Origin of the sequence: Janthinobacterium sp. LS2A (assembly GCF_036543145.1) — a bacterium.
Lineage (GTDB): Bacteria > Pseudomonadota > Gammaproteobacteria > Burkholderiales > Burkholderiaceae_D > Janthinobacterium > Janthinobacterium aestuarii.
On the sequence record NZ_JAZHPB010000002.1, the window covers coordinates 688,801 to 802,010 of the forward strand.

Here is a 113,210-nt window from a genome sequence, read left to right on the forward strand (position 1 = left end):
CCGCGCCGACCTGCAAGGTTTCTGGCAGCAGCATTACCTGCCGAACAATGCGGCGCTGATCGTTTCGGGCGATATCGGCGAGGCGGAATTGAAGGCGCTGGCCGAAGCGAAGTTTGGCAGCTGGAAGCCAGGCACGGTGGCGCCATCCGTGGCTGCGGCGCCGCAGACGACGAAAGCAAAATTGATTTTGGTCGACAAGCCGGGTGCGCCGCAAACGGCCGTGCGCCTGTCAACCATCGCCGTGCCGCGCGCCACGCCCGATTACGCGCCGCTGCAAGTGATGAACGCAGCGCTGGGCGGCTTGTTTACCAGCCGCCTGAACACCAACTTGCGCGAAGAAAAGGGTTACACCTATGGCGTGCGCTCGCAATTCCAGTACCGCAATCAGCCTGGACCGTTCTCGATTGCCGCCAGCGTGCGCACCGATGTGACGGGCCCGGCCGTATCGGAAACCGTCAGGGAAATCCGCGCCATGATCGCCAAGCCCTTGGCACGCCAAGAACTGGCGAATGCGCGCAATTCGCAAGTGCTGTCCTTGCCCGGCCAGTTCGAGACGAATGCCAGCATCAGCGCCAGCATGGCCAACACGTATATCTACGGCCTGGGCCTCGACTATTACACGACCTTGCCGCAGCGCTTTGCCAGCGTGACGGACAAGCAGGTACAGCAGGTGGCGAAGAAATACCTGCAGCCGGAAAAGCTGATCGTCATCGGCGTGGGCGACAAGGCGAAGATCGCTCCGCAATTGTCGAAGCTGAAGCTGGCGCCCGTCGAATTGCGCGACGCGGAAGGTAACGTCAAGTAATCAGGATTAGCGGCGCTTGAACAGCGCCGCTTGATCCACCAGCGCCGCGATCGCCACGCCCGCCGCGTAGGCGATCAGGTCGACCCAGCCGAAGGCGGAGCCCAGCACGAGGTGTCCCAGCGGATGCGCGCGCAACGCGACGATCCACGGCGCCTGGTATAGCTGGCCGAATTCCACGGCAAAGCAGATCAGCAAGGCCGTCAGCGCCAGCTGCCACGTGCGCATGCGCGTGGCGACAATGCCCAGCGCAAAGACGATCATCATGGCCCACAGGACGTCGCCCGGATACTTGCCGAGCGCGGCAGGGACGAATTGGGGAAAGGCGCGCGAGGCCAGGCCCAGCGCGATGACAGCCACGGTTGCGCCCACCTGCAGCAGGCGGCGGCGTTCAGGTTTTACCAGGAACATATTTCCATTCAAAGGCACAATACGGGCCGAACCATTGCGGCCCGTCCGATATTGTACTGCGCGGCCGTGTCTGCCTGTAGCCTAATGCGCTTGGACAACCTCAGCCAAGGTCGACGTGCTGCGCCAGGAAATCGAGAAACACGCGCACGCGCAGCGGCACATGCCCGCCTTGCCCCACGAACACGGCATGCACTTCCTCGCTGTCGCCGGGATTGCACTCTTCCAGCACGGCCTGCAGCCGGCCGGCCGCGATATCGGCGCGCACCTGGAAAGCGGCCAGGCGTGCCAGTCCCAGTCCCGCCAGCGCCAGTTGCCGCAAGGCTTCGCCATCGCTGGCCTGTGCATTGCCCGTGACCGGCACGACGACGTCACCCTCGGGCAGGCGCAGCGGCCAGCCCGAGCGGGCGCGCGCGTAATTGGCGTCGAGCAGATTGTGCGAGGCCAACTCGGTGGCTAGCTGCGGCGTGCCGTGCCGGGCCAGGTAGGCTGGCGATGCCACGATGACCATGCGCGTCTGGCCCAGCTTGCGCGCCAGCAAGCTGGAGCTTTTCAATGGCCCCGCCCGCACGGCCACGTCCGTGCGCTGCTCGAGGATATCGACGACGGCGTCCGTGAGCACGATGTCGAGCGTCACCTCGGAATAGCGTTCGAGAAACAACGGCGCCAGCGGCAACAAGAAATGCTGGCCGAAGGGCACGTTCGCATTGACCTTGATTCTGCCGCGCGGCACATCCTGCACGCCGGCGCAGCGCTCGGCCTCGTCCAGCGCCGCCAGCACGTGCTGTCCCCGTTCGTACAGGCCGCAACCCTCGGCCGTCAGCTGCAGCTGGCGCGTGGAGCGGTTCAGCAGGCGCGCGCCCAGGCGCTCTTCGAGCCGCGAAACGAGCTTGCTGACCGCCGATGGCGTCATGCCGCAGGCGCGCGCGGCGGCGGAAAAGCCGCCCAGCTCGACCACGCGCACGAACACTTCCAGCTCGCCGGAGCGGTTCACTTCCAGTCTGGCCATTGTGAATTCAACTCATAAATGTTCTTCGATGAGATAGTCTAGTACATAAATGGCTTTGCTTTCATCATGCAGGCGTTCCCCTTGATGAAGCGAGCCGCCATGCAACGATTGTCCCTCTTCCCCTCCATCCTGCTGAGCCTGGCGCTGACTACTCCCGCCGCTCATGCGGCCGATCCCGCACCCACCTGGCTGGCCAGCTGGACGGCCAGCCCCCAAGCCGTGTGGAGCAGCTATTTCCTGCTCCCCAGCAATGTGCCCGCCGTGCTGCACGGGCAGACCGTGCGCCAGGTGGCGCGCCTCAGCGTGGGCGGCCCGCGCGTGCGCATCGTGCTGTCGAATGCGTACGGCAAGGTGCCGCTGCGCATCGGCGCGGCCACCGTGGCCTTGGCCGCTTCCGCTTCCGCCATCGAAGCGGGCAGCTTGCGCACGCTGACGTTTTCCGGCCAGCCGGCGGCCAGCGTGGCGCCGGGCGCGCCGCTCGTCAGCGACCCCGTCGACCTGTCCGTGCCGGACCTGGCTCGCCTGACGGTGAGCATCCACCTGCCGCAAGCCAGTCCCGTCTCCACGTTTCACTGGGATGGGCGCGAGACGGCGTGGATCGCCCCGCAGGACCAGACGCGGGCCGCGCGCATCGATGACGCGCCTGGCATGCAGACCACCACGGCGCGCCTTTTACTCAGTGCGATTCAGGTGGAGGCGGCACCGGGGGCGCAAGCCGTGGCCATCCTCGGCGATTCAATTACCGATGGCGCCACTGCCAGCCTGGGGATGGATGCGCGCTGGCCCGATTTCCTGGCCAAGCGTCTGGCGCCGCACGGCGTGGCCGTGATCAATGCGGGCATTTCCGGCGCGCGGCTGTTGTCCGACGGCATGGGAGACAATGCCCTGGCCCGCTTCGAGCGCGACGTACTGGCGCAACCAGGCGTGCGCACGGTGGTCGTCTTGTTGGGGATCAATGACATCAGCTGGCCCGGCACGGCGTTTGCGCCACGGTCAAAACGGCCGACGTTGGAGGAGTTAACAAACGGCTACACCCAACTGATCGCCCAGGCGCACAGCCGCGGTGTGCGCGTAATCGCGGCCACCCTGACGCCGTTCGCCGGCGCCCTGCCCGGCACGCCCTTGAGCAACTATTACCAGCTTGACAAAGATGCGCTGCGCCAGCAACTGAATGCGTGGATACGCGCCAGCGGCAGCTTTGATGCCGTGCTCGACTTCGACGCGTTGGCGCGCGACCCCGCACACCCGCTGCGCCTGCTGCCCGCCTACGACTCGGGCGACCACCTGCACCCGGGCGACGCAGGCAACCGGGCGCTGGCGGAAGGGACAGATCTGTCCCTACTATTTACAAATCAGTCGCCCAAGCCCGCGTACAAAGCCGTGCTCAAATAACGCTCGCCGAACGAGGGGATGATGGTGACGATGTGCTTGCCCGCGTTTTCCGGACGGCGCGCCACTTGCAGGGCAGCCCACAGGGCGGCGCCCGACGAGATGCCGACCAGCAAGCCTTCATCGCTGGCGGCCAGGCGCGCCGTGGCGAAGGCGTCGTCGTTCTTGACGCAAATGATTTCGTCATAGATGGCCGTGTTCAAAATCTGCGGCACGAAACCGGCGCCGATGCCCTGGATCGGATGCGGTCCCTTGGTGCCCTTCGACAGCATCGGCGACGCTTCCGGTTCCACGGCGATCACCTGCAAGCCGGGCTTGCGTTCCTTCAGCACTTCGCCGATGCCGGTAATCGTGCCGCCCGTGCCCACGCCAGCAACGACGATGTCCACTTGCCCATCCGTATCGCGCCAGATTTCCTCGGCCGTCGTGGCGCGGTGGATGGCGGGATTGGCGGGATTGTTGAATTGCTGCAGCATCAGATAGCGCGAGTCGGCCGCCACCAGTTCCTCGGCCTTGCGGATGGCGCCCAGCATGCCTTCGCTGCCGGGCGTGAGCACCAGTTCTGCGCCATAGGCGCGCAGCAGGATGCGCCGTTCGCGGCTCATGGTGTCGGGCATGACGAGGGTGCAGCGGTAGCCGCGCGCGGCGCATACCATGGCCAGCGCGATGCCCGTGTTGCCGCTGGTGGGCTCGACGATGACGGTATCGGAATGGATCTTGCCTGCGGCTTCCGCGGCGACGATCATGGCCAGGCCGATGCGGTCCTTGACGCTGTGCGCGGGATTGTAGAATTCGAGTTTGGCCAGGATGGTGGCCACACTGCCGGCGGCGATGCGGTTGATGCGCACCAGGGGGGTGTTGCCGATCAGTTCAGTGACGTCGTTGGCGATGTTCATGGGGGTGGTCTCCACAGCAATTTCAGGAGAACCCAGTCTACCGCGTTTCAGAGCGTAAATGGCGGCGGCGCGGGCATGCGCAGCCGCCAAACTGAACAATTACTTCACGTCCAGCAATTCCACGTCGAAGATCAGTGCCGAGTTCGGCGGAATGTCGCCATTGCCGGCGCCGCGCGGGCCGTAGGCCAGTTCGCCTGGAATGATCAGGGTGCGCTTGCCGCCCACTTTCATGCCGGCCACGCCCTGGTCCCAACCCTTGATGACCATGCCCTTGCCGAGCGGGAAATCAAACGGGCCACGACCGACGGAGCTGTCGAACTTCTTGCCGCGCGAATCTTTCGCCAGCGGACGGTAGAGCCAGCCCGTGTAGTGCACGGTGACGTTACTGCCGACGGACGCTTCCTTGCCCGTGCCGACCTTGTTGTCGATCAGGATCAATTTATCGGCGACAGGGCCGGGGCTCAGCGAGACGGCCGAGGCGGGAACAGGCGCTGGCGCCTGTGCCTGCGCCAGCGACGCGGCGACGGAGCAGATCAGGGCAAACAAAACGGAGCTACGCGTCATGATGTATTCTTTCAGTGAGTTTCGGTAAGATCCCTGCCAGTGCAAGTGGGCAGGGAACGCCAATAATAGCAAACCGCCGCAACGATAGGAAAAACTTGTCGCCCGATACACACTGCCCCCGCCTGTTTTACGCGCTGTGGCCTGATGCGGCCACGCGCGCGGCCCTGGCCGCCTGGCAGGCGCGCCTGGAAGGCAAACCCGTGCGTCCAGACAAGCTGCACCTGACCCTGGCCTTCCTGGGCCAGCGCCCGGCCAGCGACCTGCCGCCCCTGCTGGACATTCTGGCGCACACACCGGCGCATCCCATGCCCCTGCTGTTCGATCACGCCAGCCATTTTACGAAGCTGGCGCTGGCCTGGGCCGCCCTGGCGCAGCCGTCGCCCGCCCTGCTGGACTTGCGCGCGGCCTGCATGCGTAACTTGGCGGAACAGGGACTGGCGCCCCGCTTCGAGCACGACCGTTTTACGCCGCACGTGACCCTGGCGCGCCAAGCGCCGCCGCCGGCCATCGGGGACTTCGCGCCCATCACCTGGCTGGCGGACGAGCTGGTGCTGGTGGAATCGCTCAAGAGCAGCGGCGACTACCGCATCCTGGCCAGCAGGAAATTAAGCTAGGCGGCGTCCGGTATCGACACGGGCACCTCGGACAATTTGTCCTGGCGCAAGCTTTTCAGCGCATGCGCAGCCGCCACCATGCCGAAGCTGGCCGTCACCACCACGCTGGAACCGAAGCCGGCGCAGTTCAGGCCCGTCACGCCGGCGGGCGCGCCGCCATCGATGGCGCACGCTTCAGCGCTCTCGGGCGTGCTCAACGGTTCCATGGAAAACACGGCGTCGACATTGAATTTGTTTTTCACGCCACGGGGGAAACCATATTCAGTACGCAACAGTTTGCGTACTCGCTTGAGCAGCGGTTCCTGTTCCGTTTTCGACAGGTCGCGCACGGCGATCAGGGTCGGGTCCGTCTGCCCGCCCGCGCTGCCGATGGTCAGCATGGGAATGTTGCGCGCGCGGCAATATGCGATCACGGCCGCTTTCGCCTTGGCATTGTCGATGGCATCAACGAGGTAGTCGAAATCGCGCCCGCCCAGCAGTTGGTCCAGATTATCGGGGGTAATAAAATCCTCGATCTGCGTGACCTGGCAAAACGGGTTGATCAGTTCGATGCGTTCAGCCAGGGCCGTAATCTTGGCCTGGCCGATGGTGTCGCTCATGGCCTGGATCTGGCGGTTGATGTTCGATTCGGCAACATTATCGAGATCGATCAGGGTCAGGCGGCCGATGGCGCTGCGCGCCAGCGCTTCGACGATCCAGGAACCGACGCCGCCCACGCCGATCACACACACATGGGCGGCGCGGAAACGCTCCAGCGCGGGCGCGCCGTACAGGCGGGCGATGCCGCCGAAACGCCGCTCAAAATCGATCTCGGTCAAGTCCATGGAAATTAGTTCATTGGTGGAGGTATGCATGGCGCCATTTTAACGGACACTGCGCTGACGGATATTCTAAAATAGCCGAATTGACACAGCGACAAGCCGCACTGTCGCCACGCCCCCACGCCGCCCACCACGAGAACTCGCCATGACCTCTCCCCTGTTCGACTCCGTTCCCGGCTTTGACCAGCCCATCGCCGTGCTCAAGCATTGTCACGACAAGATCCGCAAGCAGCTGACGACCCTGCAAAACCTGCTGGGCCATTTGGCGCAGCACGGCAACACGGCGGACGCGCAGCAGGCGGCCAAGGCGGTGTTGCAGTATTTCAATAAAGCCGCCCATCTGCACCATGACGATGAAGAGCAGGACTTGATGCCGATGCTGCAAGCGACCGCCACGGGCGACGATGCCGCCCTGCTGGCGACCCTGGTGCCGGAAATCCTGGCCGACCACCAGCGCATGGACCAGGCCTGGCTGACCCTGCGCCCGGAACTGGACGCGATCGCGGCCGGTACGGGCACGCAGCTGTCCGCCGATGGCGTGGCCGCCTACGTTGCCGCCTACCATGCCCATATGAGCAAGGAAGAGGGCCAACTGGCGCCCATGGCCAAGCGCCTGTTCAGCGCGCAACAAATGGAGCAGCTGGGCACGGCCATGCAGCGCCGCCGCGGCATCGCGCCCGATGTGCCAGAAGCTGCCGAAGTGCCGGACGCGGCCGCCGTGCTGGCCGCCATGCGCACCGATTACGTGCAATCGAGCCTGAGCGAGACGGACGTGCTGGCCGATCCCATCGCCCAGTTCCAGAAATGGTTTGCCGAGGCCATCAACGCGCAAGTGATGGAGCCGAACGCCATGGACTTGTCCACCGTCGGCCCTGATGGCAAGCCCAGCTCGCGCATCGTGCTGATCAAGCAATTCGATGAGCGGGGTTTTACCTGGTACACGAATTACCACAGCGACAAGGGCCAGCATCTGCAACACAACCCGCACGCCGCCCTGCTGTTCTTCTGGCGCGAGCTGGAGCGGCAAGTGCGCATCGAGGGCACGGTGGTGAAAACCACGGCGGCCGAGAACGACGAGTATTTCAATGTGCGTCCCCTGCAAAGCCGGCTGTCGGCGATTGCCTCGCAGCAAAGCGCGCCCATCGACAGCCGTGCCGCGCTGGAAAGCAATTACGAAGCCGTGGCCGCCGCCGTTGGCGACGCGCAGCCGCCGCGCCCGGCCCACTGGGGCGGCTACCGTCTGCAGCCGGAGCGCATCGAATTCTGGCAGGGGCGCCGTTCGCGCTTCCACGACCGCATCGTGTTTACGCGCGGTGCTGACGGGCAATGGAGCATGCAGCGCTTGCAACCATAAGCAGGATAGCCAAGGCGGCGCAAAGCAAGCTGGTCAATATCGGTGTAGGCTATGAGGTTAGAAGTTACTAAATGACATTGTTTCTCAATTTGCGGCTCCAGCCGGGGCCGCTTCATTGGAGGCCATTTTGTTTGTACAAAACCAACTCAAGTCCTGGATCGCCAGCATCCGCAGCAAAACCGCCTTGCCGCTACGCATAGAATTGTGGAACGGCCAGCACGTCGACCTGTCCAGCGAAGCGCCGAGAGTCACCATCCGCCTGCCGACCGTCGCCTCGGCCCGCTACCTGCTGAACCCGTCGCTGGCGAATCTGGGTTCGGCCTATGTGGAAGGCAATATCGAGGTCAAGGGTACGGCCCAGGACATGATTTCCATCTGCAATGCCCTGGCGCGCAATACCCTGAAGCCGGAAGGCAAGCTGGCCCGCATCGTGCGCAGCTTTACGCATGACAAGAGCAAGGATGCGGAAGCCATCCGCTATCACTACGATGTGTCGAATGCGTTTTATGAACAGTTTCTCGACCCCGCCCTCGTGTATTCCTGCGCCTATTTCGAACAGGGCGATGAAACCCTGGCGCAGGCGCAAGTCAAGAAGATCGACCATATCCTGAAGAAAATCCAGCTGCAGCCGGGTCAGACCCTGCTCGACATCGGCTGCGGCTGGGGCGCGCTCGTCATACGTGCAGCGCAGCAATATGGCGCCCGCTGCGTGGGCGTGACCCTGTCGGAAAACCAGTACGCGCTGGCGCGCGAGCGCGTGGCGGCGGCCGGCCTGGCGCACCTGATCGATATCCGCCTGCAAGACTACCGCGACGTGACGGGCCAGTTCGACCGCATCACCAGCGTGGGCATGTTCGAACACGTGGGATTGAAGCATTTGCCCGACTACTTTTCCATCATCAACAAATTGTTGGCGCCCGACGGCATGGCGATGAACCACGGCATCACCTCGACCGATCCGGACAATGGCGAAACGCCATACGGCGGCGGCGAATTCATCGAAAAATATGTGTTCCCGCATGGCGAGCTGGCGCACATCGGCAATGTCCTGAAAACCATGCAGCAGGGGGGGCTGGAAGTGCTGGACGTGGAAAACCTGCGGCGCCACTATGCGCGCACGTGCGCCCTGTGGACGGAAAATTTCGAAGCCCATGCCGAGCAGATCCGTCCGCTGGCGGGCGAACGGCGCTTCCGCATCTGGCACGTCTACCTGGCCGGCTGCGCCTATGCCTTCGAGCAAGATTTGATCAGCCTGTACCAGATCGTCTGCGTGAAGGCGGGGCGGCGTTCTTCCACCTTGCCCTGGTCGCGCAACTACATGTATGCGCAGGAGAATACGCAGGAAACAAGGCCAGCGCCCGTGCTCACGCCCTGACAGACGGACACGTGCGGGGCGCTTACTTCAGGCGCCCCGCATACATGGCGCGGAATTTCTCCACCTTGGGCGCGACGACGAGCGCGCAATAGCCCTGCAAGGGATGCTGCTCGACATAATTCTGGTGGTACTCCTCGGCCGGATAAAAGGTGGCTGCCGGCGCCAGCTGCGTGACGATGGGCGCATCCCACACGCCGGCCATCTCGGCGAGCACCTTGCGCGCCACCTTTTCCTGCTCCGCCGACTGGTAATGGATGACGGAGCGAAATTGCGTGCCGACATCGTTGCCTTGCCGATTCATGGTGGTGGGGTCGTGCAAAGTAAAAAAGATTTCCAGCAAGTCGTGATAACTGATGACGGCGGGATCGAATTCCAGGCGCACCACTTCCGCGTGGCCTGTCTCGCCCGTGCACACCTGTTCATATGTGGGGTTGGGTACGCTGCCGCCCGTATAGCCGGCCTCGACGCGCGTCACGCCGCGCACTTCCCCGTACACGGCATCGAGGCACCAGAAACAGCCACCGCCGAATACCGCCACTTCCGTCTGTTGATGCATGATGTCCTCCCGCAACGCCTCTGCGACGTATCATTTCATTACTGTAAAGCAAAGCGCCATGGCCTGCAGTGCCGCTTGAAACGGTGCGTGGTGCACCGCACATAAGGGGCATGCCGGCCACGATTGCGCTGGCGCGGCCGATTTTTGGCATAATGTCAGCAAATAGACAGGTCACCCATGAACACACGCTCTCCCCGCGCGCCAGCGCAAGAATTCGATACGGCACATTTCCGCCAGGCACTGTCGCAGTTTGCCACCGGCGTGACGGTCATTACGACGCGCCTGGCCGACGGCAGTTTCCGCGGCTTGACGGCCAGTTCCTTCAATTCCGTCTCGCTGTCGCCGCCGCTGGTGCTGTGGAGCCTCGGTTCCGTGGCGAACAGCATGCCCATCTTCAGCGGCAACTCGCATTACGTCATCAACGTGCTCGGTGCCGAGCAGGCGGAACTGGCCACGCGCTTTTCACGCCGCACCCCGAACCCATTCGACGACGTCGAATACGAACTGTCGCGCACGGGCCAGCCCATCCTGAAAGGCGCGTCGGCCTGGTTCGAATGCCACAACCGCAGCCGCTATCCGGAAGGCGACCACGTCATTTTCGTGGGCGAAGTGGAACAATGCGCGTTTGCCGCGCAACCGCCCTTGATCTTCCACAATGGGAAGTTCAATACACCGCCAGCCTGAGCGGGACAAAAAAAAATCCGCCGAGGCGGATTTTTTGTTTTACAGGGTAAAGTTATACCCGATGCTGACACTCACGGCGAGCGGGTCGAGCGTGATGCTCTGCGTCTGCCCCGTCGAGAATTTCGCCTTGGTTTTCAGGAAAGTCTTGACCACGGCCACGTCGGCAAACCAGCGCTCGTTGATCGCCAAGGTGCTGCCAACCACCAGGCTGCCTGCCAGCTTGTTGTCCAGGCGGTAGGTGACCGGTTTTCCACCCGGATCGAGCAAGGCCGTCATCTGGCCCGAGCCTTTTTCTTTCTGGAAATAGGCATATGTCAAACCCGCGCCCACGTAAGGACGGATCATCGCATTGGGCTGGAAGAAGCGGTACTGGATGAAGGCCGTCGGCGGCAAGGCTTCCGCCGTCCCCAGCTTGCCCGTACCCTTGATGGAACCATCGCCGACCAGCTCATGCTTGTACGGCACGCCCAGGATCATTTCAGCGGAAATATTGTCCGTGATCATGTAGGCAAAGGTCAGGATGGGCTTGGTGTCCGCCTTGACGTCGGCCTTGGTGTTCGGCAATGCCGGCGCGGAAATGTCGCCACTGTCGACGTGCGGCGTGATCTTGTTGACGCCGGCCTTGACCATCCAGGTGCCTGCGCTTTGCGCCGAAGCGCCCGTCGCCATGGCCATCGCGGCAGCCGCGGCCAGCACGCGTACAGCGGTATTCAAACGATTCTTCATCTTGTCTCCTGATTCATTGTGTGCGGAGTGTTCCGCTATCGAGTCTTGTCGCTGCCAGCGCCAGCCACGCCCCCGGGACGCAGCTGGCGCGGCCATCCTTACAGCCAGCCCCGCACAACCATGTCCTTGGCCACATAACGGGCCAGCAGCAGGTTGTTGAACGGCGTAGGATGCACATCATCGGCATACGAGTAGTGGCTGACGTCGCCCGCTTTCAGGTTCGTGCCATTGCACACCAGCGAGCTGCCCAGAATATTGCCTGGCGCGCTCAAGTCGCACGCCGTCTCGCTGACGTTGGTCAAGCCATACGGGCCAGGGTTGGTGGCCTGGTCATGGCTGACGGCAAACACGTCGACCAGCAAGACTTTCGCATTGGCGCTCAGGCCGCCACTGAGTTCGCCGTTGAAGGCGCTGACCATGGCGTTGATGAGCGCCTTGGTATTGGCATCCTTGCTCAGGCCCGACGGCGTACCGGCCACGTCAGGCAGATTGTTGACGATGACATAGTTGGCGCCCTTGGCGATGATCTGGTCCTTGACCAGCGCCACCAGTTCGGTACCCGCTTGTTTCATGGCGGCAACCAGCGTCGGTCCCTGAGCCACGGCGTAATCGGCACCGGCCTTGGCGCCGGCAGCGTTACCCGTCACCGTCGCATCGGCTTGCGCCTTGGCGGCCAGGGCGGGGGCCAGGGTTGGGGCATTCGTATTGCCGGCAATCACGGCGGCTTGCACGGCGGCGCCGACGATGGTCGTCGACGTGGCGCCCGGCGCGGCGCTGGCCGTCTTGATGGCGGCGCCGATGGCAGCCGCTGCCGTCGCAGGGTTGGTGGCGCCAGCGGCCAGAGCCATGGCCAGGTTGGTGGCGAAAGCCTGGGCGCCTGCGGCCGCGCCGGCAGCCTTGCCAGCAGCGGTCGCGCCCGCTTGCAATACACCCAGCTGGTACAGCACGTCATTGCCGCCCGCCATCACGAAAACGGCTTCCGTGCCGCTGAACTTGCCGCCGGAAACGGCCAGGTGGTTCGCGATCTGCGTCACCACGGGGACGGTCAAGGCGCCCAGCGGGCTGCCCGTCAATTTGTTGTTCGGACCGACGGGGTTGGTGACGCGCGAACCGCCCATGGCGTAGCCGTAGCAGCCGGCATGCTTGACGCGCGGTACGGAAAGGCCTTGCGCCGCATTCCCCTCCAGACCCGTCTCGGCGGCGCATGGCGCGGCCAGGCCGAATTGCGCGGCCAGGTGCTCGGTCCAGTTCTTGCCCGTCAGTTCAGGATTGATCTTGGTATTGTCGCCATTGATGGTGAACTTGCCGCCACCTTTGGCCTGCACCGTACCCACGGCATACGAGCCGACATCGGACAGGCTGTCGCCGAACGACACCTGCGCCGTGTATTTGACTTTCAAGGCTTGATCACCGCCACTGGCGCCGCCGCAACCTGCCAGGACAGCCGCAGCCAGCACGGCCAGCGCGAATTTTGTTTGATGCATTTTGTCTCCTCGGTCTTTTTTCTGGTTTCTAAACGAACGGGCGTGCTATTCGCTACCCAACTAATATGCCATCGTTCCTCAGGCTTGTATAGAAAATATGTTTTAAAAATCAACGAAATAACAACATCGCCAGCGCCCTGTCACGAGCGGCCGATCTGCTGAATTATGGAGGATTTACTATGTTTCGTGGCAAGCATTGCTATTGCGCTGCATCAATAAAAAGCCCCTTGCGGGGCTTTTTTCAGACGGACAGGAATTGCTGCAAGATACCACTTGAGCCGAACGCGGCACGCCGCAAACGGTCATTGACGCCCAGCCACTCAGGGCCGGTCGGAGGCGCTTCGACGAGTATCAGTTCGGCGCCGACCTGGTCCATCGTGCGCAGCGAGGCATACAGCGCATGTGCGTAGTTTTCCGGCTTGGCGGCCAAGCGCACGCTGGCGCTGGCCGGCGGCAGATCCGAGTAATGGATCAGGGCCACGCGGCGCCCGTCGTTGAGCAGGCGGTTCAAGGTGGCGCTCACGTCATCGCTGTGCTGCATCGCAACAGGCGTATGTGGCGCGTAATGCGATTCCAGGGTACCCGAGGCGCGCGGCGCGGCTGCATCGGCAACAGCCGGTGCGCGGCCGATGACGGCGGCGATCTGCTCGCTGCTGATATGGCCGGGACGCAACAATACGGGACCATGTGTGGCCAGGCGCGACAGGTCGACGATGGTCGACTCGATGCCCACGTCGCTCTGCCCGCCATCGAGCACCGCGCCCAGCAAGCCGCTGTCGAGTTCCGCCGCGAATTCATCGCGCACGTGCTGCGCCGTGGTGGGACTGACGTTGCCGAATTTATTCGCCGACGGCGCGGCAAGGCCGCCCTTGCCGCCCTTGAAAGTGCGTAGCAATTCGATAGCCACCGGGTGCGACGGGCAGCGCAAGCCCACCGTATCCTGGCCGCCGGACACGGCGTCGGGGATATGCGCGGCGCGCTTGACGATCAGGGTCAGCGGACCGGGCCAGAAAGCGGCCACCAGTTGCTGCGCTTCCTGCGGGATATCGTCGGACCAGTGCGCCAGATCGGCGCCGGGCGCCACGTGCACGATCACCGGGTGGTCCGATGGACGGCCCTTGGCTTCGTAGATGCGCGCCACGGCGGCCGGGTTTTCCGCATCGGCGCCCAGGCCATACACGGTTTCCGTCGGGAAGGCGACGAGGCCGCCCTCTTCCAGCACGGCAACGGCCGCCGTCAGGTCCTGTGGGGGCACGCTCACGGCGCGATTCCCAGGATCAGGCAAGCGTCGCGCAACCGCTGCTGCGCCTGCGGCAACGTGGCGGCGATGAAGGTCAAATGGCCCATCTTGCGGCCACGGCGCGGATCGTCCTTGCCGTACAGATGCAGACAGGCGCCCGGCAACGCCAGCACCTGGTCCCATGCCGGTTCAGTGACCACATCGCTGTCGCCGGCAAACCAGGCGTCGCCGAGGATGTTGAGCATCACGGCCGGCGAATGCTGGCGCACGTCGCCCAGCGGCAAGCGCGCCATGGCCCGCACCTGCTGCGCGAACTGGCTCGTAACGCAGGCATCCATCGTGTAGTGGCCGCTGTTGTGCGGGCGCGGCGCCATTTCATTGACCACCAGGCTGCCGTCTTCCAGCACGAAAAATTCGATGCACAGCACGCCGACGTAACCGAGTTCGGCCACCATGGCTTGCGCCGCCCGCTGCGCCTTGGCGGCGCAATCGTCGGACACGTTCGGGCCCGGCACGGTGGTGGTAAACAAGACGCCGTCGCGGTGCACATTCTCGGCGATCGGATAGACGACCGATTCGCCATCCACGCCGCGCGCCGTCAGCACGGACACTTCATACGCCAGCGGCAGCATCTTTTCCAACAGGCAAGTTACTTGTCCCATTTCCGCGAAGGCGGCACGCACCTCGTCGCGCGTGCGCACGCGGAACTGGCCCTTGCCGTCATAGCCCATGCGCACGGTTTTCAAGATGCCTGGCAGCAAGTCGTCGCCGATGGCGTCGATATCGTCTTGCGTGGCGATCACCATGTGCGGCGCCGGCAGCACGCCCGATTTATCCGCACAGCCGACAAAGAAACGCTTTTCAGCGATGCGGTCTTGCGCCACCGATACGCCATGGGCGTTCGGCGCCACGAACACGCGTTCGGCCAGGCGCGACAGGCTGTCGGCCGGCACATTCTCGAATTCCGTGGTGACGGCCAGGCATTGCGCGGCCAGGGCGTCGAGGCCGGCTGCATCGCTGTAGCCGGCATTGATGAGGCGCTGCGCCACCTGCCCCGCAGGGCAGGCGTCCGATGGTTCCAGTACGGCCACCTGATAGCCCATGCTCTGGGCGGCCTGGGCAAACATGCGGCCGAGCTGGCCGCCACCCATCACGCCCAGCCACGCCGGTGGATGGGCGGCGGGCAGCAATGGGGAAGTCGATTTACTATTCATTATTTTTCAAACACATTAATCAGGCAAGACCATGGCCTTGGCGGCGGCCGTTTGCGTGGCACGGAACGCTTCCAGGCGCTCGGCCAGGGCGTCGTCATTGGCGGCAAGCATCGCTACCGCCGTCAGCGCAGCATTCGCCGCGCCCGCTTCGCCGATGGCGAACGTGGCCACTGGCACGCCCTTGGGCATTTGCAGGATGGACAGCATGGAATCTTCGCCGCGCAAGTATTTCGACGGCACGGGCACGCCCAGCACGGGCACGATGGTCATCGCCGCCACCATGCCAGGCAGGTGGGCCGCGCCGCCGGCGCCGGCGATGATGGCACGCAAGCCGCGCGCGCGCGCGCTTTTCGCGTACGCATACATCTCGTCGGGCATGCGGTGCGCGGAAATGACTTGCGCTTCGTACGGCACGCCAAACTGTTTCAGCATGGCGACCGCGTTCTGCATCACGTCCCAATCCGAAGACGAGCCCATGATGACGCCGACCAGCGGCTTGTTTTGCTCAGTCATCTCAGGCCTTCAGCTTCTCGCCCGTCAGGCGTTCGATGGCTTCGAAGTACTTGGCCTGGGTTTTTTCGATGACGCCGGCCGGCAGCGCTGGCGCCGGTGCGGTCTTGCCCCAGGTCAGCGTTTCCAGGTAGTCGCGCACGAATTGCTTGTCGAACGACGGTGGCGAAATGCCAGGCTGATACGAATCGGCGGGCCAGAAGCGCGACGAGTCGGCCGTCAGCACTTCATCCATCAAATGCATGACGCCATTGTCGTCCAGGCCGAATTCGAACTTGGTGTCGGCGATGATGATGCCGCGCGTGGCAGCGTATTCGGCGGCCGTCTTGTAGAGTTGAATGGCGACGTCGCGCATCTTGGCGGCCAGTTCCGCGCCGATGCGCTCTTCCATTTCAGCAAAGCTGATGTTTTCGTCATGCTCGCCCAGCTCGGCCTTGGCCGCCGGCGTGAAGATCGGCTCCGGCAATTTTTCCGCCTGTTGCAGGCCCGCCGGCAGCTTGATGCCGCAGATGCTGCCCGTGTCCTGGTAATCTTTCCAGCCCGAACCGATGATGTAGCCGCGCACGACCGCCTCGACCATGATCGGTTTCAAGCGCTTGGCCACGACGGCGCGGCCCTTGACTTGTTCCACTTCCTCGGGCGCCACCACGGATTCCGGCGCCACGCCGGTCAGGTGGTTCGGCACGATATGGCCCAGTTTCTCGAACCAGAAATCGCTCATCTGGTTGAGAACCTTGCCCTTGCCGGGGATAGGCTCGTTCATGACGACATCGAAGGCCGACAGGCGGTCCGTGGTGACGATCAGGATCTTGTCGTCGCCAACGGCGTAATTGTCGCGGACCTTGCCGTGGCCCAGCAATGGCAGGGAGTGGATGGAAGTCTGATAGAGGCTGTTCATAGCGGGGGAATAGTTGGATGAAACGAAACCGGCAGGCAGGGGGTGCCCGCCGGTCGAGAAAATCGGGCACGGAGGATTGCCTCCGGCCCGTTCCAGACAGAATTTTACTTCACAATTTGCGACAGCTCGCCGGCCTTGTAACGCTCGGCCATTTTTTCCAGTGGCATCGCCTTGATTTTCGACGCCTGGCCTTCGCAGCCGAATGCCTGCATGCGGGCGCGTACGATTTGCTCTGCAGCAAGACGGGCTGGCTTCAGGTAGTCGCGCGGGTCGAATTTCGACGGGTTTTCAAACAGGTATTTGCGGATCGCGGCCGTCATCGCCAGGCGGATATCGGTGTCGATGTTGATCTTGCGCACGCCGTGACGGATGCCTTCCTGGATTTCCTCGACTGGCACGCCGTAGGTTTCCTTCATGTCGCCGCCGAATTCGCGGATGATGGCCAGCAATTCCTGCGGCACCGACGAGGAACCGTGCATCACCAGGTGGGTGTTCGGGATGCGCGCGTGGATTTCCTTGATGCGGTCGATGGCCAGGATGTCGCCCGTCGGCTTGCGCGTGAATTTGTAGGCGCCGTGCGAGGTGCCGATGGCGATCGCCAGGGCGTCGCACTGGGTGCGCTGCACGAAGTCGGCCGCTTGTGCCACGTCCGTCAGCAGTTGCTCGCGGGTCATGGTGCCATCGGCACCGTGGCCGTCTTCCTTGTCGCCCTTCATGGTTTCCAGCGAACCGAGCACGCCCAGTTCCGCTTCCACCGTCACGCCGATGGCGTGCGAGAATTTTACGACTTCACGCGATACTTCCACGTTGTATTCGTACGAGGCGACCGACTTGCCGTCCGCTTCCAGCGAACCGTCCATCATCACGGAAGTAAAACCCGAGCGGATGGCGGCCATGCAGACGGCTGGCGACTGGCCGTGATCCTGGTGCATGACGACGGGAATGTGCGGATACGCTTCGACGGCGGCGTCGATCAGGTGGCGCAGGAACGCTTCACCGGCGTACTTGCGCGCGCCAGCGGACGCTTGCATGATCACCGGGCTGTTGAGCGCATCGGCGGCGGCCATGATGGCTTGCACTTGCTCCAGGTTGTTGACGTTGAAAGCAGGAATGCCATAACCGTTTTCGGCGGCATGGTCCAGCAGTTGACGCATGGATACGAGAGACATGGTAATACTCCAGATAACAATAGAAACCGTTGTGGCGCTTCGCGGTCGATGACCGCGGCGGCGCCTGAATTCTTGGACCTTAGTCGAATTCTCCGACCTTCACAATTTTCAAGGCATTCGTGCCGCCCACCTGGCCCATCGGTTCGCCCCAGGTAACGACGATCATGTCGCCCTTGCGGACGATGCCCTGCGCCACCAGCAGCTCTTCCGCCTGCTTCAGCACTTGCGCGCTGGGGGCGTTCTGCATCAGATGATACGCCCGAACATTGCGATACAGCGCGGCTTTGCGCAAAGTCGTGACGCTGGGCGTCAGTGCATAGATCGGCGTGTCGATGCTGTGGCGGCTCATCCACAAGGCGGTGGAACCGGATTCCGTCAGCGCCACAATGGCTTTGACGCGCAAATGGTGGGCCGTAAACAGCGCGCCATACGCGATCGACTGGTCGATGCGGGTAAACGTGACGTTGAGGAAATCGGCATCGAGCTTGTTGTATTCGGATTGTTCCGCTTCCACGCAGATGGCGGCCATCATTTCCACCGTCTCGATCGGGTACTTGCCCGAGGCCGTTTCGGCCGACGTCATGACGGCATCCGTGCCGTCGAGCACGGCATTCGCCACGTCGGACACTTCCGCGCGGGTCGGTACGGCGTTGACGATCATCGATTCCATCATCTGCGTGGCAGTAATGGCTAATTTATTCGACGCGCGCGCCATCTTGATCATGCGCTTTTGCAAGGCCGGCACGGCCGCATTGCCCACCTCGACCGCCAGGTCGCCACGCGCCACCATGATGCCGTCGGAAGCGTCGAGAATCTCTTGCAGCGCAGGAATGGCTTCGGCCCGCTCGATCTTGGCGATCATCATCGGCTTGTGGTGGTACGGTTCGCCGGCGATATTGGCCAGCTGGCGCGCCATTTCCATGTCGGTCGCGCATTTCGGGAAGGAAATAGCCAGATAGTCGGCCTGGAAACTCATGGCCGTCTTGATGTCTTCCATATCCTTGGCCGTCAGGGCCGGCGCGGACAGGCCGCCACCCTGGCGGTTGATGCCCTTGTTGTTCGACAACTCGCCACCAATCTTGACGGTCGTGTGGATTTCGCTGCCGTGGATGCGCTCGACGATCAGCACGATGAGGCCGTCGTTCAGCAGCAAGACGTCGCCCTTGTGCAAGTCGCGCGGCAAGGCCTTGTAGTCGAGGCCGACTCTTTCCTGGTTGCCCAGTTCACCGTTCTCGCCCCACTTGGCGTCGAGGATGAAGCGCTCGCCCGCTTCGAGCTGGATGCGCGTGTTTTCAAACTTGCCGACGCGAATCTTCGGTCCTTGCATGTCGGCCATGATGGCCACTTCGCGGCCGCACTCGGCGGCCGCCAGGCGCACCAGCGCCGCACGGTCGATATGGTCTTGCGCCTTGCCGTGGGAAAAATTCAAGCGCACCACGTCGACGCCCGCACGTATCATTTTGACCAGGATATCGAAGTCAGTGGAAGCGGGGCCGATTGTTGCTACGATTTTTGTACCGCGTGGCATAGGAGTCCTTGTGCGCGAGCGAAGGTGAGCAAGACCTGGCGGCTGAGCCGCCCGGCAAGGTAAAAGCGCAGCGGTCAGGCTGCGCTTGGTGGCACGACAGTCAGGCCGGATCAGCCTGCGCGTTGCATCAGGATCTCAACTGCTGGGAGGGTCTTGCCTTCCAGGAATTCCAGGAAAGCGCCGCCACCGGTCGAGATATAGCTGATTTTATCGGTAATATCGTATTTGGCAATCGCCGCCAGGGTGTCGCCACCGCCAGCGATCGAGAAAGCTTTCGAATCGGCAATGGCCAAGGCCAGGGTCTTGGTGCCGTTGCCGAACTGGTCGAATTCGAATACGCCAACGGGGCCGTTCCACACGATGGTGCCGGCGGCGCCGATCTGCTGCGCCAGCAGGGCCGCCGTTTTCGGGCCGATATCGAGGATCATGTCGTCGTCCGCCACGTCGGCCACGTCCTTGACGGTGGCGGCTGCCGTTGGCGAGAATTCCTTGGCGCACACGACGTCGACGGGAATCGGCACTTGCGCGCCGCGCTTGGCCATGATCTCGATGATGGCTTTCGCCTCTTCAACGAGCTCCGCTTCCACCAGCGACTTGCCGACGTTCAAGCCGACGGCCTTCATGAAGGTGTTGGCGATGCCGCCGCCGACGATCAGGTTATCGACCTTGTCGGACAGCGCTTTCAAAATGGTCAGCTTGCTCGATACTTTCGAACCGGCAACGATGGCCAGCAGTGGTCGGGCTGGCGCGTGCAGCGCTTTGCCCAGCGCATCGAGTTCGGCGGCCAGCAGCGGGCCGGCGCAGGCGACGGGCGCGAACTTGGCGATGCCGTGCGTGGACGCTTCCGCGCGGTGGGCCGTGCCGAACGCGTCATTGACGTAGATATCGCACAGCTTGGCCATTTTTTGCGCCAGCTCATCGCTGTTTTTCTTTTCGCCCTTGTTGACGCGCACGTTTTCCAGCAAGACCACTTGGCCGGCGGCCAGGGATTCCAGGCCGGCGCCATCGATCCAGTTTTGTTTCAGTGCAACTTCCTGGCCCAGCAGCTCGGACAAACGTGCCGCCACGGGCGCCAGGCTGTCGGCTGGCTTGAACTCGCCTTCCGTCGGACGGCCCAGGTGCGACGTCACCATGACGGCGGCGCCAGCGTCAAGGGCGGCGCGAATGGCCGGCACCGAGGCGCGGATGCGCGTATCTTCGGTGATCTTGCCACTGTCATCTTGCGGGACGTTCAGGTCGGCGCGGATAAACACGCGCTTGCCTTGCAGTGCATTTTGGGCGATCAAATCTTGCAGACGGATGAAGTTGAGAACAGCTGACATGGCGATCCAGATGACGAGTGGAAGGAAGTGCGCTATTTTACCGCAAGGACCAGACCAAATCGCCGATTTGTCCTGCTTTACTGAAAAACATGCAACAGTCGCAAGCCCGTGAAAACCAGCATGCCGAAGACGATGGTTTGCAGCATATTGCGGCGAATCACGAAAAAGAGCGTGGCGGCAATACCCGACAAGAGTTTCAAATTGGATAAGTCGAAGTGCACTTGCTGCCCTTCCATCAGCAGGTCGGGCGCGATGATGGCCGCCAGCGCGCAGGCCGGCGCATAGCGCAGCATCTCGCCCACACGGCGCGGGATGGTGATGTGATGGCCGATCAGCCAGAAGGTGCTGCGTGTGGCGGCCGTTGCCACCACCAGCACGGCGATGGCGATCCACACGTCGGCCCTGCCCCAGTCGATGCCGTCAATCATGGCGTTTTGTCCATTTTTCAGTCAATTCTTCCACGGCCATGGCGCTGACCATGCCCACCACGACGGCTACCAGCAAGCCCAGCTTGTACGGCAGGCTGAAGGCCAGCACGGCCACCGCGCCCGCCACCAGCACGCCGCACAGGGCGGCGCGGCTGAGGATCAGCGGCACCGTCACGCACAGGATCGCCAGGGTGCCGGCAAAACCGAGCCCCCATTCGGCCGGCACGACGGCGCCCAGCACGATGCCGATGAAGGAACCGATTTGCCAGGCCAGCCAGTTGGGGTAGATCAAGCCTTTCAGGAAAGGCAGCTTGCCCGGGTCCGGCGTTTCATGGGGGTAGCGTTGCAGGAACAGGCCCACGGTGATGTCGCCGGCCACATAGCCGAGCGCAAAGCGCTGGCGCCACGGCAGATGGGAAAAATGGGGGGCCAGCAGCACGGAAAAGATAACAAAACGCAAATTGACGACGAGGGCCGTGGCGAAGATCACCCATACGGGCGCCTGCGCGGCCAGCAGAGGCAAGGACGCGAGCTGGGCCGAGCCGGCAAAGACAAACAGGGTCATGGCCCCCGCCTGCGCCACCGTCAAGCCGCTTTTCACCATGGCCACACCCACCACCATGCCCCAGGCGGCAATGCCCAGCAAGGTGGGCGCCCCCAGGTTCAGGCCGGCGCGCCAGGCATCTTTCAGCAGGGCCTCGTCCTTGGCGGCCGGGACGGCGTTCACGCGGCGCTCCGGCCGAGGTAGTGTGGTAACTGCACAACAATGGTGCGCGGAGAACGGCTCCGCAACGGTGATACCGGCAAGGCAAATCCAGTCAGGGTGGCGCTACGGCAGCCATATTGTCGCGAAAAACCGCGCCGCAGCCGAAGATGATCAAGCCGACATTTTAGCCATGATTTTTGCTGTCTGCCTGAATCCGTTAAAATCGTGCTTTTGGCAGCAGCCGACTTCCTTCCATACAGCCTCACGGAGCATGACAAGATGACAAAAACCACCCAGCCAGCGGTCGAACTCGACAGTAAAGACTTGCCAGCCCACTGCCCTAACCCGGCCATGCCGCTGTGGTCGTCGCATCCGCGCGTGTTCCTGGAATTCAACAAGGACGGCGTCGCCAAGTGCCCGTACTGCGGCACGGCCTACACGCTGAAGGAAGGCGCCAGCGCCGGCCATCATTAAACTGCCCAGCGGCGCGCCCCCAGCGCGCCGTTTTTATTTGCATCAAGTTATAGCGATCAGCCCGGAGTCGTCATGAAACGTCTGAAAGAACTCAATGGCAGCGCCGCCGAAGTCGAAGCGGCGTTCTACGATGCCTTGCACCGCGCCGACCTCGAAGCGCTGATGGCGCTATGGGCCGACGATGAAGAAATCGTCTGCATCCACCCGGGCGGCGCGCGCCTGATCGGCCATGCCGCCATCCGCGCCTCGTGGGAAACCATTCTGGCCGGCGGCGGCCTGCACATCGTGCCGGCGCAGCTGCATGAAACGCACAATCTGATGAGTTCGGTGCACACGGTGATCGAAGGCGTGACCCAGGAAGAAGGCGGCCCGGCGCATCTGCTGGCCACGAATGTGTATGTCAAAACGCCGCGCGGCTGGCGCATCGTGCTGCACCACGCGTCCATCGCCCCCGGTGGCGCACCGGCCGACGCCGCGGGGACGCAGATCCTGCACTGATGGCTTTGTCTCTTTCCTACACCGCCCCGCTGTGGCTGCCTGGCGGCCACGCGCAAACGATTTATCCGGCCGTATGCCTCGCCAAGCCGGCCGTGGCCTTCCGCCGCGAACGCTGGCAAGCGCCCGATGGCGATTTCGTCGACGTCGACCTGGTCGATGGCCAGCCGGGCCAGCCCTTCGTGGTGCTGTTCCACGGTCTGGAAGGCTCGTCGAACAGCCATTACGCGCGCTCACTGATGGCCGAGGTGGCCGCGCGCGGCTGGTCCGGCGCCGTGCCGCATTTTCGCGGCTGCTCGGGCGAGGCGAACCTGGCGCCCCGTTTTTACCATTCGGGCGATGCGCAGGAAGTGGACTGGATCGTGCAGCGCCTGCGCCCGCGCGCCACGGGAAAGTTGTATGCGGCCGGCGTCTCGCTGGGCGGCAACGCCCTGCTGTGCTGGCTGGGTCAATCGCAGCACCAGGCCGATTTCATCGATGCGGCAGCGGCCGTGTCCGCCCCGCTGGACCTGGCGCAAGGGGGCAAGGCCCTGTCTTCGGGCGCCAACCGGCTCTACACGCGCATGTTCCTGAACACCCTGAAACCGAAATGCCTGGCCAAGCTCGAGCAGTTTCCCGGCCTGTTCGCGCGCGACGCCATGCTGGCCGCGCGCGATCTGCACGCCTTCGATAATGTCGTCACGGCACCGCTGCACGGCTACCGCGACGCCGACGATTACTGGCACCGCGCCAGCGCCAAGCACGTCTTGCAGGACATTACCGTGCCGACCCTGGTGCTGAATGCGCAAAACGATCCTTTCCTGCCCGGGCGCTTCTTGCCGCGCAGCGCCGCGCCGAACGTCACGCTCGAGTATCCGCGCCACGGCGGCCACGTCGGCTTTGCCGCTGGCAAGATGCCGGGAAGCTTGTATTGGCTGCCGCAACGGCTGCTCTCCTTCTTTGAAAACGGCAACATGGCGCCGTCTGCGCCGCAAAGCTGGCACGCTGGCGGTGCGCGCACTCACTTGGAAAACGCTACACATGGATGAACTCGTCAAGCAAGCCCTGGCCAAATGGCCGAACGTGCCCCACTGCTACGGCTGGCTGGGCCTGGACGCGCGCGGCCACTGGCGCATGCGCGACCAGCAGGCGCAACAGCAACAACTGCCCGGCGACAAGATCGCCCATACGGCCCTGTTGAATTTCATCAACCGCAATTACGCCCAGGACGAACGCGGTTGCTGGTTTTTCCAGAATGGCCCGCAACGCGTGTACGTGAACCTGGAAGCGACGCCATATATCGCCCGCAGCGACCCGCAGCACGGTTTTGTCTTGCAGACGGGCGTGCCACTATCGAGAATCGAGCAGGTTTACCTGTGCGACAACGGCGCGCTGATCTTGCGCCACGCCGATATCGTGGCGCAGGTCGACGACCGCGACATGGCGCAAGTGCTGGCGTCGCTGCGCGTTGATGGGCTGGCCTTGAGCGACGAGACCCTGCTAGCCTGGCTGGAGCATGCTCAAGGCAATTTGATGTTATTGCATGGCAGCAAGGTGATCGCCGTGCAGCCGCTGGGCTATGACTCCGTGCCGCAGACCTTCGGCTTCCAGCGGGCGCCGCAAGCCGATAAAAACTAGCCCTTCTGGTCCTTGATCTGCTCGCGGCGCTTTTCCTGCAGTTCACGCTCGCGCGCATCGATCACGGCCTGGTCATAAAAGGTCGCGTCCGTCGATTTGCGGGCGATCGTCAGCTGGTCCAGCGCGGCCATGGTGGCGCCCTGCAGCACGTAGGATTCGGCCAGCGCCATGTGCTGCAAGGTCATCTTGCCCTGGTCCGCATAGGCTTTCGCCAGCAAGTCGTAGAGTTCCGGCTCTTCCTTGTAGAGCTGCACCTGCTCGCGCAAATACACGGTCGATTGCTCCAGCTTGCCCGCAGCCATCAGCGCTTCCGCATACTGGTGGGCAATGCCGCGCGAGAGGGGAAATTGCTGGCGCGCAGCGTCCGCCGCCTTCAGGGCTTGCTGCGCCACTTCCTTCTTTTGCGCCGGCATCAACAGCACTTCCAGCCCCATCGCCGTCAGCAAGGAATTGGGCGCCTGCGTGCCGCCCGAGGTAAACACGTTCGGCCCGGCCGGCTGGTGCAGGGCCGCATTGGCCGCGTCGAGTTCCTTTTGCGCCTCCGCCGGCTTGCCCTGCTTGACGGCGACAAAGGACAAGCCGTAATGGGCGGCCGTCACCTGGAAGCGGCTTTGCTGCTCCAGCTGCGTCTTGAAGACGGCCTTGGCGTTCAACAAGCCTTGTACGCTTTCATCCTGCAGCACGCGGGCGCGCGCCCGGGCCAGGTGGAAACTCAGGCTGTCCGCCCGCTGCTTGTACGGCTGCTCGCGGATGCGCGCCTGGATGTCGGCAATGCGTTCCGTCGTCAGCGGGTGGGTCTGCAGATAGGCGGGCATCAAGTCGCTGTACGAGCGGCTGGCCGCCTGCATGCGGCCGAAGAAGGCCACCATGCCGGTGGTGTCGAAGCCCGCTTCGCCCATGATCTGGAAACCGATGCGGTCCGCCTCGCGTTCGGCGTCGCGACCGAAATTGAGCTGGCGCTGGATGGCCAGGCCCTGGCCGGCGGCAAACACGCCCATGGCCACATCGCCGCCTGCACGCGAAGCGAGCGCCGCCAGCAGCATGGCGGCCAGCGGCATCAGGGCGTCCTGGCGCTGCTGGCCCAGCATGCGCGCGATATGGCGCTGCGCCACATGGCCGATCTCGTGCGACAGCACGGACGCCAGTTCCGCCTCCGTTTGCGCCGCCAGCACCAGGGCCGAGTGCACGCCGATGAAGCCGCCGGGCAAGGCAAACGCGTTCAACTGGGGATCGCGTACGGCAAAGAAGAAATAATCGTAATTCGTTTCACCGCGCACGCTGGGGCGCGCCGCCACGAGCGCGTTGCCGAAGGTATTCAGGTATTCGAGCAGGGGCGCGTCGTCGAGATAGTCGCGGTCGCCGCGGATGCCGCGCATGATTTCCTCGCCGATCTTGCGCTCCATCGCCGGCGACAGGTCTTCGCGCGACGTGTCGCCCAGGTTCGGCAGGTTCGGCGCCGGCGGCACGGCCAGCGGCGTCCAGCCGCTTCCCGGCTTGGCCGCCACGCTGGCGGCCGGCACCGCTGGCGCGGACGTATAGGTTTGCGCCAGCGCACAGGGCGCCGCCAGCCACAAGGCAGCCAGCACGGACGCGCGCCGGGAGCCGCGCAGCCATGCCGCAGCGGCGTTTTCAACGATGATTGGAAGGGGAGTTTTTGAATTCACGGGTGCTATCATACCTTGTTAGCGGCGCCCATTCCCACGCGTCATGCCAGTGGCATGCGGTCGTGACAGGGCGTGCCGCGCTTCCCTTTTCTTACCTATTTTGACGCCATGACAACAGCAGACAAGCAAGCCCCCGCCGGGGAACTGACCCATTTCGACGCCACGGGCCAGGCCCATATGGTCGATGTGGGCAGCAAGGAAGACACGCGGCGCAGCGCCGTGGCCGCCGGCACCATCCGCATGCAGCCGGCCACCCTGGCATTGATCATTTCCGGCAATGCAAAAAAAGGCGACGTGCTGGGCATCGCCCGCATCGCCGCCATCATGGGTGCCAAGCGCACGAGCGACCTGATTCCCCTGTGCCACCCGCTGGCCCTCACGCGCGTCACCGTCGATTTTGAAGTGGATGAAGCGGCCAACAGCGTGCACTGCCGCGCCCAGGTCGATACGACGGGCAAGACGGGCGTGGAAATGGAAGCGCTCACTTCCGTGCAAATCGGCTTGTTGACGATCTACGACATGTGCAAGGCCGTTGACCGGGGCATGGTCATGACGAATGTGCACGTGCTGGAAAAACATGGCGGCAAGTCGGGCGATTGGCACGCCGAGGTGTAATTATTTTGCCTGGCGCGCAAGATGGCCCTGGACGCGGCGCAAGTCGCGCAGCAGCCAGACGGCACTGGCCAGGCATAGTACGATGATGGCCATGGACAGGGGCAAGTGGAATTGCTCCAGCCCTGCCAGTGCGAAGCCGGCGTGGATCAGGAACGTTCCCACGCCCAGCGCGGCGCAGACACCAGCGTACAGGGGCGCCCGCGCGGTGGCCAGCAGCACGTGCCGGTAACCGGCCAGCACCACGGTAATCGCCGCCAGGTTAAACACGAGAAAACCCTGCACGCCGCCCGGCAGATGAAACATCTCCCACTCTTTCCAATAGGCAGCGTCGATTTGATGCAAGATCAGGAACAACATGGTCCAGAAGTAGCTGCGCGGCATAAGATTAACATTCGTCAATATTGATCCCATTGTAAAGCCTGCACCACGCACCGGCATGTGCCCATGGCACTTTCGATGTAAAAATGAATTTCATTGATATAAATGCTTTTTCATCAAGAAATCATGCATACTGCGAGTCGTCCATATCCACATGAGCATCGCATGACAAGCAACAGACCCGCCGCGGAAACCAAGCTCCAGGACTTCGACTTCGAGGCCATGAATCTGCAGGTGGGGGGACGCATCCAGTTCATCACGCACCGCACCATCAAACCCATCCAGCATTTCTCGACCGTGATCGGCTATGTGAAAGACGAGTACCTGATCGTCAAGATTCCCATGGAAAACGGCGCGTCGATTGTCCTCAACGAGGGTGACAAGCTGACCATCCGCGTGTTTTCTGGTGTCACCGTCTGTTCGTTTTCCTGCAGCGTGCTGCGCATCTTCGGCCGCCCGCTCAACTATGTCCACCTGAGCTTTCCCGATGCCATCCAGGGCACCAGCCTGCGCACGGCCATGCGCGTCAAGGTGGACATTCCGGCACAGCTGAGCTACCGCGACGTGGCGGCCGTGCCCGTGTTCATCGTCAACCTCAGCGTCTCGGGCGCGCTGATCGAGGCGCCCAGCATGCTTACGCCCGATGACGAAGGCGTGGCGCTGAGCTTTACCCTGCTGGTGCAGCCGAACAAGCATCAGATGCGCGTCAACACGCGCGCCCGCATCCAGAACGTGAGCGTGGGCAAGCCGTCGAATGGCCACGCCACCGGGGTAGCTGAAATTCATACGTACGGCGTGCAATTCATCGACCTGGAACCGACCCACTACACCCTGCTGCAAAATCTCACGTATGAAGCGCTGATCGCGGACCGGCAAAAAATCGTCTGATACCCAACTGGCAAACGCCACCTACAGCGTCGATGTCACGTCGGGAATGTTGCTTTTGGTAATCGCTTCCTTCGCTGCCGGATTCGTCACGGTGGTGCTATTGAACCAGGTCAGGCTGCTGGTGCCCGGCTTCATGGTCATCGTCACGGTTTGTCCACCGATACCCGTGCCCAGGTCGGCCGCCAGGGTCAGCTCGATATTGCCCTTGTCGACCTTTCCGCTGGCCACTTCGCGCGTGGCACTGAACACGGGGATGGCGCTGGGCACGGCCGGGGTCGGCGTGCTGCAGGCGGCCGCCTCGCCGCCATTTTCCTGCACGCACAGGGCCACGGCCGTCTTCAGCGGCGCAGCGGCCGCCAGCACATTGCTGACCTTGGCCCGCATCGTATAGTCGCCGTACTGGGGAATGGCCACGGCCGCCAGGATGCCGGCGATGGCCACCACGATCATCAGTTCTATCAGGGTAAAACCGCTTTGCGCGCGCATCGTATCCTCCCATTGTGCGTTGCTCGTGCCGTGCATGGTGCAAGCGCCATGCCAGCGGCGCGCCCGGGCAGCGGCGGTACGCATGGAAAGAAAAGCGACGCATTTGGGCGGGTTCGGACCAGCGCCGTCCGCCCAGGCCGGGAATTGGCCTGTCTTGCGGACAAAAAAAGGAGCCGAAGCTCCTTTTTTGTACTGCATGAACCAGGCTGAAAATTACAGCATGGCTTTCAGCAGACGCGCCATTTCCGACGGGTTTTTGGTCACGGTGATGCCGCAAGCTTCCATGATTTCCAGCTTGGCTTGTGCCGTATCGGCACCGCCCGAGATCAGCGCGCCGGCGTGGCCCATGCGCTTGCCTGGAGGAGCGGTGACGCCAGCGATGAAGCCAACGACCGGTTTTTTCATGTTGTCTTTGATCCAATAAGCCGCGTTGGCTTCGTCCGGACCACCGATTTCGCCGATCATGATGACCGCGTCGGTATCTGGATCGTCATTGAACATCTTCATGATGTCGATGTGCTTCAGACCGTTGATCGGGTCGCCGCCGATGCCGACTGCCGACGATTGGCCCAGGCCCAGTGCGGTCAATTGACCCACTGCTTCATAGGTCAGGGTGCCCGAACGGGACACCACGCCGATACGGCCCTTCTTGTGGATGTGACCTGGCATGATGCCGATCTTGATTTCGTCTGGCGTGATCAGGCCTGGGCAGTTAGGGCCCAGCAGCAAGGTTTTGCTGTTGGCTTTAGCCATGCGGTCTTTCAGGGCCATCATGTCGCGGACAGGAATGCCTTCGGTGATGCAAATGGCCAGATCCATTTCAGCTTCGACAGCTTCCCAGATCGCCGCTGCCGCGCCTGCTGGCGGTACGTAGATCACGGAAACGTTGGCGCCGGTTTCTTTTTTCGCTTCGGTCACGTTAGCGAAAATAGGAATGCCTTCGAAATCTTCGCCGGCTTTCTTCGGGTTCACGCCTGCCACGAAGGCAGCTTTGCCGTTCGCGTAGTCGCGGCAACCGCGGGTGTGGAACTGGCCGGTCTTGCCGGTGATCCCTTGGGTAACGACTTTGGTATCTTTATTGATCAGAATGGACATGTTGATTCCTTAATTAAGCTTGACCGGCAGCAGCGGCAACGACGCTCTTGGCTGCATCTTCCATGGTGTCGGCTGCGATGATAGGCAGACCGGAATCGGCCAGCATCTTTTTGCCCAGGTCTTCGTTGGTGCCCTTCATGCGCACGACCAGCGGTACGTTCAGCGAGACGGCTTTCACTGCGGCGATCACGCCTTCAGCGATCACGTCGCAACGCATGATGCCGCCGAAAATGTTCACCAGGATGGCTTTCAGGCCTGGGTTTTTCAGCATGATCTTGAACGCTTCGGTGACTTTTTCTGCCGTGGCGCCGCCGCCGACGTCCAGGAAGTTGGCTGGCTCGCCGCCAAACAGCTTGATGGTATCCATGGTGGCCATGGCCAGACCGGCGCCGTTCACCAGGCAACCGATGTTGCCGTCGAGCGAAATGTAGGCCAGGTCGAATTTCGACGCTTCGATTTCAGCTGGATCTTCTTCGTCCAGATCGCGCAGGGCGACGATTTCCGGATGACGGAACAGGGCGTTCGGGTCAAAGTTGAACTTGGCGTCCAGGGCGATGACTTTGCCGCTGCCGGTGACGATCAGCGGGTTGATCTCGGCCAGCGAGCAATCGGTTTCCCAGTACGCTTTGTACAGGCCTTGCAGGTTGACGCGGGCGTCGGCGATGGAACCGGCAGGCACGCCGATTTTGGCGGCGATGTCGTCTGCCTGGGCATCGGTCAGGCCGGTGCCTGGATCGATGGTGACGTGATGGATCTTCTCAGGGTGGCTCTCGGCCACTTCTTCGATGTCCATGCCGCCTTCGGACGACGCCATCAGGACGATTTTCTGGGTGACGCGGTCGGTGACCAGCGAAACGTACAGTTCTTGTTTGATGTCGGCGCCTTCTTCCACCAGCAGGCGGTTGACTTTCTGGCCTTCGGCGCTGGTCTGGTGCGTGATCAGCTGCATGCCCATGATCTGGTCAGCGTATTCCTTGACTTGCTCGATCGATTTCGCCACTTTCACGCCGCCGCCCTTGCCGCGGCCACCTGCGTGGATCTGCGCCTTGACAACCCATACCGGGCCGCCCAGGGTTTCCGCAGCCTTGACGGCTTCTTCGACGGACATGCACGGAATACCGCGTGGTACCGTCACTCCGTGCTGCCGGAGGATTTCTTTGGCTTGATACTCATGGATTTTCATGCTGGCTTCCCTTCTGATACTGATTTGTAAAAATACGGTTAGTGGTGCAAAAAAAACAGGAAAAACAGAGCGCCGGGGTCACGCTTTGGCTACCCAGCGCGGGTAATACTGTGCCACCGCCCCGCCATCGGTGCGCAGGGCGTGGCATTTGTCGAGTTGAAACGGCTTTTCATGCGACAAGTCAGCATTCTCACCGTCACGGGTCGACCAGACATCGCCGGCAAATGCCTGAACCGTCGCAGTCGGCAAGACTTGCGCCAGTTCGGTCAAATGGGTACAGCCAGCGATTCCCGCCAGGCGCTGTTTCAAGTCGCGGCGGAAATTCTTCAATAAATTCAAACCGATCAGCGCCCTGTAAGCGGGGCCGATGGTATCGCAAAAACCGGGATAGGGCACGGCATCGGAGGCAGCTTCGGCCTCGACAATGGTCAGTTCGCGATCGACGGTAATACGTAAATGGAGGTCATGCAGAGGGGCGCCGGCGGGACGGGGGCCGGAGGCCAGGGTCGCATCATAGCTTTTGATGTCGGTGATATGGGCGTCAATATCCCACAGGCCGTCGTCGCGCATATACGCTTGGACGTCGATAACGCGGGAGTGCCGTAGGGCGCGCCGGGATACGGGAGTTGACAGGGGCATAAGACCGATGCCGCTTGCGCGGCCATAATTAGTAAGCAGCCATGTGCCTAAAGCACTCTGTTCGCAGCTTCTACGAACAGCAACCGCACCTGCGGCGCCGCAAAAACCCTAAAAGTGTAGCACACAGGGCGCTAGTTGCGCCGCAACATAATTTTTTATTGGTCGTGCCGTCTGCCGCAAATCATTAACGAAAATCGCAAAATCAATGACAATTATTCACAATGCAGATAACTTGAAAGCATGCCTGCGGCACCGGCGCACTGGCCGGCACCGCGCTTCAGTCAGCCACACCCAGTGCGCGTAAAACGGGCAAGGTGCGCGCGGAAAAATATTCCGCGCGCGCCAGCAGTTCGGCCAGGTTTTCCTCTTCCGTCAACAAGGGCTGCCCGTCCTTCGTCAGCAGTTGCTCCAGGCGCAGCAGTACCGGCCACGTCGCGCGCACCCATTCTTGCGGCGTTGGACAACCTTGCTGTTTTGCCCACAGGAACAGTTGTTGTAAATGCGATACAACCACGCCGCCGCCCGTCAGGGGGCTGGCGAGGCTGTGCAAGTCGGTTCTTGCCAGCGCCTGCTCCAGCAAGTGCGCATTCAGCCGCGCCGTCTGCGGCCGCGCCACGGCGATGTCGGCCTCGTCCTGGACGGCAAGCACGCTGCCCTTGCTGACCAGCACCAATATGATCTGCAGCAAGGCGGCCAGGCCGGCTTCGCTACCCGCCAGTTGCAGCTCCAGTTCGCCTATCGTGTACACGCGATGGTCGGCCATGGCGTCGAGCACGGGCGCATACACGCGCTCGTCCATATCGGCGTCGCCCAGCACCCCATGCACGCTCAACACCACTTCGTCGCGGGGCACGGCCAGCATCACGCGCACGGCCCGCACGGCGCTGACCTGGGCCAACGGCGTCAGCCTGCGCGCGCCCTTGACCCAGTAATCCTTGCGGAATTGCTCGTTGACGAGAAAGGCGCGCGTCGTCTCGCGGAAGACGGGATCGGGTATCTCGGCCAGGAATTGCTGGTGTTCGGCCGTCAGGTTCAGCATGTCGACCAGAGCGGTATAGTTGGCGGACGAGGCGAACTCCAGCTTGGCCTCGCCCAGCATGGCCGCAACGCTGGAAAAGGCCATCGGCTGCCAATCCGCATTGAAATATTCGTGTGCAATATAGTTGCGGTCTAGCGCTTTCAGCTTCTCGAAACGGTCCGCCAGCAGGGGATTGGCCTCCAGGTAGCGCGGTTGCACGGCGATCATCCTGTCGACAAAATCGATGGCGCCGTCGACTCGTGCCAGCACGCCCACGCCGGGCGCGCTCATGACGCGGCTATGCTCGGCCAGCAAGTCGCGCATCGGCATCATGGCACTCCAGCCCGGCTGCGTGTTATAGCTGATATAGGCGACGCCACCCACTTTCAGCTTGCGCTGCAGGAAATCGACGATCAAGGCGCGATTTTCTGCCGAGACCCAGCTCCAGATCCCGTGCAGGCAGATAAAGTCGAAATCGGGCAAGTCGTCACGGCGGCAAAACTGCGCGAACGATTCGTCCGTGAACTGTGCGCCGGCGCCGGTCACGCTGGCCAGCTCCTGCGCAAAGGCGGCCTGGGACGGATTGAAATCATTGCCATGCCAGCGCGTGGAAGACGCCGCCGCATGGATGTTGGCGCTGATGCCCTGGCCAAAGCCCAGCTCGCAAGCCGTGCCGCTGGCCGGCAAGGCAAGCCCGGCAGCCAGCAGGGGCAGCCGCAGGCGCAGAGGATTCAATTCTTCGTAATAGCCATAGGTATAGGCGATTTCGGCCACATAGCCGGCATTCCAGTTGCTCATCTCGATCCTGTCACGGTCAGTGGTGCTGCGCGCATCGCACAGCGTTCGAGCGCCAGAATACCTTATCGCGCGGCGTCGCCATACTGGAAACAAACGGCGTTTGAAAGCGCAGTTCATGGGGCACGACGGAGGCCGGCCGGCGCGCCATGGCCAGCCTCATTCCTCGTCGGGATCCAGCCCCTTCAAGGCCGCTTGCACGGCGCGCTGGGAAAAGCCGCGCTGCATCAGGAAGCGCATCTGCTTGTTGCGCTGCTCGGCATCCTGCGCTACTTCACCAAACTTGCGGCGCCACACTTCGCAGGCGCGCGCAACTTCCCCTTCGGCCAGGCCCGCCTTGAGTTCCTGCAGCGCCTCGCCGCCGATGCCATGGCTTTGCAACTCCGCCATGATGCGGCTATTGCCGAAGCGGGCCGAGCGGCGGTGGATCAGCGACTCGGAAAAGCGCTCCTGCGACAGCCAATTGGCTTGCTCCAGGCTGTCGAGCAAGGCTTCCACGTCATCGCCCTCCTGCGCATGGCGCTGCAGCTTGCGCCGCAATTCCATGCGGCTGTGTTCACGCATCGACAAAAAGCGTAGCGCCCTGCCCTTCAGGCTTAGTTGTACTGCGGCCATACACCCACCTTGTCTTTCATTCCACAATCACATCACCCAAACACAATCGCCGCCCGGCGCAACAGCGCGGGACGGCGATCATGGTCCTACCTTGCGGCAAGCCATGCGTAGGTCGGATCAGGGCCCTTGGACCGTAATCCGACAACATTGTTGACGTCTGTGGTGTTGTCGGATTACGCGCGGCTTTGCCGCGCTAATCCGACCTACTCTGGCTTGGCTTCCGCAGCCTTGGCAGCCTTGTCGGCGGCTTTGTCCGCTTTTTCCGGCTTTTCAGCAGCCAGCGGCGGCAGTTCGCGCACGCCCAGCGAAGCGCGGACCTTGTTTTCGATTTCGCGGGCCAGCGCCGGACGCTCCTGCAGGAAGGCGCGGGCGTTGTCCTTGCCCTGGCCGATACGTTCGCCGTTGTAGCTGTACCACGAACCGGATTTTTCCACGATCTTGGCATCCGAGCCCAGGTCCAGGATTTCGCCTTCGCGCGAAGTGCCTGCGCCGTACAGGATGTCGAAGTGCGCTTCCTTGAACGGTGGCGCGATCTTGTTCTTGACGACCTTGACCTTGGTTTCGTTGCCGATCACTTCATCGCCGGACTTGATCGAGCCGGTGCGACGGATATCCAGGCGCACGGAGGCGTAGAATTTCAGCGCATTGCCGCCCGTGGTTGTTTCCGGGCTACCGAACATCACGCCGATCTTCATGCGGATCTGGTTGATGAAGATGACCAGGGTATTGGTGCGGTTGATGGAACCGGTCAGCTTGCGCAGGGCTTGCGACATCAGGCGCGCTTGCAGGCCTGGCAGGGAATCGCCCATGTCGCCTTCGATCTCGGCGCGTGGCGTCAGTGCGGCCACGGAGTCGATGACGACGAGGTCGACGCTGCCCGAACGCACGAGGGCGTCGCAGATTTCCAGCGCCTGCTCACCCGTGTCCGGTTGCGAGATCAGCAATTCGTGCAGGTTCACGCCCAGCTTTTGCGCGTAACCGACGTCGAGCGCGTGCTCGGCGTCGATAAAGGCGCACGTGCCGCCCAGTTTTTGCATTTCGGCGATGGTTTGCAGGGTCAAGGTGGTTTTACCCGACGATTCCGGACCGTAGATTTCCACCACGCGGCCGCGCGGCAAGCCGCCCACGCCCAGCGCGATATCGAGGCCGAGCGAACCGGTCGACACGACTTGCACTTCTTCGATCGGTGCGCTGGCATCCATGCGCATGACCGAACCTTTGCCAAACTGCTTCTCGATCTGCGCCAGTGCGGCGGCGAGCGCCTTGGCTTTTTCCGATGCGGGTACTACAGCTTTTTTATCGTCCATATGTTCTTTCAGCCGTTCTACAGTTGCGGATTCACGTGACGCATCTACGTGAACCGTGCAGCCTGCGATAGCGCCAGTGGGTTAAATTCTTTACACAGACAGTACTGTATAAAAAAACAGTGATCAATGCAAGCGGAACGTGGATTTGTTTTGAAACAGATCAATACAAGCGTGGATTTTCACAAAAATTCGCCACCTTGCGGAAAATGAAACACAATACAAGCTTCTACCGCCGCAAAGCATAGGAAGTGCACCATGCGTATTTTACTTGCCGAAGATGACAGCGTGCTGGCCGATGGCCTGACCCGCTCGCTGCGCCAGTCCGGTTATGCGATCGACTACGTCAAGACGGGGCAAGAGGCCGATACGGCCCTGTCCACCCAGGAATTCGACTTGCTGATCCTCGACCTGGGCCTGCCCAAAATGTCCGGCCTGGAAGTGCTGCGCCGCCTGCGCGCACGCGCTTCGCTGCTGCCTGTGCTGATCCTGACGGCCGCCGATTCCATCGAACAACGCGTGAATGGCCTCGACCTCGGTGCCGATGATTATATGGCCAAGCCGTTCGCCTTGTCGGAACTGGAGGCAAGAGTGCGCGCCCTGACGCGCCGCGGCGCTGGCGGCGGCGCCACCATCATCAAGCACGGCCCCCTCAGCTACGACCAGGTGGGGCGCAGCGCCTACATCAACGACCAGATGCTCGACCTGTCGGCGCGCGAACTGGGCTTGCTGGAAATCCTGCTGGGCCGCACCGGCCGCCTCGTCTCGAAAGAGCAGCTGGTCGACCACCTGTGCGAATGGGGCGAGGAAGTGTCGAACAACGCCATCGAAGTGTATGTGCACCGCCTGCGCAAGAAGATCGAAGTGGGCGGCGTGCGCATCGCCACCGTGCGCGGCCTCGGCTATTGCCTGGAAAAATACTCGGAAGCGGCGCGCCTGAACGCTGAAGCGGGCGAGTCGGCAAGCCCGGCCAGCGGACCCGCCAGCAAGTGAAGGCGCGCGAGGCGCCAGCGGACGAGCCGGATGATGACGACTGGTTCGAGCCGCCCACCACGGAGCAGGACGACACCATCGAGCATTCGCTGTTCGGCGAAATCCTCGACTGGATGCTGGCGCCCCTGCTGCTGCTGTGGCCGATGAGCATCGCCATCACCTATCTGGTGGCCAAGGGCATCGCCAATCAGCCGTTCGACCATGCGCTGGAAGACAGCGTGACCGTGCTCACGCAGCAAGTCAAGCAGGCCGATGGCGCCATGTTGCGCCGCGCGCCGGACAAGAACAGCAGCAATAATAATGGCCGCGACTTGCTGCGCGGCGACGATGTCGACACCCTGTATTACCTGGTGGTGGGTCCGCGCGGCGAATACCTGGCCGGCGACCGCGATTTGCCGCCGCCGCAGGATCCCGACAAATACCGCAGCGGCATGGTGCTGTTTCGCAACGACACCATCCACGGCACGCCCGTGCGCGTGGCGTTCAGCTATCTCGACATTCCTGCCGACAACGACGATGAGCCGCACCGCGCGCTGGTACAAGTTGCCGAAACCCTGGAGAAACGCGCCCAGCTGGCCAATGAAATCATCAAGGGCGTGATTTTGCCGCAGTTCATCATCCTGCCCGTGATCCTGGCTCTCGTCTGGTTTGCCCTGGCGCGCGGCCTGTCGCCGCTGGCGCAATTGCAGGAGCGCATACGCGCCCGGCCACCCGACGATTTATCGCCCATCGAATCGGGCCAGGTACCCGAGGAAATCACGCCGCTGGTCGGTTCGCTCAACGAGATGCTGGCGCGGCTATCGCTGTCGATCGACATGCAGAAACGCTTCATCGCCGATGCCGCGCATCAGATGAAAACGCCGCTGGCCGGCATGCGCATGCAATCGGAACTGGCCCTGCGCCAGACCGACCACGACGAGATCCACCGCTCGCTGCTGCAACTGGCGAAAAGTTCGGAAGCGGCCACGCGCCTCGTCAACCAGCTGCTGGCCCTGGCGCGCGCGGAAAACCAGCCGCAGGCGGGCACGGCGTTCGAGCCGATCGAGCTGAGCGAACTGGCGCGCGGCGTGGTGCAGGACTGGGTGCAAGCTTCGTTTGCCCAGCATATCGACCTGGGCTTCGAGCAGCCCGCGTATTCGATCATGATTTCCGGCAATGCCATGATGCTGCGCGAGCTGCTGAGCAACCTGATCGACAACGCCCTGCGCTACACGCCGTCGGGCGGCAGCGTCACGGTGCGCGTGCGCAGCACCCTGGAACTGGCCATCCTGGAAGTGGAAGATACGGGTCCCGGCATTGCGCCGGCCGAGCGGGCCCACGTGTTCGAACGCTTTTACCGCATTCTCGGCAGCAATGTCGACGGTAGCGGCCTGGGCCTGGCCATCGTGCGCGAAATTGCGCAGCAGCATGGCGCCGAAGTCGATATTTTTAACAATCCGCGCGCGCAGTCGCCGAAGCTGCCGGGCACCCTGCTACGCCTGAGCATCGCCCTGCTGTTGCCGGACGCGCCAGAAGAGGATGACGTCACGTATGGATAAGCCGAGCCCACCCGTTGCCCCGGCGCGGCCATCGCACGCGCCCAGCCCCGAGCTGCAGGCGCGCCGCGACATCCACTGGCGCAAGACGCGGCGCCTGACGGCCATCCTGCTGCTGGTGTGGCTGCTGACGGGCTTCCTGACCGTGTTCTATGCGCGCGAGCTGCTGCACCTGAACCTGTTCGGCTGGCCGCTGCCCTTCTATATGGCGGCCCAGGGCGCCTCGCTCGTGTACCTGGCCATCATCGCCTTCTATGCCTGGCGCATGCGGCGCCTCGACCGCGACTTTCATGCCGAGGAGCAAGCATGAGCGGCCAGCGCAGTTTCTTTGCGCGGCTGAGCCGCTACTACCTGCTGTTTACGGCCGGTTTCGCCGCTTTCCTGCTGGCCTTGTCCGTGCTGGAACAGGAAGGCATGCCGCGCGCGTGGATCGGCTACCTGTTCATGCTCGTCACCATCACCCTGTACGCCACCATCGGCGTCATCAGCCGCACCTCGAACGTCACCGAATACTATGTGGCGGGGCGCCGGGTGCCGGCCATGTTCAACGGCATGGCCACGGCCGCCGACTGGATCTCGGCCGCCAGCTTCATCAGCCTGGCCGGCGGCCTGTACCTGAACGGCTTCGACGGCCTGGCCTTCATCATGGGCTGGACGGGCGGCTATTGCCTAGTGGCGCTATTGATCGCACCCTACCTGCGCAAGTTCAGCCAGTACACGATTCCCGATTTCCTCGCCGCCCGCTACGGCAGCGGCACCGACAAACGGGGCGCCAGCGTGCGCGTGGTGGCCGTGGCCGCCACCATCATCGTGTCGTTTACCTATGTGGTGGCGCAGATCTACGCCGTCGGCCTGATCGCCTCGCGCTTCACGGGCGTGGATTTTTCCGTCGGCATCTTCCTGGGCCTGGCCAGCATTCTCGTCTGCTCCTTTCTGGGCGGCATGCGCGCCATCACCTGGACGCAGGTGGCGCAGTACATCATCATCCTCGTCGCCTTTCTGATTCCCGCCATGTGGCTGTCGGTCAAGCATGCGGACAATCCCGTGCCGCAGATCGCCTACGGCAAAGTGCTGACGCAACTGAGCGCGCGCGAACACGTGCTGGAAACGGACCCGAAAGAGAACGAAGTGCGCGCCATCTTCCGCCAGCGCGCACAAAGCTACCAGGCGCGCATCGACGGCTTGCCCGGTTCCTGGGAACAAGGCCGTCTGGCGGCCCAGCGCCAGCTCGATAGTTTGCGCCAGCGCAATACCTCGCTGTTCGACATCCGCAACGCGGAGCGCTACCTGATCGCCTATCCGAAAAGCCCGGACGAGGCACGCGTGCTGTGGCAGGCGGCGCAGGCGCAGAACCAGAAACGCGCCGAACCGATCATTCCACACGCGCAGCCATTTCCCGCCGCAGACCGCGAGCAATCCGACATCAAGCGCAACAATTTCCTGGCCCTCGTGTTTTGCATGATGCTGGGCACGGCCGCCCTGCCGCACATCCTCATGCGATCGTACACCACACCCTCCGTGCACGAAACGCGCGTCTCCGTGTTCTGGACCCTGTTCTTCATCTTGTTGATCTATCTCACGATTCCCGCGTTGGCCGTGCTGGTCAAGTACGATATTTACTCGGCGCTCGTGGGCACGCAATACGCGAACCTGCCCACCTGGGTGTCGTACTGGGCCAATGTGGACAAGCTCAGTCCCCTGATCAGCATCGTCGACGTCAACCGCGACGGCATCGTGCAACTGGCGGAAATTTCCATCGACGCCGACGTGCTGGTGCTGGCCACGCCCGAGATCGCCGGCCTGCCCTACGTGATTTCCGGCCTGGTGGCGGCAGGCGGCCTGGCCGCCGCCCTGTCGACGGCCGATGGCTTGCTGCTGGCCATCTCGAACGCCCTGTCGCACGACGTCTATTACAAGGTGGTCGATCCGACGGCCTCGACGCAAAAGCGCGTGACGATTTCAAAATTGCTGCTGCTGGCCGTGGCTTTCATCGCAGCCTATGCGGCCTCGCAAAAGCCGGCCGACATTTTGTCGCTGGTGGGCGTGGCCTTTTCCCTGGCCGCCTCGACCCTGTTCCCGCCGCTGGTGCTGGGCGTGTTCTGGCAACGCGCCAACTACCAGGGCGCACTGGCCGGCATGCTGACAGGCTTTGGCGTATGCCTGTATTACATGCTGCACACGAGCACCATGCTGGGCGGCAATGCCAGCGGTCAATGGTTCCATATCGCGCCCATCTCGGCCGGCATCTTCGGCGTGCCGGCCGGCCTGGCCGCCGCCATCCTCGTCAGCTGGCTGACGCCGGCGCCGGGACGCCGCAGCACGGGGCTGGTCGAGCATATCCGGGCGCCGGAATAGTAGCTTGCTGGCTTAAACGTACAAACAGTGATACCGTCAAGAAATAATGCATAAATAAGTATCTCATTTGATATTTTTTCGGAGATGAAATGATACTTGGTAACATCCCTCTGGCACGCCTTGTAACCGTCACCCACGCCGCGATGACCTGTCTGTTGCTGGCCATCGTATCGCCGCCGACACTGGCCCAAACGGCAACCGCCAGCACCATACGTGTCGCCCCGTCAGGCATCGGCGCCGCCGCCTTCTTTGACGAAGAACAGATCAGCAGTGTTACCTTGTCGCCCGACGGCACTGCGGTCGCCATCTTGCTAATGGGCGACAACCAGCGCCGGCGCCTGACCGTGCTCGATGTGGCCAGCCAGGCGGTTAAGGTCGTCGCCAACTTCAGCGACCGCGATATCGGCAATGTGGCATGGGTCAATGCCAAGCGGCTGGTATTCGATACCAGCGACTCGCACGTGGCCGCTGGCCAGCGCAAATATGCGCCGGGCATGTTCGCTGTCGACCACGATGGCAGCAATTACCGCCAATTGGCGTCCATGGATGATGCGGCGGATGACCCGCGCTTTGCGTCCAGGAAGTTGCCGTCATCCGTGTATCTGCTGGATCAGCCCGGTGCTCAGGATTCCGACGTGATCTATGTCCAGAAAGCCGTTGTGCTCAAGGAGCGCGATGAAAATACAGCAGAGGTCGAGCAATACGACTTGCTGCGCCTCGATACCACTACCCAGCAATGGGAAAAGGTGGTGTCACCAGCCAAAGGCGTGCGCTACTGGTTGCTCGACCAGCACGGAAAGCCGCGCCTGGCTATGGCCGTCGAGGGCCGGCGCAAGACGTTCTACTACCTTGAACAGGACGAACAGCGCTGGCGCGCCATCGCCAGCCAGGATGCCTACGACGGTGAACCTCATGCCATCACGCCGCTGGAATTCGGTCCCGACGGCACCTTGTATGTCAGCAGCCGCAACGGCGCCGACAAGCGCTCGCTGTACGCCTATGACCTGGCGGCTGGCCGCGTCACGGGCAAGCCGCTGGTGACGCTGGCCGGCTATGATTTCGAAGGCGGCCTTCTCACGGACCAGAAACGCCTGCTGGGTGTCTATTACACCAATGACGCTACCACCATTGAATGGTTCAGCGCCGACTGGAAAGCGATACAGAAAGACATCGATGCGCAATTGCCGGCGACCATCAATCTGATCTCCCGCAGCGCCAAAGCAGATAGCTCGCAGCTCATCGTGACGGCGTATTCGGACCGCCAGCCCAGCGCCTTCCTGCTCTACAACAAGCAAACCCGGCAATTGCAAAAGATCGGCAGCGCCCGTCCCGCCATCGATGCTGGACACATGGCGCAAACCGACCTGATGCAATACCGCGCGCGCGACGGCATGGAAATTCCAGCCTGGCTGACCTTGCCCAAGGGGGGCGGCAAGAAACTGCCGATGGTGCTGCTCGTGCGCAGTGCGCCAGGAGGACGTGGCAGCCTGTGGCAATGGATGAGCGAGCGGCAATTTCTTGCCTCGCGTGGCTATGCCGTGCTGCAAGTCGAATTTCGCGGCAGCGGCGGCCGTGGCGACCAGTATTTGCGGGCCGGCTGGAAACAATGGGGCCTGGCCATGCAGGATGACCTGGCCGACGGCGCACGCTGGGCCATCGCGCAGGGCATTGCCGATCCACAGCGCATCTGCATCGTCGGCGGCGGAGCCTATGGCGGGTATGCGGCCCTGATGGGCTTGATCAAGGATGGAGGCCTGTTCCGCTGCGGCGTGAGCTGGGGCGGCATCACCGACTTGCCGCAAATGTTTACGCAACATTGGAGCGTCGGTCACAGGATGGGCGAAGAAGCAAGACAATACGCCATGCCGCAACGCATCGGCGATCCCGTGCACGACGCCGCCGTGCTCAAGTCAAGCTCACCCATCTACCAGGCCGAAAAGTTGACGCAGCCCTTGCTGCTGGCCTATGGGGGGGCTGGCCACAACGTTCCCGTCTATCAGGGCACGCAATTGCGCGACAGGCTCAAGCAGAGCAATCCGCGCGTCGACTGGCAGTTGTACGCCGAAGAAGGTGATCGTTGGGGCTTGGCGAGCACGCGCGTGGATTTCTGGCAACGTGTCGAGCAATTCCTGGCCCGCCACAACGCACCTCAATAAAACCTAGCCTCATCAATCCATGACAATATTCCGTCTTCTGCGCGCCGCCCTGGCGGCCGTCTTCATCTTCGCCCTGAACACCTCTGCCCACACCGCGCCGCCACCACTGTCGGCCTTCTTCGCCAACCCCGAATTCAGCGGCCCCCAGTTGTCGCCCGATGCGCGCCATCTGGCCGTGAAGGTAAGCGGCGCGAACAATCGCGAACGGCTGGCCATCGTCAACCTGCTCGATAACAGCATCAAGGTCGTGGCGCAATTCAGCGATGTCGACGTGGGCGACGTCGAATGGGTCAACAACGAACGCCTGATCCTGAACACGCGCGACCGCCAGACGGCGCCCGGCGACATGCGTTTCGGGCCGGGCCTGTTTGCCGTCAACCGCGACGGTGGCAACTTTCGCCAGCTGGCCGCCCGCAGCGCCATGCCCGATGCCTCCACCTCGATCTATAAACTGCTGCCCTGGCATACCTACCTGACGGGCCAGCGCGGTGCGCAGGATTCCCAGGCCGTGTATGTGCGCAGCACCGTGTACGCCTCGACGGGCGAAGTCGACTACGAAGGCTTGCGGCAGCTCGATACGCTCACGGGCCGCAGCACGGCCGTCAAGCCGCCAGGCAAGGTGCGCCGCTGGCTGCTCGACCAGCATGGCGAACCGCGCCTGGCCGTGACCCGGGAGCGCAATATCGAAAGCGTGCAGTACCTTGATCCGGCCAGCGGCGCCTGGCGCACGCTGGCGCAGTTCGACGCCTACCTCGGCGGCCCCGACGCCTTCACCCCGCTCTCCTTCGGCACGGACGGCACCCTGTACGTGAGCGCCCGCATGGGCAGCGATACGCTGTCCGTGCATGCCTACGACCTGGCCGGCAGCCGCATCGTGCCCACGCCCATCATCTCGCTCGACGGCTATGACTTCAGCGGCAATCTGATCGTCGGGCAAGGCAAGCTGCTGGGCGTGCGCCACCTGAGCGATGCGCGCGCCACGCGCTGGTTCGACCCGGTCATGACGGCCACCCAGGCACGTATCGACGCCCTGCTGCCAGCGACCATCAACCTGGTCTCGCTGGCGGCCCGCCCCGCCACACCCTTCATGCTGGTGACCTCGTATTCCGACCGGCAGCCGGGCAAATTCTCGCTGTTCAACAGCGACACGGGCAAGCTGAGCATCATCGGCGAAGCGCAGCCGCTCATCAAGCCGGCGCAGATGAGCGAGCAGCAGCTGGTGCGCTACAAGGCGCGCGATGGCCTGTCCATTCCCGCCTGGCTCACCGTGCCCGCCACGACTTCCGGCAAGCAGTTGCCGCTGATCGTGCTCGTGCATGGCGGCCCGTATGTGCGCGGCAGCTCCTGGCAATGGAATGCCGAAGTGCAATTTCTTGCCTCGCGTGGCTATGCCGTGCTGCAACCGGAATTTCGCGGCAGCACAGGCTTTGGCGCCAAGCATTTTCGCGCCGGCTGGAAACAATGGGGCTTGAAGATGCAGGACGATCTCGCCGATGGCGCGCGCTGGGCCATCGCCGAAGGAATCGCCGATCCGCGCCGCATCTGCATCGCCGGCGCCAGCTATGGCGGTTATGCCGCTTTGATGGGCCTGGTCAACGATCCCGACCTGTTCCGCTGCGCCATCGACTGGGTGGGCGTGACCGACATCAACCTGCTGTATAGCGGCCACTGGAGTTTCAAATCCGACCTCGGCGATGACTGGAAACAGTACGGCATGCCCGAGCTGATTGGCGACCGGACGGCCAACGCGGCCCAGTTCCAGTCCACCTCGCCCATCGCCCAGGCGGCGCGCATCACCCAGCCCCTGCTGCTGGCGTACGGCGCCGCCGATCAGCGGGTGCCGCTGTATCACGGCAAGCAGTTTTACGCGGCCGTCAAACAGCACAACCGCGATGTCGAATGGGTGGTCTACGACGAGGAAGGCCATGGATGGACATTGCCGAAGAACCGCATCGACTTCTGGGGCCGGGTGGAGAAATTCCTCGACAGGACTATCGGAAAAGACAGCGCCCCGGCAAAAAAGGAGTAGGCTGGAGGGCCGTTCCATTTACGAGGAAATCCTATGCCGTCTGGAAAAATTCTTGTCGCCCAGGGAGGCGGTCCCACCGCCGTCATCAACCAGTCGCTGGTGGGCGTGGTGCTCGAATCACGGCGCTTTCAGCATGTCACGCGCGTGTATGGCGCGCTGCACGGCGTGCGCGGCATCGTCAATGAAGAATTCGTCGATCTGACGCAGGAAACCAGCCACAACCTGGAACTGGTGGCCGCCACGCCGTCCTCGGCCCTCGGCTCCACGCGCGACAAGCCAGACATCGCCTACTGCCAGCAAATCTTCGAAGTGCTGCGCGCGCACGAGATCGAACATTTCTTTTATATCGGCGGCAACGACTCGTCCGACACCGTGCGCATCGTCAGCGAAGAAGCCCACAAGGCCGGCTATCCGCTGCGCTGCATCCACATCCCGAAAACCATCGACAACGACCTGGTGGGCAGCGACCATACACCGGGCTTTCCCTCGGCCGCGCGCTTCGTCGCGCAAGCGTTCGCCGGCGCCAACCTCGACAACGCGGCCTTGCCCGGCGTGTACGTGGGCGTGGTGATGGGCCGCCACGCGGGCTTCTTGACGGCTGCCTCGGCGCTGGGCAAGAAGTTCCCCGACGATGGCCCGCACCTGATCTACCTGCCCGAGCGCGTCTTCGTGCTGGAACAATTTCTTGCCGACGTGAAGGCGACGTATGAAAAATATGGCCGCTGCGTGATCGCTGTCTCGGAAGGCATCCACGACGCCTCGGGCGAACCGATCGCCAGCCTGTTGGCGAAAGAAGTCGAACGCGATGCGCACGGCAATGTGCAATTGTCGGGCACGGGCGCGCTGGCCGACCTGCTGTGCGACGAAATCAAGGCCAAGCTCGGCATCAAACGCGTGCGCGGCGACACCTTCGGCTATCTTCAGCGCTCCTTCATCGGCTGCGTTTCCGACGTCGACCAGCGCGAAGCCCGCGAAGTGGGCGAAAAAGCGGTGCAATTCGCCATGTGGGGCGACCGCGACGGTTCGGTGGCCATCAAGCGCACGGGCTTTTATTCCGTGGATTACGAGTTGCTGCCCCTGACAGAAGTGGCAGGCAAGACGCGCACCATGGAAGACGAGTTCATCAGCGCCAGCGGCACGGACGTCACCGATGCTTTCCGCCTGTACTTGCGTCCGCTGCTGGGTTCAGGCATGCCCGATGCGTTCCGCCTGCGCGCGGCGAAAGTGGCGAAGGTGCTCAAACCCTAGCTGTTTTCCGCCAGCAACAGCGGCCGTAGTTTCACGGCCGCCTCCTTGAGCTGCGGCACGTGCTGCATCAATTGCTCCACGGATTTGCGTGCCACGGGCGCGTGGCAGGCGACAGCCGCCACGATGCGCCCGTCGGCCGCGCAGATGGGCACGGCCACGGCCACCATGCCGTGCACGAATTCCTCGTCGTCGATGCCGATGCCCAGCCTGGCGATGCGCACGATCTCGCGCTCGAGCAACACGGGGTCGGTAATGCTTTTCGGCGTGCGCGCTTCCAAGGTCAGCATGGCCAGCAGCTCGCGCCGCTCCAGCAAACTCATGTGCGCAAGGAATAACTTTCCGCTGGCCGTGCAATGCATGGGCGCCCGGCTGCCCAGCACCAGATGCAGGCGCAGCGGTTCCTGCGTTTCCACGCGGTCCACGTAGACGATCGCATTGCCTTCGGGAATGGCCAGGTTGCACGTCTCGCCCGTGATGGCCACCAGGCTGCCCAGGATGCTGCGACTGACGCGGATCAGGGCATTGTTGCGCAGGGTCGCCAGCGCCAGGTTGGTCGAGGCGGCACCGGGCACATAGCCGCGCCCCACGGGCGTGCGCAGCACATAGCCATGCTGCTCCAAGGTATCGAGCAAGCGCATCATGCTGGCCTTGGGCACTTGCATGCGCGCGGCCAGCTGCGACAGGGTCAAGGGCTGGCTGGCGCTGGCCAGGTGCTCGATCAAACGCAGCACGCGCAATCCCCGCGCCTCGTCGCCATGGCTCGCCGTTGTGCCGGTCTCCACTTGGCCACCTTCTTCGGCCTCGCCCGGCCGTTTTTGAAACGCATCATGCATGTTCTGTTTCACCTCTCGCGTATGCGGCTGTTTCCGCTTGTCCCGGTGCCGCACGTCTTTTATAAATGGAACCAGAAGTTCCAAAAATAACCAATAAAGACCAGTGTATCGCAAAAAACGCCCGCCGAGGCGGTGCGATACCGCAACGCAGGAGACAAGAACAATGTTGCAAATACACTACGATTACATCGTTGTCGGCGCCGGTTCCGCCGGCTGCGTGCTGGCCAACCGCCTGTCGCACGACAGCAACAATCAGGTATTGCTGCTGGAAGCGGGCGGCAAGGACAACAATCCCTGGATACACGTGCCGGTCGGCTATTTCAAGACCATGCACGATCCCAAGCTCGACTGGTGCTACCGCACGGAAGCGGACGCCGGCATCGCGGGGCGCCAGCTGCAATGGCCGCGCGGCAAGGTGCTGGGCGGTTCCAGCTCGCTCAACGGCTTGCTGTACGTGCGGGGCCAGAAGGAAGACTACGACCGCTGGGCCGAACTCGGCAATGCAGGCTGGAGCTATGCCGAGGTGCTGCCCTATTTCAAGAAATCGGAGGACCAGGAACGCGGCGCCAGCGATTACCATGGCGTGGGCGGTCCATTGAAAGTGTCGGACCTGCGGCTGCGCCGCCCCATCGCCGAGCATTTTATTGCGGGCGCCACGGAAAGCGGCATCCCCTTCAATGCCGATTACAACGGCGCCACGCAGGAAGGTGTCGGCTATTTCCAGCAGACAGCCAGCAAGGGCTTGCGCTGGAGTACGGCGAAAGCCTTCCTTCGGCCCGCCCGCAAGCGCGCCAACCTGCGCGTGGAAGTGCGCGCGCAAATCACGCGCGTACTGTTCGATGGCAAGCGTGCCGTCGGCATCGAATTCCGGCAGGATGGCCAGCTGCGCCAGGCGCATGCCAGCGGCGAAGTGATACTCTGCGCGGGCGCCATCGGTTCGCCGCAAATCCTGCAATGCTCGGGCGTGGGCCCGCGCGCCCTGCTCGATGAAGTGGGCGTGCCGCTCGTGCACGACTTGCCCGGCGTGGGACAGAACCTGCAAGACCATCTGCAAATCCGCCTCGTCTTCAAGACGCGGCTGAAAACCCTGAACGATGAAGTCAACAGCCTGTGGGGCAAGCTGTGGGTGGGCATGCAATATGTGTTTTCCCGCTCGGGACCGTTGACCCTGGCGGCCAGCCAGGTGACAGTGTTTACCAAGTCGTCGCCCGACGTGGAACGGCCCGACATCCAGTTCCACATGCAGCCGCTGAGCGCCGACAAGCCGGGCGAAGGCGCGCATCCGTTTTCCGCGTTCACGTCGTCCGTGTGCCAGCTGCGCCCGCACAGCCGCGGCCACGTGTCGATCAAGTCCGCCGATCCACTCGCTTATCCTGGCATCTACCCGAATTATCTGTCCGACCCGCGCGACCAGCAGACGGCGGTTGCCGCCCTGCGCGTGGCCCGAAAAATCGCTGCCGCCCCGTCGCTGGCGCCGCACATCATTTCCGAGTTCGTGCCCGGCCCGCAGTTCCAGAGCGATGAGGAACTGCTGGACGCGGCGCGGCGCTTCAGCCAGTCGATCTACCACCCGAGCGGCACCTGCAAGATGGGGCATGACGCCATGGCCGTCGTCGACGAGCGTCTGCGCGTGCACGGCATGCAGAACCTGCGCGTGGTCGACGCGTCGATCATGCCGGAAATCGTCTCGGGCAATACGAACGCGCCCACCATCATGATCGCCGAAAAAGCGGCCGACATGATTTTGGCGGACGCCGTGCGCCTGCCCAAGGCGGCCTGACTCTACCCCATTCCGTTCCCAAAGGAGGATGCCAGCGGCGGGCAGAGTGGCCCGCCCCTCAATGACTTGGCAATCAGCCAGGCATCAGAAAAAAACACATAATCGATATCGATAGGAGACTAGATATTATGGATAACAATACGAGCAATCCGAAAAAGGCCAAAGAGCTACGGAAAGTCGTGATGGCCAGCGTGATCGGCGCCACCATCGAATGGTATGACTTCTTTTTATACGGCGTCGTGGCCGGCATCGTGTTCAGCAAGCTGTATTTCCCGGGCGGCGATCCGCTCGTCTCGACCATGCTGGCCTACGGCACCTTTGCCGTAGGTTTTCTGTCGCGCCCCATCGGCGGCGTGATCTTCGGCCACTTCGGCGACAAGATCGGCCGCAAGAGCATGCTGGTGATGACCCTGATGATCATGGGGATCTCCACTTTCCTGATCGGCGTGCTGCCGACCTACGACCACATCGGCTACTGGGCCCCTGGCCTGCTGCTGTTCCTGCGCGTGCTGCAGGGTATCGGCCTCGGTGGCGAATGGGGCGGCGCCGTGCTGATGGCGTATGAATATGCGCCCCCAAAGGAGCGCGGCTTCTATGCCAGCCTGCCGCAGATCGGCCTGGCCATCGGCCTGTGCCTCGCTTCGGGCGTGGTGGCGATCCTGTCGTATACCTTGACGGATACGCAATTCCTGTCCTGGGGCTGGCGCGTCGCCTTCATCCTGTCGGCGGCCCTCGTCTTCATCGGCATGTGGATACGCCTGAACGTGATGGAAACGCCCGAATTCCAGGCCGTCAAGGAGAAGAACGCGGAGACGCAGATTCCATTCTTCGACCTGCTGAAACGCTATCCGGGCAATGTCTTGAAGGGCATGGGCGCGCGCTATATCGACGGCGTGTTCTTCAATATCTTCGGCGTGTTTTCCATCACCTATCTGACCAACACCATCAAGATAGACCGCACGGAAGCGCTGATGGGCGTGATGGCGTCGGCCGTCGTGATGTGCTTCTGCATCCCGTTCTTCGGCAGGCTGTCGGACCGCATCGGCCGCACCAAGGTGTTTTTCTGGGGTTCATTGATCACGGGCGTGTCGTCGATTCCCGCCTTCTGGATCATGCTCAACCATGCCGACAATCCGCTGCTGCTGTGGTGTTCCGTGATCATCCCGCTGGGCGTGCTGTATTCGGCCGTGTACGGCCCGGAAGCGGCCCTGTTCTGCGACCTGTTCGACGCCAAGGTGCGCTACACGGGCATCTCCTTCGTCTACCAGTTCTCGGGCATCTTCGCCAGCGGCCTGACGCCCATCATCGCCACCTACCTGCTGAAAACGGGCAATGGCGAGCCATGGCACATCGTCGGCTACATCCTGTTCGCCTCCCTCGTCTCGGCCGTCAGCGTAGCCATGATCGGAAAAGGAGGCCCGCAGCCGGATGGTCGCATGAAGACGGCGCACGCAAGGTAAGTAGTTATCCGAATAGTCTTGGAAAATTTATGACGAATAAAAGCGGATGCGCTGTGAGTGCCAAACGTGACGTAAGCAGCGCACCGCTTAAGAAAGGCAACGAGAACAATAGATTTATTTTTAAACGATCTCCAATTCCAATGGCATAGAACCTCTCTAGGAATAAATTTAAAACCAAATCCCTATATAAATCTACCGACCTAGCAGGCTGTATAGGGTCTGTCTAGCATGATCCGCACTACTAGGACTGTGCGGATCAGCAAAGTAGATTTACCTTTCAGTGCGCCGCTTCAAACCATCCCTCGCACTAAGTTAAGTTCGTAGTAGAGCTTTCTATTTGTTAACCACTATCTATTTTGATTCACCAATGTAGAGAAAAAACACGCGCTCTTGAAGTTAATCTCCATAAATTTCAAAAAAATTTCCCAATGCTAATATTTTCATTGATTTATTTTTCTTAAATTATTAAAATTATTACTTCAAAATCATTTAGGAAGAATGAATTGGATAGCTTTATTCGTTTTTACGAACTTTATAGATGTGCATCTCGCTGGAACGTTGTAAAAGAAATTTATTCAAAGAGCAGCACTTCTTTAAAATTTCTTCTGTGGATAACAAAATTATTATTTGCAATAACTGCAATTATTTTCTTTGTGAAAGATAGTTTTTTCCCATGGCTTTTAATTTCCATAGCCATTTTAATGATATGGGCTTTAGTCGTTACAAAAGCAAGAAAAAGTGCTTACAAGAGATATTATTTACTATACCCGGAGCGCATAAAATATTACGCGAAAGAATATCAATATATTCGGTATCTTAATTTCAAAGAAAGTTTAACATCTGGTCCGTTCATGGGAGATATTGATGATGCGATTAATCACCTTGACGGCCAAATCAACTCCAACTCTGACTCTCCAATCTTTTCTCATCCGATAGTTTCAATTTTAATTACTGTCATCATCACGACAATTGGCAGCATTGCTGGAAAATGGGATGCAATCACTATCGCCTGGGTTATTTTCACACTTGCCATTGTTTTGTATTTTTTATGCATGTTACTTGGCTTTACCAGAACCCCATTGTCAAGTCTAAAAGAATTTAAGCGATTTCTCCTTTGGGCAAAAGAAGATGCAATAATTTAAAAATTTCTCATAATAAAAATGGCGCTCTAGGCGCCATTTTTTACTAAATATCAATATAACAGTTTAGATCACAATCGTCTGATGCTCGTCGCCCACGCGCGCGCGGATCGTGCCGATGCGCGACACAGTTTCGCCGGCCGCTTGCAACTGGGCGATGGCGGCGTCCGCGTTCTCTTGCGAGACGATGACGGTCATGCCGATGCCGCAGTTGAAGACGCGGTGCATTTCGGCGTCAGCCACGCCGCCGTGCTGTTGCAGCCACGTGAACAGCGGCGGCATGGTCCATGCCTTCGAATCCAGCTCGGCCACCAGGCCAGGCTGCAGCACGCGCGGGATGTTTTCCACCAGGCCGCCACCGGTGATGTGCACCATACCCTTGACTTCCATGGCATCCATCAGCGCCAGCAGCGGCTTGACGTAGATGCGCGTCGGCTGCATCAGCACGTCGGCCAGCTTGCGGCCGTGGAAGTCGCCTTCCAGATCAGGTTTCGCCACTTCGATGATCTTGCGCACCAGCGAGTAACCGTTCGAGTGCACGCCCGACGAGGCCAGGCCCAGCACCACGTCGCCCGGAGCGATCTTGGTGCCGTCGATGATTTTCGATTTTTCCACGGCGCCGACGGCAAAACCTGCCAGGTCGTATTCGCCGGCCGGGTACATGCTTGGCATTTCCGCCGTTTCGCCGCCGATCAGCGCGCAACCGGCTTGTTCGCAACCCTGGGCGATGCCCTTGATGACGTCGGTGGCAATGGCCACGTCCAGCTTGCCGCAAGCGAAGTAGTCGAGGAAGAACAGCGGCTCGGCGCCTTGCACCAGGATGTCGTTGACGCTCATGGCGACCAGGTCGATGCCGACCGTGTCATGGCGGTTCAGTTCGAATGCCAGGCGCAATTTGGTGCCGACGCCGTCGGTACCCGAGACCAGCACCGGTTCCTTGTACTTCTTGCTGATTTCAAACATGGCGCCAAAACCGCCCAGGCCGCCCATCACGCCTTCGCGCAGGGTGCGCTTGGCAAACGGCTTGATTGCTTCGACTAAAGCGTCGCCTGCGTCGATATCGACGCCAGCGTCACGGTAGGAAAGGGAAACATTAGAAGTCTGGTTCATGGTGTGGTGGCAGCGGAGGCGGTAAAATAGAAGGCGGATACCCGCCGGCACGCGCGCGCAAGCATGTTTTTCAACATCGTGCGGCAGGGCGCCAGCGGGTGAATTCGGTCGATCAAGTCGCTATTTTATCAAACTGCCCCGCTATTTCGTAATTAACTGCCTTTTTTTAACGCAACAGTACAAACTACATGCCATTCGCCATCACCGCCGAACAGAAGCAAACAGCATTTTGGATCGCGGTCTGGCTGGCATTTTTGCTGCTGCTCGTCAGCCTCGGCCCCATCCTGACGCCCTTCCTGGCCGCCGCCATCCTCGCCTACGTGCTCAATCCTGGCGTGGACCGCTTGCAGCGCCTCCATTGCAAGCGCTTTTACGTGCCCCGTCCGCTGGCCGTGCTGGTCGTCGTAGTGTTGTTTTTCCTCGCCATTACGGCGCTGGTGCTGATCGTCGTGCCCGTGTTGCAGAAGGAAATTCCCTTGCTGCAGGCGCAAATTCCGCAATTCCTCAGCAAGGCGAACGAGTTCCTGGCACCGAAACTGCGCGACCTGGGCATCCGCGTGCGCCTGGACGGCACGGGCATCAAGCGCATGCTGAGCCAGCAGATGGCCACCAGCGGCGATGAAATCTGGAGCACGGTACTCGCCTCGGCCCGCATCGGCGGCACGGCCGTGCTGGGCTGGCTGGCCACCGTCGTGCTGATTCCCGTGGTGCTGTTTTATTTGTTGCTGGACTGGCATCCGATGCTGGCGCGCATCGCCGCCGCCGTGCCGCGCCGCTGGGTCGGCCGCACGGTGGGCATGGCGCAGGAAGTCGATACCCTGCTGGCGCAATACCTGCGCGGCCAGTTGCTCGTCATGCTGGTGCTGGCCACGTATTACTCGGTGGCGCTGGCCATCGCCGGTTTTGAAGTGGCATTGCCTGTGGGCATCATCACGGGCTTGCTGGTGTTCATCCCCTACCTGGGCTTCGGACTGGGCCTGATGCTGGCGCTGATCGCCGCCCTGCTGCAGTTTGCAGACTGGAGCGGCGTCATCGCCGTGGCCGTCATCTACGGCTGCGGCCAGGTCATCGAAGGCTTTTTCCTCACGCCGCGCCTGGTGGGCGAGCGCATCGGTTTAAATCCGCTGGCCGTGATCTTTGCCTTGCTGGCTTTCGGACAATTGTTCGGTTTCGTCGGCGTTTTGCTTGCTTTACCCGCTTCTGCCGTCCTGATGGTCGCTTTTAAGCATCTAAGACGCCACTACCTCTCCAGCAGCTTCTATAATACCTAGTAAAAGCGGATATCATATCAACCTAGCAATACCACGATGCACATGCAGTAATGAAAAACAGGACAAGGCGTACGCCATGAAACAACTGGTGCTCGATTTAGGCACAGACCAGGCGCACAGCCTCGATACCTTCGAGGTGGGACAGAATGCCGAAGTGGCGCAGCTGATGCGCCAGTTCGCCGCGCGCACTTCGCGCGAACATTTTGCCTACCTGTGGGGCGAACTGGCCGCCGGCAAGAGCCACCTGCTCAAGGCCCTGGCCAGCACCGAGCGCGCGCGCTACATTTCGCCATTCTCGATCGAGTCCGAATTCGTATATTCGCCTGACGTCGACCTGTACCTGCTCGACGACTGCGAAAAACTGTCGCCGCTGGCGCAGATCGATGCCTTTGCCCTGTTCAATGAAATCCGCGCCAACAAGGCATTCATGGTCTGCAGCGGCGCCGTGCCGCCCGCCGTGCTGCCCGTGCGCGAAGACTTGCGCACGCGCATGGGCTGGGGCCTGATCTACCAGATCCACGGCTTGACCGACGATGAAAAAATCGCCGCCCTGACCCAGGCGGCCACCACCCGCGGCTTGACCTTGTCGCCCGGCGTGTTACCCTATCTGCTGTCCCATTTCCGGCGCGACATGCGTTCGCTTTCGACGATGCTGGACTCTCTCGACCTCTACTCCCTTGAAACCCAACGCCCGATCACCTTGCCATTGTTGCGCGAGTTGCTGCAGGCGGAAGCGAAAGAATGATGAATCTGGCCCTGTTTGACCTCGACCACACCCTGCTGCCCATCGACTCGGATCACGAGTGGGGCGAATTCCTGGTACGCATCGGTGCCGTGGACGCCGCCGAATTCACCCGCCGCAACGACGAATTTTTCGCGCAATACCAGGCCGGCACGCTCGATCCGGTGGAATACCTGGAATTCTCGCTCGGCACGCTGGCGCAATTCCCGCGCGAACGCCTGGAAGCGCTGCACCGGCAATTCATGGCGGAAGTGGTCATGCCGGTCATCCGTCCGGAAGTCGTGGCCCTGCTGAAACAGCACCAGGACGCGGGCGACCTGCTGGCCATCGTCACGGCAACCAACCATTTCATCACCAAACCCATCGCCGATGCGCTGGGCGTCGAGCACCTGCTGGCCGCCATGCCCGAATATGACGACGCAGGCAACGTCACGGGCAAGCTGGTCGGCACGCCGACCCTGGGCGCGGGCAAGCTGACCCACACCCACGCCTGGCTGGAAAAGATGGGCAAGGAACTGGGGCAGTTCGAGCGCAGCTATTTCTACAGCGATTCGCACAACGACATTCCCCTGCTGTCGGTCGTGACCCACCCTGTCGCGACCAACCCCAACACCGCTTTGAGCGCACACGCATCCCTCCACGGCTGGCCATCACTTCACTTATTCAATGATTAAAAAATTCATCCGCAAGATCCTCGGCGTTAAAAAAGAGGCAGCGCGCGACACCACGGCACCCATTGTGCTCGGTCCTGCGCAACACGGAATCGACCCGAAACTGGTGTCGTCAAATGCCATCCGCGTCACCAGCAGCCTGCAGGAAGCAGGCTTCGAGGCCTTCGTCGTCGGCGGCGCCGTGCGCGACCTGCTGCTGGGCGTGAAACCGAAAGACTTCGACATCGCCACCAACGCCACGCCGGAACAGGTCAAGCGTCTGTTCCGCCGCGCCTTCATCATCGGCAAGCGCTTCCAGATCGTGCACGTGATGTTCGGCCAGGATTTGCTGGAAGTGACGACCTTCCGCGGCGCCGGCGCCGACTCTGCGCCCAAGGATGAACATGGCCGCGTCCTGCGCGACAACACCTTCGGCTTGCAGCACGAAGACGCGCTGCGCCGCGACTTCACGATCAACGCCATGTATTACAACCCGGCCACGCAGGAAGTACTCGACTACCACGGCGGAGTGGAAGACATCCGCGCCAAGACCTTGCGCATGATCGGCAAACCGGAAGAACGCTATCGCGAAGATCCCGTGCGCATGCTGCGCGTCGTGCGCTTCGCCGCCAAGCTGAAATTCACCATCGAGCCGCACACGGCCGCGCCGATTCCCGTCATGGCGCCGCTGATCAACAACGTGCCCGCGCCGCGCGTGTTCGACGAAATGCTCAAACTCCTGATGAGCGGTCACGCGCTGGCTTGCCTGCAGCAGCTGCGCAAGGAAGGCTTGCATCACGGCCTGCTGCCGCTGCTCGACGTGGTGCTGGAGCAGCCGCTGGGCGCGAAATTCGTCACTCTGGCGCTGGACGCGACGGACCAGCGCATCGCCGCCGGCAAGACCGTCTCGCCAGGCTTTTTGTTCGCCTCGCTGCTGTGGCACCAGGTGCTGGAAAAATGGACGGCCTACCGCGCCGCCGGCGAATCGACCATCCCCGCGCTGCACCTGGCGGCCGACGATGTGCTCGACTCGCAAACGGAAAAACTGGCCTTGCAGCGCAAGATCGGTTCCGACATGCGCGACATCTGGTCGATGCAGCCGCGCTTCGAGCGCCGGGTCGGCAAGGCGCCGTACAAGCTGCTCGAACACCTGCGCTTCCGCGCCGGCTACGACTTCCTGCTGCTGCGCTGCGCCTCGGGCGAGATCGACATGGACATCGGCGAATGGTGGACGGCCTTTTATGAAGGCGACGAGGAAACGCGCGAAGCGCTGCTCGTCAGCGCCAATGCCGCACCGGGCGCCGTCAAGAAGAAGCGCCCGCCACGCCGCAGCACGCGCAGCAAGACCGGCACGGGCGGCGGCTCGACCACCGGCAGCACCAGCGGCGAATAATGACGGTCACCGCCTACATCGGCATCGGGGCCAACCTGGGCGATGCGCGCGCGAATGTGCAGGATGCGATCGCGCGCCTGGCGCGCCTGCCTGGCGCATCCCTCGTTGACGCCTCGGCCAGCTACCGCACGGCGCCCATCGATTCGAGCGGCGACGACTACATCAACGCCGTGGCGCGCATCACAACCACCCTGCCGGCAGAGGAACTGCTGCTGGCGCTGCACGCCATCGAGGCGGCGCACGGGCGCGAGCGGCCCTATCGCAACGCCCCGCGCACCCTGGACCTGGACTTGCTGCTGTACGGCGATGAACGGATCGCCAGCGCCACCCTGACGGTGCCCCATCCACGCCTCACCGAGCGCGCCTTCGTGCTGGTGCCGCTGCTGGAACTTGCGCCCGCCATCGTCGTGCCCGGACTCGGGCCGGCGCAGGACTACCTGGCCACGGTGGCCGACCAGGCCATCAGCCAGCTCTGAGCCAAGGCGCCGGACATACACTACAATGCCGCCCCTGCACGCCGCCATATAAAGTACTACACTAGCGGCGTCGTACCCCTTTCACTCTAGAGAATACCTATGTCCGCTTATTTGCAAGGAACAGATCTGGCCGCAAAAGACAAGGCCGCCACACCGGTGCCGGCGCCAGCCAAGCCTGTCGCCAACAAGGCCGTGACCATCCACACCCTGGCCACGCTGCGCGCCGCCGGCGAAAAGATCACCATGCTGACCTGCTATGACGCCAGCTTCGCGTCCCTGATGGACCGCTGCGGCGTGGAGATCCTGCTGATCGGCGATTCGCTCGGCATGGTCTGCAACGGCCACAATTCCACCCTGCCCGTCACCGTGGCCGAACTGGCCTACCACACGGCGTCCGTCGCGCGCGGCAGCAAGTCGGCCATGATCATGTCCGACCTGCCGTTCGGCGCGTACGGCACACCTGAAACAGCCTATGCGAACGCCGTCATCCTGATGCAGGCTGGCGCGCACATGATCAAGATCGAAGGCGGCGCCTGGCTGGCCGAGACCGTGCGTTTCCTCACCGAGCGCGGCATCCCCATCTGCGCCCACATCGGCCTGACGCCGCAATCCGTGCACCAGCTGGGCGGCTATAAAGTACAGGGCAAGAGCACGGAAAGCGCGGCCGAACTGAAGAACGATGCGCTGGCGCTGCAAAATGCGGGCGCCGCCATCGTGCTGATGGAAGCGATGCCGACGCAGCTGGGCAAGGAAGTGACGGACATGCTGACGATACCGACGATCGGCATCGGCGCAGGCCCCGACTGCTCGGGCCAGGTGCTCGTCATGCACGACATGCTGGGCGTCTTCCCAGGCCGCAAGGCGCGCTTCGTGCGCAACTTCATGGAAGGCGCCGCCAGCATCGACGACGCCGTCACCGGCTATGTGAAAGCCGTCAAGGATGGCAGCTTCCCGGCGCTGGAACACTGCTTCTGATCCAAGTAACCCCCATAAATTATTGTGATTTCTGACTTCCATAACCGGCACTCTGCGGCGTTGACCACTGCTCGCACTGCGTCGCGGCGGACGCCTTGCATAGCATCCGGCTATGTTCGTCATAATTTCACAATAATTTCCTGAGGATTACTTAGCCTATTGAGGCGATATCGCCCCGGTACTTGCCGGGGCGATTTTTTTTTCGCGCAGCGTTTCTGTCCGTACAAACGCCACCTCCAATCCAAAGAACTGTCCTATGCGGTTCAGCGTCTGGATGGTTGGATTGCCCTTGCCACTCTCGATTTCCTTGATGACCTTCGTGCTCACGCCCCGGTGCGTCGCAAACTCTGCCTGCGTCATGCGCGAGATGGCGCGCATTTCCTTGACGGCATGCTGTAGCGTGACGGCGCCTGCTTCAATGGCTTCGTAAAGCACCGCCCTGCGCTGCCGCAGCTCCTCCTTGTCAACGGTCTTTTTGGTACGCGCCATGTCAGTGCTCTCCCAAGGCCTTGAGCTGTTCGATCTGCCCGGCTATATGTGGCCGAAGGAAAGCAATGATGTCATCATCCACGCCTGCCTCCTGCATATGCTGTTCCAGCGCAGTCAGTTGCTGGGCAAATCCATATAACGCGAGGCGAACCTGCTGGCGCTCGACGTCCATCATGCCGATCGTAGCCAGTATCGTCGTCCAGTCATGCAGCTCGTTTTGAGTATCCGGGTGATACCAGCGCGCAGCGCGTGGTATGCCATCCGGGTCCAGATACATCGGTGCAAAATCGAACAGCGGCGTGAGGCGCACCTCGGCACCCACTTGCTGTACCGCCGTATTGCGTGCGTGATTATCGGTATTGCGCATGGCTAGGTTCAAGATATCGCGTTTGAGAAATTCAATGGTTTCCGCAGTCTTGTCACTGACGACGGCGCGCAGCGCCTGCAATAATACAAACTGGCTGGGCGTGGCTTCAAAGCCAACGATACCTGCCAGCGAAGCGGCGCTTTCCTGATGCAGTCGCAGCACTTTTCCATCGCGGATGCGGCGGTCAAAACGGGGAATGAACAAGGTATCGTCCTGGTAGCGCAGTTGGCCTTCGGTGCGCAAGCCCATCGCGCGCGCCACAGTCATGTATGCGGCTTCATTTCTCAATACCTTGGCGTCGCTGGCGGTCTTTCCGCGCGGACGCTTGACGATGAAATGTGCAGCCGCATACTTGTCCGCCAGAGCGCCATCGGCATGCCAGAAACCAGCATGGTCGGTGGTCAGCAGATATTTCGGTGCCGCTCCTTGTACCCCCAGACTGCCAGCGGCCAACATGCTATGCATCAGCATGCGCTCATTGAAGGCATCGCCGCGACCTATAATCTCCTCCAGTGAAAAGCCGATCTGCGGCTTGCCCTTGTCGTGGCGATTCATATGGTGTGCGTAGTACTGCACGGCCTCGGCGATGCGCACGCGCCCGACTGGATTGAATGCACCGGCACACGCAAGCGGAAAATCGGCAGCCGGACCATCGGCCAGTTGAAGCTGCCCAAGCAGATATGTCCGGCCGCTTCCCTGGGGAATCAGGTCAAAGATAAAAGCTGGCCATTGCGCCAGCTTCTGCATTTCTGCCGTGACGGGGAACCGCAGCGAGACAGGTCCACTCTCAAGCTTGAAGAAGGCATAATCGAGGTCATACTCGAACAGGGTACCGGTGCGTGGATTGCCGCCTGCAGGATCAAGCAAAGTCAGCGATGCGCAATCGTGCCACGCATCATCATGAAAAATTTGAAAATGGCAGTGCATGACGGCTCCAATTGGATCTTATAGTAGCTAATTGTGTTCAGTTTATCCTTAAATTAGCACTTATACGATCCAAATTTTTAAAAAATACATCGCCATGAAAATTTTAATAGATCCTAAAAGAACTATTTTAAGCCATTAACACCATAAATTAGTCCTTTTAAGTTCTATTTTAAAAATTATCCCACCTGTATCCACGTCGTCTTCAATTCCGTGTACTTGTCCAGCGCGTGCAATGACTTGTCGCGCCCGTTGCCCGACTGTTTATAACCGCCAAATGGCACGGTGATGTCATCGCCATCGTACTGGTTGACGTGCACGGTGCCCGCACGCAGGGCGCGCGCCGTGTGGATGGCCTTGGTGATGTCGGACGTCCACACGGCCGCCTGCAAGCCGTACGGCGTGGCATTGGCCTGCTTCACCGCTTCGGCGATATCCGTAAAGCCCAGCACGGACAGGACAGGGCCGAAGATTTCTTCGCGCGCGATCGTCATGCCCGCATCCACGCCGAAGATGGTCGGCTGCACATAGTAGCCGCCCGTCTCCGCGCGCACGGCCTCGCCGCCGCCCAGCAGCTGCGCACCCTCTTGCTTGCCGGAAGCGATGTAGCCCATGACAGTCTTCATCTGCGTGGCGTCGACGATCGCGCCCATGACGGTGGCTTCGTCGAGCGGATCGCCCGGCTGGAAGCGGGGCAGCATGGCCAGCGCCTTGGCGATAAATTCTTCCCTGATCGATTCTTCCACGAACAGGCGCGAAGGCGCGTTGCAGCTTTCGCCCTGGTTGAAGAAAATGGAACCGACGGCGGCCGCCACGGCCTTGTCCAGATCCGGGCAATCGGCGCACACGATGTTGGCGGACTTGCCGCCCAATTCCGTCCATGCCCGTTTCAAATTCGACTGGCCCGCCATCTGCACGATCAGTTTCCCTGTGCGCGTGGAACCCGTAAAGCCGATGCAATCGACGTCCATGTGCAGCGCCAGCGCGGCGCCGGCCTCGTTGCCGTAACCTGGCAGCACGTTGAAGACGCCCGCCGGCACGCCCGCTTCCAGCGCGATGTCGGCCAGGCGCAGCGCCGTCAGCGGCGATTTTTCGGACGGTTTCAATATCACGCTGTTGCCGGCCGCGAGGGCGGGAGCGATCTTCCAGGCGGCCATGATCATCGGATAGTTCCACGGCACGATGGCGGCGACGACGCCCACCGGTTCGCGCGTGATCAAGGCCAGGCTGTTGGCGGGGGTCGGCGCGATTTCATCGTAGACCTTGTCGATCGCCTCGCCATACCAGCGCAGGCAGTTGGCCGTGGCGCCCACGTCCACGCTCTGGCTGTACTTGATCGGTTTGCCCATGTCCAGGGTTTCCAGCAGGGCCAGTTCGGAACCGTATTTCTGCACCAGGTCGGCGAACTTGATCAGCACGCGCTTGCGCTGCGCCGGCGACTTGCCTGCCCAGCGGCGGTCGTCAAAAGCGGCGCGGGCGGCCTGCACAGCCGCATCCACATCCGCACCATCGCAGCGGGCCACCTGCCCCAGCAAGCGCCCATCGATGGGCGACAGATTGTCGAAAGTCTGGCCGGATGTGGCCCAGGCACGCTCGCCGTTGATTAAGGCGCGGCCATCGATCGTGAGCGCTGCGGCCCGCGCATGCCAGCTGGTGTTTTCCGTCATGGTCGTCTCCTGCAAGGTGAAAACGCCAGCTTACTCCTAAGTAGGGCGTAATAAATTATTGTTATTTCTGACTTCCATACCCGGCGCTCTGCGGCGTTGCCCGCTGCTAGCAGTGCTCGCACTGCGTCGCAGCGGGCGCCTTGCAGAGCATCCGGTTCTGTTCGTCATAACTTCACAATAATTTCCCACGACCTACTTAGTCTTCCAAATACGCTGCGGACAGTTGCTTGCGGCGTCTGCGGTCGGCGCGCGCCAGCATCACGGCATACGCGATCACGGCGAGCGTCACAACGAGGATCGTCAGCGCGGCAATGGCATTGACGCGCGGATCGAGCCCCAGGCGCGCGCGCGAGAAGATCACCAGCGGCATCGTCGTCGAACCGGGGCCGGACAAAAAGGCCGAGAGCACCACGTCGTCGAGCGACAGGGTAAACGTCAGCAGCCAGGCCGACGCCAGCGCTTGCGTGATGTTCGGCAGGGTCACGAGGAAGAACACCTGGTGCGCGCGGCAGCCCAGGTCCATGGCCGCTTCGGCCAGCGATTTACTCATCTCCTGCAGGCGCGATTGCACCACCACGGCCGCATACGCCATGCCCAGCAGGGTGTGGCCGAGCCAGATGGTCAGCACGCCCCGTTCGGGAAAACCGAAGACTTTTTGCATGGACACCAGCATCAGCAGCAGGGACAGGCCGATGATCACTTCCGGCATCACCAAGGGCGCGCTGACCATGGACGAGAACAAGGTACGGCCACGGAAGCGCTGGTAGCTCGTCAAGGCAAAGGCGGCAAACGTGCCGAGGATGACAGACGAGGTGGCCGACATGAAGGCGATCTTCAGTGACAAACCGAAGCCCGAGATGATCTCCGTATCGCTCATCAACTCGCTGTACCAGCGCAGCGAAAAACCGCTCCACACCATGTCCTGGCGCGAGCTGTTGAACGAAAAGACGATCAGCACGATGATGGGCAGGTAGAGGAACAGGTAGCCGAGCGAGAGCCAGCCGCGGCCGAACCAGCGCTGCAGGAAAGTACGTCCGTTCATGTGCGCTCCTCCGCGTCCTGCTCCGTCTTGTATTTGTTAAAAATCGCCATCGGCACGAGGATCAGCAAGACCACCAGCACCGTCACGGACGACGCCATGGCCCAGTCGTTATTGGTGAAATATTCATCCCACAGCACGCGGCCGATCATCAGGGTTTCCGGGCCGCCCAGCAGCTCGGGAATCACGTATTCGCCCACGGACGGAATGAATACCAGCATGGCGCCGGCGATGATGCCCGACTTCGACAGGGGCACGGTGATGCGCCAGAACGCCTGCAAGGGCGTGGCGCCCAGGTCGGCCGCCGCTTCCAGGTAGCGCATGTCCATTTTCACCAGGTTGGCGTACAGGGGCAAGATCATGAACGGCAGATAGGCGTACACCATGCCGACGACCAGCGAGAACGAGGTATTCATCATGTGCAGCGGTTCGCTCACCACGCCCAGCGCGATCAGCAGGTCATTGAGCAAGCCGTGGTTGGCCAGGATGCCCTTCCACGCATACACGCGCAGCAGGAACGAGGTCCAGAACGGCAGCATCACCAGCATCATCAGCACAGGGCGGATCGACGGTTTGGCGCGCGCCATGAAGTAGGCGAACGGGTAGCCGATGAAGAGGCAAATGGCCGTGGTAATCGCCGCGTATTTGATGGAGCTGAGGTAGGTGAGCAGATACAGTTCATCGGCGGCGATGAACAGGTAGTTGGCGATTTTCACCTTCAGCACGACGATGCCGTCGACGTACGACAGCAAGCCGCCGAACGGGCTGCCCGCCGTGTCCATGTCGGACAGGCTGATGCGCAGCACGATCAGGAAGGGCACGAGGAAGGCGGCCGCCAAGAACAGCGACGGCACGGCGATGACGGCGTTACGCCCTGTGACCCAACGCAGGGTGACCAAGTTACGCAGCGATTGCAGGAGGGACGTCATGATGGCCTCAGCTGGTCAGCACGACGATGTCGGCGCCATCCCACCACACCCACACGCGCTGTTCACGCTCGAGGCGCGCGGCGTCGTGGCGGGCCGCGTTGGTGCGCGACACCTTCACCACCGTGCCGCTGTCGAGGCGCACGTGGTAACTGGTTTCATTGCCAAAATACGCCATGGCGACGATCACGCCCTGGGCGCAGTTGTAGCCGTGTTCCTTTGGTGACGCGCGCTCCTCCAAAGCGGGTGGCGCGATCTGGATGCCGATTTTTTCGGGGCGCACGGCCACCGAGACATCCATGCCCAGGTTGCCCGTGATGCCGTGCGAAACATAGTGCTCGCCATCGGGCGTGGCGATCACCACGTGATCGGGTTCGTCCTGTGTGATGCGGCCGTCGAACAGGTTGACGCTACCGATGAAATCGGCCACGAAACGGCAATTCGGCGTTTCATAGATTTCGCCGGGAGCGCCCACCTGCAGGATGCGCCCTTCGCTCATGACGGCGATGCGCGTGGCCATGCTCATGGCCTCGTCCTGGTCGTGCGTGACCATCACGCAGGTGACGCCCACTTGCTCGATGATGTTGACCAGCTCCATCTGCGTGCGCTCGCGCAGTTTCTTGTCCAGTGCACCCAGCGGCTCGTCGAGCAGCAGTAATTGCGGCCGCTTGGCCAGGCTGCGCGCCAGCGCCACGCGCTGCTGCTGCCCGCCCGACAGCTGATGCGGCTTGCGCTTCGCGTATTGGCCCAGTTGCACCAGCGCCAGCATCTGCTCGACCCGCGCCGCCACTTCCGCTTTCGGCAAACCGTCGCGGCGCAGGCCGAAGGCGATGTTGTCCCACACGGACAAATGCGGGAACAGCGCGTACGACTGGAACATCATGTTGATGGGGCGCTGGTGCGGCGGCACATCGACGATGCTGTTGCCCGCCAGGGCGATGCGCCCCGACGTCGGCGTCTCGAAACCGGCCAGCATGCGCAGCAGGGTCGACTTGCCGCAACCTGAACTGCCCAGCAGAGCGAAAATCTCGCCCTTGTTGATCGTCACGGAAATATCATTGACGGCGCGCATGCCATCGAATTCCTTGACTAGTTGATCAATCAGCAAGAAAGGCGCTGGGGCGTCACTGGCCGACGCGGCTGGTGTTGCTATCGTCATGTGGATGCTTTGGGTAAGTGGCTGTCAAAATGAAAAACTGGCCGCTACAAAGAGCGGCCAGGATGGAAGTTTAGCGGAACTGCCGCTTATCGGGTCTAAAAATTGTACAGATGTCGATAAAAACCCAACAGCAGAGACTGGGGTCGTACCCTCGGGGTACGACCCCGGCCCTTGCGTTTGGGTTCGACGATAGCTACACCCACCCCTTCGCCTGTACATCCGCATACGTCTTGTCCAGGCACACCCGTATCAAGCCCACCATTTCATCGATCTGCGCGCGCGTCATGACCAGCGGCGGGGCGACGATCATGCGTTCGCCCACGGCGCGCATGATGACGCCGTTGTCGAACATGTGGCCGCGGCAGATCATGCCCACGCCCTGGCCCTCGTCGAACAGCTCGTTCTCGTGCACGGTGGCGCCCTTCTTGCGCACCAGGTTCAGGCCCGCGACCAGGCCACAGCTGTCCGCATAGCCGACCAGCGGGTGTTCGCCCAGGCTGGCGAAGCACTGCTGCAGGTACGGTCCCGTATCCTCGGCCACCTTGGCCACCAGCTGCTCTTCCTCGATGATGCGGATGTTTTCCAGCGCCGCCGCGCAGGCGACGGGGTGGCCCGAATACGTAAAGCCGTGGGTGAATTCGCCACCCTGCTCGATCAGCACCTTGGCGACACGGTCTCCCACCAGCACGCCGCCCAGCGGCACATAGCCCGAGGTGACGCCCTTGGCAAACGTGATCAGGTCGGGCTTGATGCCGAACAGTTCGGAGCCGAACCAGCGCCCCAGGCGGCCGAAGCCGCAGATGACTTCATCGGCGATCAGCAAGATGCCGTACTTGTCGCAGATGCGCTGGATTTCGGGCCAGTAGGTCGAGGGCGGAATGATGACGCCGCCCGCGCCCTGCACCGGTTCGCCGATAAAGGCGGCCACCTTGTCGGCGCCGATTTCCAGGATTTTATCTTCCAGCCAGCCGGCCGCCTTCAGGCCGAACGCTTCCGGTGTCAAGCCGTGGCCCGACTCCAGATAATTGGGCTGGCCGATATGCGCGATGCCCGGTATCGGCATGCCGCCCTGCGCATGCATGCCGTCCATGCCGCCCAGCGACGCTCCCGCCACCGTGCTGCCATGATAGGCGTTGTGGCGGCTGATGATGGTGTGGCGCTCCTTGTAGCCGAGGATGTCCCAGTAGCGGCGCACCATGCGCAAATTCGTGTCATTGCCTTCGGAACCGGAACTGGTGAAGAACACGTGCTGGAACTGCGGCGGCGATATCTGCGCCAGCTTGGCGGCCAGCTGCGCGGCCGGCACGTTCGTCGTGCCAAAGAAGCTGTTATAGAAGGGCAGCGTTTCCATCTGTTTGTACACGGCTTGCGAGATCGACGTGCGGCCGTAGCCCACGTTCACGCACCACAGGCCCGACATGCCGTCGACGATCTTCTTGCCCTGGCTATCCCACAGGTAGACGCCGTCGCCGCGCACCATCACCCTGGCGCCCTTGCTTGCCAGATCTTTAAAATCGGTAAATGGATGCAGGTAGTGGGCCGAGTCCATCTGCTGGATGGCGTTTGTATCGTACACCTGCGGCGCCGCGTTTTTCTGCGCCACGGAGGCAACCAGGGCGGCGCTTGGCGCCAGCGGATTATTGGATGTGCTCATTGAGATCCTTTCTTAAACGTGGAGCAGAAGATGTTCGCGCTCCCACGGGCTGATGACGGTCATGAACTCCTGGTGCTCGAGGTCCTTGATGGCCGCATACACGTCGATGAAGCGCTCGCCCAGCACCGTGCGCAGCTTGTCTTCCGCGCGCAGCAGTTGCAGAGCCTCGGGCAAGCCTTGCGGCAATTCGAACTTCATGTCGTAGGCGCTGCCCACCATCATCGGCGTCGCTTCCAGCTGCTCCGTCATGCCCAGGTAGCCGCAGGCCAAAGTGACGGCCAGGGCCAGGTAGGGATTCGCATCGGCGCCGATGATGCGGTTTTCCACGCGGCGGTCCTGCACGCCCGATTCGGGCACGCGGAAGCCCACCGTGCGGTTGTCCAGGCCCCACTGGATGTTGATCGGCGCGGCCGTGTGGCGCACGATGCGGCGGTAGGAATTCACATAGGGCGCGACGATAGCCATGGCCGACGGCATGTAGCGCTGCAAGCCCGCGATGTAATGCTTGAAGATGGGCGCGGCCGAGCCGTCCTCATTGCTGAAGATATTCAAGCCCGTCTTCGCGTCGACGACGCTCTGATGCACGTGCATGGCGGACCCCGGCTCGCCCGCCATGGGCTTGGCCATGAAGGTGGCATACATATCGTGTTTCAGGGCCGCTTCGCGCAGGGTGCGCTTGAAGAAGAAGACCTTGTCTGCCAGGCCCAGAGGATCGCCGTGCAGGAAGTTGATTTCCATCTGCCCCGCGCCGATTTCGTGGATCAGAGTGTCGACGTCAAGGTTCATCAGTTCGCAGTAATCGTAGATATCCTCGAACAGGGGATCGAACTCGTTGACGGCATCGATGCTGTACACCTGGCGGCTCGTCTCGGCCCGGCCGCTGCGCCCGATGGGCGGTTTCAATGGCAAGTCCGGATCCGTGTTTTTCGCCGTCAGGTAGAACTCCAGCTCGGGCGCCACGACAGGTTTCCAGCCCTTGTCCGCATACAGTTTCAGCACGCGCCGCAGCACGGAGCGTGGGGCGAAATCGACCAGCGCGCCGTCGGCAAAATAGCAGTCGTGGATGACTTGCGCGGTGGGATCGGTTGCCCACGGCACCATGGTGATGGTGGTGGGATCAGCCTTCAAAATCATGTCGCGGTCGGTGCTGGAAATGGCGCGGTCGTAGCCGCCATCGTCGACCGGGTAATTGCCCGTCACCGTCATGCCCAGTACCGCTTCCGGGATGCGCATGCCGCGCTCCTGGGTGAATTTCCCGCGCGGCAGGATCTTCCCCCGCGCCACACCCGTCAAGTCGGGGACCAGGCATTCTATTTCCGTGACGCGCTTTTCATTGAGCCACAAATCCATGTCCGTATAAGTGAAATTTTCGCGTATTGCCATGTTTCCCTCTCGCTGGTCTTGATCAAACGCCGCGTGCTACGCGTGCGGCGCGCCGGTCATTCTTTCTTTCGGTGCTGCTGTTCCTGGTAATCGCGGCATGCCTGGCCGAAGGCGCCAAACAGGCGCATCGACTGCGGGTTGTCTTCCACCTGCCACTCGGGGTGCCATTGCACGGCCAGGGCAAAGCCGGCGGCGCTGGCCACGCTATACGCCTCCACCAGGCCGTCGTCGGCCAGCGCTTCCACCAGCAAGCCATCGGCCAGCCGCGCCACGCCCTGGCCATGCAGGGAATTGACCATCATTTCGCTCTCGCCGCCCAAGAGGCGCGACAGCAGGCCGTCGGGCATCAGCTTGATGCGGTGCGCGGGCCCGTACTGGCGCTCCAAAGGATCGAGCACGTTCTCGCGGTGGTCCTGCATGCCCGGCACCGCATGCACGGCCTGGTGCAGGCTGCCCCCCAGGGCCACGTTGACTTCCTGGAAGCCGCGGCAAATGGCGAGCAGGGGCAGCTGGCGCGCCAGCGCGGCGCGGATCAGGGGCAAGGTGGTGGCGTCGCGCGCAGGGTCTTGCGGCAGGTCGGGATGCAGGATGTCTTCGCCATACAGGCGGGCGTCGACGTTCGATGCGGAACCGGTCAGCATGACGCCGTCGGCGGCGTGCAGCGCCGCTTCCAGGTCCGCGTCCGCGCCCAGGGCGGGCAGCAGCAGCGGCATGCAGCCGGCGCCACGCAGCACGGCGTGCAGGTATTTGTCCTGCGCCATGTGCCAGGCATGGCTTCCAAGCTGGCGCTGGCAGGCGGGAACGAGAACGACGGGACGGCGCATAGAGCTTCCTCGCTGGCGTGACGATCCAATGACAGCGCCATGACAGCGCTGCCGCTCGCTTCACTGTACAGCAGAGCCGGCAGGGGCGGCCACACCGATGGGCATGGCCAGCGATGGCACACATCGCCTACACTACGGCTTTGCAATATTGCTCTTGATAAAATCATCATATGCCCGTCCGGCGCCAAACACCAGCGCCGCAGGCAAAGTCCCTTACTTTCCCATGCATCCACACCGTTTTTCAGCCTTTTCAAGCACCTTTTTCACCCCGAGGGGGCAGCCATGAAGAGCATGCCATGGCGCGACTTCTTCGCCCTCGTGGTCAGCATCGGCGTGGTGGGCCTGGGCCTGGGCGCCACCATGCCGCTCACCGCATTGACCCTGCACCAGCGCGGCGTGGGCACGGACATCATCGGCATGATCACGGCCGTCAGCGCCCTCGGCATCCTGGCCGCATCGCCATTCGTTTCGCGCTGGGTGGGGCGTTTCGGCGCGCGCGCCACCATGCTGGGCGCCGTGTGGATGGCATCGCTGGCGACGATCGCCATGCAGTGCACCGACCATCTGCTGGCGTGGAGCGTGCTGCGCTTCCTGTTCGGTGGCGCCATGGGCGTGCTGTTTACCATCGGCGAGGCGTGGGTGAACCGGCTGGCGCCCGACAATTCACGGGGCCGTGTGGTGGCCATGTACACCACCAGTTTTACGTTTTTCCAGCTGATCGGCCCTGCCCTCGTGGCGCTGTTCAACGACAAGATCAGCTGGAGCTTCGCCGCCTGCGGCCTGCTGTTCTTGCTGGCCGTGCCTGGATTGATGCTGATCTCGAACAGCGGCCCGGAGAGGGAGCCGGAGGAACATGGCGTGAAGTGGCCCCTGATCCTGCCGCGCATGCCGATGATCGTGCTCGGCGCCGCCTTCTTCGCCCTGTTCGATACGCTGGCATTGAGCTTGCTGCCGCTGTACGCGATGGAGCACGGCATCGGCACGGACCTGGCCCTGCTGTCGGCCACCGTGGTGCTGGTGGGCGACACGGGCCTGCAATTCGCGCTGGGATGGATGGCCGACCGCTACGGCCGCGCCAAAGTCCACGCGGGCTGCGGCGTGGCCGTCTGCCTGCTGCTGCCGCTGCTGCCGTTTGCCGTCGGCACGCCATGGCTGTGGTGGACCTTGCTGCTGTTGCTGGGCGCGGCGGCGGGCGGCATCTACATGCTGGCGCTGGTGGCCTGCGGCGAACGGTTTACGGGCCTGTCGCTGACCAGCGCCAGCGCCATCGTCAACGCCACCTGGGGCGTGACAAGTGGCGGCGGCCCCCTGCTGACGGGCGTCCTGATGCAATCGGTGGGCGTGAACGCCCTGCCGGCCGTGATGTGGGTATGCGCCGCCATTTTCGTCGGCAGCGCCGTGTGGGAACGCAGGAAGGGGATCGTTTAACCCGCTACTTTTTTTCCAGCCGCTGCCGCAGTTCCTCGGCCACCGGATAGTCGGGATAGGCCTGCCGGAACGCCGTCCACTCCTCGCGCGCCAGTGCGTCCTCGCCGGCCTTGAGCAGGGCGTCGATCTTCACCAGCCACACGCCAGCGTCGAGTTTTGCGGCCGGCGGCAGCGGCGCGGAGCGGGCCGCGACGGGCGCGGGCATGGCCAGCGCGCGCTGCACGGGTGCCTGGCGCTGCAGGCTGGACTGGGCCTGCATGGCCGCTTGCTGCTCCATCGCCTCACTCATCGCCGTGGCAGGCGCTGGCGGCGGCGGTGCTGGCGGCGCCGGTGGGGCCACTGCTACCGCCTGCGGCGTGGGAAACGAGGCTGGCGCCGGCGGCGCTGGCTTGGCTGCCATTTTGGCCATGGCGCGCGGCGCTGGCGCAGCTGCGGTCGATTCGGCAGCCTGCGGCACTGGCGCCGCTGCCGGCACCACCTCCTGCGTGACCGGCTCCCCCACCACAGGAAATTGCGCCGGCTTCGAGCCGAACCAGTCCACGCCGATCAGGTTCACGGTCAGCAGCACGGCTGCGGCCAATCCCAGCGGAACGCGCCAGCGCTGCAGGTAGTCCGGTGATTTCTTGGCCGGCAAGGTGCGCAGCACGCCATCGGCGCTGTCGTTCGCGGCTGCCGGCTGCTGCAAGGCTTTTTCCGCGTCCGCAAGAATGGCCGCATCGAGCGCGCTGGAAGGCGCAGGCTGCGGCAGGCTGGCCAGCAGCGCGTTCAACTCCTCGTCAATCGGTGCGTCGTTCGGTTTGTCGTTATCTTGATCGTGCGTATTCATGCCTGTCCTCCCGCGCCAGCGGCGCTGTCCAAGCCCGCGCGCAATTTCTGCATGGCGTAGCGCAGCCGGCTCTTGACGGTTTCCGCTTCCACCCCCGTCACGACGGCGATCTCGAGAATGCTCATGCCGCTGAACTGCTGCAGCACCAGCGCTTCCTTCTGCTCCACCGGCAGCGCGGCGATGGCCGCATGCAGCAACGCATGCTGCTGTTTCTGCTCCAGCGATTGCGGCGGCGATGCGCCCTCGTCCGCCAGTTCGCCCACAGCGTCGATTTCCTGTCCTTCCCGCTGGCGCAGCAGGTCGATCAGGCGGTTGCGCGCGATCTGGTACAGATAGGTGCGGAACGCCGCCTGCGGCTGGTAGCCGGCGCGCGCCGCATGCAGGCTGGCCCACGCATCCTGCACGATCTCGTCCACCCACGCGCGGCGCGGCGAACGCCAGGCCACGAAGCGGTACAGGCCCTGGCTGTGGCGTCGGTACAGTTCGCGAAACGACGGCAGGTCGCCGGCGCTGTAGCGCAGCATCAGGTCTTCATCCGTCGCGGTCATCAGGGTGTCGGGCATGCGGACCAGTGTAGCCGAACTACGCGGCAGCGGCAATTTCACTACGCCGTCAACGTGCAGTGGGTGCATAGCTGATGCGGCGCACTTCACGGATCTGTCCTTCCTTGAGTGCCCCTTCCACCAGTTCATAGCCGAGCAAAGCGAAGACCCGGCCCTGCAGGAACAGGGGCCGCGCATTGCCATACCAGTCCACGCAGGACGCGCGGCAGCCGTCGTCTGGCGCCTGGCCCGGCCGCGCCGCCAGCGCGCCCAGTTCGGTCAATGTCAAACCGCTGTTGCGCAAGTAGAGCACGGAGGCGGATGACTTGTTAAGGCCAGGCCGCTCATCCACGCCCAGGATGGGCAAGCCGATCACGCCCTCACCGGCCGCTTGCGGCTTGTAGAAAAAGCCGTGGCTGCGCGACTCGCCCTGCGCCGCGTCGGCGCGGATGTAGCGCGTGGCAATCGCCGCCTGCGCCCCCAGGCCGATGGTGCTGAAGTGCAGATCCCTGCCCTGAGCGCCGATCACCACGGCGTCATTGCCCAGCGCCTCGATGCGCTCGACGCCATGCGGCAGGGACAAGGCTTGCACGCTGCCCGCATCGGCCCAGCGCACGGCGTACAGGGGCTGGCGCGGCCAGGCCTGGTCCGCCTTGCGGCGTCCCGGATTGCCCGGATTGCCGTACAACAGATAGGACCCCACATAGCGGTTCTGCAAGCCGTAGCCGCCGCCACCGGGCAGCGGCTTGTAGCTGCTGGCGGGCGCGCTGTCGCGGCCATCGGAAAACGACGCCAATGGCACGCGCAGCAGGGCCATGTCGCCACGGCCCCGCGCGCCATCCCACATGGCGTCGCCCTGGCCTTCGGCGCGCAGCAGCACGTTCAGGTGGCCATCGCCACTTTCCAGGAACGAGAACTGGTCGACGGGCGCGCCGGCCACCTTCAGGGCGCTGGGCGCGCTGCCATCGAGGGGAATGCGGAACACGCCCGAGTCACTGCCGCGCCGCGTCGTCCACACGAAAACGGATTCGCCCGACACATAAAATACGCGGCCCTGCGGCCCCATCACGGCCGTCGCTTCGCAGCGCATGTCGCGTTGCGCCAGGTCGCACACGGTGACCGTGTGCAGAGTCAGGCCGAAGCCCGTTTCGGGTTCTTCATCGGTACGGTAGATGCGCGTGGCCGGGGCGATGCGCTTGAAGTCGGATGGCACGGCGTCAGGACGCCAGCGGCGCAGCGCAGGAAAGCCGCCGAACGGGTCGCCCCGGCGCAAGTTCAGCGACAGGGGCGAATAGAACACCAGTTTGCCGCTGACCAGGCGGCTCGCGTAATTGCGCGACGAGTAATAATCGTTGGAGCGCAAGTGATAGGTGGAGCGGTAGGCCAGCTTGCCGTTCGCATCGATATCGAACAGGCCGATCTCCGTGCCGCCACGGCTGTAGCTGTAGCCGATCACCACGACCGTGTCGCCATCGATCAGCATTTCGTCATACCAGCTGCCGGAAGGATCGCTGCCCGGCGCGAACGCGTCGAGCGAAGACACAGGCTGCAGGGCATTGCCCCCCACCTGCACGGTGAACAGCTTGCCGCGCCGGAGCATCACCAGGTGCTTGCCATGCAGCTTGACGATACCGCCTTCGTCCACGCCCGCCGTCTGCACATTGGTAACGGATTCCGCCGCTTCTGCCGATGGCGCGGGGGCCGCCTTGGCCGCCATCGGCGCGGGAGGGGCGGGAGGAGCCGACATGGACTGCGCCGTGGCGCGCTGCAGTTTCTGCTGCTGCAGCAGCAGGGCCGCCTGGCGCGCCTGCAACTGCTGCAGGTAGCTGCTCAAGGCCTGCTCGCTGGCGAACGGCGCCAGGGTCTTGCGCGGCGCCGTGCCGGCGGCGTGGCTGCCTGCCGACAGCAGCAGGGACAGTGTCAATGTGATCTTGAGGGCGCTGGACATCGCTTCTTCTCCGGTTGGCTGGGGTGTCCAACATGAAACGCGGCAGCGCAGAAAAAGGGGTTAAAGGCGCGTGAAAATATTCACGCGGCTGTTACCTTACTCAAAACCCCGTATACGGTCGCCATTGAAATTCGGCAGCCGCCACTCGAAGTGCAGTGCCAGGAAGCGGAACAGGAAACCGGCGCCGATGGACGCCAGCTGCGCCACCGAGCTGTCGACCTTGAAGTACAGCAGGCCCACGTACAGGCTGCCCGTGAACAGCGCCACGGTGGCATACACTTCGCGCTGCAGCACGAGGGGAATCTGGTTGCACAGGATATCGCGCAGCAGGCCGCCGAAGACACCCGTGATCATCCCCGCCAGCACGACGATGGCCGGATGCATCTTGGCCGACATGGCGATGTCGCAGCCGATCACGCAAAACGCCACCAGGCCCAGTCCATCGACCAGCAGGAAGATGGCGCGCAGATGGTGCAGGTAGCGCGCGACAAAGGCCGTCACAATGGCCGCGCCGATGGTAAACAGCAGGTATTCTGGATGCGCGATCCAGCCCAGCGGATAGTGCCCCAGCAGCACGTCGCGCACGGTGCCGCCGCCGAGCGCCGTGACGGTGCCGATCATGCAGATGCCGAACAAGTCCATGCCGCGCCGCATGCCCATGATGGCGCCGGACATCGCTTCGGCGACGATCGCCACCAGGTAAATCGTATATAGCAGCATGCTCTTACTCTTCCGAAAATGATTTGAGAATTTGTTCGCGTTCGCGCGCTTCGCTCAGGGTGCGCGCTTCGTTCGTGCCTGTGCTCGAGCCGCCATCGCCAGCGCCAGCCTCGCCGTGCGCCATGCGCGTATCCGCACCGCCGCTGCCGCAGCCGACGCTGCTGTGGATAAAGGCAAAGTTATCCTTCAGGCAGTCGCCGGCCAGGTATTCGGCATACACGTAATCGCCGTCGAGCAGGGCCAGGCCTGCTGGTTCGGCCAATACCTGTTCGCGGCGGCCCTGCACGGCCACCTGCATGTAGTCGCGCCAGACGGGCAGCGCCAGGGTGCCCCCCGTGGCGTTGCCCAGGCTTTTCGGCTGGTCGTAGCCGAGCCAGACGACGGAGACGAGGCCGGACGAGTAGCCGGCGAACCAGGCGTCGTAGGCGTTGTTCGACGTGCCCGTCTTGCCGGCCGCGTCGCCACGCCCCAGCGCCAGCGCACCGCGGCCCGTGCCGCTCTTGACGACGTCGCGCAGCATGCTATCCATGACGTAGGCATTGCGCGTGGAGATCACTTGCGTGCCCGGTGCCGGCGTATCCTTGGCGCGTGGCGCCGCATCGCTGAACAGCACTTCTCCGCTGCGGCTGCGCACTTCCTTGATCAGTTTCGGCGGCATCTGCATGCCGCCGTTGGCAAACACTGCATACGATTGCGCCAGCTGCAGCGGTGTGACGGCGCCCGCGCCCAGCGCCAGAGGCAGGGACACGGGATTACGCGCGCCCTCGAAGCCGAAGCGCGTGGCGTAGTGCTGCACGTAGCCGGGGCCGGCCGCCTGCATCAGGCTCACGGCCACCAGGTTTTTCGAGCGCACGAGGCCACGCCGCACGCTGATGAAACCTTCATAGTTGTTGCCGTAATTGCGCGGACGCCAAGGCCGTGCGCCCGTTTCCTGCGGCAGCAGCAAGCGCTGCGTGTCGTCGACGGCCGTGCCGGGGAAATAGCCCTTTTCCAGCGCCGCCGAATACACGAAGGGCTTGAAGCTGGAACCGGGCTGGCGGTAGGCCTGCATGGCGTGGTTGTAGTGGTTGCGGTAGAAATCGAAGCCGCCCGCCATGGCGACGATCTCGCCGCTGTGTGCCTCGACGGAAATGAGCGCGCCTTCCATCTCGGGCAGCTGGCTCACCAGCCAGCCCTTCTTGGCCGCGTCGCGCACCACGCGGATCACGCTGCCCTCGGCGATGGCGCGCTTGCCGTCCCAGGCCAGCTTGCCGCCCAGGCGCGCTTCCGATGCCGTCAGCACGATCTCGTCGCCATTGCGCAGCTGCGCCGTCACCTGGCGCTTGCCGGCGGTATCGACCTTGCGCACGAGGGCGGCGTGCAATTCTCCGCTGTCCGGGTAGGCGGCCAGCTGACGCGCCACGCTGTCTTCGGAAGCGGCCAGGCGCGCTTCCGGGCCGCGGTAGCCGCGCCGTGCCTGCGCATTCAACAGCCCATCGCGCAGCGACTTGTCGGCCGCCCGCTGCGGCGCCATGCGGATGGTGGTCGTCACGTCCAGGCCCATGCTGTAGGCGCCTTCGGGATAGCTTTGCAGGATCAGCTGGCGCGCTTCCTCGACCGCATATGCGGCCGCATGCACGGAGCTGTTGCGGTCCTTGTTCAGGGCCAGCTTTTCCGCCACGGCCGCGTCGTACTCGGCCGGCGTGATGTAACCAAGTTCGCGCATGCGCTGCAGGATGTAGTGCTGGCGCACGGTGGCGCGCTGGGGATTGGCGACGGGGTTGTAGGCCGACGGCGCTTTCGGCAAACCGGCCAGCATGGCCGCTTCGGCGATGCTGACGTCGGCCAGCGGCTTGTCAAAGTAAATGTTCGAGGCGGCGGAAAAACCGTAGGAACGCTCGCCCAGATAAATCTGGTTCATATACAGTTCCAGCAGCTTGTCCTTGCCGTAGTGCTGTTCCAGCTTATAGGCAAGCAGCATCTCCGTCAGCTTGCGCTGCACGGTCTTTTCGCGCGACAGGAAGAAGCCGCGCGCCACCTGCATGGTGATGGTACTGGCGCCTTGCGCATGGTGGCCCGTGACGACGTTGGCCAGGGTGGCGCGCGTCAAGCCATAGAAATCGACGGCGCCGTGTTCGTAGAAACGCGCATCCTCGATGGCCAGCAAGGCCTGGCGCATGCGCAGGGGGATTTCCTTGAGGGGCAGGAATTCGCGGCGCTCTTCGCCGTATTCGGCCAGCAGCTCGCCTTCGCTCGAGAAAATACGCAGCGGCAGTGCGGGCTTGTACTGGGCCAGGTGCTCGACGGCCGGCAAATCCTGCCACGCCTGGCGCAGCCACCAGCCGCCCGCCAGCGCGGCGGCCATGCCCAGGCCCAGGGTCAATCCCAGGCCGAATTTCAGATTGCGCGCCAGCTTGGACTGGGGCTTGTGGGTACTGCTGTCGTTCGCTTGTGCTTCCATGGTGGTATTCCTTGCTGCCAGGAGGCCGTACGCTGGCGCGCGGCACTCCATCAAAGAGGCATTGTGCACTGCAACACACTCATCCTTATGAAAAGTAAGTATTATTTAGTATTGATAAATTTTTCTTATGTAAGGCAGTGGCCATGGATCTCAATCCCAAACACACGGAAGCGTTTCGCGCCGTCGTCGAAACGGGCAGTTTCGAACAGGCGGCGCTGCGGCTACACCTGACCTCCCCCGCCATTTCCCAGCGCGTGCGGGCACTGGAAAGCCAGTTGGGCAATGCGCTGATCGTGCGCAGCCGCCCGGCGCGCGCCACACGCATGGGCCAGCGGCTGATGCAGTATCTGAAACGGGCCAAGCTGCTGGAAGCGGATTTGCAGGCGGAACTGGCGGTGCAGCAGGATGCGCCGCTGACCCTGGTGCTGGCGCTGAACGCGGACTCAATGGGCACCTGGTTCTTCCCCGCCCTGTCCGAGGTGCTGATACGCGAGCGCGTGCTGCTGGACCTGACCGTGGAAGACCAGGACCACACCTACACCTTGCTGGAAACAGGCATGGCGATCGGCTGCATCAGCACGGAAGCCAAGCCCATGCGCGGCTGCACGGCCGAGCCGCTGGGCGTGATGCGCTACTGGCTGGTGGCCACGCCCGCGTTCCGCCAGCAGTGGTTCGCGCACGGCCTGACGCGCAAGGCGGCGCGCACAGCGCCCGTCGTCGCCTACACGCGCAAGGACACCCTGCAATCGTCGTTCCTGCAAGAAGCGCTGGGGCTGCCCGAAGGGGCCTACCCCTGCCATTACGTGCCGGGCGCCACCTCGCACTTCAACGCCATCCGCTACGGCCTCGGCTACGGCATGGTGCCCGAGTTGCTGCTGAAAGCGAATACGGATGGCGAACTGGTGGAAATGCTCACGCCCAAGACGCCGGCCGACGTGGCCCTGTACTGGCACACGTGGAAGGTGCAGTCGCCGCGCATGGAGCAGCTGTCGCGGCAAATCATCGCGGCGGCGCGCAGCATGCTGAAATAATTATCATGACAACTACCGCTGCATGCCCCAGCGTTTCAAGGTGACGCGCTCCAGGCTGCGAAAGCCGATGTTTTCCACCAGCAAGCCGATGACGATGACGGCGGCCAGACCGGCAAACACCTTGTCCGTGTACAGCTCGTTGCGGTTCTGGAAGATGTACCAGCCCAGGCCGCCCTGCCCCGACGTCGTGCCGAACACCAGCTCGGCCGCGATCAAGGTACGCCAGGCAAACGCCCAGCCTATCTTCAAGCCCGAGACGATGGAAGGCAGAGCGCCCGGCACGAGGATGTGCAGCACCAGGCGCAAGCCGTTCAGCCCATAATTGCGGCCCGCCATGCGCAGGGTTTCGGGCACGCCCTGGAAACCCGCGTATGTGTTCAAGGCCAGCGGCCACATCACGGAATGGACGATGACGAAGATCAGGCTGGCGCGCCCCAGGCCGAACCACAGCAAGGCCAGCGGCAGCAGGGCAATCGCCGGCAAGGGATTCAACATGGCCGTCAGGGTTTCCAGCAGGTCGCGGCCGATGCGGCTCGACACGGCCAGCAGGGTCAGCACGAAGGCGGCCAGCACGCCCACCGCATAGCCTTGCAGCAAGACGACGAGGGAGGCGGCTGTGCGCGTGAGCAATTCACCGCTGGCGATGCCGCCGATAAACGCCTGCGCCGTTTGCAAAAAACTGGGCAGCAATAAATCGTTCTGCGTCCAGCGCGCCGCGCCTTCCCACAGCAGGGCCAGGCTGAGCAAAATGAGCGCCTTGCGCCACAGCGCGTGCTGGCTCACACGCTGCCAGCGCGACAGCGGCTGCTCGACCGTGACGCCGGCTGGCGGCGGCGCCGCGTAGACGAATTCCTGGCGGATCGGTGGTTCCAGCAGCGCACTCATACAGCTTCCCGCTGCGCGGTAACTGATTGCGGAACGAGAGCTACTTCCTCATCGAACAGCAAGCCGTGGATGCGGCTGCTGGCAGCCTGGAATTCCACACTGCCCGCGCTGTGCAAGCCGAACTGGTGACTGTTCAATTCGGCACGCACCCGGCCCGGATGGGGCGACAGCAGCAGGATGCGGTTGCCCACGACCAAGGCTTCCTCGATCGAATGCGTGACGAACACGAGGGTAAAACGCAGCTCTTCCCACAGGCGGCTAAGCTCTTCCTGCATCTTGCGCCGCGTCAAGGCATCGAGGGCGGCGAACGGCTCGTCCATCAGCAGCACTTCCGGCTGCATGGCCAGGGCGCGGGCAATGGCCACCCGCTGCTTCATGCCGCCCGACAAGGTATGCGGATGGGCATCTTCAAAGCCGGCCAAGCCCACCTTGGCGATCCAGTGATGGGCGCGCTCGCGGGCCGCCTGCTTATCCAGGCGCTTGCTGGCCAGCAAGGGGAACATGACGTTTTCCAGCACGGTTTTCCAGGGCGGCAACTGATCGAATTCCTGGAACACGACGACACGGTCCGGCCCCGGTTTATGAATGGGCTGGCCCTGCATGGCGATGCTGCCCGCGCGCGGCGCGATAAAGCCGGCCACGGCTTTCAGCAGTGACGACTTGCCGCAGCCCGATGGTCCCAGCAGCACGAAACGGTCGCCGCGAAACACGTCGAAACTGACGTCATGCGTGGCGCGCACGGTGCGCTGCTCGGTGCGGTATTCCAGGCTGACATGTTTGACGCTGAGCAAGGGCTGTAGCGCAACGGGAGGACGGACCAGATGAAAAGCGGGCGCGTTCATGTCAGCCTCCTTGTGTGATGGCAGGGTCGTCAAAGAAATAATCACGCCAGCTGCCGGGCAGGTTGCGGATGGCGCTTACGCGGTGCAGGAATTGCGCCAGGCCATAGGTGTTTTGCGGCGCGATCTTGAATTGCACTTGCGGGTTGGCAAAGATTTTCAGCAGCAGATTGCGGTCCACCTTGCTTTTATTCACCTTGATATAGATGTCGGCCGCGCCTTGCGGGTTGCTGCTCGCATACTGCGCCGCTTCCGCCAGCGCGGCGATGAAGGCGCGGTAGGTTTTCGGATTGTCCTTGCGGTACTTTTCCGTCGCATACAGCAGGGTCGACGAGCTCGGTCCGCCTTGCACGTCGTACGAGTTCAGGATGATGTGCGCGTTCGGGTTTTGCGCCAGTTCCTGCTCCTGAAATGGCGAATTGCCGAAGTGGCCGCTGAGCTCCGTGCCGCCGGCGATGATGGCAGCCGCCGCATCCGGGTGCGGCAGGGTTTGCGTGATCTTGTCGAGGCGGGCAAATTCCTTGTCGCCCCACTGTTTCGCCACGGCCATTTGCAGGATGCGCGCTTGCACGGAAACGGAGACGGCCGGCAAGGCGATGCGGTCCTTGTCCGTCAAGTCCGCCAGGCTTTTTACCTTGGGATTATTGCTGACCAAATAGTAGGGGAAGTTGCCCAGCGAAGCCACGCCGCGCACGTTCTGCCGGCCTTTCGTGCGGTCCCAGATGGTCAACAGCGGACCCAGGCCCGCCCCTGCGATATCGATATTGCCCGACAACAAAGCATCGTTGATGGCCGGGCCGCCGGACAGGGTGATCCACTCAACTTTCACCTCGACGCCCTGCTGCTTGCCATGCTTTTCAATCAGCTTTTGTTCCTGCGCGATATTGAGCAAAAGAAAAGTGATGCCGTGCTGGCCCGCGATGCGGATCTGCCCTTCGGCCCGGGCCATGGGCATGGCCATGCACAGCACGGCGATGGTGGCGAGCAGGCGGCGGGTAAAGGTCAAGATCGGCAACATGGACACTCCTTGGTCAACTACGTTCAAAAAAATCAGTACGGCGCATCGCCTTCGATGGTCGTGCGGTAGAGCTTGCGGCGCTGCTCGGGTGGGCAGCCCGTCGCCAGATGCATCAGGGAACGGTTGTCCCAGAACACCAAGTCGTGCGGTTGCCAGCGATGCACATACAGGTGCTCGGGGCGCACGCCGTGGGCAAACAGTTCCTCGAGCAGGGCGCGGCTTTCATCGTCGGGCAAGCCGACGATGCGCGTGGTGAAATGTTCGCTGACAAACAGGGCGCGGCGTCCCGTTTCCGGATGCACGCGCACGACGGGATGGGTAACGGGTTTGACTTCATCGATCTGCGCCTGCGTCAGCGCGGGCCGCCATGGGTTGCGGCGGCGCAATTCCTCGTACTGGCTCAGGTAGCTGTGCTCGGCACGGGCGCCGCGCACGGCGTGGCGCAGCGCGGCCGGCAAGCTCTCCCACGCCAGGTGCATGTTCGCGAACACCGTATCGCCGCCCTCGTCCGGCAACTCTTGCGCGTGCAGCATGGAGCCGAGGCTGGGCACTTCCTTGTACGACAAGTCCGAGTGCCAGAAATGGCCGGCATCGCCGAGGCCGATGGGCTGGCCGTTTTCGACGATATTCGAGATGATCAGCACTTCCGGCTGCGATGGCAGCTGGAACTGGCGCAGCACGTGGATTTGTAAGGGGCCGAAACGGCGGCTGAAATCGACTTGCTGCTGCGGCGTGATGCGCTGGTCGCGAAACACCAGCACGTGATGGTCGAGATGGGCGTGGTGCAGGCGCTGGAAATCGCCCTGCGACAGCGGCTGCGCCAGGTCCAGACCCAGCACTTGCGCGCCGAGCGGCGCATCGAAAGTCTCGATATGGAAGTGGCTGGTGGATTGCACGGGTTTCAGGACGGCCGACATGGGAGTTCGCCAAAAGTCTGGGGAAGTCCACTGTATGCCGACCAGCCTTGCTTGCAAACGAAGCATTTACTATATGGATATGCGCGGCGCGTTGCGCCACGCTGCAACAGGCACTGTCACGCAATGGCGCAGCGGCAGGAGCGTTGCCCGGGAATGGGGCAAGCACGCAATTTGCTTACCTACCAATTCTCAACCATAGACCAGGAAATCCATGCCCACCTACGCCCTGCTGCTCGCCTTGCTGTTCCCTGCTATCGTCCACGCGCAGGATAGTGAGGGTGAAAGCGATCTCAGCTACAAAGCCTATGTGCACAGCGACAAGCGCATCAAGTGTTTGTACGGCTATGCGGCCGACAAGACGGGCGACCATGCGGCCGCCGTCGCCATCTTTGAAGATTGCATCCGGCGCTGGAACGATGTGTATTCGATGATTTGGCTGGCCCAGTTGTATGAGACGGGCATAGGCGTGACCAAGGACTTGCAACAGGCGACGGCGCTGATGCGGCGCGGCGCACATACGAATGATGACGCCGCCTATGCTCGGCTGGCGCGCTACCACTATGGCGTGGCGCTGGCCGAAGGCCGGGGTACGCCGCAAGACATTCCCCAGGCCAAAACCTGGTTGCGCCAGGCGGCGCAGGAGGGCGTGCGGGAGGCGGCCGATTACCTGAGCCGCCTGGACAATGCGGCGCCGTAGGCACGGCGCCAGCATCGATTACGCGATCGCTTCGTAACGGGCCAGGCGCGTCGCCATGCGCGGCGCCAGTTCGTGGCCGGCCGTGACGGTCACTTCCAGGTCGTTCAGCAAGCCGTCCTTCAAGCCATAGACCCAGCCGTGCACGCTGAGTTCCTGGCCCCGTTCCCACGCATCTTGCACGACAGTGGTCTGGCACACGTTCAAGACTTGTTCGACCACGTTCAGTTCGCACAGGCGGTCGCCGCGCTGGCGGCTCGTCAGCACGTCGCCCAGGTAGCGCTCGTGCTTCTGGCCCACGTCCTGCACGTGGCGCAGCCAGTTGTCGACCAGGCCGATGCGCGTGCCCGTCATGGCAGCATGCACGCCCTTGCAGCCGTAATGGCCGACGATGATGATATGTTTGACTTTCAGCACGTCCACGGCAAATTGCAGGACGGACAGGCAATTGAGGTCGGAATGCACGACCACATTGGCGATATTACGGTGCACAAACACGTCGCCAGGCGCCATGCCCAGCAGTTCATTCGCGGGCACGCGGCTGTCGGAACAGCCGATCCACAGGTATTCGGGCGACGTTTGCGCTTCCAGGTTCTTGAAGAAGTTCGGGTCTTTCGCCACCATCGAGTCGGCCCAGCGGCGGTTACGCTGCAGCAGTTCCGCCAGGGCCGGGCCATTTTTCTGTTCGGTCATATCGCTCCCATTGTGTACGTACGACTGAATTGGCGGCAAATCGCGCCCATAGGCCGGCGATACCGCACATTGCTCAGTCGTGATGAAAAAAACGCCGGGATGTTGAAGCATCCCGGCGCATGGTATTACGTGTGCTTATTCAAAAAAATCCTTGACCTTGTCTTTCCAGGTCTTGCTTTGCGGACTGTGCTTGGCACCGCCCTCGGTCGTCGACTTTTCAAAGTCGCGCAGCAGGTCTTTCTGTTTTTCCGTCAATTTCACGGGCGTTTCGATGGCCACGTGGCAGAACAGGTCGCCCGCGTAACCGGAGCGCACACCCTTGATGCCCTTGCCTTTCAGGCGGAAAGTCTTGCCCGACTGGGTGCCTTCCGGGATCGTGAACGACACTTTGCCGTTCAGGGTAGGCACTTCGATTTCGCCACCCAAAGCTGCCTTGGTGAACGAGATCGGCATTTCGCAATGCAGGTCGTCGCCTTCGCGCTGGAATACGGCGTGCGGCTTGATGTGGATTTCCACATACAGGTCGCCCGACGGACCGCCATTCGTGCCCGGTTCGCCGTTGCCGGACGAACGGATACGCATGCCGTTGTCGATACCGACTGGAATTTTCACTTCCAGCGTCTTGTTGCGCTTGATGCGACCGGCGCCGCCGCACGGCGTGCACGGGTCGGTGATGACCTTGCCGCTGCCATGGCATTTCGGGCAGGTTTGCTGGATGCTGAAGAAACCTTGCTGCATGCGCACCTGGCCGTGGCCACCGCAGGTACCGCAGGTGGTGGGCGACGTGCCCGGCTTGGCGCCGCTGCCGTGGCAGGTATCGCACTTGTCCCAGCTCGGCACGCGGATGGTCGTGTCGAAGCCGTGAGCAGCTTGCTCCAGTGTAATTTCCAGGTTGTAGCGCAAGTCGGCGCCACGGTACACCTGTGGCCCCGCATTGCGGCTGCGTCCACCGCCACCGCCAAAGATGTCGCCGAAGATATCGCCGAAGCTGTCGGCAAAGCCGCCAGCACCGCCGCCGAAGCCGCCACCGCCGCCCATGTTCGGGTCCACGCCAGCGTGACCATAACGGTCATACGCATCGCGCTTTTCCGGATTGGTCAGCATCTCGTAGGCTTCTTTGACTTCCTTAAACTTTTCTTCCGATTCCTTGCTATCCGGATTGCGGTCCGGATGGTATTTCATCGCCAGTTTACGGTAAGACTTTTTGATCTCTTCTTCCGAAGCATTTTTTGCGACACCGAGTGTCTCGTAAAAATCACGCTTTGCCATGTTGTCGGCACCTTGCAGTCTATCTACTGATGTAAAAATTACACGAAAAAGCCGAGTCGAGTGCTGCACTGGGCAACGACTCGGCTCGGCCGGTCTTCGCGGCTAATCCCGCGATGTAGCGTTCAGCCCGGCTGCCCCCAGTTCATGGGAGCGCAAGACAATTACTTGCTGTCTTTGACTTCTTTGAAGTCAGCGTCAACAACGTCGTCTTGCTTGGCGCCTGCGTCCGATGCGCCAGCAGCTTGCTGTGCACCTTCCGCGCCGCCGGCAGCTTGCTGCGCTTGCATGTCGGCATACATTTTTTCGCCCAGTTTCTGCGATGCGCTCGACAGTGCTTCCACCTTGGCGTCGATCTCAGCCTTGTCGCCCGCCTTGATGCTTGCTTCCAGGTCGGTGATCGCCGCTTCGATCTTCTCTTTCTCGCCCGCATCCAGCTTGTCGCCGTATTCGGTCAAGGATTTCCGGGTCGAGTGTACCAGAGCATCGGCCTGGTTGCGCGACTCGGCCAATTCTTTGACCTTTTTGTCTTCTTCCGCGTTCAGCTCGGCATCCTTGACCATCTTCTGGATTTCAGCCTCGGTCAAGCCGGAATTGGCCTTGATCGTGATCTTGTTTTCCTTGCCGGTGGCCTTGTCTTTCGCGCCGACATGCAAGATGCCGTTGGCGTCGATGTCGAAGGTCACTTCGATCTGTGGCGTGCCGCGCGATGCTGGCGGGATGCCTTCCAGATTGAATTCGCCCAGGCCCTTGTTGCCAGCGGCGATTTCGCGCTCACCCTGGAAGACCTTGATGGTCACCGCAGGCTGGTTGTCGTCGGCCGTCGAGAACACTTGGCTGAACTTGGTCGGAATCGTCGTGTTTTTGTGGATCATCTTGGTCATCACGCCGCCCAGGGTTTCGATACCCAGGGACAGAGGAGTAACGTCCAGCAACAGCAAATCCTTGCGTTCGCCCGACAGGACCGAACCTTGAATCGCTGCGCCCACGGCGACGGCTTCGTCCGGGTTCACGTCCTTGCGTGGATCCTTGCCGAAGAATTCCTTCACTTTTTCCTGCACCTTCGGCATACGGGTCATACCGCCGACCAGGATGATGTCATCGATGTCCGACACTTTCACGCCTGCATCCTTGATAGCGATGCGGCATGGCTCCATCGTGGCCGTGATCAGCTCTTCCACCAGCGATTCCAGCTTGGCGCGGGTCATCTTCAGGTTCAAGTGGACCGGCGCACCGTTCGCCATGGCGATGTACGGCTCGTTGATTTCGGTTTGCTGCGACGACGACAATTCGATCTTCGCGCGCTCGGCCGAAGCCTTGATGCGCTGCAGGGCGATCGGGTCTTTTTTCAGGTCGATGCCGTTGATCTTCTTGAACTCGTCGATGATGTAATCGATGACGCGCTGGTCGAAGTCTTCGCCGCCCAGGAAGGTGTCGCCGTTGGTCGACAGCACTTCAAATTGTTTCTCGCCATCAACATCCGCGATTTCGATGATCGACACGTCGAACGTACCGCCACCCAAGTCGTACACGGCGATTTTACGATCGCCTTTTTCGGTCTTGTCCAGGCCGAACGCCAGCGCTGCCGCGGTTGGCTCGTTGATGATGCGCTTGACGTCCAGGCCAGCGATACGGCCGGCATCCTTGGTGGCTTGACGCTGCGAGTCGTTGAAGTACGCAGGTACGGTGATGACGGCTTCGGTGACTTCTTCACCGAGGTAGTCTTCTGCCGTTTTTTTCATCTTGCGCAGGACTTCAGCCGAAATTTGCGGCGGAGCCAGTTTTTTGTCGCGTACGCCGATCCATGCATCGCCGTTGTCGGCTTTCATGATCTGGTACGGCATCAGCGCGATGTCTTTTTGAACTTCTTTTTCGTCGAACTTGCGACCGATCAGACGCTTGACTGCGTACAGCGTGTTTTTCGGATTGGTCACGGCCTGGCGTTTCGCTGGCGCGCCGACGAGAATTTCGCCATCTTCTTGATAAGCAATAATCGACGGCGTCGTGCGTGCGCCTTCAGCGTTTTCGATTACCTTTGGTTGACCGTTTTCCATGATGGAAACGCAGGAATTCGTGGTTCCCAGATCGATACCGATAATTCTACCCATGATTTATTTCCTTTTATTTGCTAGATTTCAGATGGTTCTTATATGTGGCAAAGCGGCATGGTTTCAAGGCTTGCTTGATGCCGCCCTCTGATTATTTTGCTTGCGCGGTCGTTACAATGGCTGGACGCAGCAGGCGGTCCGCAATCATATAGCCCTTTTGCAGGACTGACACGATGGTATTGGCTTCCTGGTCCGCCGGCACCACGGCAACAGCCTGGTGTTTCATCGGATCGAGCTTTTCGCCCTGCACTGGCAATACTTCCACCAGGCGGTTGCGCTCGAACGCGGCGTTCAGTTGCTTCAAGGTCATCTCGACGCCTTCTTTCAGCGATTCGATGGTCGGTACTTCCACCGTCAGCGCCGTTTCCAGGCTGTCTTTGACCGGCACCATGGCTTCGGCAAAGCTCTCGACTGCGAATTTATGCGCTTTAGCAACATCTTCCTGCGCGCGGCGACGGATATTTTCGCCATCAGCCTTGGCGCGCATGAAGGCATCGTGCATCTCTGCAAGACGCGCTTCGGTACTCGCCAGCTGCTCTTCCAAAGTAGGCTCTGCGGGAGTCGATGGGGCAGTCGCCGCGGCGTCCGCTTGCGGATTAGGTACAGCTTGGTTTTCCTGATCTTGCATCTGAAAAGCTCCTACAATCAATGACTTAAATGAGTTAGTCTAACTATCTTTACAACACTAACGGGCAGATGGGGCTATATCCTATTGTTTCAAGGGGTATTCGTGGCAAAACCGGAATTACATCGGTCCATGTTACAGCGTATTACAAAACGCTATCCATTTCGGCCAGCGATCCGTGCGCGTATCCCTTGATTTTCCAGGCTTCCCACGGCAAAGCGGGCATTCTACCAGCCCCGCCGCCGCCATCGCCACTGGCTGTGTTGCTATTTGGAAAGCTGCTTGGCCGCGCCAGACATGACAAAGCCGCGCAAGCGCGGCTTTTTATTGTCAAAAATTTACAATCCTTAATTCGTCGCGCCCAAGGCCAGCGCTGCCGTGCGCGCCTGCTCGCCCGCTTTCTTGTCCGCTTCGCGCTGCGCCGCCGTCTTCATCGTCGGCCAGCCAATCATGTGCTGTTCCGCAATTTCCGCCATGCCCGCAATCCAGGCCGGCGTTTCGTTCAGGCAAGCGATGTAATGAAACTGCTGGCCGCCGGCCGTCTCGAAATCATGCTTCGCTTCCATGGCGATCTCTTCCAAGGTTTCCAGGCAATCGCTGGTAAAACCCGGGCACAGCAGATCGACGCGCTTGACACCTTGCTGGGCCAGCGCCACCAGGGTGGGCGCCGTGTACGGCTGCAGCCATTCGGCCTTGCCAAAGCGCGACTGGAAGGTCACCACATATTGCTCTTTGATTAATTTTAATTTTTCCGCCAGCAGGCGCGCCGTTTTCAGGCATTGGCAGTGGTAGGGGTCGCCCAGCAGCAAGGTGCGCTTGGGTACGCCATGAAAACTCATCACCAGTTTTTCCGGACGGCCATGCGCTTCCCAATGATTCAGTACGGAATCGCGCAAGGCGTCGATATACGTGTCGTGCTCGTGGTATTGCTTAATGAAGCGCAATTCCGGCACATTGCGCACGGTGGCGTAATGGGCAAACACGGCGTCGTAGATGGAACCCGTCGTCGTGCCAGAATATTGCGGATAGGCCGGCAGGATGGCGATGCGCTCGCAGCCTTCGCTTTTCAGCTTGGCCAGCACTTCCGGCAAGGAAGGCGAACCGTAGCGCATGGCCATCGCCACCGTCACGCCGTCATGGCCGCGCTCGGCCAGGGCGCCGGCCAGCAACTTGGCCTGCTTTTGCGTATGCACTTTCAGGGGCGAGCCCTCGCGCGTCCAGATCGATGCATATTTCTTGGCCGACTGGCCGGAGCGGAACGGCAAGATGATCAGGTTCAGGATGAACCACCAGACGATGCGGGGAATCTCTACCACGCGCGGATCGGACAAGAATTGCTTCAGGTAACGCCGCACGGCCGACGACGTCGGTGCATCGGGCGTGCCCAGGTTGACGAGCACCACGGCGCTGCGGTCGATGCTGCCATGCGTGTACGGCGGTTCTGTTTGAAATGACATGAAGGCTCTTCGAAGGCGTTGGATGGATTAGCCAGTTATTATAGTTGCATTGAGTTAATAGCGAAGTGCTGGGGTCAGACCCTCAATGCCGCTAACGTCAAGCTCAGCGCGGATACAGCCAAGGGCTGGGGTCAGACCCGGCGGGTCTGACCCCAGTCTGCACCCAGCCATGAATCAAATCGCGAGCAGTTCACGCGCATGCTTGCGCGTGGTGGCCGTGATTTCCAGGCCGCCCAGCATGCGCGCCACTTCTTCCACCCTGGCCTTGGCGTCGAGCATGTCGATGCGCGAGGCCGTCTTGCCATTGTCCAGCGTACTTTTTGCCACCTGGAAATGCTGATTCGCCTGGCTGGCCACTTGCGGCAAGTGGGTCACGCACAGCACTTGCCGCCCCTGCCCCAGGCGTTTCAATAGACGCCCGACGACTTCGGCGACGGCGCCGCCGATGCCGCTGTCGACCTCATCGAAGATCAGGGTCGGCGTGGTCGTGGCGTGCGAGGTAATGACGGAAATGGCCAGCGCGATGCGCGCCAGTTCGCCGCCGGACGCCACCTTGGCCAGGGAACGCGGCGCCGTGCCCGCATGGCCGGCGACGAGGAACTCGACTTGCTCGAGTCCGTGGGCGGCCGGTTCGCACGGGTGCAGAGCGATTTCAAAACTGCCGCCCGTCATGCTCAGTTCCTGCATGGCGCGCGTGACGGCTTGCCCCAGTTCCAGGGCGGCCGCGTGGCGCGTGGCGGACAGGCGCTCGGCCACGGCGCGGTACTCGGCCTCGATCTTCGCTTCCTGGCGCAGCAAGCCTTCGATGTCGGAAGCGTCGGCCAGGTGCTGCAGCTTTTCCGACAGCTTCGCGTGTTCCTCCGGTAATTCTTCCGGCGTGACGCGGAATTTGCGCGCCGTACTGTGCATGGCTTCCATGCGCGCATCGAGCTGGTGCAGGCGCTCCGGGTCCAGTTCCACCCGGTCCAGGTAATTGTTCAGCGCGTAAACGGATTCCTGCAACTGGATGCGCGACGATTCGATCAGGTCGACAATCGGCTGCAATTCCGCATCGACGGAGACCAGCTTGCCCAGCTTCTGGTTCAGGGCCGACAGTTGCGACACGATCGGGTGGTCTTCCGACTCGGAAATGAGGGACAAGGCTTCCTGCGCCCCTTCCAGCAGGCTGGCCGCGTGCGACAGACGGCTGTGCTCGTTCGTGATCTCTGTCCACTCGCCGGGCTTGGCGGCCAGTTTTTCCAGCTCTCCCACTTGCCATTCCAGGCGTTCACGCTCGTACAGCACATTGGCCGCGTTGGTTTCGAATTCCTCGCGCTGGCGCACGAGGGCGCGCCAGCGCTTGTGCAGGGCGGCCACTTGCCGCGCATCCTGTTCCGCGCCCGCTTCGCGCGCCGTCGCCTGGCCGTCGAGCAAGGCGCGCTGCGCTTCGCTTTTCAGCAAGGACTGGTGTGCGTGCTGGCCGTGGATGTCGACCAGCATGTCGCCCAGTTCGCGCAGCTGCGCGGCCGTGGCGGGGATGCCGTTGATATACGCTTTCGAGCGGCCCGCGTTATCGATCACGCGGCGCAGCAGGGCGCCGCCATCGTCGTTGGCGAATTCATGCGCCACCAGCCAGGCTTGCGCCACCTCGCTGACGGAGAAATCGGCCGTGATGTCGGCCTTGGCCGCGCCTTCGCGCACCACGCTGGCGTCGCCGCGCCCGCCCAGCGCCAGGGTCAGCGCATCGATGAGGATGGACTTGCCGGCGCCCGTCTCGCCCGTCAGCACGCTGAAGCCGGCGGAAAATTCCAGTTCAATGGTATCGACAATGACAAAATCGCGAATGGACAGTGTATGGAGCATGGCTTCTGTGGTTGGGCGGCGCACCGCGGGTTGAGGTGGAGAAAAATTTAGCTGAGCTTGCCCTCGCCCGACGGGTACTCATTCCAGTGCAATTTTTCACGCAGGGTGTTGTAGTAGCTCCACCCTTCCGGATGCAGGAAGGTAATCGTGTGCGGCGAACGGCGGATGAGGATGCGGTCTTGCTGCACCAGGCTGGCAAAGGTCTGCATGTCGAAATTGACGCTGATATCGCGCCCGCGCACGATTTCCACGACGATCTGGCTGGAATCGGGCAAGACGATGGGGCGGTTCGACAGCGCATGCGGGGCGATCGGCACGAGCACGATGCCGCCCAGGGTCGGATGTAGCAATGGGCCGCCGGCCGACAGCGAGTACGCGGTCGAGCCTGTCGGCGTGGAAATGATCAAGCCATCGGAACGCTGGTTGTACATGAAGTGGCCATCGACCTCGACGCGCAATTCGGCCATGCCGGCGCCGGCGCCGCGCGAGACGACGACATCGTTGACGGCCATGCCCACGTGGATCGACTCGCCGTCGCGCAGCACGCTGCCTTCGAGCAAGGTGCGGCGTTCGGCCTTGAATCGGCCGCCGAGAATTTGCGCCAGCACGGGCAGCATGCGCTCGAGCGGGATGTCGGTCATGAAACCCAATCGCCCCTGATTGATACCGATCAACGGTACGTCAAATGGCGCCAGCTGGCGCGCAATGCCCAGCATGGTGCCGTCGCCGCCCATGACGATGGCGCAATCGGCGGCGGCGCCGATCTCGGCCGGCGACATGGCGCGCACGCCGGGAAACGCCAGGTTCAGGTGCGCGGCCGTCTCCGCCTCGAAGACCACCGTGTGGCCCAGCACTTGCAGGAAATCGACGATGCTTTTCACGGGTTCGGCAATGCCATCCGTATTCTGGCGCACGACCAGGGCGATGGTCTTGGCGCCCAGGTTGAAGCGCTCGCCCGGGGCTGGCAAGGTCGCTGCTGGCTGTTCGGCGCGCTGTTCGGCGTGTGTATCGACGGGCATAAGAGTCTCGGTAGTGAATTCGGTGGCAAACCGCCCCAGGCTGTCGCGTCGCACGCCGGCATCGCATGATACTGTATATATGCACAGTATAGTGCGGCTGCCGTGTGCCCGCAAGGGGCGTTCTTGGTGTTGCACGCAGTGTAGCGCAGAAAAAGAATCGTCCATGCGTGCGCCAGCGCTCCCTGCATGGACAAATCCGCTTGCAGATGGCCTGCCGCGGCAGGACACTGATTTCACGTTACTTTTACTGTCAGGAGGCCATATGGTTACCCAGCATAGCGAACGCAAGATCAATACCGATGAAAAGGTCAAGAATGACGGCGTCGACCGTCTGCCGCACGAGCGCGATGAGTCGCCCGATGCGCAAAACGTGCATCCGCGCAAGATCATGCAACAGGCGGCCAGCGACCTGGAACAGGGCCTGGTCGACACGGACCGCCGCGCCCAGCCCGGCGTGGAAAAGGTCAAGCCCACCGAACCGAAACAGGCCCGTCCCGACCCGCAGCTGGAACCAAAGAAGGCACGCTGACTCCAACTGTCACGCACTGCTAGCGTTATGGAGTACGTCATGCACCGTTACGTCTGTTCCTTGCTGCTGGCCGCCGTCTGCGGCCCCACTACCGCCCATGCCCAGGCGCCCGCCATGCCCGTCGGCTTCGGCCCGCAACCCGTGCTGCCCGCGCCGGACAAGCAACTGATTCCCACCGTCAATGTGGCGCCCGTGCAGCGCTGGACGGCGGCACAGCGCCCCGTGGCCGCGCCCGGCCTGGCCATCCATGCCTATGCGCGCGACCTCGACCATCCGCGCTGGCTGTACGTGCTGCCGAATGGCGACGTGCTGGTGGCGGAAACGAATGCGCCGCCGAAGCCCGACGATAACAAGGGCATCAAGGGCGCCATCATGCAGATGCAGATGAAAAAGGCGGGCGCCGCCACGCCCAGCGCCAACCGCATCACCTTGCTGCGCGGCATCGACGCGAATGGCGTGGCGCAAACGCGCAGCGTGTTCCTGCAAGGATTGAATTCGCCATTTGGCATGGCGCTGGTCGGCAACGAGCTGTACATCGCCAATGCCGATGCGCTCATGCGTTTTCCCTACAAGGAAGGCCAGACGAGCATCACCGCGCCCGGCGTCAAGGTGGTGGATTTGCCGGGCGGACCCATCAATCACCACTGGACCAAGAACGTCATCGCCAGTGCCGACGGCAAATTTCTCTATGTTGCCGTCGGCTCCAACAGCAATGTGGGCGAGAACGGGCTATCGGCCGAAGACGGCCGCGCCGCCATCTGGCAAGTCACGCGCGCGACGGGCAAGGCACGCGTGTATGCGACGGGTTTGCGCAACCCCGTCGGCATGGCCTGGCAGCCGCACAGCGGGGCACTGTGGACGGCCGTCAATGAACGCGACGAGCTGGGCAACGACCTGGTGCCCGACTACATGACGTCCGTCAAGGACGGCGCCTTCTATGGCTGGCCCTACAGTTATTTCGGCCAGCACGTCGATGCGCGGGTCAAGCCGCCACGTCCCGAACTGGTGGCCACCGCCATCGCGCCCGACTACGCGCTGGGTGCGCACACGGCCTCGCTGGGGCTGGCGTTTTATGACGGCACCTTGCTGCCCGAACGCTACCGGGGCGGCGCCTTCATCGGCCAGCACGGCTCGTGGAACCGCAAGCCTTTCAGCGGCTATAAAGTCATCTTCGTGCCCTTCGCGAATGGCGTGCCCAGCGGGCCACCGCAGGACATCATCGCCGGTTTCCTGGACAGCAATGGCAAGGCGCAGGGGCGCCCCGTCGGCGTGGCCGTCGACAAGGCGGGGGCGGTGCTGGTGGCGGACGACGTGGGCAATGTCATCTGGCGCGTGACGCCGGCGCCGTGAGCGGCGATGCCCGGCGAGCGCATGCGCCCCCTGTGTGGCGCAACGAACGGAAGGGCAAGGGTGGCACGCGCATGATGGGCGCTCGAACCACGCAAGGAGTACATCATGAAAAAAACAGGATCAGCCGTCTGGAGTGGCGGCCTTAAAGATGGCAAAGGGTTTATTTCCACCCAAAGCGGCGCGCTCGACAATGTAGCCTATGGCTTCAACACACGCTTCGAAGACGGTCCCGGCAGCAATCCGGAAGAACTGATCGGCGCGGCCCATGCGGCCTGCTTCACCATGGCCCTGTCCGGCCAGCTGGGCGAGGCGGGCCTGCGCGCCACCGCCCTGAAAACCACGGCCGATGTCAGCCTGGAAAAAATCGATGGCAGCTATGCCATCACGGCCGTGCACCTGACCCTGGTGGCGACCATTCCCGGCGCCACCGACGAAGCGTTCCAGGACGCGGCCCTGCGCGCCAAGCTCGGTTGCCCCGTATCGAAGTTGCTGGCCACGGAAATCACCTTGGACGCCCATCTGGAGTAAGCACGCCACCGTCCGCCGCCCCGGTAGCAGCGGGCGGCAGGGGCGGTCTCGGCAAGAAAGCCGTAAAACGCATAAAATCCTGCCATTCCCCTATCACCATCAAGGATTTACGATGCGTATTTTGCACACCATGTTACGGGTCGGCGACCTGCAGCGCTCCATCGATTTTTACACCAAGGTCCTGGGCATGACGCTGCTGCGCACCAGCGACAATCCGGAATACCAGTACACCCTGGCCTTCGTCGGCTATGGCTCGAATCCCGATCATGCGGAACTGGAACTGACGTATAACTATGGCACCACCAGCTACGAGCTGGGTACGGCGTATGGCCACATCGCCATTTCGGCCGACGACATCGTCGCCGCTTGCGGCGCGGCACGCGCGAATGGCGGCAACGTCACGCGCGAACCGGGTCCCGTCAAAGGCGGTAATACCGTCATCGCCTTCATCACCGATCCGGACGGCTACAAGATCGAATTGATCGAACGCAAGTTCGACGGCCAGGGCGGCGGGCTGTAAGTCCTCAGCCTGGCTCGGCGGCCTGTGCAATGGCCGCGCGTAGCCAGGCGATGCCCGCATCGCCGTCCGTGCGGCGGTGCCGTATCGTTTCAAACGCAAACGGCGCGATGGCAAATGGCGCGGCATACAGCGCCAGCCCCTGCGCCGCACTGTCCTGCAAGGCGCGCTGCGCCACCGTCAGGATCAAGTCCGTCCCCCTCACGACCTCCGGTGCGACCGTCCAGTACGGCACACGCACGGCGATGCGGCGTGTCTGTCCCAGCTGGGCCAGGGCAGCATCGACTTCGGCCGCCATGCCGCCTTCGCTGGATGCCACCAGCACATGCGGGCGCGCCAGATAGGTTTCCAGGCTCAGCATTTCACCGGACGCCAGGCTGGCAGGATCGAGCGCGCACACGAATGTTTCCTCGAACAGGGTTTCACGATGTAACTGCTCGGGCAGTTGCGGGAACACGCCCAGCGCCAGGTCGATCTCGCCATCCTGCACGCCAGCGATCACGGCCGATCGGCTGGCATAGCTGATGGCCAAGTCGATGCCGGGCGCTTCCACGCGCAAGCGGCGCAGCAAACGCGGCAAGATCAGCGCCGCGCCGTAATCCGACATGGCCAGGCGAAACACGCGCTGCGCCGTGGCCGCCTCGAAGACGGCGCCACCGAGCACGGAGCGCACGCTTTGCAAGGCTTCGGCCAGCGGCCGCGCCAGCTCCAAAGCACGCGCCGTCGGCTGGAAGCCACCCTTGCCGCGCAGCAGCAGCGGATCGCCGAGCAGATGGCGCAAGCGGGCCAGCGCATGGCTGACGGCAGGCTGGCTCATGTGCAAGCGCTCGGCCGCGCGCGACAAGTGGCGCTCGCTGAGCAGCGCTTCCAGGATCACCAGCAAGTTCAAATCGACGGCCCGCAGATTATTCATTTGGTGCATAGTTGGCTGACAAACTACGAATTGGATTTAATGATGACAGCATAATACGATGACTCCATTAACTTAAGGTGATGGAGTCACACATGCATGGATGGATTACCGTATTTGCCCCGCTGGCCATGCTGGCCGGCGCCGTCGTCCCGTTCCAGGCGGGCGCGAATGCCGCACTGGGCCGCAACCTGGGCCACCCGCTGTGGGCCACGCTCGCCTCGCTGGCCGTCAGCGCCGTGCTCGCGTCGCTCGTGATGCTGGTCTGGCGGGTGCCCGCGCCCGATGTCGGTCTCGCCATGCGTGGACCGGGCTGGTCCTGGCTGGGCGGCGCGGCCGGCGTGTTTTACATTACGGCCGCGCTGATGCTGGCCCCGCGCATGGGTTCCGGCCCCTTCATGGCGGCCGTCATCGGCGGACAGATGCTGGCCGCGCTGGCCATCGACCGCTACGGTTTGCTGGGCTTTGCCGTCAAGCACATTTCTCCGCTGCATTGGGCCGGTGCGGGACTGGTGGTGGCGGGGGTGATCCTCACGCAAATAGCCAACAGCCGTGCCGCGTGAAAACAGGTCAAGACGAAGAAAAACCAGCGCCGTCACCGGGGCTGGTTTTCATCTGAATCTGCAGAAAAAAGATTACTTGTCGAGCAAGGCGTTGACGGGCATCAAATCCGTTTCCTTCAAGGTGCCGGCGGCCGCCTTCAGGCGCAAGCCATTCATGATGGTGTCGTAGCGGGCTTTCGACAGGTCTTTTTGCGTCGAGAACAGTTGTTTTTGCGCATTCAAGACGTCGATATTGATGCGCACGCCCACTTGATAGCCGAGCTGGTTCGACTCCAGCGCCGATTTGCTCGACACTTCCGCCGCTTCCAGCGCCTTGACTTGCGCCAGGCCGCTGTTAACGCCGAGGAAAGCCTGGCGCGCGCCTTGCGATGCCGTGCGGCGTGCCGTTTCCAGATCGTTGCGGGCCTTGTTTTCCAGCGCGATCGATTCGCGCACCTTGCTGGTGACGGCAAAGCCGCTGAAGATCGGGATGCTCCACTGCACGCCGATGGCGTTGTTGTTGGAACTGCCGCTGCCGCCGCCCGTCGTGTAGGTGTGGCCCGCGTTGGCGATCAGGTCCAGGGTCGGATAATGGCCGGCGCGGTTGCGGCCGATGTCGCGCTTGGCCGATTCCACGTTGAACTGGGCCGTGACGACGCCAAAGTTCTGCTCTTCCGCCGAGCTCACCCATGGTTCGATGGCGGCCGGTTCCGGCGCGCTGATGACCACGCCCGTGCGCATCGGCGCCAGCGACGTTGGCGCTTCGCCGATGATGGTTTGCAAGGCGCTGCGCTTGTTGGCCAGGTCATTGATGGCGGCAAATTCCTGCGCCACCACCAGGTCGTAGGCCGCCTGCGCTTCGTGCGTGTCGGTAATCGTTTGCGTGCCGACTTCGAAGTTGCGCTTGGCCGATGCCAGTTGCTCTGTCGTAGCCACTTTTTGCGCCTGCGTGGCGCCCAGGTTGTCCTGCGCGCTCAGCACGTCGAAATACGCCTGCGCCACGCGCGTGATCAGATCTTGCTGTACCTGTGCAAATTGCGCTTCGGCAATCGCCTGCGCCAGCTTGCTTTGCTGATAGGTTTCCCAGCGATCCCAGCGGAACAGCGGCTGCGCCAGGGTCAGATTGTAGGTATTCGTGTGCACCTTGACCGTCGGCATGGAAATCGTGCTGGTGATCGGCTCGATACTGTTGCGCGTATTGCTGCCCGAAGCCGACACTTGCGGCAGCAAGCCTGCCAACCCCTGCGGAACCCGCTCCATCCCGGCCGACAGGGCCGCACGCGCACTCGCATACTGCGCGTCATTGGCCAGCGCCTGCTGGTACACCTGGATGAGATCGGCCGCCTGCGCTTGCAGCGAGCATGTCATCGAGACAAAGGCGCTGGTCATCAGCACGGCGATAAGGGGTTTCCGCATTGCATTTCTCCGTTGGAGTCGTCAAAAGTTGATGGAATCAAAAATCTGCTACCGCTTGCCTTGCGCCCGCCGGGTGAGCGGGGTACAGGCCTCCGCAGGCATGCAGGAAAACATGCCTGGGTGCATCTACTGAAAAAATAACTTAGAACCTATCCCAGTAGGGAGCGTCTTCTGTTGGCAGTTCATCAGGAGCGCGGACAAGGCGTGAGGAGGACGCGTGGCGAGCCACGCAACGACGATCAACGCAGTCCCCGCTTCTGAGGGGCGCCAGCAGGAGATGTATTCATCTACTGGGATAGGCTCTTAGTATTTAGGCATCGCGCTGTCGACTTGCAGCGCCCAGGCGTGCACGCCGCCCGTCAAATTACTGATCTTGCCAAAACCATTGCGCTCCAGGAAGGCAGCCACTTGCATGCTGCGCATGCCGTGATGGCAGATGCAGACGATCTCGGCGTCTTCATCGAGGTCATCGATGCGGGCAGGAATCGAGTTCATCTGCATCAGGGTGGCACCGTCGAGGTGGCACAGGTCAAACTCCCACTGTTCCCGCACGTCCAGCAGGAACGGACGCGGGCGGGAAGGGTCAGCCAGCCAGGCGGCCAGCTGCGGTGCACTCAAATGCTCCATCGAATCGGTCGCCTCAGAACTGGAAATGCGACGGTGCAACAGCTTGCAGCGGCGTGACATTGGTTTCAAACAGCTTGCGCGTGTCGTAGGCCTTGTCCGAGCTGCGCGTGATCAGATGCGCGGACATGATCGGCGCTTCGCCGATAATGGCCAGGATGCGGCCGCCCACTTTTACTTGTTGCAACAACGCTTCCGGCAACACGGCCAGGGCGCCGGACACGACGATCACGTCGTACGGCGCGCCCTTGCTCCAGCCCTGGGCGCCGTCACCCAGTTCCACGGTGACGTTCGTCACGCCATTGGCGGCCAGGTTCTGCTCGGCCAGGGTTTTCAATTGGGGAACGATTTCCACGCTCGTCACATGCCGCGCCTTGTGCGCCAGCAAAGCGGCCATGTAGCCGCTACCGGTGCCGATTTCCAGCACATTTTCATGCTTCTTGACGGCTACGTCTTGCAAAATGCGCGCTTCCAGCTTCGGCGTCAACATGCATTCGCCGCCGCCCAGTGGAATTTCGGTATCGACGAAGGCCAGGTTTTTATAGGCGGCCGGTACGAAATCTTCACGCTTGACCACGTTCAACAGCTCCAGCACGTCGATATCCAGTACGTCCCATGGACGGATTTGCTGTTCGATCATATTGAAGCGGGCTTGTTCGATATTCATCTTTGGACTCGGTAAGTGAAGTAATAATCCGCCATTTTATCGTTGAACTGGCTGAAAGCACATGTTAACCATAAAGGCGGGGAATGGAGGGAATTTGCGACGATCTGCAGATTTGGGGGGGCGAACCTTGGAAAAGGGGCAACTGAACGGTATCAGCGGACACGGCGCGTCAGCTTTTCCCGGGCGCCTCCACCTGCAGGCTGCGCAAGCTCATGTCGATAAACGCATCCATGTAGGCGATCGGATCGATATTCTTGACCTCGCACGGCAGGAAGGAATGCGTCCACATCATCAGCATGGTGACGGGTGCGCTGAGGATGGTGCTGACGAGCACGGGATCGACCTGGCGGAATTCACCGCGCTGCATGCCCCGTTCGACCAGGGTGGCAATCAGTGCATTCCCACGCGTGACCACCTCTTCGTTGTAAAACTGCGCCAATTCGGGGAAATTGTTTGCTTCGGCCAGCATCAGCTTGGTCAAACCGGCCAGCTTGGTGGCGCCGAACTCTTCCCACCATTGCATCATCATGCTGCGCAACAACTCGGCGCTGCTGCTGTCCGAGGCGGCCATGCTGTCTTCCGCCTCGCCGATCGACTGCACGATATTGTCGCGCACCACGGCCTTGAACAACTCTTGTTTATTCTCAAAGTACAGGTACAGAGTGCCTTTCGACACGCCAGCCCGCTTGGCCACATCCTCCAGGCGCGTCGATGCGAAACCCCGTTCGACAAACAGGTCGAGGGCGGCGGCGAGCAATTCCTGCGGGCGGGCATCCTTGCGCCGCTCCCAGCGGGGCTTGGTATCAATCGGGGCTTGCATGTATCTTTCCAAGTAACTTACTTTTGAGTCATTAATAGTAGTCCTGTCTACCGCCAAGGTCAAGCGCGAGGCATCGCCGGGCACGTCGAATACAGGCATTGTACGCTCCGTGCCGACGCCGGGCCTGCGGCGCCGGGTGAAGCAGAATGCGTTTCAGTCCCCATTTTGCTCAGTTCATCGCATTTCCACTCAGCAAGCGTGTCCGATTTGCTACCTTGTCATCGACAGCACGGCAGCCGCGGCGCGGCAGCCGGCTTTTTCTGTTCCCAAACTAAAACAATCATAAAGGAAACACTATGCGTACCTTGCTGACCCTGTGCTGTGCCGTTGCCCTTGGCGGTTGCGCCATCGTCATCAACCCCAACGATGGCGAAGTGCGCCATGTCGACACGGGTGGCAATGCCATCCAGGGCAACGAGCAAGTGAGCCGCGACGTGCGCCAGGTCAGCAACATCAGCACGCTCGACATCGACAGCATGAAACGCATCGATATCAAGATCGACGTGCGCGTCGGGCCAGCTGCATCGCTGGTGATCGAAGCGGACAGCAATCTGCAGCCGCGCATCCATAGCCAAGTGAGCGGCAATACCCTGCGCATCTGGAGCGATACGAACATTCGTAGTAGCAATGGCATCCACGTCATCTACACGACGCCGCAATTGAAGAAGATCACCATTTCCGGCTCGGGCCGCCTGGTGGCCAGCGGTTTCAACGGCGACGATTTCAGCCTGGAACAACGCGGTTCGATGAAGAGCGAACTGTCGGGCACGGTGGGACGCTTCGACGTGGCCAACAATGGTTCCGGCAGCATCAACGCGGCGGCCCTCGCCAGCGGCAACACGGATGCGGTGCAGAACGGTTCGGGCAACATCCAGCTGGGCAATGTGCGCGGCGAGCGCGTCAACGTGGCCGTCAACGGCTCGGGCAGCATCAGCGCCAGCGGCGCCGTACAGCGCCTCGACGCCAACGTGAATGGTTCGGGCGATATCAACCTGGCCGCCCTGCGCAGCGACGTTGCCTATCTGGCGAGCAACGGTTCCGGCGACGTCGATGTCACCGTCCAGAATGAAGTCAACGCCCGCGCCAGCGGTTCCGGCCGTATCACCGTGCATGGCGATCCGGCCCGCCGCACGTTGTCGGGCAAGCGCGTCAGCATCGTGCGCTGAACGCGCCTTGGCGACGCATGGGAGCCGGCTTGCTATACTGTCGGCTCCTCACCCGTTCGCCTGAAATCCCATGTCATCCTCTGCCACCCTGGCATGCCGTCCTTCGTGCGGCGCCTGCTGCACCGCCCCGTCCATCACCAGCCCGATTCCTGGCATGCCGGATGGAAAACCTGCGGGCATGCGCTGCGTGCAGCTGGCTGACGACAACCGCTGCAAGATCTTTGGCCGGCCGGAACGTCCCGCGTTTTGCGGCGGCTTGCAGCCATCCGAGGACATGTGCGGCGACAGCCGCGAGCATGCGGTGCACTGGCTGGCCGAGCTGGAACGGCTGACGGCACCGCACAACTGACACACGCATAGGCCACCATTGGCTACGTTTGCACGCTACTCCGGCCTGCATACGCGGAAAAAATGAACGGCTTTGCAGCATCGAGTTCCGCGAGCGTACCGATGTTGATCTCCAGATTACCCGTACCCCAATGCCCGATGGCGCTCACGTCGCGCGCTTTTGGCAGGACGTGCAATACGGGCGCCGGGTCGATATGTAAGTACAGCACGAGGCAATTCTTCTTGTGTATCACCACCGTCGCAAAGTTCTTCAGCCGTTTGAAAGCCAAATACAAGCGCAGCTCTTTACGCTCAACGTCATCCCCCAGCGACATCGTGTAATCCTCTAGCGAGGCCAGCAACTGACGCATGGACTCCGACAGACCTGCCAGTATTTCCACAAATGTCCTGTCTGGTCCCGTCGACTTGTTCGTGCCCCCATCTGCGGGCCCCGCCGCCATTGTTTCCAACCTGGCTGGCACCGATGTCTGCCGCTTGGCAGGGCCCTTTTTTGTTGCCGGATCCATGCCGGCGCTTGCGGACTCAAGAAGGAGCAGGTCCTCTGCAAATCGGCGATAGCGAATAAGTTCGATCGTCCTGCCTATCTGCTGGACGGCATGGCTATCAAACTTGGTAAAGTCAGCCGCAATGCAAATCACCCGCGGCGCGCTCCAATCGATGGCCTCCGATGCAAGCTTGCCCAGCTTGTCGAGGACCAGCAGTTTAAAGTCTGCCTGATGGTCCATCAGCCAGTCCAGGTAGTACAAACCTTGATTGATCACATTTTCACCAACCGACCGTTTGTACTCAAGAATGACCGGGCAATTGTTCTCATCCAATCCAAGGGAATCGATGCGCCCAGCATGCGTCTTGCCGGTCGAATACTCGCTCGCCAGAAAACGGATGCTCAGCAAAGTATCGAGGTTTGCCTCAATCAAGGTCTGCAATGGTTTTTCCAGGTCCGATGCGCTACCTTGCAGTTCCTGGGCTTGGCCATGGGCCAACTTGAAAAGTTTAATGTCGCTCATCCGTCTGTTTCCCTTATTCCTTGGTAAGCAAACACCAAGGTGCATCACGATATCGGCGATGAGCATAAACGTAAATTTATCTTTTTTGCAAATTGATTTGCGACGATGCCTGCATCAAGTAAACGTTGACGCATTTTGCACGTTTGCGTATATTCATGCACATTCCTGCACGTTTACAAGTTCACCATGTCCGCCACCCTGCTCCTCAAACAACGCCACGCGCTGATCCAGCAACAATTGCACGCCGATGGCAGGGTGCTGGCACTGGACCTGGCGCGCCAGCTCGATGTTTCCGAAGATACGATACGGCGCGACCTGCGCGAGATGGCGGCGGCCGGCCTGTGCCAGCGCGTGTATGGCGGCGCCCTGCCGCTGGCGCCCGACGGCGGCACCTTGACGCAGCGCAAGCAGGAAGCGCCCGAACGCAAGGCGCGCCTGGCGCAGGCCGCCGTGTCGCTCGTGCGCGCGGGCCAGGTATTGTTTCTTGATGCGGGTTCAACCAACCTGGCCATCGCCAGCGCCTTGCCAGAGTTGGCGCTCACTGTCATCACCAATGCGCCTGCGATCGCCATGGCACTGATGGAACGCCCGGAAATCGAGCTGATCATGGCTGGCGGCCGGGTCGACCGCCGCGCGGGCGCCAGCCTGGGTCCGCAAGCCTTGCGCACGGTCGAGCGCATGCATCCCGACCTGTGCTTCCTCGGTGCCTGCGGCGCCGATGCGGACGCGGGCGTGACGGCATTCAACTACGACGAGGCCGAGTTCAAGCGCAGCATCGCCGGTGCCAGCAAGGCGGTAGTCGTCGCCGTCACCAGCGACAAGCTGGGCACGGCCGCGCCATTCGGCGTGCTGGCCACGGGCTTGCTGCAGCACCTGGTGCTGGAAGCCGATGCCGATGCGGCCCACGTGGCCGCCTTTGAACGGCTGGGCGTGCAGATCTTGCGCGCCCGCGCCTGATTTTATCCACCCGACTCTTGAAAAGCTCCCCCATGCATCTCACCGGCACCCTGCAACAACGCGCCACGCGCCTGGTCTTTTTCGCAGCCGGCCTCGGCATGGCCGCCTGGGCCCCGCTGGTTCCCTACGCCAAGTCGCGCCTGGGCCTCGATGAAGCCACGCTCGGCATTTTGCTGCTGTGCCTGGGCGCAGGCTCGCTGTGCGCGATGCCGTTCACGGGCATGCTCACGGCACGCTTCGGTTGCCGCAAGGTCATCGTCTGCGCCGGCCTGCTGCTGACCGCCGTGCTGCCCGGCCTGGCGCTGGCCGCCACGCCGTTGCAGCTGGGCCTGGTGCTGCTGGTGTTCGGCGCGGCCATGGGCACGTTTGACGTGGCCATCAACATCCAGGCCGTGATCATCGAAAAGGCCAACGGCGGCGCCATGATGTCGGGCTTTCATGCGCTGTTCAGCGTGGGCGGCTTCGCCGGCGCGGCCTGCATGGCCCTGCTGCTGTGGCTGGGCCTGACGCCGGCCTGGTCCTGCGTCGTGGTGATGCTGCTGCTGTGCGGTGTGCTGGGTGCGGCGCAAGGCCATCTGCTGCCGACGGCGTCCGCAACCGGCGAAAAGACGCCGCTGTTCGTCATGCCGCATGGCGCCGTCATTTTCATCGGCTTGCTGTGCTTTATCGTCTTTCTGGCCGAAGGCGCGATTCTCGACTGGAGCGCCCTGTTCCTCACCACCACGCGCGGCGTGGAAGAAGCCAAGGGTGGCCTCGGCTATGCCGCCTTCGCCATCGCCATGACGGTGGGCCGCTTCACGGGCGACAAGGTGGTCAGCCGCTTTGGCGGCAAGCGGGTGCTTACTTTTGGCGGCTTGTGCGCGGCGGCAGGCTTCTTCCTGGCCGTGCTGGCGCCGCATGCCAGCCTGGCCATGCTTGGGTTCGTGCTGATCGGCCTGGGTGCGGCAAACATCGTGCCCATCCTGTTTACGGCGGCGGGCCAGCAACATGCCATGCCGGCCAGCCTGGCGGTGGCGGCCATCACCACCATCGGCTATGCGGGCATCCTGGCCGGTCCGGCCGTGATCGGCTTCGTGGCGCACGCTACCAGCCTGAATATCGCCTTCGCCATGCTGGGCGCCGCGCTGCTGCTGGTGGCGGCCAGCGCGCGCCTGGTGGCGCCGGCAAAACAGGCTTCCTGAACCCTCCCCTTGCCTGGCTGGCAGCGGCAAAAAACCGCTGTCCGCCTGCGCCCAAATCGGCTAGCCGGGCCTGCGGCATGGTAAGCTTCGACCCCGCGCACATTGCGGGCGCCGCACACTCACCCCATCCTGTCACTTATACCCGTACTTATACCCTTTTATACATCTATGGATCTCATTCTTGCGTTAAAAGCCATCATCATGGGGCTGGTCGAAGGTTTTACCGAATTCTTGCCGATTTCGTCCACCGGTCATCTGATCCTGGCCGGCAGCCTGCTCGACTTTACCAAGGATGTATCGAAAGAAGTCATGGATGTCTTCGAGATCGCCATCCAGGCCGGCGCCATCCTGGCCGTGTGCTGGGAATACCGCCAGCGCATCGGCAGCGTGCTGACCACCTTTGGCAGCGAAGCGAAGTCGCGCAAGTTCGTGCTGAACGTGGTCATCGCCTTCCTGCCGCTGGCCGTCATCGGTCTGGCGATTGGCAAGATGATCAAGCATGCGCTGTTCAAACCAGTACCGGTGGCCATGGCCTTCATCATCGGCGGCATCGTGATTTTGCTGGTGGAGCGCCGCGCGCGCACCAATCCCGTCACCGTGCGCGTCAACTCGGTCGATGAAATGACGCCATTCGACGCCTTGAAAGTGGGCTGCGCGCAGGCGTTCGCGCTGATTCCCGGCACCAGCCGTTCCGGCTCGACCATCATCGGCGGCATGCTGCTGGGCCTGTCGCGCAAGACGGCCACGGAATTCTCGTTCTTCCTGGCCATCCCGACCCTGCTGGCGGCCACCTTCTACTCGCTGTACAAGGCGCGCGATATCCTGTCGGCCACCGACGTGCCCCTGTTCGGCCTGGGCACCGTGTCCGCCTTCATCTCCGCCTTCCTGTGCGTGCGCTGGCTGCTGCGCTATATCAGCTCGCACGACTTCACGTTTTTCGCCTGGTACCGCATTGTGTTCGGCTTGCTGGTGTTGGCCAGCGCCCACTACGGCTGGGTTGTTTGGGCAGAATAAGGCACTATGAATCAAGATCTTAACCAGCGCGCGCTGCACCTGCTGCAAACCGTTTTCGGCTACCCGGCTTTCCGAGGCCAGCAAGCCGACATCGTCGACCACGTCAGCCATGGCGGCGACGCGCTGGTACTGATGCCCACGGGCGGCGGCAAGTCGCTGTGCTATCAGATTCCCGCGCTGCTGCGCGATGGCGTCGGCGTCGTCGTCTCGCCTTTGATCGCGCTGATGCAGGACCAGGTGGACGCTTTGGCCGAAGTCGGCGTGCGCGCCGCCTTCCTCAATTCCACGCAAACCTACGAAGAAGCGAGCCGCATCGAGCGCCTGGTGCGCACGGGCGGCATCGATGTCGTCTACGTGGCGCCCGAGCGCCTGATGACGCAGCGTTGCCTGGACCTGTTCCAGGCGTCGAAGATCTCCCTGTTCGCCATCGACGAGGCGCATTGCGTGGCCCAGTGGGGCCACGACTTCCGTCCCGAATACATCAAGCTGTCGGTGCTGCATGAGCAGTTTCCGGACGTGCCGCGCATCGCGCTCACGGCCACGGCCGACCCGCAGACGCGCGCCGAAATCGCCCTGCGTTTGCAGCTGGAAGACGCGCGCCAGTTCGTCTCGTCCTTCGACCGCCCGAACATCCGCTACCAGATCGTGGAAAAGGCGAATGGCCGCAAGCAGCTGCTCGACTTCATCAACACGGAACACGCGGGCGACTGCGGCATCGTGTACTGCCTGTCGCGCAAAAAAGTCGAAGAGACGGCGGAATTTCTGAACCAGAGCGGCATCCGCGCCCTGCCGTATCACGCCGGCATGGAGTACGCCAAACGCAGCGCCAACCAGGCGCGCTTCCTGCGCGAAGAAAACATCGTCATGGTCGCCACCATCGCCTTTGGCATGGGCATCGACAAGCCCGACGTGCGCTTCGTAGCCCACCTGGATCTGCCGAAAAGCATCGAGGGCTATTACCAGGAAACGGGGCGCGCGGGCCGCGACGGCATGGCCGCCAACGCCTGGATGGCCTACGGCTTGCAGGACGTGGTGCTGCAGCGGCGCATGATCGACGAGTCCGAGGCGGACGACACTTTCAAGCGCGTGCTGGGCGTGAAACTCGACGCCATGCTGGGCCTGTGCGAAACGCTCAGCTGCCGCCGCATGCGCTTGCTCGAATACTTCGGCGAACCGGCTTCGCCGTGCGGCAATTGCGATACCTGTTTGGTGCCGCCCGTGTCCTTCGACGGCACGGTGCCCGTGCAGAAACTGCTGTCGGCCATCTACCGCGTCGACCAGCGCTTCGCCGGCGGCCACGTGATCGACGTGCTGCGCGGCGTGGAATCGGAACGCATCAAGACCTGGCACCACGATTCCTTGTCGGTGTTTGGCATCGGCTCGGACCTGGGCGAAGCGGAATGGAAATCGATTCTGCGCCAGGCCATCGCGCTGGGTCTCGTCTCGGTCGACCATGAACAATACAGCTCGCTGAAACTGACGGACGCTTCGCGCCCCGTGCTCAAGGGCGGCCAGAAAGTGCAGCTGCGCCAGTACCAGAAACCGGTGAAAACCAGCAAGCGCAGCACCAGCGTGGCGAAGGGCTATGTCGAGACGGATTTGTCCACCAGCGAGCAGGCGATCTTCGACAAGCTGCGCTGGTGGCGCGTGGAGACGGCGCGCACGCACAACGTGCCCGCCTATGTGATTTTCGTCGACGCCACCTTGCGCGAAATCGCCAAGGCCAAGCCCACTTCGCTGGAACAGATGCGCGGCGTGAGCGGCGTGGGCGAGAAAAAACTGGCCTCGTACGGCGACGAAATCGTCGCCATGATTCTGGAGATGATTTGATGGAAGCACTCTCGCCGGACCTGATCTATCAGGCCGTGAAAATCCTGGGCGCCCAGCCTGACGCCGAAGATGCGGTGGAAGCGCAAGTACGCGCCCTGGTGCAGGACGAGCTCACCTTGCGCCGCCTGGCCGACGTGGTGCCGGAAGCTTTTGGACTGGTGCTGGCGTCGCACCTTCCCGGCGCCGAAAACATGACCCTGCCCGACACGTTCTGCGCGCAGGACGAAGACGGCGAATGGGTGGAGTTCCCCCTGCGCCGCGAGCCGATCTTTGTCGTCGCCGCCGATATCGCCCAGCACACCTTCCACAACGGCCCGCGCGCGCTGCTGCAAAATCTGACCAACCGCAGCTCCTTGCTGGCGGCCATCAACAAGGGCTTGAACGCGGGCGGCTCGCTCGATGGCACGACCCTGGGTCCGCCGTCCTTCTTTGGCCTGCCCGCCGCGCTGTACCAGCCGGCGGCATCGCCCGAGACGCCCTGACCACTCTACCTTGCCTTTGCCCTTGATAACGGAACGGTCCCGCGATGGAAACCAAATGGCTGGAAGACTTCATCTCGCTCGCTGAAACACATAATTTCAGCCGTTCCGCAGCCCTGCGCCACGTGACCCAGCCCGCCTTTTCGCGGCGCATCCAGTCGCTGGAAAACTGGCTCGGCATCGACCTGGTGGACCGCACTTCGTACCCCACGCGATTGACGCCGGCCGGCGCCGTGTTCTACGAACAGGCGCTGGAAATGCTGGGACAGATCAACGGCGTGCGCGCCCTCTTGCGCGGCAAGCGGGCCGCCACGCAAACGAGCGTCGACTTCGCCGTACCGCATACCCTGTCGCTGACCTTCATGCCGAAATGGCTGACGGCCTTGGAAGAAGGTTTTGCACCGATCAACAGCCGCCTGATGGCCCTGAACGTGCACGACGCCGTGCTGCAGCTGGTCGATGGCGGCTGCGACCTGCTGCTGTGCTACCACCATCCGCGCCAACCGGTGCAGCTGGACCCGGGCCGCTACGACATGCTGGTGATGGGCCGCGAAACCCTGCGCGCGTATGCGCGCTGCGGCCAGGACAAGGTGCCGGACTTCGTCCTGCCCGGCAGCGCCAAGGAGCCGCTGCCCTTCCTTTCCTACACCAGCAACGCCTACCTGGGACGCATGGTGGAATTGCTGCTGGCCGACGCCAAAACGCCCCTGTTCCTGGAAACCTGCTACGAAACGGACATGGCCGAAGGCCTCAAAATGATGGCGCTGGAAGGCCGCGGCATCGCCTTCCTGCCCGAATCGGCCGTCATGCGCGACGTCAAATACAAGCATCTGGCACGCGCCGACGGCGGCGCGCCCGGCTGGGAAATCGAGCTGGAAATCCGTTTATATCGCGAGCGCCCATCGAGCCTGCGCCCTGGCAAGCAGATCGTCGAAAGCCTGTGGCAGTACCTGGTGCAGGCGCAAGATGGCAAAGCGCGCATGGGCAAGCGCCGCAAGCGCGCAGCCGAGGCTGCCCGATCCTGACTGGCAATCCTGGCAATATAACTATGCAATAAATGCATAACCGGATGCGCACAAAGCATTGGCCGGGGCATGAGGCTATCGCCTACGATGCGGTTCCGCTGCGCGCAGCTGCATCTCGGCTGTGCCTCTAACGTATTCGTATTGTCCAGGAGCTTATCAAGCATGACCAGCAAGCACGCACTTCCTTCCTACCTCAATCCTGAAGACCTTGGCCCATGGGGCGTCTACCTCGAGCAGATCGACCGCGTTACGCCATACCTGGGCAACCTGTCGCGCTGGGTGGAAACGCTGAAGCGTCCAAAGCGCATCCTGACGGTCGACGTGCCTATCGAGCGCGATGACGGCACCATTGCCCACTACGAAGGCTACCGCGTGCAGCACAATCTGTCGCGCGGCCCGGGCAAAGGCGGCGTGCGCTTCCACCAGGACGTGACCTTGTCGGAAGTGATGGCCCTGTCGGCCTGGATGACGGTCAAGAATGCAGCGGTCAACGTGCCATACGGCGGCGCCAAGGGCGGTATCCGTGTCGATCCGAAGACCCTGTCGCGCAACGAACTGCAACGCCTGACCCGCCGCTACACGAGCGAGATCAGCATGATCATCGGACCGAACAAGGATATCCCGGCGCCGGACGTCAACACGAATGAACAAGTCATGGCGTGGATGATGGACAGCTACGCCATGATCGGCGGCAATATGTCGACCGGCGTGGTGACGGGCAAGCCAATCTCGCTGGGCGGCAGCCTGGGCCGCCGCGATGCGACGGGCCGCGGCGTGTTCGTCGTCGGTTGCGATGCGGCCGCCAAGGTCGGCATGTCGCTCGAAGGCGCGAAAGTCATCGTGCAAGGTTTCGGCAACGTGGGCGGCGTCGCTGCCCGCATGTTCGCTGAGGCCGGCTCGAAAGTGGTCGCGGTACAAGACCACAAAACGACCGTCGTGCACTCCGGCGGCTTGAACATCCCGCAATTGCTGGCACACGTGGCCGAAGTGGGCAGCGTCGAAGGCTTCCCGGGCGCCGAGGCATTCGTGCCACGCGAAGATTTCTGGGGCATCGATTGCGACATCCTGATCCCGGCCGCGCTGGAACAGCAGATCACGGCTGAACGCGCACAAGTCATCCGCGCCAAGATCATCCTGGAAGGCGCCAACGGCCCGACCCTGCCGGCAGCGGACGACATCCTGACCGACCGCGGCGTGCTGATCGTGCCGGACGTGCTGGCCAACGCCGGCGGCGTGACCGTCAGCTACTTCGAATGGGCGCAGAACTTCTCGAGCTTCTTCTGGACGGAAGAAGAAATCAACAGCCGCCTGACCCGCATCATGCGCGAAGCGTTCGACTCGGTATGGCAAGTGTCGCAAGAGAAGAAAGTGTCGATGCGTACCGCCACCTTCATCCTGGCGTGCACGCGCGTGCTGCAGGCTCGCGAAGTGCGCGGCCTGTATCCATGATGGCTGCCTGAGAAAATGCCTGGGGCGTAGTTGCTTCGCCTCGCCCCAGACATTTTTCAGGCGCCATTGGGTTGCTGGCGCTCTAAAAAAATCCCGCCACACTGACGTGTGAGCGGGATTTTTCGTATCTGCGGACTTTTTACGCCGCGTAGCCTTGCGGATTCTGATGCTGCCAGCGCCAGTGGTCGCGGCACATGTCGTCGATGTTTTTCTGTGCTTGCCAGCCCAGCAACTCCTTTGCCTTGTCGGCCGAAGCGTAGCAGCTGGCGATGTCGCCGGGGCGGCGCGGCACGATCTCGTAAGGGACTTTGCGGCCGCTGGCGACCTCGAAGGCGCGTACGGTGTCAAGCACGCTGTAGCCGTGGCCCGTGCCCAGGTTGACGGTAAAGCCGCCCTCGGTGGAAAACAGGCGATTCAACGCGGCCACGTGGCCCAGCGCCAGGTCGACAACGTGGATGTAGTCGCGCACGCCCGTGCCGTCCGGCGTATCGTAGTCGTTGCCGAACACAGCCAGGCGCTCGCGGCGGCCGACGGCCACTTGGGCGATGAAGGGCATCAGATTGTTCGGAATACCGGCCGGATCTTCGCCGATCAAGCCGCTGGCATGCGCACCGACCGGATTGAAATAGCGCAGCACGCCGACTTGCCATTGAGCATCGGCATGCACGAGATCGGCCAGTATCTGCTCGACCATCAGCTTGGAGCGGCCGTACGGGTTCGTCACGGACAGACGCGACGATTCCAGGATCGGCAAGGCTTCCGGATCGCCATACACGGTGGCCGACGAACTGAACACAAAACGCTTCACGTTCGCCGCCGCCAGCACTTCCAGCAGCGCCACGGTGCCCGATACATTGTTATCCATATACATCAGTGGCTGCGCCACGGATTCGCCCACGGCTTTCAAGCCTGCGAAATGGATCACGGCATCGATGGTGTGCTCGCGCAGGACGGCGGCCATGGCCGTGCGGTCGCGCACGTCCGCCTCATAGAAGGGCACGCTTTTGCCGGCAATGCGCTCCACACGCGCCATCGCTTCGCGCGCGCTGTTGCACAGATTATCCACCGCGACTACCTCGAAACCGGCAGCCAGCAATTCGACACAGGTATGCGAACCGATGAAACCGGATGCGCCGGTCACGAGTATTTTCTTGGACATAATATCAATCAATGCAAAAAAGATAAGACTACCGTAATTCGCCCACCTTGCCTAGCCAGCGCACGATAGCGCGTACATAAAAAAGCCTGCGGCGTCGCCGCGGCAGGCTTTTTCTCGTGCCAACGGCACAGGTGGGCAAACCGCCAGGTTATTTCTTGATGAACACCAGGTCCCACACGCCATGGCCCAGCTTCAAGCCGCGGTTTTCAAACTTGGTCAGTGGACGATATGCGGGTTGGGGCGCGTAGCCCTCTGCGCTATTGCGCAACTGCGACTCGGCGCCCAGCACTTCCAGCATTTGCACCGCGTAATCTTCCCAGTCGGTGGCGCAATGCAGATAGCCGCCCGGCGCCAGACGATCGGTCAATTGCTTGACGAACGGCGACTGGATCAGGCGGCGTTTGTTGTGGCGCGCCTTGTGCCATGGATCGGGGAAGAACACGTGGATACCGGCCAGCGAATTGGCAGGAATCATGTGCGTCAGCACTTCCACGGCATCGTGCTGCAGCAAGCGCAGATTCGTCAGCGACTCTTCGCCGATCAGCTTCAACAGGCTGCCAACACCGGGTGTATGCACTTCGACGCCGATGAAGTCCTTCTCCGGCATGGCCTTGGCGATATGCGCCGTCGTCGCGCCCATGCCAAAGCCGATCTCCAGGATGACGGGCGCCTTGCGGCCGAAGACCTGCTCGAAGTCCATGGACTCCTTGGCGAAAGGCAGCAGGAACTGCGGCCCCAGGGTCTCGAGCGCGCGCGCCTGCGCGACAGACAGTCGTCCCGCGCGGGTCACGAAACTGCGGATGCGGTGTTCGGTCGGATCGTACATCATCGGCCGCACCGGGCCGTTTGCTGGGGTATCAGAAGACATGGGAATGAGGAAAATAGTGGCCGCGCCGCACAAAACCAGGCGCCAGCGAAAAATGGAGCGGGTGAAGGGAATCGAACCCTCGTCGTAAGCTTGGGAAGCTTCTGCTCTACCATTGAGCTACACCCGCGAAGCCTGCATTTTACGCGCGATGGCAAGGACTTGGCAAACTTGTGCGGCGCTGTCGAATTCATCAGGAACTCTCGCGACATTGAATAAAAAGATAAGACGGCCGCATCGGCGAGGTAGCGTTTTTGTTAATAAAGAACAACATCACAGGCTGCCAGGCACGGTGAATGGTCTGGTATACGGCTAAAATAGAATAAATTATTGTCACCGTGAACGGTGTGGCGCAGACTAGCAAGAGAAATGTTGCTACAATCGCGTGACAGTTTAGCATTCCCGCTGTTCAACCTAAAAGGATATCCCATGAAGAAAATTCTGATCGCTTCGGCAATCCTGTGCTTCGCTTCCGCACAAGCCATGGCTCAATCGGCACCAGCTCCTGCACCAGCAGCAGCTGCACCAGCAGCTGGCGCCGCTGCCGGCACCACCGTTGCCGGCCTGAGCGTCAGCACCATGATCGCAATCGGCGCAGCAGTTGCCGTTGTGGCCGGTGCCGCCAGCTCGGATTCGACCACCGCGCACACCACCCCAACCCACCATTAATATCTGGCTGCCCCGGCAGCGACAGGTAGCCCCATCCTGCAGCTTGATGTCGAGCCAAAAGGTGACGGTCTGGTGTCGCAATAGTTGACGTATTCAATATTTCAGCTATTGCAATAAAAGCCCTTTTCATTTGAAAATGGGCTTTTTTTACTTTTTATCAAACATCAAAAAGATTGGCAGCAGTCTTTCTGCTGTGTACGAATAATGCCATATCGTATGATCACGCCTGCGATCCTCATCCATTTCTTAAGAGATCCGCTTTCATGCCATTGACATATCCCACGCCATCGCTACAGTTACCATGAAGAACCAATCTTTCTTCAAGCGCATGGGATTTGCTCTGCAAGGAATAAGCGCCGCCTTCCGCCTGGAATCGAGCTTTCGCCTGCAATGCCTGGCTGCCTTGATGGTGTTCATCGTACTTTGCTGGTACAAACCAGCCCTGATGTGGTGGGCCTTGCTATTGCTCAATTGCGGCATGGTTCTGGCTGCGGAATTATTTAATACCGCGCTGGAGCATCTGATTGACCACCTCCATCCATCGCTACATCCGAGCATCAAGATTGCCAAGGATTGTGCAGCAGGAGCAGTGTTACTCCTCAGTGTGATGGCTGTGTGCGTGTTTGTTGCTTTTTTGCTTGAAACGTTGTGTGCCAAGTAGAAATACCAGGGTAGCAAACTACAATACAGGACGCGCTAAAGTGCGCGCCTCTCAGACTCCAGCGCGTCGAGAGAAAATACAAAGATTCCTGTAATTTATTAAAATATTGCCCCCACTGACAATATTGACGTTTTGCCAGTACATACGCCGGAGCATACAAGCGCGGCAAGCCGGGCAAGTTTTAATACCCAATGACCAATTATTCAGTTCTATCCAATACTAAATTTAAATTGAAGCATAAATGACTATTCCCCTCTTACCGGTAATTCTTTGTGGCGGTTCCGGCACACGTTTATGGCCGCTTTCGCGCGAAGCGTTCCCAAAGCAGTTTCTGCGCTTGTCGACTCAGGGCAGCATGCTGCAACAAACGCTGCAGCGGCTGGCGGGCATAGACACCGTGTCGCCAGCACTGCTGGTATGCAACGAATCGTCGCGTTTCATCATCGCGGAGCAAGTGCGTGAAATCGGCCTGGAAAATAGCCGCATGTTACTTGAACCCATGCGCCGCAATACGGCGCCGGCGATCGCCTCAGCCGCCTTGCATGCGATGGAGAACGGCGAAGATCCACTCTTGCTGGTGCTGCCATCGGATCACGTCATACTGGATACCCCGGCTTTCCATCGCGCGATCGCGCTGGCACGCACGGCTGCTGAAGCAGGTAATTTGCTGACTTTTGGCATCACGCCAACGGGACCAGAAACAGGATACGGCTATATCCGCGCCGAAGGCATGGCAACCGGGCAGATCCAGCGCGTACTTGAATTCGTCGAAAAGCCGGCCCTGGCGCTTGCAGAACAATATATTGCCAGCGGCGATTACTTCTGGAACAGCGGCATGTTCCTGTTCCGCGCCAGCCGTTACCTAGAAGAGCTTGAGCGTTTCCAACCTGCCGTCCTGGCCGCTTGCCGCGCTGCCATTGCCGCCGCGAAGAGCGACCTTGACTTCATTCGCCTGGACAAGGATGCCTACGCTGCCAGTCCCGATATCGCCGTCGACTACGCCGTCATGGAACGCACCAGCCATGCCGCCACCATCGCCCTCGATGCGGGCTGGAATGATATCGGCTCATGGAAAGCCGTACTCGATGTGGCGGAAAAGGATGCCAGCCAGAATAGCACCCACGGCGATGTACTGATCCAGGATTGCAACGATTGCCTGGTGCACAGCGGTAGCCGCCTGGTCACCGCCATCGGTATGCGCAATACCGTGATCGTCGAAACGGCCGATGCCGTGCTGGTCATGGATGCGGATCAGGCACAACAAACGAAATCCATGGTCGCGCAACTGATCGCCAGGGAACGCCCCGAAGCCACGATGCACCGTGAAGTCTTCCGTCCGTGGGGTTCCTATGATTCCATCGGCAATGGCGACCGCTTCCAGGTCAAGCGGATTACGGTCAAGCCTGGCGCCAAGCTGTCATTGCAAATGCATCACCACCGCGCCGAGCATTGGATCGTGGTATCGGGCACTGCCCAGATCACCAATGGCGACAAGGAATATTTGCTGACCGAAAACCAGTCCACCTACATCCCCCTCGGCGTTGTCCATTCTCTGGCCAACCCGGGCAAGCTACCGTTGGAATTGATTGAGATTCAATCGGGTAGCTACCTAGGGGAAGACGATATTGTCCGCTTTGAAGACCGCTACGGTCGCGCTTG

At 62.0% G+C, this 113,210-nt stretch carries 109 protein-coding genes and 1 tRNA gene (2 of these 110 only partly in view); 48 read left to right on the forward strand and 62 right to left on the reverse strand.

Annotated elements, in window-relative coordinates; all coding sequences use genetic code 11:
- Positions 1-805 carry the 3' portion of a M16 family metallopeptidase gene (locus V3C40_RS08910; protein WP_331777205.1) on the forward strand. The gene continues 2,015 nt to the left of window position 1, outside the view, so only the last 805 of its 2,820 coding nucleotides appear in the window; its start codon lies off the left edge, out of view; the stop codon is at positions 803-805.
- 6 nt (positions 806-811) lie between these two features.
- Here V3C40_RS08910 and V3C40_RS08915 read toward each other — a convergent pair whose 3' ends face one another.
- Positions 812-1,213, reverse strand: coding sequence for a ribosomal maturation YjgA family protein (locus V3C40_RS08915; protein WP_331777206.1), 402 nt, complete (start codon positions 1,211-1,213; stop codon positions 812-814).
- Positions 1,214-1,313: 100 nt separating this feature from the next.
- Positions 1,314-2,219 (reverse strand): LysR family transcriptional regulator, encoded by a 906-nt coding sequence (locus V3C40_RS08920; protein WP_331777207.1) that lies wholly within the window; start codon positions 2,217-2,219, stop codon positions 1,314-1,316.
- Between the two features lie 99 nt (positions 2,220-2,318).
- Here V3C40_RS08920 and V3C40_RS08925 point away from each other — a divergent pair, with 99 nt between their 5' ends.
- Positions 2,319-3,611 (forward strand): SGNH/GDSL hydrolase family protein, encoded by a 1,293-nt coding sequence (locus V3C40_RS08925; protein WP_331777208.1) that lies wholly within the window; start codon positions 2,319-2,321, stop codon positions 3,609-3,611.
- On the opposite strand, the gene cysK is transcribed toward V3C40_RS08925, so the two are convergent.
- Entirely contained in the window at positions 3,572-4,504 is a 933-nt protein-coding gene (gene cysK, locus V3C40_RS08930) for a cysteine synthase A (protein WP_034746156.1), read from the reverse strand. The two genes, V3C40_RS08925 and cysK, sit on opposite strands and share 40 nt — an antisense overlap.
- Positions 4,505-4,603: 99 nt before the next feature.
- Complete coding sequence (locus tag V3C40_RS08935; protein WP_034746152.1) at positions 4,604-5,068, reverse strand: FKBP-type peptidyl-prolyl cis-trans isomerase; 465 nt, start codon at positions 5,066-5,068, stop codon at positions 4,604-4,606.
- A 95-nt stretch (positions 5,069-5,163) separates the two neighbouring features.
- Between V3C40_RS08935 and thpR the strand changes: the two genes are divergently transcribed.
- Positions 5,164-5,682, forward strand: coding sequence for an RNA 2',3'-cyclic phosphodiesterase (thpR, locus tag V3C40_RS08940; protein WP_331777209.1), 519 nt, complete (start codon positions 5,164-5,166; stop codon positions 5,680-5,682).
- Here thpR and V3C40_RS08945 read toward each other — a convergent pair.
- Positions 5,679-6,536, reverse strand: a complete 858-nt coding sequence (locus V3C40_RS08945; RefSeq protein ID WP_070301070.1) for a tRNA threonylcarbamoyladenosine dehydratase — start codon at positions 6,534-6,536, stop codon at positions 5,679-5,681. The genes thpR and V3C40_RS08945 overlap by 4 nt on opposite strands.
- Positions 6,537-6,648: 112 nt before the next feature.
- On the opposite strand from V3C40_RS08945, the gene pdxH reads away from it, so the two are divergent.
- Both pdxH and V3C40_RS08955 read left to right on the forward strand, forming a co-directional pair.
- A complete protein-coding gene (gene pdxH, locus V3C40_RS08950) occupies positions 6,649-7,857 on the forward strand; it encodes a pyridoxamine 5'-phosphate oxidase (protein ID WP_331777210.1) in 1,209 nt (402 codons plus the stop codon).
- Positions 7,858-7,984: 127 nt separating this feature from the next.
- Positions 7,985-9,232, forward strand: coding sequence for a cyclopropane-fatty-acyl-phospholipid synthase family protein (locus V3C40_RS08955; protein WP_331777211.1), 1,248 nt, complete (start codon positions 7,985-7,987; stop codon positions 9,230-9,232).
- Between the two features lie 22 nt (positions 9,233-9,254).
- Here V3C40_RS08955 and msrA read toward each other — a convergent pair whose 3' ends face one another.
- Complete coding sequence (gene msrA / locus V3C40_RS08960) at positions 9,255-9,788, reverse strand: peptide-methionine (S)-S-oxide reductase MsrA (RefSeq protein WP_319990582.1); 534 nt, start codon at positions 9,786-9,788, stop codon at positions 9,255-9,257.
- A 177-nt stretch (positions 9,789-9,965) separates the two neighbouring features.
- Here msrA and V3C40_RS08965 point away from each other — a divergent pair, with 177 nt between their 5' ends.
- Positions 9,966-10,472, forward strand: a complete 507-nt coding sequence (locus V3C40_RS08965; RefSeq protein ID WP_034746143.1) for a flavin reductase family protein — start codon at positions 9,966-9,968, stop codon at positions 10,470-10,472.
- A 39-nt stretch (positions 10,473-10,511) separates the two neighbouring features.
- On the opposite strand, the gene V3C40_RS08970 is transcribed toward V3C40_RS08965, so the two are convergent.
- The 11 genes from V3C40_RS08970 to V3C40_RS09020 form a co-directional block, all read right to left on the reverse strand.
- The gene (locus tag V3C40_RS08970; RefSeq protein ID WP_072454932.1) at positions 10,512-11,198 is read right to left on the reverse strand and encodes an OmpW/AlkL family protein; all 687 of its coding nucleotides are present in this window, start codon (positions 11,196-11,198) and stop codon (positions 10,512-10,514) included.
- Between the two features lie 98 nt (positions 11,199-11,296).
- Positions 11,297-12,682, reverse strand: a complete 1,386-nt coding sequence (locus V3C40_RS08975) for an esterase (RefSeq protein WP_331777212.1) — start codon at positions 12,680-12,682, stop codon at positions 11,297-11,299.
- Between the two features lie 241 nt (positions 12,683-12,923).
- Positions 12,924-13,943, reverse strand: coding sequence for an L-threonylcarbamoyladenylate synthase (locus V3C40_RS08980; protein ID WP_331777213.1), 1,020 nt, complete (start codon positions 13,941-13,943; stop codon positions 12,924-12,926).
- Positions 13,940-15,136, reverse strand: coding sequence for a 5-(carboxyamino)imidazole ribonucleotide synthase (locus V3C40_RS08985; protein WP_331777214.1), 1,197 nt, complete (start codon positions 15,134-15,136; stop codon positions 13,940-13,942). Before V3C40_RS08985 ends, V3C40_RS08980 begins: the two co-directional genes overlap by 4 nt.
- Before the next feature lie 15 nt (positions 15,137-15,151).
- The gene (gene purE, locus V3C40_RS08990; RefSeq protein ID WP_034746126.1) at positions 15,152-15,649 is read right to left on the reverse strand and encodes a 5-(carboxyamino)imidazole ribonucleotide mutase; all 498 of its coding nucleotides are present in this window, start codon (positions 15,647-15,649) and stop codon (positions 15,152-15,154) included.
- A 1-nt stretch (position 15,650) separates the two neighbouring features.
- Positions 15,651-16,544 (reverse strand): phosphoribosylaminoimidazolesuccinocarboxamide synthase, encoded by an 894-nt coding sequence (locus V3C40_RS08995; RefSeq protein ID WP_331777215.1) that lies wholly within the window; start codon positions 16,542-16,544, stop codon positions 15,651-15,653.
- A 104-nt stretch (positions 16,545-16,648) separates the two neighbouring features.
- On the reverse strand, positions 16,649-17,713 hold the full coding sequence (fba, locus tag V3C40_RS09000) for a class II fructose-bisphosphate aldolase (RefSeq protein WP_034746119.1): 1,065 nt from the start codon (positions 17,711-17,713) through the stop codon (positions 16,649-16,651).
- A 79-nt stretch (positions 17,714-17,792) separates the two neighbouring features.
- Entirely contained in the window at positions 17,793-19,241 is a 1,449-nt protein-coding gene (pyk, locus tag V3C40_RS09005; protein WP_046684386.1) for a pyruvate kinase, read from the reverse strand.
- Between the two features lie 110 nt (positions 19,242-19,351).
- A complete protein-coding gene (locus V3C40_RS09010) occupies positions 19,352-20,563 on the reverse strand; it encodes a phosphoglycerate kinase (protein ID WP_331777216.1) in 1,212 nt (403 codons plus the stop codon).
- A 77-nt stretch (positions 20,564-20,640) separates the two neighbouring features.
- Positions 20,641-20,991: an AzlD domain-containing protein gene (locus V3C40_RS09015; protein ID WP_034746111.1), complete on the reverse strand. Its 351-nt coding sequence runs from the start codon at positions 20,989-20,991 to the stop codon at positions 20,641-20,643.
- Entirely contained in the window at positions 20,984-21,718 is a 735-nt protein-coding gene (locus tag V3C40_RS09020; protein ID WP_331777217.1) for an AzlC family ABC transporter permease, read from the reverse strand. Before V3C40_RS09020 ends, V3C40_RS09015 begins: the two co-directional genes overlap by 8 nt.
- 258 nt (positions 21,719-21,976) lie before the next feature.
- On the opposite strand from V3C40_RS09020, the gene V3C40_RS09025 reads away from it, so the two are divergent.
- From V3C40_RS09025 to V3C40_RS09040, 4 genes are all read left to right on the forward strand, one after another.
- Positions 21,977-22,171: a zinc-finger domain-containing protein gene (locus tag V3C40_RS09025; RefSeq protein WP_034746106.1), complete on the forward strand. Its 195-nt coding sequence runs from the start codon at positions 21,977-21,979 to the stop codon at positions 22,169-22,171.
- 72 nt (positions 22,172-22,243) lie between these two features.
- A complete protein-coding gene (locus V3C40_RS09030) occupies positions 22,244-22,669 on the forward strand; it encodes a YybH family protein (protein WP_034746103.1) in 426 nt (141 codons plus the stop codon).
- The gene (locus tag V3C40_RS09035) at positions 22,669-23,694 is read left to right on the forward strand and encodes a YheT family hydrolase (protein WP_331777218.1); all 1,026 of its coding nucleotides are present in this window, start codon (positions 22,669-22,671) and stop codon (positions 23,692-23,694) included. The genes V3C40_RS09030 and V3C40_RS09035 overlap by 1 nt, the downstream gene beginning before the upstream one ends.
- Positions 23,687-24,283: a DUF2946 family protein gene (locus tag V3C40_RS09040; RefSeq protein WP_034746098.1), complete on the forward strand. Its 597-nt coding sequence runs from the start codon at positions 23,687-23,689 to the stop codon at positions 24,281-24,283. Before V3C40_RS09035 ends, V3C40_RS09040 begins: the two co-directional genes overlap by 8 nt.
- Here the strand turns inward: V3C40_RS09040 and V3C40_RS09045 are convergent.
- Positions 24,280-25,788: a beta-barrel assembly-enhancing protease gene (locus tag V3C40_RS09045; protein ID WP_442907240.1), complete on the reverse strand. Its 1,509-nt coding sequence runs from the start codon at positions 25,786-25,788 to the stop codon at positions 24,280-24,282. The genes V3C40_RS09040 and V3C40_RS09045 overlap by 4 nt on opposite strands.
- Before the next feature lie 267 nt (positions 25,789-26,055).
- Here V3C40_RS09045 and moaC point away from each other — a divergent pair, with 267 nt between their 5' ends.
- Positions 26,056-26,562 (forward strand): cyclic pyranopterin monophosphate synthase MoaC, encoded by a 507-nt coding sequence (gene moaC / locus V3C40_RS09050; protein WP_331777219.1) that lies wholly within the window; start codon positions 26,056-26,058, stop codon positions 26,560-26,562.
- On the opposite strand, the gene V3C40_RS09055 is transcribed toward moaC, so the two are convergent.
- Positions 26,563-27,000: a DUF6713 family protein gene (locus V3C40_RS09055; protein WP_331777220.1), complete on the reverse strand. Its 438-nt coding sequence runs from the start codon at positions 26,998-27,000 to the stop codon at positions 26,563-26,565.
- Between the two features lie 105 nt (positions 27,001-27,105).
- Between V3C40_RS09055 and V3C40_RS09060 the strand changes: the two genes are divergently transcribed.
- On the forward strand, positions 27,106-27,828 hold the full coding sequence (locus V3C40_RS09060) for a flagellar brake protein (protein ID WP_319990572.1): 723 nt from the start codon (positions 27,106-27,108) through the stop codon (positions 27,826-27,828).
- A 21-nt stretch (positions 27,829-27,849) separates the two neighbouring features.
- Here the strand turns inward: V3C40_RS09060 and V3C40_RS09065 are convergent, their stop codons facing one another.
- The 7 genes from V3C40_RS09065 to recA form a co-directional block, all read right to left on the reverse strand.
- Complete coding sequence (locus tag V3C40_RS09065; RefSeq protein WP_070301057.1) at positions 27,850-28,350, reverse strand: pilin; 501 nt, start codon at positions 28,348-28,350, stop codon at positions 27,850-27,852.
- Between the two features lie 177 nt (positions 28,351-28,527).
- A complete protein-coding gene (gene sucD / locus V3C40_RS09070; protein ID WP_034746085.1) occupies positions 28,528-29,409 on the reverse strand; it encodes a succinate--CoA ligase subunit alpha in 882 nt (293 codons plus the stop codon).
- Positions 29,410-29,422: 13 nt separating this feature from the next.
- Positions 29,423-30,592, reverse strand: a complete 1,170-nt coding sequence (sucC, locus tag V3C40_RS09075; protein WP_034746081.1) for an ADP-forming succinate--CoA ligase subunit beta — start codon at positions 30,590-30,592, stop codon at positions 29,423-29,425.
- A gap of 78 nt (positions 30,593-30,670) precedes the next feature.
- On the reverse strand, positions 30,671-31,231 hold the full coding sequence (locus V3C40_RS09080; RefSeq protein ID WP_034746078.1) for a DUF2889 domain-containing protein: 561 nt from the start codon (positions 31,229-31,231) through the stop codon (positions 30,671-30,673).
- A gap of 277 nt (positions 31,232-31,508) precedes the next feature.
- Entirely contained in the window at positions 31,509-33,047 is a 1,539-nt protein-coding gene (locus V3C40_RS09085; RefSeq protein ID WP_219328039.1) for a class I SAM-dependent methyltransferase, read from the reverse strand.
- A gap of 156 nt (positions 33,048-33,203) precedes the next feature.
- Positions 33,204-33,659, reverse strand: a complete 456-nt coding sequence (gene recX, locus V3C40_RS09090; protein WP_034746072.1) for a recombination regulator RecX — start codon at positions 33,657-33,659, stop codon at positions 33,204-33,206.
- A 203-nt stretch (positions 33,660-33,862) separates the two neighbouring features.
- The gene (recA, locus tag V3C40_RS09095; protein ID WP_034746069.1) at positions 33,863-34,966 is read right to left on the reverse strand and encodes a recombinase RecA; all 1,104 of its coding nucleotides are present in this window, start codon (positions 34,964-34,966) and stop codon (positions 33,863-33,865) included.
- A gap of 255 nt (positions 34,967-35,221) precedes the next feature.
- On the opposite strand from recA, the gene V3C40_RS09100 reads away from it, so the two are divergent.
- The 7 genes from V3C40_RS09100 to V3C40_RS09130 all read left to right on the forward strand — a co-directional run bounded on the left by V3C40_RS09100 (position 35,222) and on the right by V3C40_RS09130 (position 45,279).
- Positions 35,222-35,956 carry a response regulator gene (locus V3C40_RS09100; protein WP_034746066.1) on the forward strand — a complete coding sequence of 245 codons (735 nt, stop codon included), beginning with the start codon at positions 35,222-35,224 and terminating at the stop codon, positions 35,954-35,956.
- On the forward strand, positions 35,953-37,494 hold the full coding sequence (locus V3C40_RS09105) for a sensor histidine kinase (protein ID WP_034746063.1): 1,542 nt from the start codon (positions 35,953-35,955) through the stop codon (positions 37,492-37,494). The genes V3C40_RS09100 and V3C40_RS09105 overlap by 4 nt, the downstream gene beginning before the upstream one ends.
- Positions 37,487-37,801: a DUF4212 domain-containing protein gene (locus V3C40_RS09110; protein ID WP_219328040.1), complete on the forward strand. Its 315-nt coding sequence runs from the start codon at positions 37,487-37,489 to the stop codon at positions 37,799-37,801. The genes V3C40_RS09105 and V3C40_RS09110 overlap by 8 nt, the downstream gene beginning before the upstream one ends.
- Positions 37,798-39,846, forward strand: a complete 2,049-nt coding sequence (locus tag V3C40_RS09115; protein WP_331777221.1) for a sodium:solute symporter family protein — start codon at positions 37,798-37,800, stop codon at positions 39,844-39,846. The genes V3C40_RS09110 and V3C40_RS09115 overlap by 4 nt, the downstream gene beginning before the upstream one ends.
- Before the next feature lie 89 nt (positions 39,847-39,935).
- Positions 39,936-42,002, forward strand: a complete 2,067-nt coding sequence (locus V3C40_RS09120; RefSeq protein WP_331777222.1) for an alpha/beta hydrolase family protein — start codon at positions 39,936-39,938, stop codon at positions 42,000-42,002.
- A gap of 19 nt (positions 42,003-42,021) precedes the next feature.
- Positions 42,022-44,031, forward strand: a complete 2,010-nt coding sequence (locus V3C40_RS09125) for an alpha/beta hydrolase family protein (RefSeq protein WP_331777223.1) — start codon at positions 42,022-42,024, stop codon at positions 44,029-44,031.
- A 33-nt stretch (positions 44,032-44,064) separates the two neighbouring features.
- Complete coding sequence (locus V3C40_RS09130) at positions 44,065-45,279, forward strand: 6-phosphofructokinase (protein WP_070301051.1); 1,215 nt, start codon at positions 44,065-44,067, stop codon at positions 45,277-45,279.
- On the opposite strand, the gene V3C40_RS09135 is transcribed toward V3C40_RS09130, so the two are convergent.
- Positions 45,276-46,124 carry an IclR family transcriptional regulator gene (locus tag V3C40_RS09135; protein WP_442907236.1) on the reverse strand — a complete coding sequence of 283 codons (849 nt, stop codon included), beginning with the start codon at positions 46,122-46,124 and terminating at the stop codon, positions 45,276-45,278. The genes V3C40_RS09130 and V3C40_RS09135 overlap by 4 nt on opposite strands.
- 151 nt (positions 46,125-46,275) lie before the next feature.
- Between V3C40_RS09135 and V3C40_RS09140 the strand changes: the two genes are divergently transcribed.
- The 3 genes from V3C40_RS09140 to V3C40_RS09150 all read left to right on the forward strand — a co-directional run bounded on the left by V3C40_RS09140 (position 46,276) and on the right by V3C40_RS09150 (position 50,494).
- Positions 46,276-47,892: a GMC family oxidoreductase gene (locus tag V3C40_RS09140; RefSeq protein WP_331777224.1), complete on the forward strand. Its 1,617-nt coding sequence runs from the start codon at positions 46,276-46,278 to the stop codon at positions 47,890-47,892.
- A gap of 128 nt (positions 47,893-48,020) precedes the next feature.
- Positions 48,021-49,352 (forward strand): MFS transporter, encoded by a 1,332-nt coding sequence (locus V3C40_RS09145; RefSeq protein ID WP_331777225.1) that lies wholly within the window; start codon positions 48,021-48,023, stop codon positions 49,350-49,352.
- Between the two features lie 503 nt (positions 49,353-49,855).
- The gene (locus V3C40_RS09150; protein WP_331777226.1) at positions 49,856-50,494 is read left to right on the forward strand and encodes a hypothetical protein; all 639 of its coding nucleotides are present in this window, start codon (positions 49,856-49,858) and stop codon (positions 50,492-50,494) included.
- A gap of 63 nt (positions 50,495-50,557) precedes the next feature.
- On the opposite strand, the gene purM is transcribed toward V3C40_RS09150, so the two are convergent.
- Positions 50,558-51,601 (reverse strand): phosphoribosylformylglycinamidine cyclo-ligase, encoded by a 1,044-nt coding sequence (gene purM / locus V3C40_RS09155; protein WP_034788683.1) that lies wholly within the window; start codon positions 51,599-51,601, stop codon positions 50,558-50,560.
- 188 nt (positions 51,602-51,789) lie between these two features.
- Between purM and V3C40_RS09160 the strand changes: the two genes are divergently transcribed.
- The 6 genes from V3C40_RS09160 (at position 51,790) to panB (ending at position 57,108) form a co-directional block, all read left to right on the forward strand.
- Entirely contained in the window at positions 51,790-52,872 is a 1,083-nt protein-coding gene (locus V3C40_RS09160) for an AI-2E family transporter (RefSeq protein WP_331777227.1), read from the forward strand.
- A 76-nt stretch (positions 52,873-52,948) separates the two neighbouring features.
- Entirely contained in the window at positions 52,949-53,617 is a 669-nt protein-coding gene (gene hda / locus V3C40_RS09165; protein ID WP_058048421.1) for a DnaA regulatory inactivator Hda, read from the forward strand.
- The gene (locus V3C40_RS09170) at positions 53,617-54,288 is read left to right on the forward strand and encodes an HAD family hydrolase (protein ID WP_034747702.1); all 672 of its coding nucleotides are present in this window, start codon (positions 53,617-53,619) and stop codon (positions 54,286-54,288) included. The genes hda and V3C40_RS09170 overlap by 1 nt, the downstream gene beginning before the upstream one ends.
- Entirely contained in the window at positions 54,281-55,657 is a 1,377-nt protein-coding gene (gene pcnB / locus V3C40_RS09175; protein ID WP_058048420.1) for a polynucleotide adenylyltransferase PcnB, read from the forward strand. Before V3C40_RS09170 ends, pcnB begins: the two co-directional genes overlap by 8 nt.
- Positions 55,657-56,133: a 2-amino-4-hydroxy-6-hydroxymethyldihydropteridine diphosphokinase gene (folK, locus tag V3C40_RS09180; RefSeq protein ID WP_070301048.1), complete on the forward strand. Its 477-nt coding sequence runs from the start codon at positions 55,657-55,659 to the stop codon at positions 56,131-56,133. Before pcnB ends, folK begins: the two co-directional genes overlap by 1 nt.
- Positions 56,134-56,232: 99 nt before the next feature.
- A complete protein-coding gene (gene panB, locus V3C40_RS09185; RefSeq protein WP_175444471.1) occupies positions 56,233-57,108 on the forward strand; it encodes a 3-methyl-2-oxobutanoate hydroxymethyltransferase in 876 nt (291 codons plus the stop codon).
- A gap of 156 nt (positions 57,109-57,264) precedes the next feature.
- Here panB and V3C40_RS09190 read toward each other — a convergent pair whose 3' ends face one another.
- The 9 genes from V3C40_RS09190 to V3C40_RS09230 all read right to left on the reverse strand — a co-directional run bounded on the left by V3C40_RS09190 (position 57,265) and on the right by V3C40_RS09230 (position 67,540).
- Positions 57,265-57,597, reverse strand: a complete 333-nt coding sequence (locus V3C40_RS09190) for a helix-turn-helix transcriptional regulator (protein WP_034746036.1) — start codon at positions 57,595-57,597, stop codon at positions 57,265-57,267.
- Between the two features lies 1 nt (position 57,598).
- Positions 57,599-58,891: a type II toxin-antitoxin system HipA family toxin gene (locus V3C40_RS09195; protein ID WP_331777228.1), complete on the reverse strand. Its 1,293-nt coding sequence runs from the start codon at positions 58,889-58,891 to the stop codon at positions 57,599-57,601.
- A gap of 176 nt (positions 58,892-59,067) precedes the next feature.
- Complete coding sequence (locus tag V3C40_RS09200; protein ID WP_331777229.1) at positions 59,068-60,555, reverse strand: aldehyde dehydrogenase; 1,488 nt, start codon at positions 60,553-60,555, stop codon at positions 59,068-59,070.
- A 196-nt stretch (positions 60,556-60,751) separates the two neighbouring features.
- Positions 60,752-61,597 carry an ABC transporter permease gene (locus V3C40_RS09205; RefSeq protein ID WP_034746027.1) on the reverse strand — a complete coding sequence of 282 codons (846 nt, stop codon included), beginning with the start codon at positions 61,595-61,597 and terminating at the stop codon, positions 60,752-60,754.
- Positions 61,594-62,523, reverse strand: coding sequence for an ABC transporter permease subunit (locus V3C40_RS09210; protein ID WP_034746024.1), 930 nt, complete (start codon positions 62,521-62,523; stop codon positions 61,594-61,596). Before V3C40_RS09210 ends, V3C40_RS09205 begins: the two co-directional genes overlap by 4 nt.
- 7 nt (positions 62,524-62,530) lie before the next feature.
- Complete coding sequence (locus V3C40_RS09215) at positions 62,531-63,679, reverse strand: ABC transporter ATP-binding protein (RefSeq protein ID WP_331777230.1); 1,149 nt, start codon at positions 63,677-63,679, stop codon at positions 62,531-62,533.
- A gap of 193 nt (positions 63,680-63,872) precedes the next feature.
- Positions 63,873-65,333 (reverse strand): aspartate aminotransferase family protein, encoded by a 1,461-nt coding sequence (locus tag V3C40_RS09220; protein ID WP_331777231.1) that lies wholly within the window; start codon positions 65,331-65,333, stop codon positions 63,873-63,875.
- A gap of 12 nt (positions 65,334-65,345) precedes the next feature.
- Positions 65,346-66,716 (reverse strand): glutamine synthetase family protein, encoded by a 1,371-nt coding sequence (locus V3C40_RS09225; RefSeq protein WP_035822563.1) that lies wholly within the window; start codon positions 66,714-66,716, stop codon positions 65,346-65,348.
- Between the two features lie 56 nt (positions 66,717-66,772).
- Complete coding sequence (locus tag V3C40_RS09230) at positions 66,773-67,540, reverse strand: gamma-glutamyl-gamma-aminobutyrate hydrolase family protein (protein WP_331777232.1); 768 nt, start codon at positions 67,538-67,540, stop codon at positions 66,773-66,775.
- Between the two features lie 282 nt (positions 67,541-67,822).
- On the opposite strand from V3C40_RS09230, the gene V3C40_RS09235 reads away from it, so the two are divergent.
- Positions 67,823-68,968 carry an MFS transporter gene (locus tag V3C40_RS09235; RefSeq protein WP_331777233.1) on the forward strand — a complete coding sequence of 382 codons (1,146 nt, stop codon included), beginning with the start codon at positions 67,823-67,825 and terminating at the stop codon, positions 68,966-68,968.
- 4 nt (positions 68,969-68,972) lie between these two features.
- Here V3C40_RS09235 and V3C40_RS09240 read toward each other — a convergent pair whose 3' ends face one another.
- From V3C40_RS09240 to V3C40_RS09260, 5 genes are all read right to left on the reverse strand, one after another.
- A complete protein-coding gene (locus V3C40_RS09240) occupies positions 68,973-69,794 on the reverse strand; it encodes a hypothetical protein (RefSeq protein ID WP_331777234.1) in 822 nt (273 codons plus the stop codon).
- Entirely contained in the window at positions 69,791-70,342 is a 552-nt protein-coding gene (locus tag V3C40_RS09245; protein ID WP_331777235.1) for a sigma-70 family RNA polymerase sigma factor, read from the reverse strand. Before V3C40_RS09245 ends, V3C40_RS09240 begins: the two co-directional genes overlap by 4 nt.
- A gap of 64 nt (positions 70,343-70,406) precedes the next feature.
- Entirely contained in the window at positions 70,407-72,284 is a 1,878-nt protein-coding gene (locus V3C40_RS09250) for a beta-propeller domain-containing protein (RefSeq protein ID WP_331777236.1), read from the reverse strand.
- Between the two features lie 96 nt (positions 72,285-72,380).
- Positions 72,381-73,004, reverse strand: coding sequence for a trimeric intracellular cation channel family protein (locus tag V3C40_RS09255; RefSeq protein WP_034746006.1), 624 nt, complete (start codon positions 73,002-73,004; stop codon positions 72,381-72,383).
- Between the two features lie 4 nt (positions 73,005-73,008).
- Positions 73,009-75,444, reverse strand: coding sequence for a penicillin-binding protein 1A (locus V3C40_RS09260; RefSeq protein WP_331777237.1), 2,436 nt, complete (start codon positions 75,442-75,444; stop codon positions 73,009-73,011).
- A gap of 137 nt (positions 75,445-75,581) precedes the next feature.
- Here V3C40_RS09260 and V3C40_RS09265 point away from each other — a divergent pair, with 137 nt between their 5' ends.
- Positions 75,582-76,475, forward strand: coding sequence for an HTH-type transcriptional regulator ArgP (locus tag V3C40_RS09265; protein ID WP_199534205.1), 894 nt, complete (start codon positions 75,582-75,584; stop codon positions 76,473-76,475).
- Positions 76,476-76,487: 12 nt separating this feature from the next.
- Here V3C40_RS09265 and V3C40_RS09270 read toward each other — a convergent pair whose 3' ends face one another.
- From V3C40_RS09270 to V3C40_RS09285, 4 genes are read right to left on the reverse strand one after another with little or no spacing between them, the layout of a single operon-like run.
- Positions 76,488-77,360: an ABC transporter permease gene (locus tag V3C40_RS09270; protein WP_331777238.1), complete on the reverse strand. Its 873-nt coding sequence runs from the start codon at positions 77,358-77,360 to the stop codon at positions 76,488-76,490.
- Positions 77,357-78,202: an ABC transporter ATP-binding protein gene (locus tag V3C40_RS09275; RefSeq protein WP_331777239.1), complete on the reverse strand. Its 846-nt coding sequence runs from the start codon at positions 78,200-78,202 to the stop codon at positions 77,357-77,359. Before V3C40_RS09275 ends, V3C40_RS09270 begins: the two co-directional genes overlap by 4 nt.
- Position 78,203: 1 nt before the next feature.
- On the reverse strand, positions 78,204-79,217 hold the full coding sequence (locus V3C40_RS09280) for an ABC transporter substrate-binding protein (protein ID WP_034745994.1): 1,014 nt from the start codon (positions 79,215-79,217) through the stop codon (positions 78,204-78,206).
- Positions 79,218-79,249: 32 nt separating this feature from the next.
- Positions 79,250-80,134 (reverse strand): TauD/TfdA dioxygenase family protein, encoded by an 885-nt coding sequence (locus V3C40_RS09285; RefSeq protein ID WP_331777240.1) that lies wholly within the window; start codon positions 80,132-80,134, stop codon positions 79,250-79,252.
- A gap of 211 nt (positions 80,135-80,345) precedes the next feature.
- Between V3C40_RS09285 and V3C40_RS09290 the strand changes: the two genes are divergently transcribed.
- Entirely contained in the window at positions 80,346-80,831 is a 486-nt protein-coding gene (locus V3C40_RS09290; RefSeq protein WP_331777241.1) for a tetratricopeptide repeat protein, read from the forward strand.
- 18 nt (positions 80,832-80,849) lie between these two features.
- Here the strand turns inward: V3C40_RS09290 and can are convergent, their stop codons facing one another.
- The 7 genes from can to V3C40_RS09325 form a co-directional block, all read right to left on the reverse strand.
- Entirely contained in the window at positions 80,850-81,521 is a 672-nt protein-coding gene (can, locus tag V3C40_RS09295; RefSeq protein WP_034788731.1) for a carbonate dehydratase, read from the reverse strand.
- A 135-nt stretch (positions 81,522-81,656) separates the two neighbouring features.
- On the reverse strand, positions 81,657-82,790 hold the full coding sequence (gene dnaJ / locus V3C40_RS09300; protein WP_034745985.1) for a molecular chaperone DnaJ: 1,134 nt from the start codon (positions 82,788-82,790) through the stop codon (positions 81,657-81,659).
- 161 nt (positions 82,791-82,951) lie between these two features.
- Positions 82,952-84,895, reverse strand: coding sequence for a molecular chaperone DnaK (gene dnaK / locus V3C40_RS09305; protein WP_034745982.1), 1,944 nt, complete (start codon positions 84,893-84,895; stop codon positions 82,952-82,954).
- A 91-nt stretch (positions 84,896-84,986) separates the two neighbouring features.
- On the reverse strand, positions 84,987-85,523 hold the full coding sequence (grpE, locus tag V3C40_RS09310) for a nucleotide exchange factor GrpE (protein WP_331777242.1): 537 nt from the start codon (positions 85,521-85,523) through the stop codon (positions 84,987-84,989).
- A 344-nt stretch (positions 85,524-85,867) separates the two neighbouring features.
- Complete coding sequence (gene hemH / locus V3C40_RS09315; RefSeq protein ID WP_331777243.1) at positions 85,868-86,977, reverse strand: ferrochelatase; 1,110 nt, start codon at positions 86,975-86,977, stop codon at positions 85,868-85,870.
- Between the two features lie 174 nt (positions 86,978-87,151).
- On the reverse strand, positions 87,152-88,819 hold the full coding sequence (recN, locus tag V3C40_RS09320) for a DNA repair protein RecN (RefSeq protein ID WP_331777244.1): 1,668 nt from the start codon (positions 88,817-88,819) through the stop codon (positions 87,152-87,154).
- Between the two features lie 47 nt (positions 88,820-88,866).
- Positions 88,867-89,838 carry an NAD kinase gene (locus V3C40_RS09325; RefSeq protein WP_225242741.1) on the reverse strand — a complete coding sequence of 324 codons (972 nt, stop codon included), beginning with the start codon at positions 89,836-89,838 and terminating at the stop codon, positions 88,867-88,869.
- A gap of 262 nt (positions 89,839-90,100) precedes the next feature.
- Here V3C40_RS09325 and V3C40_RS09330 point away from each other — a divergent pair, with 262 nt between their 5' ends.
- The 4 genes from V3C40_RS09330 to gloA all read left to right on the forward strand — a co-directional run bounded on the left by V3C40_RS09330 (position 90,101) and on the right by gloA (position 92,765).
- A complete protein-coding gene (locus tag V3C40_RS09330; protein WP_070300998.1) occupies positions 90,101-90,367 on the forward strand; it encodes a hypothetical protein in 267 nt (88 codons plus the stop codon).
- Positions 90,368-90,406: 39 nt separating this feature from the next.
- Positions 90,407-91,717, forward strand: a complete 1,311-nt coding sequence (locus V3C40_RS09335; protein ID WP_331777245.1) for a PQQ-dependent sugar dehydrogenase — start codon at positions 90,407-90,409, stop codon at positions 91,715-91,717.
- A gap of 105 nt (positions 91,718-91,822) precedes the next feature.
- A complete protein-coding gene (locus V3C40_RS09340; RefSeq protein ID WP_035828320.1) occupies positions 91,823-92,245 on the forward strand; it encodes an OsmC family protein in 423 nt (140 codons plus the stop codon).
- A 112-nt stretch (positions 92,246-92,357) separates the two neighbouring features.
- Positions 92,358-92,765, forward strand: coding sequence for a lactoylglutathione lyase (gene gloA / locus V3C40_RS09345; protein WP_331777246.1), 408 nt, complete (start codon positions 92,358-92,360; stop codon positions 92,763-92,765).
- Between the two features lie 4 nt (positions 92,766-92,769).
- Here gloA and V3C40_RS09350 read toward each other — a convergent pair whose 3' ends face one another.
- Complete coding sequence (locus tag V3C40_RS09350) at positions 92,770-93,675, reverse strand: LysR substrate-binding domain-containing protein (protein WP_331777247.1); 906 nt, start codon at positions 93,673-93,675, stop codon at positions 92,770-92,772.
- A gap of 92 nt (positions 93,676-93,767) precedes the next feature.
- On the opposite strand from V3C40_RS09350, the gene V3C40_RS09355 reads away from it, so the two are divergent.
- On the forward strand, positions 93,768-94,235 hold the full coding sequence (locus V3C40_RS09355; protein WP_034745960.1) for a DMT family transporter: 468 nt from the start codon (positions 93,768-93,770) through the stop codon (positions 94,233-94,235).
- 72 nt (positions 94,236-94,307) lie between these two features.
- On the opposite strand, the gene V3C40_RS09360 is transcribed toward V3C40_RS09355, so the two are convergent.
- The 4 genes from V3C40_RS09360 to V3C40_RS09375 form a co-directional block, all read right to left on the reverse strand.
- Positions 94,308-95,630, reverse strand: coding sequence for a TolC family outer membrane protein (locus V3C40_RS09360; protein WP_034745957.1), 1,323 nt, complete (start codon positions 95,628-95,630; stop codon positions 94,308-94,310).
- A gap of 303 nt (positions 95,631-95,933) precedes the next feature.
- Positions 95,934-96,257: a rhodanese-like domain-containing protein gene (locus tag V3C40_RS09365; RefSeq protein ID WP_034788759.1), complete on the reverse strand. Its 324-nt coding sequence runs from the start codon at positions 96,255-96,257 to the stop codon at positions 95,934-95,936.
- 13 nt (positions 96,258-96,270) lie between these two features.
- Entirely contained in the window at positions 96,271-96,921 is a 651-nt protein-coding gene (locus tag V3C40_RS09370; RefSeq protein ID WP_046684434.1) for a protein-L-isoaspartate O-methyltransferase family protein, read from the reverse strand.
- Between the two features lie 169 nt (positions 96,922-97,090).
- Positions 97,091-97,741: a TetR/AcrR family transcriptional regulator gene (locus tag V3C40_RS09375; protein WP_034745948.1), complete on the reverse strand. Its 651-nt coding sequence runs from the start codon at positions 97,739-97,741 to the stop codon at positions 97,091-97,093.
- 296 nt (positions 97,742-98,037) lie between these two features.
- Between V3C40_RS09375 and V3C40_RS09380 the strand changes: the two genes are divergently transcribed.
- Both V3C40_RS09380 and V3C40_RS09385 read left to right on the forward strand, forming a co-directional pair.
- The gene (locus V3C40_RS09380; RefSeq protein ID WP_331777248.1) at positions 98,038-98,907 is read left to right on the forward strand and encodes a head GIN domain-containing protein; all 870 of its coding nucleotides are present in this window, start codon (positions 98,038-98,040) and stop codon (positions 98,905-98,907) included.
- A 70-nt stretch (positions 98,908-98,977) separates the two neighbouring features.
- The gene (locus V3C40_RS09385) at positions 98,978-99,256 is read left to right on the forward strand and encodes a YkgJ family cysteine cluster protein (protein ID WP_331777249.1); all 279 of its coding nucleotides are present in this window, start codon (positions 98,978-98,980) and stop codon (positions 99,254-99,256) included.
- A 22-nt stretch (positions 99,257-99,278) separates the two neighbouring features.
- Here V3C40_RS09385 and V3C40_RS09390 read toward each other — a convergent pair whose 3' ends face one another.
- A complete protein-coding gene (locus V3C40_RS09390; RefSeq protein ID WP_331777250.1) occupies positions 99,279-100,262 on the reverse strand; it encodes a DUF5655 domain-containing protein in 984 nt (327 codons plus the stop codon).
- 186 nt (positions 100,263-100,448) lie between these two features.
- Between V3C40_RS09390 and V3C40_RS09395 the strand changes: the two genes are divergently transcribed.
- The 7 genes from V3C40_RS09395 to V3C40_RS09425 all read left to right on the forward strand — a co-directional run bounded on the left by V3C40_RS09395 (position 100,449) and on the right by V3C40_RS09425 (position 108,197).
- On the forward strand, positions 100,449-101,219 hold the full coding sequence (locus tag V3C40_RS09395; protein WP_331777251.1) for a DeoR/GlpR family DNA-binding transcription regulator: 771 nt from the start codon (positions 100,449-100,451) through the stop codon (positions 101,217-101,219).
- 32 nt (positions 101,220-101,251) lie between these two features.
- Positions 101,252-102,400, forward strand: coding sequence for an MFS transporter (locus tag V3C40_RS09400; protein WP_051990746.1), 1,149 nt, complete (start codon positions 101,252-101,254; stop codon positions 102,398-102,400).
- Positions 102,401-102,568: 168 nt separating this feature from the next.
- The gene (locus V3C40_RS09405) at positions 102,569-103,414 is read left to right on the forward strand and encodes an undecaprenyl-diphosphate phosphatase (protein ID WP_331777252.1); all 846 of its coding nucleotides are present in this window, start codon (positions 102,569-102,571) and stop codon (positions 103,412-103,414) included.
- A gap of 6 nt (positions 103,415-103,420) precedes the next feature.
- Complete coding sequence (recQ, locus tag V3C40_RS09410; RefSeq protein WP_046684441.1) at positions 103,421-105,244, forward strand: DNA helicase RecQ; 1,824 nt, start codon at positions 103,421-103,423, stop codon at positions 105,242-105,244.
- A complete protein-coding gene (locus V3C40_RS09415) occupies positions 105,244-105,726 on the forward strand; it encodes a hypothetical protein (RefSeq protein ID WP_331777253.1) in 483 nt (160 codons plus the stop codon). Before recQ ends, V3C40_RS09415 begins: the two co-directional genes overlap by 1 nt.
- A gap of 44 nt (positions 105,727-105,770) precedes the next feature.
- A complete protein-coding gene (locus V3C40_RS09420; RefSeq protein ID WP_331777254.1) occupies positions 105,771-106,748 on the forward strand; it encodes a LysR family transcriptional regulator in 978 nt (325 codons plus the stop codon).
- 162 nt (positions 106,749-106,910) lie between these two features.
- Positions 106,911-108,197, forward strand: coding sequence for a Glu/Leu/Phe/Val family dehydrogenase (locus tag V3C40_RS09425; protein WP_034745922.1), 1,287 nt, complete (start codon positions 106,911-106,913; stop codon positions 108,195-108,197).
- A gap of 139 nt (positions 108,198-108,336) precedes the next feature.
- Here the strand turns inward: V3C40_RS09425 and galE are convergent, their stop codons facing one another.
- From galE to V3C40_RS09440, 3 genes are all read right to left on the reverse strand, one after another.
- Positions 108,337-109,356: a UDP-glucose 4-epimerase GalE gene (galE, locus tag V3C40_RS09430; protein WP_331777255.1), complete on the reverse strand. Its 1,020-nt coding sequence runs from the start codon at positions 109,354-109,356 to the stop codon at positions 108,337-108,339.
- A gap of 148 nt (positions 109,357-109,504) precedes the next feature.
- Complete coding sequence (gene trmB, locus V3C40_RS09435; protein ID WP_331777256.1) at positions 109,505-110,185, reverse strand: tRNA (guanosine(46)-N7)-methyltransferase TrmB; 681 nt, start codon at positions 110,183-110,185, stop codon at positions 109,505-109,507.
- Positions 110,186-110,277: 92 nt separating this feature from the next.
- Positions 110,278-110,351 (reverse strand) — tRNA-Gly (locus tag V3C40_RS09440).
- A 299-nt stretch (positions 110,352-110,650) separates the two neighbouring features.
- Here V3C40_RS09440 and V3C40_RS09445 point away from each other — a divergent pair.
- From V3C40_RS09445 to V3C40_RS09455, 3 genes are all read left to right on the forward strand, one after another.
- Entirely contained in the window at positions 110,651-110,890 is a 240-nt protein-coding gene (locus tag V3C40_RS09445) for a hypothetical protein (protein ID WP_139143361.1), read from the forward strand.
- Positions 110,891-111,191: 301 nt separating this feature from the next.
- The gene (locus V3C40_RS09450; RefSeq protein ID WP_331777257.1) at positions 111,192-111,551 is read left to right on the forward strand and encodes a diacylglycerol kinase; all 360 of its coding nucleotides are present in this window, start codon (positions 111,192-111,194) and stop codon (positions 111,549-111,551) included.
- 241 nt (positions 111,552-111,792) lie between these two features.
- Positions 111,793-113,210 carry the 5' portion of a mannose-1-phosphate guanylyltransferase/mannose-6-phosphate isomerase gene (locus tag V3C40_RS09455; protein WP_331777258.1) on the forward strand. It continues 1 nt past the right edge of the window, so 1,418 of the gene's 1,419 nt are visible here — the first part of the coding sequence; the start codon lies at positions 111,793-111,795; only part of the stop codon is in view: it crosses the right edge, with 2 bases visible at positions 113,209-113,210.

Bases quoted from the DNA above. Each gene is read 5' to 3' on its own strand.
- V3C40_RS08915 (WP_331777206.1), bottom strand. From the start codon at position 1,213: ATGTTCCTGGTAAAACCTGAACGCCGCCGCCTGCTGCAGGTGGGCGCA.
- V3C40_RS08920 (WP_331777207.1), bottom strand. From the start codon at position 2,219: ATGGCCAGACTGGAAGTGAACCGCTCCGGCGAGCTGGAAGTGTTCGTG.
- V3C40_RS08925 (WP_331777208.1), top strand. From the start codon at position 2,319: ATGCAACGATTGTCCCTCTTCCCCTCCATCCTGCTGAGCCTGGCGCTG.
- cysK (WP_034746156.1), bottom strand. From the start codon at position 4,504: ATGAACATCGCCAACGACGTCACTGAACTGATCGGCAACACCCCCCTG.
- V3C40_RS08935 (WP_034746152.1), bottom strand. From the start codon at position 5,068: ATGACGCGTAGCTCCGTTTTGTTTGCCCTGATCTGCTCCGTCGCCGCG.
- V3C40_RS08945 (WP_070301070.1), bottom strand. From the start codon at position 6,536: ATGCATACCTCCACCAATGAACTAATTTCCATGGACTTGACCGAGATC.
- pdxH (WP_331777210.1), top strand. From the start codon at position 6,649: ATGACCTCTCCCCTGTTCGACTCCGTTCCCGGCTTTGACCAGCCCATC.
- msrA (WP_319990582.1), bottom strand. From the start codon at position 9,788: ATGCATCAACAGACGGAAGTGGCGGTATTCGGCGGTGGCTGTTTCTGG.
- V3C40_RS08965 (WP_034746143.1), top strand. From the start codon at position 9,966: ATGAACACACGCTCTCCCCGCGCGCCAGCGCAAGAATTCGATACGGCA.
- V3C40_RS08970 (WP_072454932.1), bottom strand. From the start codon at position 11,198: ATGAAGAATCGTTTGAATACCGCTGTACGCGTGCTGGCCGCGGCTGCC.
- V3C40_RS08975 (WP_331777212.1), bottom strand. From the start codon at position 12,682: ATGCATCAAACAAAATTCGCGCTGGCCGTGCTGGCTGCGGCTGTCCTG.
- V3C40_RS08985 (WP_331777214.1), bottom strand. From the start codon at position 15,136: ATGAATAGTAAATCGACTTCCCCATTGCTGCCCGCCGCCCATCCACCG.
- purE (WP_034746126.1), bottom strand. From the start codon at position 15,649: ATGACTGAGCAAAACAAGCCGCTGGTCGGCGTCATCATGGGCTCGTCT.
- V3C40_RS08995 (WP_331777215.1), bottom strand. From the start codon at position 16,544: ATGAACAGCCTCTATCAGACTTCCATCCACTCCCTGCCATTGCTGGGC.
- fba (WP_034746119.1), bottom strand. From the start codon at position 17,713: ATGTCTCTCGTATCCATGCGTCAACTGCTGGACCATGCCGCCGAAAAC.
- pyk (WP_046684386.1), bottom strand. From the start codon at position 19,241: ATGCCACGCGGTACAAAAATCGTAGCAACAATCGGCCCCGCTTCCACT.
- V3C40_RS09010 (WP_331777216.1), bottom strand. From the start codon at position 20,563: ATGTCAGCTGTTCTCAACTTCATCCGTCTGCAAGATTTGATCGCCCAA.
- V3C40_RS09015 (WP_034746111.1), bottom strand. From the start codon at position 20,991: ATGATTGACGGCATCGACTGGGGCAGGGCCGACGTGTGGATCGCCATC.
- V3C40_RS09025 (WP_034746106.1), top strand. From the start codon at position 21,977: ATGACAAAAACCACCCAGCCAGCGGTCGAACTCGACAGTAAAGACTTG.
- V3C40_RS09030 (WP_034746103.1), top strand. From the start codon at position 22,244: ATGAAACGTCTGAAAGAACTCAATGGCAGCGCCGCCGAAGTCGAAGCG.
- V3C40_RS09035 (WP_331777218.1), top strand. From the start codon at position 22,669: ATGGCTTTGTCTCTTTCCTACACCGCCCCGCTGTGGCTGCCTGGCGGC.
- V3C40_RS09040 (WP_034746098.1), top strand. From the start codon at position 23,687: ATGGATGAACTCGTCAAGCAAGCCCTGGCCAAATGGCCGAACGTGCCC.
- moaC (WP_331777219.1), top strand. From the start codon at position 26,056: ATGACAACAGCAGACAAGCAAGCCCCCGCCGGGGAACTGACCCATTTC.
- V3C40_RS09055 (WP_331777220.1), bottom strand. From the start codon at position 27,000: ATGCCGGTGCGTGGTGCAGGCTTTACAATGGGATCAATATTGACGAAT.
- V3C40_RS09060 (WP_319990572.1), top strand. From the start codon at position 27,106: ATGACAAGCAACAGACCCGCCGCGGAAACCAAGCTCCAGGACTTCGAC.
- V3C40_RS09065 (WP_070301057.1), bottom strand. From the start codon at position 28,350: ATGCACGGCACGAGCAACGCACAATGGGAGGATACGATGCGCGCGCAA.
- sucD (WP_034746085.1), bottom strand. From the start codon at position 29,409: ATGTCCATTCTGATCAATAAAGATACCAAAGTCGTTACCCAAGGGATC.
- sucC (WP_034746081.1), bottom strand. From the start codon at position 30,592: ATGAAAATCCATGAGTATCAAGCCAAAGAAATCCTCCGGCAGCACGGA.
- V3C40_RS09080 (WP_034746078.1), bottom strand. From the start codon at position 31,231: ATGCCCCTGTCAACTCCCGTATCCCGGCGCGCCCTACGGCACTCCCGC.
- V3C40_RS09085 (WP_219328039.1), bottom strand. From the start codon at position 33,047: ATGAGCAACTGGAATGCCGGCTATGTGGCCGAAATCGCCTATACCTAT.
- recX (WP_034746072.1), bottom strand. From the start codon at position 33,659: ATGGCCGCAGTACAACTAAGCCTGAAGGGCAGGGCGCTACGCTTTTTG.
- recA (WP_034746069.1), bottom strand. From the start codon at position 34,966: ATGGACGATAAAAAAGCTGTAGTACCCGCATCGGAAAAAGCCAAGGCG.
- V3C40_RS09100 (WP_034746066.1), top strand. From the start codon at position 35,222: ATGCGTATTTTACTTGCCGAAGATGACAGCGTGCTGGCCGATGGCCTG.
- V3C40_RS09110 (WP_219328040.1), top strand. From the start codon at position 37,487: ATGGATAAGCCGAGCCCACCCGTTGCCCCGGCGCGGCCATCGCACGCG.
- V3C40_RS09115 (WP_331777221.1), top strand. From the start codon at position 37,798: ATGAGCGGCCAGCGCAGTTTCTTTGCGCGGCTGAGCCGCTACTACCTG.
- V3C40_RS09120 (WP_331777222.1), top strand. From the start codon at position 39,936: ATGATACTTGGTAACATCCCTCTGGCACGCCTTGTAACCGTCACCCAC.
- V3C40_RS09125 (WP_331777223.1), top strand. From the start codon at position 42,022: ATGACAATATTCCGTCTTCTGCGCGCCGCCCTGGCGGCCGTCTTCATC.
- V3C40_RS09130 (WP_070301051.1), top strand. From the start codon at position 44,065: ATGCCGTCTGGAAAAATTCTTGTCGCCCAGGGAGGCGGTCCCACCGCC.
- V3C40_RS09140 (WP_331777224.1), top strand. From the start codon at position 46,276: ATGTTGCAAATACACTACGATTACATCGTTGTCGGCGCCGGTTCCGCC.
- V3C40_RS09145 (WP_331777225.1), top strand. From the start codon at position 48,021: ATGGATAACAATACGAGCAATCCGAAAAAGGCCAAAGAGCTACGGAAA.
- purM (WP_034788683.1), bottom strand. From the start codon at position 51,601: ATGAACCAGACTTCTAATGTTTCCCTTTCCTACCGTGACGCTGGCGTC.
- V3C40_RS09160 (WP_331777227.1), top strand. From the start codon at position 51,790: ATGCCATTCGCCATCACCGCCGAACAGAAGCAAACAGCATTTTGGATC.
- hda (WP_058048421.1), top strand. From the start codon at position 52,949: ATGAAACAACTGGTGCTCGATTTAGGCACAGACCAGGCGCACAGCCTC.
- V3C40_RS09170 (WP_034747702.1), top strand. From the start codon at position 53,617: ATGAATCTGGCCCTGTTTGACCTCGACCACACCCTGCTGCCCATCGAC.
- pcnB (WP_058048420.1), top strand. From the start codon at position 54,281: ATGATTAAAAAATTCATCCGCAAGATCCTCGGCGTTAAAAAAGAGGCA.
- folK (WP_070301048.1), top strand. From the start codon at position 55,657: ATGACGGTCACCGCCTACATCGGCATCGGGGCCAACCTGGGCGATGCG.
- panB (WP_175444471.1), top strand. From the start codon at position 56,233: ATGTCCGCTTATTTGCAAGGAACAGATCTGGCCGCAAAAGACAAGGCC.
- V3C40_RS09190 (WP_034746036.1), bottom strand. From the start codon at position 57,597: ATGGCGCGTACCAAAAAGACCGTTGACAAGGAGGAGCTGCGGCAGCGC.
- V3C40_RS09195 (WP_331777228.1), bottom strand. From the start codon at position 58,891: ATGCACTGCCATTTTCAAATTTTTCATGATGATGCGTGGCACGATTGC.
- V3C40_RS09200 (WP_331777229.1), bottom strand. From the start codon at position 60,555: ATGACGGAAAACACCAGCTGGCATGCGCGGGCCGCAGCGCTCACGATC.
- V3C40_RS09205 (WP_034746027.1), bottom strand. From the start codon at position 61,597: ATGAACGGACGTACTTTCCTGCAGCGCTGGTTCGGCCGCGGCTGGCTC.
- V3C40_RS09210 (WP_034746024.1), bottom strand. From the start codon at position 62,523: ATGACGTCCCTCCTGCAATCGCTGCGTAACTTGGTCACCCTGCGTTGG.
- V3C40_RS09215 (WP_331777230.1), bottom strand. From the start codon at position 63,679: ATGACGATAGCAACACCAGCCGCGTCGGCCAGTGACGCCCCAGCGCCT.
- V3C40_RS09220 (WP_331777231.1), bottom strand. From the start codon at position 65,333: ATGAGCACATCCAATAATCCGCTGGCGCCAAGCGCCGCCCTGGTTGCC.
- V3C40_RS09225 (WP_035822563.1), bottom strand. From the start codon at position 66,716: ATGGCAATACGCGAAAATTTCACTTATACGGACATGGATTTGTGGCTC.
- V3C40_RS09230 (WP_331777232.1), bottom strand. From the start codon at position 67,540: ATGCGCCGTCCCGTCGTTCTCGTTCCCGCCTGCCAGCGCCAGCTTGGA.
- V3C40_RS09235 (WP_331777233.1), top strand. From the start codon at position 67,823: ATGAAGAGCATGCCATGGCGCGACTTCTTCGCCCTCGTGGTCAGCATC.
- V3C40_RS09240 (WP_331777234.1), bottom strand. From the start codon at position 69,794: ATGAATACGCACGATCAAGATAACGACAAACCGAACGACGCACCGATT.
- V3C40_RS09245 (WP_331777235.1), bottom strand. From the start codon at position 70,342: ATGACCGCGACGGATGAAGACCTGATGCTGCGCTACAGCGCCGGCGAC.
- V3C40_RS09250 (WP_331777236.1), bottom strand. From the start codon at position 72,284: ATGTCCAGCGCCCTCAAGATCACATTGACACTGTCCCTGCTGCTGTCG.
- V3C40_RS09255 (WP_034746006.1), bottom strand. From the start codon at position 73,004: ATGCTGCTATATACGATTTACCTGGTGGCGATCGTCGCCGAAGCGATG.
- V3C40_RS09260 (WP_331777237.1), bottom strand. From the start codon at position 75,444: ATGGAAGCACAAGCGAACGACAGCAGTACCCACAAGCCCCAGTCCAAG.
- V3C40_RS09270 (WP_331777238.1), bottom strand. From the start codon at position 77,360: ATGAGTGCGCTGCTGGAACCACCGATCCGCCAGGAATTCGTCTACGCG.
- V3C40_RS09275 (WP_331777239.1), bottom strand. From the start codon at position 78,202: ATGAACGCGCCCGCTTTTCATCTGGTCCGTCCTCCCGTTGCGCTACAG.
- V3C40_RS09280 (WP_034745994.1), bottom strand. From the start codon at position 79,217: ATGTTGCCGATCTTGACCTTTACCCGCCGCCTGCTCGCCACCATCGCC.
- V3C40_RS09285 (WP_331777240.1), bottom strand. From the start codon at position 80,134: ATGTCGGCCGTCCTGAAACCCGTGCAATCCACCAGCCACTTCCATATC.
- V3C40_RS09290 (WP_331777241.1), top strand. From the start codon at position 80,346: ATGCCCACCTACGCCCTGCTGCTCGCCTTGCTGTTCCCTGCTATCGTC.
- can (WP_034788731.1), bottom strand. From the start codon at position 81,521: ATGACCGAACAGAAAAATGGCCCGGCCCTGGCGGAACTGCTGCAGCGT.
- dnaJ (WP_034745985.1), bottom strand. From the start codon at position 82,790: ATGGCAAAGCGTGATTTTTACGAGACACTCGGTGTCGCAAAAAATGCT.
- dnaK (WP_034745982.1), bottom strand. From the start codon at position 84,895: ATGGGTAGAATTATCGGTATCGATCTGGGAACCACGAATTCCTGCGTT.
- grpE (WP_331777242.1), bottom strand. From the start codon at position 85,523: ATGCAAGATCAGGAAAACCAAGCTGTACCTAATCCGCAAGCGGACGCC.
- hemH (WP_331777243.1), bottom strand. From the start codon at position 86,977: ATGTCATTTCAAACAGAACCGCCGTACACGCATGGCAGCATCGACCGC.
- recN (WP_331777244.1), bottom strand. From the start codon at position 88,819: ATGCTCCATACACTGTCCATTCGCGATTTTGTCATTGTCGATACCATT.
- V3C40_RS09325 (WP_225242741.1), bottom strand. From the start codon at position 89,838: ATGCCCGTCGATACACACGCCGAACAGCGCGCCGAACAGCCAGCAGCG.
- V3C40_RS09330 (WP_070300998.1), top strand. From the start codon at position 90,101: ATGGTTACCCAGCATAGCGAACGCAAGATCAATACCGATGAAAAGGTC.
- V3C40_RS09335 (WP_331777245.1), top strand. From the start codon at position 90,407: ATGCACCGTTACGTCTGTTCCTTGCTGCTGGCCGCCGTCTGCGGCCCC.
- V3C40_RS09340 (WP_035828320.1), top strand. From the start codon at position 91,823: ATGAAAAAAACAGGATCAGCCGTCTGGAGTGGCGGCCTTAAAGATGGC.
- gloA (WP_331777246.1), top strand. From the start codon at position 92,358: ATGCGTATTTTGCACACCATGTTACGGGTCGGCGACCTGCAGCGCTCC.
- V3C40_RS09350 (WP_331777247.1), bottom strand. From the start codon at position 93,675: ATGAATAATCTGCGGGCCGTCGATTTGAACTTGCTGGTGATCCTGGAA.
- V3C40_RS09355 (WP_034745960.1), top strand. From the start codon at position 93,768: ATGCATGGATGGATTACCGTATTTGCCCCGCTGGCCATGCTGGCCGGC.
- V3C40_RS09360 (WP_034745957.1), bottom strand. From the start codon at position 95,630: ATGCGGAAACCCCTTATCGCCGTGCTGATGACCAGCGCCTTTGTCTCG.
- V3C40_RS09365 (WP_034788759.1), bottom strand. From the start codon at position 96,257: ATGGAGCATTTGAGTGCACCGCAGCTGGCCGCCTGGCTGGCTGACCCT.
- V3C40_RS09370 (WP_046684434.1), bottom strand. From the start codon at position 96,921: ATGAATATCGAACAAGCCCGCTTCAATATGATCGAACAGCAAATCCGT.
- V3C40_RS09375 (WP_034745948.1), bottom strand. From the start codon at position 97,741: ATGCAAGCCCCGATTGATACCAAGCCCCGCTGGGAGCGGCGCAAGGAT.
- V3C40_RS09380 (WP_331777248.1), top strand. From the start codon at position 98,038: ATGCGTACCTTGCTGACCCTGTGCTGTGCCGTTGCCCTTGGCGGTTGC.
- V3C40_RS09385 (WP_331777249.1), top strand. From the start codon at position 98,978: ATGTCATCCTCTGCCACCCTGGCATGCCGTCCTTCGTGCGGCGCCTGC.
- V3C40_RS09390 (WP_331777250.1), bottom strand. From the start codon at position 100,262: ATGAGCGACATTAAACTTTTCAAGTTGGCCCATGGCCAAGCCCAGGAA.
- V3C40_RS09395 (WP_331777251.1), top strand. From the start codon at position 100,449: ATGTCCGCCACCCTGCTCCTCAAACAACGCCACGCGCTGATCCAGCAA.
- V3C40_RS09400 (WP_051990746.1), top strand. From the start codon at position 101,252: ATGCATCTCACCGGCACCCTGCAACAACGCGCCACGCGCCTGGTCTTT.
- V3C40_RS09405 (WP_331777252.1), top strand. From the start codon at position 102,569: ATGGATCTCATTCTTGCGTTAAAAGCCATCATCATGGGGCTGGTCGAA.
- recQ (WP_046684441.1), top strand. From the start codon at position 103,421: ATGAATCAAGATCTTAACCAGCGCGCGCTGCACCTGCTGCAAACCGTT.
- V3C40_RS09415 (WP_331777253.1), top strand. From the start codon at position 105,244: ATGGAAGCACTCTCGCCGGACCTGATCTATCAGGCCGTGAAAATCCTG.
- V3C40_RS09420 (WP_331777254.1), top strand. From the start codon at position 105,771: ATGGAAACCAAATGGCTGGAAGACTTCATCTCGCTCGCTGAAACACAT.
- V3C40_RS09425 (WP_034745922.1), top strand. From the start codon at position 106,911: ATGACCAGCAAGCACGCACTTCCTTCCTACCTCAATCCTGAAGACCTT.
- galE (WP_331777255.1), bottom strand. From the start codon at position 109,356: ATGTCCAAGAAAATACTCGTGACCGGCGCATCCGGTTTCATCGGTTCG.
- trmB (WP_331777256.1), bottom strand. From the start codon at position 110,185: ATGATGTACGATCCGACCGAACACCGCATCCGCAGTTTCGTGACCCGC.
- V3C40_RS09445 (WP_139143361.1), top strand. From the start codon at position 110,651: ATGAAGAAAATTCTGATCGCTTCGGCAATCCTGTGCTTCGCTTCCGCA.
- V3C40_RS09450 (WP_331777257.1), top strand. From the start codon at position 111,192: ATGAAGAACCAATCTTTCTTCAAGCGCATGGGATTTGCTCTGCAAGGA.